Below are 82,087 nucleotides of genomic sequence, written 5' to 3'. Positions count from 1 at the left end.
ATCGCATAGCCGAAGATCATCAGCTGCATCAGCGGCATGACCAGCATCATGCCCACCGTGCCCCGGTCGCGCAGCATCTGCCGCACTTCCTTGAACACCATCGCACCGATGCGCTGCAGCGGTGTCGCGCTCACCAGAGTGTCCTCATGCCTGCACCACCACCGAATTGTCCTCGGCCCCGCGCATCAGATGGATGAACACGTCCTCAAGGCTGGGCACCGCCTCGCGGAAGCTGATCGTGTCCGCCCACGGCGCCACCGCTGCATGCAGCGCCGCCATGTCCGGCCCGCACACGTGCAGCGCCGTGCCGAAGGGAGCCGCCATCGCTACACCGGGCCGCGCCTCAATGGCCGCAGCCAGCCTGTCCGCACCCGTTCCATCGGGTAATTCGCCTTCGCCCTGCAGCGCCTTGAGGCCGGAGCCCTCGACCACCTCGGCAATGCTCCCGCGCGCCAGCATCCGGCCATAGGCGATATAGGCGATCTCGTGGCACCGCTCGGCCTCGTCCATGTAGTGCGTGGAGACGAGCACGGTCATCCCGCCCGCCGCCAGCCCGTGAATCTGGTCCCAGAACTCGCGCCGCGCCTGCGGATCGACGCCTGCGGTCGGCTCGTCCAGCAGCAGGATTTCGGGATCGTGGAGCACGCAGGCCGCCAGCGCGAGCCGCTGCTTCCACCCGCCCGAAAGCTTGCCCGCCAGCTGGTCACCGCGCGTCGTCAGCCCCAGTTGCCCAAGCGCCTCGGCCACCCGATCCTTGCGGTGCGGCAGGCCATGCACCCGCGCAAAGAACTCCAGATTCTCCGCAATCGTCAGGTCGGAAAACAGCCCGAACTTCTGCGTCATATAGCCCACGCGTGCCTTGATTGCGCTGCGCCGGGTCTTGAGGTCCTGCCCCAGAACAGTCCCCTCGCCCGCATCGGGGATCAACAGACCGCAGATCATCCGCAAGGTCGTGGTCTTGCCCGAACCGTTCGGCCCCAGAAACCCGCAGATCCGCCCCCGCGCCACCGAAAGGTCTACGGCGTCGACCACCGTGCGCCCGCCAAACCGCTTGGTCAGCCCCCGCACGTCAATCACAAGATCCTCCCCGGCAAGGGGAGGGGGACCGCCCGAAGGGTGGTGAAGGGGTGTACTCAAGGCACGCTCACCGCCACCGGCAACCCCAGCGGCAAGGGCTTGTCCGCCGGCAGCGCCGCTTCCACCATGAACACCAGCTTCGCGCGGGCATGTTCGCTGTAGATCACCGGCGGCGTGTATTCCGCGCGCGGCGCGATGAACCGCACCGTTGCCGTCCGCGCCTCACCGCAGCCATCGCAGGTAAAGCGCACTGCCGTACCGGGGTGCATCCCTGCCACCTTGTCCTGCGGCACAAAGAAGCGGATCTTGCGCTTGTCGTCGGGAATGATCGAAACGACCGGCTGGTTCGCCGGCACCCATTCGCCGGGGTTGAAATAGGTCTGCTCGATCTGCCCTGCTGCGGGCGAAACCGGCGCAATTTCCTGCCGCCGCCGCGCTTCTGCCGCCAACGCTGCCTGCGCGCCCACGACTTGCGCGGCCGCCGCTGCCTGCTGGCTCGAACGCCCGACCGTCAGCGCCCCGCTGCGTTGCTGCGCCTGCGCCTGCGCCACTTGCGCCGCCGCGCTATCTCTTGCCGCGCGCGCCGCATCCAGCTGCGTGCGGCTGGCAAAGCCCTTGGCCGCCAGATCGGCAAAGCGCCGGAAGTCCGCTTCCGCGCGCACCAATTGCGCCCGCGCAGATGCTTCCGCCGCGCGCGCCACATCGATTTCCGGCGTGCGCTCGCGCGCTGCGCCGAGATCGCTTAGCGAAGCCTGCGCGGACTGCACTTGCGCCGCCGCCTGCGCCGCGCTTGCGTCCGCCGTTCTCGGATCGAGCGCAAACAGTGGCGCCCCCGCGCTCACCCGCCCGCCGCGCTCCACCGGCCGGCTCGCCAGCGTGCCCGAAACCGGCGCCGCCACATAAAGCGCCTCGCCCTCCACATAGCCGAGCCACGGATCTGGGGCCGCCTGCCGCGTGAAGAACCAGATCGCCGCTCCTGCCAGCACGGCCAGCAGCAGCAGGATCGGCAGGCGCTTGCGCAGGCTCATGCCAGCTCTCCCCGGGCGGTCAGCCCCTGCAGCAGCACCTCGGCATGGCTCACCGCCATCGCCTCGATGTAAAGTGGCTCCGCGCCCACCGGTTCGAACACGATGCGCCACAGCGCGGAAAAGATCATGCCGCCCGCCACGCTGCGCGCCGCCAGTGCCGGATTGGCGCAAGTGAACTCGCCGCGCGCCACGCCGTGACGAATGATCGCTTCGATGGCCCCGAGGACGCGAGTGATCGCATGATCGTGGTAGAACTTCACCAGATCGGGAAAGGCCTGCCCCTCTCCGATGATCAGGCGCGGCAGGAAGGCGATGTTGCCGCTCCCCAGCCGCACCATCACCACGTGGATGAACCGTCGCAAAGCATCGGGGGCGCTGGTGCCCGCAAGGTCCGGCATCGCCTCAGGCAGGACGTGCCCGATCAGCCCTTCAACCAGCGCGCGAAACAGAGCCTCCTTGGTCTCGAACCGGCTGTAGATCGCGCTGCGGCTGATCCCCACCCGCTGCGCGATGTCGTCCATCGTCGTCGCGGCAAATCCGCGCGTGGCAAAGGCTTCGCGCGCCGCATCGAGAATGCGGCCATCGCGATCGGGAGGGGTGACTCGGGCCATGACGGAATAAATAACAGACGCGTCTGTTATTTAAAAGCAGCGGATGGCTCCGGCCGCGCGGATTTTCCTACATCGCGTCCTTCTGCTATAAGGGTGGCATGGCCAGCATTTCCGCCATTTTTCCCGATCTTGCGAGGCTTCCGGCAGCCATCCGGCGGACGCAGATGGAACCGCTTCGGGTTTTCCCTCTGGACTGTGTCAACCGTGTCAACTTCCGCCGCCTTGCGCTTCGGTCCGCACCGGAGCATAGGCGCTCGCGAGTCTCCCCCCAGCCGTCCGGAAAGGCCGTTCGCCCATGAAGATCCGCGTCCACGTCAGCCTCAAGAACGGCGTGCTCGATCCGCAGGGCCGCGCCATTCACCACGCGCTCGAAGGCCTCGGCTTCGAAGGCGTCAATGATGTGCGCGCTGGCCGCCTGATCGAGATGGACGTGGCCGACAGCACCACCGACGTCGCGCTCGAAGACATGTGCCGCAAGCTCCTCGCCAATCAGGTGATCGAGAACTTCCGCATCGAGAAAGTGGCCTGACCATGGGTTTTACCGCCGCCGTCATCACCTTCCCCGGCTCCAACTGCGACCGTGACATGGCGGTGGCGATCGAGAAGATCACCGGCGGCACCGTCCACCGCGTGTGGCACGGCGATGCCGATCTGCCCGCCGGCCTTGATTTCATCGCGCTGCCCGGCGGCTTTTCCTATGGCGATTATCTGCGCTCGGGCGCGATGGCCGCGCGCTCGCCGGTCATGCAGGCGGTGGTGGCTGCCGCCAACCGCGGCGTCACCGTGCTCGGCGTGTGCAACGGCTTCCAGGTCCTCACCGAAGCGGGGCTGCTCCCCGGCGCGCTGATGCGCAACGCGGGTATCCGCTTCGTCTGCCGCGATGTGCCGCTGGTGGTGGAAAACAATCAGTCGCTGTTCACCGCGCGCTACAGCGCCGGCCAGCACATCACGATCCCCGTCGCGCACCACGATGGCAACTACTTTGCCGACGCCGCAACGCTGGACCGCCTCGAAGGCGAAGGCCGCGTTGCCTTCCGCTACGGCGAACCGGTCAATGGTTCGCAGCGCAATATCGCGGGCGTGCTCAATGCGGCGGGCAACGTGCTCGGCATGATGCCGCACCCCGAACGCATGATCGAACCCGCCCATGGCGGCAGCGATGGCCGCGCCCTGTTTGAAAGTGTGCTGACCGGGCTGGGCGTCGCGGCCTGATCCTCAGGCCAGCTTCTTTGGCCGGTCCAGCGTGATCCGGTCGAACAGGCCGGACGCATCGCGCGCGGTCATCGGACGGCCGAAGTAATAGCCCTGGATCTTCTTGCAGCCGAGACGGCGGATAACGGCCAGTTCTTCCTCTGTTTCAACGCCCTCGGCCGTGGTCGACATCTCGAGCGCGTCGGCCATCGCCACCACGGCGCGCACGATGGCAAGGCTCTCCGGATTGTCCTTCGCCGCGCCCTGCACGAAGCTCCTGTCCACCTTGATCGTCGAGAAACGCAGCTTCCGGAGATAGCCGAGCGAAGAATACCCGGTGCCGAAGTCGTCGAGCGCCACGCCGCAGCCGAGCGACATGATCCGCTCCAGCGTCTGCTGCGCCGCGGTGCCGTCACGCACGAAGATGCTTTCGGTCACCTCGATCTCGAGCCGGTGCGGCGGCAGGCCGCTTGCGGCAAGCGCGCTGACCACAACTTCGGCAAAGCTGGGATCAAGCAGCTGCTCGCCCGAAACGTTGACCGCCACCTTGATCGGGTCGGGCCAGTTCATCGCCTCGAAGCATGCCGTGCGCAGCACCCATTCGCCGATCGGCACGATGAGGCGGGTGTCCTCGGCAAGCGGGATGAACTTGGCCGGGCTGATCGGGCCGTGTTCCGCCGAATGCCAGCGCAGCAGCGCCTCGAAACTCACCGGTTCTTCGGTGATCGCGTCGACGACCGGCTGGTAAGCCAGCGCAAACTCGCCGCGCTCCAGCGCGTGGCGCAGCGCGAACTCGAGCTTGCGGCGCTCTTCGGCATGAGCATGCAATGCCGGCTCGTAATCGAAGTGCAGGCCGCCGCCCTCATCCTTGGCGCGGTAGAGCGCAAGGTCGGCGTTGCGCATCAGCGTCTCGACCGTTGCGCCATCGCGCGGCCCGATGGCCGAGCCGACGCTCGCGCCGACATAGAGCGTGTGGTGGTCGATCTCGTAAGGCTGCGAAAGCGCGGTGATCACGGCGTGCGCCACTTCGCGGATCCGCGTGCCATCGCCCGCATCGCGGACCACGATCGCGAACTCGTCGCCACCAAGCCGCCCGCACAGCTCGTTCTCGCTCATCAGCGACTTGAGCCGATCCGAAACCTTGGCCAGCAACTGATCACCGACAAGGTGCCCAAGCGTATCGTTGACCGCCTTGAAGCGGTCGAGGTCGATCATCATGAAGCCGCAGCGCATCCGCCAGCGGTCCGCCTCGCGCATCGAATCGCCCAGCGTTTCGGTCAGCATAAGACGGTTGGGCAGCCCCGTCAGAGTGTCATAGCGCGCAAGGTAGGCAATCTTGTCTGCGCTCTCACGCTGCTCGGTGACATCCGAACCCACACCGCGGAAACCGATGAAGTTGCCGTTGTCGTCAAACCGAGGCGAGGCGGAAAGTTCCCACCACCGGTTGTTGCCGTGCAGCGTCACGTGCACCAGCAGGTTGGAGAAACTTTCGCGCCGCTTGAGCCGTTCGGCGAGATCATGCAGCGAGGAATGGAAGTGCCCGCTCTCCCAAGCTGAGCCTGCGATCAGCTGGATCAGCGGCTTGCCGTCGATGTCCTCCGGGTCCTCGCCCAGGGCGAAGGCAAAGCGCGGGCTCGCCGCGCGCACGCGCCGGGTGGCATCGGTTTGCCACAGCCAGTCCGCCTCGCCTTCCTCGAACTCGCGCAGCAACAGCGACACGACTTCGCTCTTCTCGGCAATACCGGCCTCGGCCACCTTGCCAGCCAGGAACATGCGCGCTGCCTCGAGGCTGCCAACCCACAGGAAGATCACGAAAGTGACCGCAGCCGCGGCCGCCGTCACCTTGCCGAACCAGAGGAAGACCGCGATGCTGGCCGCGCCGAGGATCGCATTGAACAACACCGCGCCCAGCGGCACGGCGGCAAACGCCAGCGCAGTGCCCGCCATCAGCATGGCCATGATCGTCCAGACCAGCAGCCGCTGCTCGGGCGAGGCGAAGGGCGACATGACGAGGATTGGGACAACCCAGACCAGCGCGGCAGCGACGGTACAGATGGTATGCCTGTGAATTTCGTGCCGGGTCATCCGGCGGCGGTCGGCATCCTCCAGCGTGCGATCGAAGTTGGAACCCCAGATCAGCACGGCCGCAAGCAGGCCCGTCCAGCCGACCAGCAAGGCGAGATGGATCGCGCCCCACAGCGCCTGAACGACAAGTGTCGCGGCCAGCCCGTGGGCAACAAGTCGCGGCCCAGTGAGCCGTGCGAGGCCCGAATACTGCAGACCGCGCAGCCGTCCCCAATCGCCTTCGGCCGAATCGCTGAGGCCCAGCACCGCCAAGGCCGGCAATTCCCGCGGCAGAGCGGGCAAGCTTTGATCGGTCGTACGCGTCACCCCTGCGGACTTAGTGGGGAAACCTTGCGCAATAGTAAGCGCTTGGAAATTTCCACGCCCTCTCGAACCGTTACGGATGCTTCACAAGCGTATGATTAGAAATGTAAAAACAGGGTCCTAAGGATTTTTTGCGTACGGTTTCCCGCACCCTTTGGTATGGGCCTGGCGCCTCGCCCCTGCCACTCCGGTTGAGGGCGTGCTAGCGCTTTTCCCACGACCATAAAGAGAGCGCATTACCGGCCATGACGACCCCCCTCCTGATCCTCGACGGCGGCACCGGCCGCGAACTTGCCCGCAGCGGCGCGCCGTTTCGCCAGCCCGAATGGTCGGCGCTCGCCTTGATCGAAGGCCCGCAATTCGTGAGCGCTGTTCATCGCGCCTATGTCGAAGCCGGTGCGGACGTGATCACCACCAATTCTTATGCCGTGGTCCCCTTTCATATCGGCGAAGAGCGCTTTGCCGACCAGGGCGCGGCGCTGGCCGCGCTTGCCGGACGGTTGGCGCGCGAGGTTGCCGATGCCGCCGCGCGCAAGGTGCACGTCGCAGGCTCGCTACCGCCGGTCTGCGGCTCCTACCGCCCGGACCTCGTCGATCTCGATCGCGCCCGCCCGGTGCTTGAGGTCCTCGTCACCGCACTGGCCCCCAGCATCGATCACTGGCTCGCGGAAACGCTCTCGTCGCTGGTCGAAGCGCGCCTCGCCGCCACTCTGACCGCGCCGACCGGAAAGCCGCTGTGGCTTTCCTTCACGCTCGAAGACGAGAAGCCGACCGCCGAGCCCACGCTGCGCTCAGGCGAAAGCGTCGTCGAAGCGGCCCGCCTCGCGCAGGACGTTGGCGCGGCGGCACTCCTGTTCAATTGCAGCCAGCCCGAAGTGATGGAAGCCGCCGTGCGTGCCGCACATGCTGCGCTTGGGCCGGACAACCCCATCCGCATCGGCGTCTACGCCAACGCCTTCCCGCCGATGGCCGCCGATGCCGAGGCCAATAGCGCGCTCTGCCCGATCCGCGAGGATTTGACGCCGGCAGGCTATGGCCGGTTTGCTGCCGCCTGGCATGCTGCTGGTGCTTCGATCCTCGGCGGCTGCTGCGGGATCGGCCCTGAGCATATCGCGGCGCTACGCCGCGAAGCCGTCCATGCCTGACACAGCGGCGCGCGCCCAGCCTGCCACCAAGAAGCCGCCGGGCTGGCCCGACGAGGTGGCTCTGGGCGCGCTCCCGCCGGGCGAGGAGCTGATTGTTCACGCCCGCTATCTCGGCACCCGGATCGACACGCGCGCGCTCGCCGCCGATATCGTGTTGCGCGAACTCGCCTCCGCTGCCGGGCTGACTTTCGCTTTCCGCTATGGCGTTGCCGTGACCTTCTGCACGGCGGCGGACCGCATCTCCGCGCTGGACATGGCGCTCCTCGCCCACGTGCAGGAACCCGCCGATCAGCAGGAGATCGAGACGGCCAGCGTGCTGATCACCGATGGCGGCAAGGACCGTGTCGATGACGACGGGGTGATCCAGCTCGCCGACGACGAAGAGCCGCGCCTTCTCCTCGTCGCGACGGTGCTGGCGCATAGCGTGATGCTCTCGCGCGACGAAATGCTCGTCTCGGAAGTGTTCGATTCAAGCGTACCGCTCGTCGCCGACCTGCAGATCAACGGCAAGGCCCGTCTTTCGATCCCGGCGGTGATGCGCATGGTCGGCCGCGTGCTGGCGGCGCGGCACCGCGTGATGGGCACCGCGCAGGCCGGTGAGCGGCCGGATCTTCTCTGGGACCACCCCGATCTCGACAGGCTCTATACCCGGCTCGAGGCCGAGTACGAGCTGGGCGAACGCGCCGAAGTGCTCGAACGCAAGTTCGGCGCGCTGGGCGACTTTACCGAAGTGCTGCTCGATATCGCGCAGGACAAGCGCGCGGTGCGCCTCGAAGTCGCGATCATAGCGCTGATTGCGGTCGAGCTGCTGCTTTCGATCAGCAAGGCAATCGGCGGCTAGCCCTAGATACCATCCGGCACCCGCTGATAGAGGACCAGCCCGTCGCCGAGGATGAGGTATTCACCGACCGGGACATAGTGCCGGGCGAGCTCCTCCAGCACCATCGGCGCGGTGAACGAGGTGGCGTAGATGCTGCGATCCGACCGGGCGAGGATGAACATCGGGCGCTTCGCGAGGAACTCGGCCACAATCTGTTCCTGCGGCCGTCCCACCGCGCCGTGCTCCATGTATTCGGCGCTGTGGAAGGGGAACGGATACTTGGCCCTTGGGCGCGTACCGGTTGCTGCATAGGTCGCGGTGGGCCCCGAAAAGACATAGAGGCTGCGCCCGGCACCGCCCGCGTTGATCTGCTGCGTCAGCGCCCGGAACTGAACGACATCGGCGCGGCCCGCTGCAATGTTCGCCGGAAAGTTGCCGATGACGACGAGCGCAGCGACCAGCACCGCAGCGCCGAACCAGCCCGCGCGCTGGCGCAGATCGTAGAACGGCACCGCCAGCAGCACGGCGAACGGGGCGAGGAACGCGTAGTAGTAGGCCAGCACATTGCTCGGGAAGTAGATCGAGGCGAGCGCTCCGCCGGTCATGACCACCACCAAGGCGCTGGCCCTGCGCGGATAGGTCTGGCCGAGGCGGAACCAGGCCCAGATGCCGGCCGCGATCATCAGCAGGAACGGCGCGATGACGCTGAGGGTCTTGGGATGAAAGCGCCCGATGCTTGTCTTGCGCTCGAAGATCGAGACGAAGTTCGCATACCAGAAATCGCCGAAATGGCCGATGGCCGCATACCACACGGCAAACGCCAGCGTGGGCGCCAGGCCCGCCAGCGCATAGAGAGCGGCCCGCCCCAGCACAGGCAGCAACGTACGCGCGCGGCGATAGTCCTCGACCAGTACGAAGGCGGCAAACACCGCGCAGAAGGGCGCCGCCGTATATTTGATCTGGAGCGCGAGGCCGCCCAGCAGCATCGCTGCCAGCGTGGCACGCAGCGATCCGGGATAGACCAGGGCGAGATAGATCATGCCCAGGCACAGCGGCGCAAACAGCAACTCGCTCTGCGCGCCGCGGCAGCCGAACACGGTCATCGCGATCAGGTAGAGCAGCGCCGCAACCCAGCCGGTGCGCTGGTCGGCCAGCAGCGCAGCGATGCGATAGGCCAGCCACGCGCCGATGCAGGCAAACAGGTTCGCCATGACGAGATAGGCAAAGGCGCCGCGCCCGAGCAGCGCATGCGCGCCTTCGTAGAGCAGGAACAGCCCGAGCGGCTTGCGATCCCACACATCGACGTAGGGCACCTGCCCTTCGAACATCGCAGTGGCGACGTAGGAGTAGAACTGCTCGTCGTGGTCGACGACAGGATTGTCCATCCACCAGATGCGGAGGAGCAGCGAGGACGCGGCGATGAACAGCAGGACCGGCAGTTCGCGAACGAAAGGGCCGGCCCTCGTGGTCATTCGACGGTGACCGATTTCGCCAGATTGCGCGGCTGATCGACGTCGGTCCCCTTGGCCACGGCCACGTGATAAGCGAGGAGCTGCACCGGCACGGCATAGACCAACGGCGCGATCAGCGGGTGCACCTTGGGCATCTCGATCGTGGCAAGGCAGCCCTCGCCCGCTTCCTCGATCCCCGCCGCATCCGAAATCAGCACGACCTTGCCGCCGCGCGCGCGCACTTCCTGCATGTTGCTCACGGTCTTTTCAAACAGCGGCCCCGAGGGCGCGAGCACGATCACCGGCACGGCCTCGTCGATCAGCGCGATGGGCCCGTGTTTCATCTCGCCCGAGGCATAGCCTTCGGCGTGGATGTAGCTGATTTCCTTCAATTTGAGCGCACCTTCGAGCGCCAGCGGATAGTCCGGACCACGCCCCAGATAGAGCACGTCGCGCGCCGGCGCGATGAGGTGGGCCATCGCCGCGATCTCGTCGTCATGGCTGAGCGCCGCGTTCAGGGCGGCAGGCGTTTCGGCCAGCTGGTTGACGATATCGGCCTCTTCCTCGCGGCTCAGCCGCCCGCGCTTGACCGCAAGGTGCGCGGCAAGCGCGGCCAGCACGGCCAGCTGGCAGGTAAACGCCTTGGTCGAGGCGACGCCGATTTCCGGCCCGGCGTGGGTCGGCAGCAGCAGGTCCGCCTCGCGCGCCATCGAACTGGTCGGCACGTTGACCACGACCGCGATGGTCTGCCCCGCCGCCTTGCAGTGGCGCAATGCGGCGAGGGTATCCGCTGTCTCCCCGCTCTGCGAGATGAACAGCGCCAGCCCGCCCGGCTCCAGCACCGGATCGCGGTAGCGGAACTCGCTTGCAACATCGATATCGACGGGCAGGCGCGCGAACTGCTCGAACCAGTACTTTGCCACCATGCCGGCATAGAAGCTCGTCCCGCAGGCAACGATGGTCACGCGGCTGATGGAGGAAAGGTCGAAATCGATCTGCGGCAGCGCCACCGTCTGGTCGATCCGGCGCAGGTAGCTTCTCAGCGTCTGCGCCACCACGGTCGGCTGCTCGAAGATTTCCTTCTGCATGAAGTGGCGGAATTCGCCCTTCTCGATCGCCGCCGCCGTCGCGCCCGAGGCCACGATGGGCCGCGTGACGGGCTGGTTGTTCACATCATAGATCGTCGCGCCTTCGCGCGTGATGACGACCCAGTCGCCTTCCTCAAGATAGGTGATCCGCTGCGTCAGCGGCGCCAGCGCAAGCGCATCGGAACCCAGATAGGTCTCGCCATCGCCATAGCCCACCACCAGCGGCGAGCCGAGCCGCGCGCCGATCAACATGTCCTCGTGCTGGCGGAAGGCGATGGCGAGCGCAAAGGCGCCGCGCAGCACGGGAAGTACGGCCTTGACCGCATCCTGCGGGCTGAGCCCGGCTTCGACCTGTTCGGACACGAGATGCGCGACAACTTCGGTATCGGTCTCGCTCTCGAACGTGCGCCCGCGCGCCATCAGCGCATCGCGCAGCGGTTTGAAGTTCTCGATGATGCCGTTGTGAACGAGCGCCACTTCCTCCGTGGCGTGCGGGTGGGCATTGCTGGTGGTCGGCGCGCCGTGCGTGGCCCAGCGGGTGTGGGCGATGCCGATCAATCCTTGCGCGGGATGGCGCACCAGCTCGAGCACGAGGTTGTTGAGCTTGCCTTCAGCGCGGCGGCGCACCAGCTGGCCATCGGCCACAAGGCAGATGCCCGCGCTGTCATAGCCGCGGTATTCCATGCGCCTGAGGCCATCGACCAGCCGGTCCGCCACCTGTTCCTTGCCGACAATTCCGATAATTCCGCACATGGGAGGCTGGGCTTTCGCTTAGAGAGTATAGGGGACGCGGATGCCCGGCATTTCAGCCGGGAAATCGCGGGTGTTGCGGGTGACAAGGATCGCCCCGTTGATCTGCGCGGTCGCGAGGATCAGCGCGTCGAGCAGCTTCATGCGGGTGCGGTGCCGGATATCCGCCGCGGCCTGCGCAATACGACCGTCCACCTCAACGATTTCGAACGGCGCGATTAATTCGCGGACATGATCGCGCGTCTCGAGTGGTTCGCCGGCCAGCACTTCGGTCCAGGCGATCCTGCTGATGCGATGGCGGTTGTAGCGCGAAAGCTCGGCGCGCGCGGGCGCCTTCCGGTTCAGCCAGTCGATGACGATATTGGTATCGAAAAAGGGGTCTGACATCGCGCTGGGCTTCGAGCCGGATCAGATGTCGTCGTAGGAGCGGCGATCCTCGCGGATGGCCTGCTGGTATTCGACCCCGTCGCCGATATCGGTGCGATCCTTCCAATAGCCGAAACCGCGTTCGATCCAGTCCTTGTTCCCGCCGCCGGGGCTCTGCGCCTTGTAGGTCGCCACTGCATCGCGCAGCACCGCCGCGCGCGATTTGCCTTGCTCGGCCGCGCGGGCATCGAGCCAACGGATGTCTTCATCTGGCAGATCGGCGAGGATGCGGGTCATGATGATATCGCGATATCATATCATGATATCATGTCAAGCAAATTCGCGGGGACTTGGCACCGCTCCGACCCACGATAGTCTCAACACGTAAACAAGTCGGTACAGTCGATGCGGGAAAGGGGATCCCAGATGGCCGGTGCGTCCACGCTCAAAGTCTATCACCTGCCCGGCGCCTGGGGCCTTCCCACGGTCAGCCCGTTCTGCCTCAAGCTCGACGCCTGGCTGCGCATGACCGGGATCGAACACGAAAGCATCACCGCCGCCACACCTTTCGCCGGCCCCAAGGGCAAGGCGCCGTGGATTGAGGAAGACGGGCAGGAAATCGGCGATTCCACCTTCATCATCGCGCACCTCATGCAGCGCCGCGGCGTCGATCCCGATGCCCACCTCACCCCTGCACAGCGCGGCATGGCGGTGGCGATCCAGCGGCTGATCGACGAAAACCTCTACTGGACGATGGTCCATGATCGCTGGATGAACGATGCCAACTGGAAGCAGTTCCGCGATGTCGTGCTCGGCGGGCTTGCCGTGCCGGTGCGCCGCGTGCTCGGCCCCATCGCCCGGCGCGGGGTGAAGAAGCAGCTCGAAGGCCACGGCATCGGCATCCACAGCGCGGCGGAAATCGCCGCCATCGGCCGCCGCGACGTGAACGCGCTTTCCGATATCCTCGGCGATCAGGAGTGGTTCTTTGGCGATACGCCCAGCACCATCGACGCGGTGGCCTATGCCCAGCTCGTCAACATCTGGCGCGCACCCTTCGAAAGCGAAGTGCGCCGCGCCATCGGCCAGACCCCCAACCTTGTCGGCTTCATCGACCGGTTTGCGGCGCGGTACTACTAGACCGCTTGGACAGGTTCAGTAGTGAGCGGAGCGACCGAGTGTGGGTGGAAAGCGGACGTTCGCATGAAGGAGTAAAGTGGACAGGCTCGGCGGGCCATACCAGCTTAAAGGCTGAGGGAGGAAATCAGGCTTGTCGTTTTTCTTCTCACTACTTCTGGCACAAGCCACCCCTTATCCGGGTGGCGACTATCTGTATGTGGCGGGCAAGTGCCTTGAGATGGGACCCCAAACCGGAAATGTACACTGGGGCCTAGAAAGATCGGAATGTCGGCGCCTATCTGAACTAGATGCGCTTCTGAACCGCACTTACCAAAGCAAGATGAGGTCGCTATCGCCAAAAGACCGTTTATCACTTCGCGATTCTCAGAGGGCTTGGCTTGCAGGCCTGAATGAGAGTTGCGGGCTCGGAAATGACGCCAAGATCCTCGACGAAGCAACTTCCGATTGCTTCGCGGACGAAGTCCGAAAACGCATCGCTCAGCTTCAGCAGTATTAGAAGCAAATGTCCGCAAATGGGCGCAATCGGTCATTCTAAAGGCCCACGCAGCCTAACGGTTCTCGCGCCACCATTTGAACGTAAAAACCGCCGCGCTCGGTCCATCCCGGCCCAGCTGCGCCAGCTTGTCCAGCGCCTCGGCCACGCTCGGGATATGGCCCTCCGGCACTTCCCAGAGCGCCAGCGAAGGCTCCATCGGCTCAAACCACTCGCCCCGCCGCGCCAGCACGGCGCGGTGATCGGCCTGGCGATAGGCGAAGGCCTCCAGCGAGGGCACATCGCGCCAGACGGACAGGTTCACGATGAAATCAGCGTCGCCCGCCACCGCCTCGATCGCGGTCGCGTCATTGGCATCGCCCCCAGTTTCATCGGCGCCCACCAGCCGCCAGATGAATCCGTCCGCCGCATCGGCCTGCGCGTTCACGTGATCGAGCGCGTCCATGAACGGCTGGTTGGCGGGGTCCGCCTTCGGGCGGCGGAAGCGGGCGACATTGAGCTGGGCGATCGGCATGGTCAGATCTCGCGCCGGAAATAGACAACCCGCTCGGTCTCGGCAAACCCGGCGGCACGGTGGAAGGCGTGCGAATCCACGTCCTCTTCCAACGCATCGGAGGCAAATTCGCTGCACCCCTGCGCCCTGCCCCACTCGGCCACCGCATCACACAGCCGCAGCGCAAGGCCGCTCCCGCGCGCCGCCTCGCTCACGTAAATACCTTCGAGAAACACAACCGGCGACGTCTCGCAGCCGTTGACATAGTCGTGCCGCAAGGCCGCCTCGGCAAAGCCGACGACCGCGTCCCCATCCAGCGCCACCAGGTTATACAGCCGCTCCGTCTCCGCCAGCTGCTCCTCGGCTTCGGCCCGGTGCTCGTCCGCAGAGACCTCATCCCACAAGGCATGCCGCAGCGCCGCCCAGCCATCTAGGTGCTCGGCACGCGCGGCGACAATCTCGATCATTTGCGCTCCGCCTTCTTGCGCTTCATCGCATCGTGGAAGCGGTCCGCCCAGCCGGGCTTGACCAGTTGCTCGGCTCGCACGAGGCGCAGTTCGCCATCGGCCACATCGCGGCTCACCGCGCTGCCCGCCGCGACGATGGCGTCTGCGCCGATCTTCACCGGCGCGATGAGCGCGGAGTTGGAGCCGATGAAGGCCCGTTCGCCGATGACGGTGCGATACTTGAAGTAGCCATCGTAGTTGCACGTGATCGTGCCCGCGCCAATGTTTGCGCCCGCGCCCACGTCGGCATCGCCGAGGTAGGTCAGGTGGTTGGCCTTGGCGCCGGCATGGAGCACCGCGTTCTTCACCTCGACGAAGTTGCCGACACGCGCCTTCGCTTCCAGCACCGCACCCGGCCGCAGCCGCGCGAAGGGGCCGACCGAAACGCCCGGCTCCAGCCGCGCGCCCTCAATGTGGCAGAAAGCGTGGATCACCACGTTGTCCGCCACCGTCACGCCGGGGCCGAACACCACGTTCTGCTCCACCGTCACATCGCGGCCGAGCACCGTGTCCCAGGCAAACCACACCGTCTCGGGCGCGACGAGGCTGGCGCCATCGGCCATCGCCTGCATACGGCGCTTCTGCTGCCAGCGCGCTTCGGCTTCGGCGAGCTCGGCGCGGCTGTTGATGCCCGCCACTTCATCAGCATCGTCCGTCACCACCACCGCGCAGACGCGGCCGTCGCTGTTCGCCACGTTGACGATATCGGTGAGGTAGTATTCGCCCTGCGCGTTGTCGTTGCCCACCCGCGCCAGCAGCGCGAACAGCTCGTCGCCGCGCACCGCCATCAGGCCCGAATTGCACAGGCGGCAGGCGCGCTCGGCCTCGCTCGCGTCCTTGTGCTCGACCATCTTCCGCACGACGCCATTCTCGGCAATGACGCGGCCATATTGCAGCGCGTCCTCAGGCTCGAAGCCCAGTACGACCACCGCCGGATTGTCGCCGGCATGGAGCCGCTCCAGCATGGCGCGCATCGTCTCCGTGCGCACGAACGGCACATCGCCGTAAAGAATCAGCACATCGCCCGCGAACCCCGCCAGTGCGCCTTGCGCCTGCTGCACCGCATGCCCGGTGCCGAGCTGCGGATCCTGCACCACCAGTTCCGCAGATGCGCCCAGCGCCGCCGCCAACTGCTCGCGCCCCGCGCCGACCACAACGACCTTGCGCTGCGGCGCCAGCGCGTCGGCGCTGGCCATCAGATGCATCAGCATCGGCCGCCCGGCGATCGGGTGCAGTACCTTGTGCAGGTCGCTTTTCATGCGGGTGCCCTTGCCGGCAGCAAGGACAACGAGAGCGAGGGGAGTGGCTGTTTCAGTCATGGTGCGCGTTCCTTGCCAGCATTTGCTTGCAGTTTCCAGAACGCGCCGCCACGGAGCGCGGCATGACCGAATTTCCCTTCCAGATCGTCGGCTTCGACCTCGATGGCACGCTGCTCGATACCGCCTACGATATCGGCCATGCGCTCAACCACGCGCTCGCTCATGTCGGCCGGCCGCTGGTCCCGCTCGATCAGGCGCGGCGCTATATCGGCGGCGGCAGCGCGCAGCTTCTGCACAATGCCCTCATGGCGAGCGGCGGAATGGACGGCATCGATTTCCCCGCGCTGCAGGAACGCCTGCTCGCCTTCTACGCCCAGAATATCGCCCGCCACACCGCGCTGTTCCCCGGCGGCGAGGCCATGCTGGAGGCGCTGGCATCACGCGGCGTCCACCTCGCCATCGCCACCAACAAGCGCGAGGACCTCGCGCGCCGCCTGTTCGACGAGCTTGGCCTCACGTCCCGCTTCGCCACGATCATCGGCGGCGACACACTGGGGCCGGGCCGCACCAAGCCTGCGCCCGAAATGCTGCATGAAATGGTCGCGCGGCTCGGCGGCGGACGGGCGGCCTTCGTCGGCGATACCACCTTCGATGTCGGCGCAGCGCGCGCAGCAGGCCTGCCGGTCGTAGCGGTGGGCTTCGGCTTCAACGATCTGCCGCCGCATGAACTCGGCGCGGATGCCGTGATCGACCATTTCGACGAGCTTGTCCCGACATTGGAAGCGCTGGCGCGATAGAAAAAAGTGGGGGCGCAGCAGAATATCTGCGCGAGCGCTCCGCCTTGCCATCGGCGCAGGGCAACGCCACTCTTGGGGCAAGCAGCAAATCCCCAAGGAGAACCACATGTCCGAAGAATACGTGCCGCCCAAGGTCTGGACCTGGAACAAGGAAAACGGCGGCGCCTTTGCCGGTGTGAACCGCCCCACCGCCGGCGCGCAGAAGGAAGTGGAGCTGCCGGTCGGCGAGCATCCTTTCCAGCTCTATTCGCTCGGCACGCCGAATGGCCAGAAGGTCACGATCCTGCTCGAGGAGCTGCTCGAGCTCGGCATCAAGGAAGCCGAGTATGATGCCTGGCTGATCAAGATCTTCGAAGGCGACCAGTTCGGCAGCGGCTTCGTCGATCTCAATCCCAACTCCAAGATCCCCGCGATGCTCGACAAGAGCGGCCCTGAGCCCTTCCGCCTGTTCGAATCGGGCGCGATGCTGGTGCACCTTGCCGAGAAGTTCGGCCACTTCCTGCCCAAGGAAGGCCCGGCGCGCGCCGAAGTGCTCTCGTGGCTGTTCTGGCAGGTCGGCTCGGCCCCGTTCATGGGCGGCGGCTTCGGGCACTTCTATGCCTATGCGCCGTTCAAGATCGAATACGCGATCGATCGCTATGCGATGGAAACCAAGCGCCTGTTCGATGTCGCCAACAACCAGCTGAAGAAGACGCGCTTCCTCGCTGGAGATGACTATACCATCGCCGACATGGCCGCCTATCCGTGGCTCGGCAACATCTACCGCGGCGAAGCCTATGGCGATGCGGCGACATTCCTTTCGATGCACGAGTATGAAGCGGTCGGCCGCTGGGTTGCAGAGATCGATGCGCGGCCGGGTGCAAAGCGCGGCCGCCTCGTCAACACCAACAAGGGCATCCTCGAGCGCCATAGCGCGGCAGACTTTGCCGCGCTGCCCGAAGGCACGCTTTGAAGACACGGCGGATGGGGCAATATCCTGCCTCATCCGCCCCTTTTCATTCATGAACCCAGCGCTATAAGCGCGCCTTCCCGTTGGGGCGTCGCCAAGTGGTAAGGCAGCGGTTTTTGGTACCGCCATCCGCAGGTTCGAATCCTGCCGCCCCAGCCAGTTTCCCTTCACGATGGAGGGAAAAACCTTTGACCATCAATTATCTGCCGGGTTAGCCTCGCACTGCTACCGAAGCAGACTGCCCGCGCGCGCAGCGCCTTTGCATGCTGTTTCCACCAAAGGAAGAAGCAGCAATGAGCGGTCCGATCACCGGTACAGACGGCAACGACAATCTCATCGGGACGACAGCCGATGACATAATTGACGCCCTTGGCGGCGACGACCGGATCGACGGCGGCCGCGGTGCCGATACGATGACCGGCGGGACGGGCGATGACACCTTCCTCGTCGACACGCAGAAGGACATCGTGATCGAAGGGCTGGGCGGAGGGATCGACACGGTCCTGCTCACCCTGCGCAGCAATGCGCCATCGACCAAGTACACGCTGGCCGACAACGTCGAGAATCTGGTCGCCACGTCCGAATCGAACGCGCGACTGCTGCTCTACGGCAATGCGCTCGACAACCGGATCACCGCGGGCGACGGCAACGACTATCTGAGCGGTCTCGGCGGCACCGATACGATGCTCGGCGGGCTCGGCGATGACAACTACGTGGTCGACCGTTCGGACGACAAGATCATCGAGAAAGCGGGCGCCGGGAACGACAACGTCATCGCCTATGCCGATTACGTGCTGCCCGGCAATGTCGAGATCCTCTCGCTTATCGGCGGGGTGAAGTTCGGCACGGGCAACGCGCTCGACAACCAGATCTATGGCAGCAATGGCGACAACGTCATCGACGGCGGCCGCGGCGCGGACCGGATGTATGGCTACGCGGGCAATGACATCTATTTCGTCGACAATGTTGGCGACGTGATCGATGAAACGGGCACTTATGGCGGAGCCGGCAAGGACACCGTCAACAGCTCGATCAGCTACACGCTGACCGAGGCGGTCGAGAACCTCGTGCTCACCGGCATCGCCTCTCTTTCCGGCACCGGCAACACGCTGATCAACCGGATCTCGGGCAATATCGGCAACAACACGCTCGACGGCGTGGGGGGTGGTGACACGCTGCTCGGTGGCCTCGGCAACGATACCTACATCGTGCATGCCGGCGACAAGCTGATCGAACTCGCTGGCGAAGGCATCGACACGGTGCGGGCCGAAGGGAGCTACACGCTTGCGACCAATTTCGAGCGGCTGTTCCTGACCGGCACTGCGGGTGCCACGTTGACGGGCAATGCAGCCGACAACGTGATCGTGGGCAATGCCGGGGCCGACATCATCGATGGCGGCGAAGGCGCCGACGTGATGATGGGCGGCGGCGGCATGGACACCTATGTCGTCGATAATGTGGGCGACAAGGTGATCGAGACCGCCGACGGCGACAAGGACACAGTGCTCTCCAGCATCAGCTATATTCTCAGCGGCAACCTTGAGAATCTGACGCTCACCGGAACCGGCGCGATCAATGCCACGGGCAACGGCCAGTACAACACCCTCACCGGCAACGATGCCGCGAACGTGATCGATGGCGGCCGCGGCCGCGACGTGATGATCGGCAAGGGCGGCGACGACATCTATATCGTCGACGATGGGAACGACACGGTGCAGGAAGACCCCGGCGGCGGCACCGACACCGTTCGTTCGAGCCTGTACGCGACCTATCTGTCCTCCTCGGTCGAGCGGCTCGAACTCACCGGCGCGGCCAAGTTTGCCAATGGCAACGAGCTCGACAACGTGATCACCGGCACCGATCGCGACAATGTGATCGCTGGCGGCGCGGGCGCCGACCGCATGATCGGCGCGGGCGGCAACGACAGCTACACCGTCGACAACACTGGCGACCGCGTAGTCGAACTGGCGGATGGCGGCACCGACAAGGTGATCGCCGTGGCAACCTGGACGATGTCGGCAAACGTCGAAAATCTCGACATGCTGGGCAGCGACAACATCAATGCCACCGGCAACGATCTGGCCAACCTGATCAACGGCAACGAGGGCAACAATGTCCTTTCGGGGCGCGGCGGCAACGATGTGCTCAATGGCGGCGGCGGCGTCGATACGTTGATCGGCGGGACGGGCGATGATACCTTCATCGTCAACTTCATCGGCGATACCGTCGTCGAACGCGCGGGTGAAGGCACGGACACCGTCATCGCCGGTGCGAGTTACGCGCTCAGCGCCAATGTCGAGAACCTCGTGCTCAAGCCCTTCCTGGCCTTCAACGGCACCGGTAACGCGCTCGACAACACGATCACCGGCAATGATTCGAGCAATACGCTCGACGGCGGCCTTGGTGCCGACCGCCTGATTGGCGGCGCCGGGAGCGACCGCTATTTCATCGACAACGCGGGCGACACGATCGTCGACAGCGCCGGTGCCGGGGACACCGCGATCACCAGCATCAGCTACGTGGCCGCGCGAGGGATCGAGATCATCGCGACCTTTGCCTCGCGCGATCCGGCCACCGGCGCGTTCCAGCCTTCCACGGCCGACCTCAATCTGACGGGCAACAGCGCCGACAACTTCATTGACGGCACCACCGGGGCGAATGTGCTCGTGGGCGGTGCGGGCTACGACATCATCGTTTCCAACGGCGGCGCCGACACGATCAACGGCGGGCTCGGCAACGATACGCTGGTGGGCCTCGACAGTTCGGGGCGCATCAAGGGTGGTGACGGCGCGGATACCTTCGTGTTCGGCCTGCTCTCGGCCGGTGCCACCGGAGGCGCGGCGATCAGCGATTTTGCCACCGGGACCGACAAGCTCGAGATCATCACCGATGGCCTTGCCCCGGCGCTGGCCGACGGGCCGCTCGATGCGGCGAATTTCGTATTCGGCACCAGTGCGGCTGATACAGACGATGTGATCATCTACGATGAGGCCTCAGGCAAACTGTGGCTCGATGCAGACGGATCAGGCAGCGGCGAGCAGCAACTGATCGCACTGCTCGGTGCGGGCACCGAGCTGGCCCTGGCTGACATCACTCTGATCAGCCGTAGCGAGCTCGATCTACAGTTCTCCTCCTACTACGGGCAGATCATGGGCTAGAGCACTTTCCGACCAATCTGGTTCACCGTGATAGGTCGGAAAGTGCTTGGGCGCGCGCCGGGACGGTCGCCGTCAGGCAGTTGCGCGCCAGCCTTGCCTTGAGGAGGCTGATGTTGGCCTTCACATCGAACGTGGTGAGCAGACTGCGCCGGGCAAGGTCATCATACCGCCGCATGGTCTCGCGGTCCGCCACGCAGGCCTCGGCCTTGCGGCCTGCCGCGTCCAGCGTCTCGCCCACCAGCGTATGGTCAAAGACCACATCGCGTGAATGGAGCGGACTCGGTTCAGACCTGAGCAGCGCTTCGTCCTCGGCGCGCACTTCGGCCAGCAGGGCCAGGGCGGCCGCGGTCTCGCCCGCAAGCCCCATGGCCTGCGCGCGGGCATTGCGCACCACCCGCAGCCGCCGTCTGGCCTCGCGGTCGGCCGGATCGAGCCGTAACCCTTCGCGCGCGGCGGCCTCCGCCACGGCAAGCACCGCGAGCGCCTCGCGCGGCTGCTTGAGATCAGTGAGGGTCGTGCCAAGGTTCCATGCCGCGACGGACTTCGCGCCGGGCAGGAATGGATGCCCGGGATGGGCGCGCTGTAGCGCGTCCACTTCGGCCAGTGCGGCACGATAGACCGGCAGCGCCGCATCGGCGCGATCCTGATAATAGAGCGCCTCGGCCTTGCTGCTCAGCAGGCGGACCCGGTCGAGGCTGTCCTCCCAGCGCACCCCCGGCGGGATTAGCGCGAGCGCCACATCGGCAAGCCGCGCTTCTTCGGCAAAGTGGCCTTCCCAGCCCGCCAGATCGGCCATGACTGCCGCGCGCGAACGGGCCAGTGCCCGGTCTGCCGGGAACGCGGCGGCAAGGCGCGTCGCCTCACCCGCCAGCGCCACCGCCGCCTTGAGATCGCCCTGCATGAACACCGCGAGCCGCACACGTTCGAGCAGGACCCGCGCGCGCAGCGCCTGCGCCGCTGGCCGCGCCATCAGCGCCAGCAGCCGGTCGGCGCGCCGAAGGTTGGCGTCGGCGCGGTCCGGCTGGCCCAGATTGGGCCGTCCCGCGCCTGCCTGGTGCCGCGCGAGGAGCAGAAGACCCTCCGCTGCCTCGACCCGGATCACATCCGATCCCTCCGCGCTGCCGGCCAGCCGATCGAGATAGCGCTGCGCTGCCGCAGCGGTCTCCGCGCGCAAGGGCAGCGTGCCGGGTACGCTTTCGAGCCGGGGAAGCAGTGCCGTGATCATGTAGCGCGCCGCCCCGCGCGCATCGGCAAAGCGCGCCTCGGCCTCGACCCGCGCCGCTTCTGCCCGCCAGTACGAGAGCGTCGCGACCATGCTCGTCCCCGCCAGCACGACGAAGGCCGCCCCGGCGAGTGCCAGCCCCCGGCGGTGCCGCCAGCCAAATCGCCCCGCGACATAGCCCCAGGGCGCCGGCACCCGTGCCCGCACCGGCAGAAACGCCCGGTGGCGCCGCACATCCGAAAGCAGCGCCGCGACATCGGGGTAGCGGTCAGCCGGATCGACCGCGAGCGCCTTGGCCGCAATTGCGGCGAGATCGCCCTTAAGCAAGCCAGTGGGCAGCATCGAGCCCGGCACTGCCGCACCAGCGCCGTCCGGCAGCTGCCCGGTCAGCATCTGCACGAAGAGCATGCCGAGCGAGAACACATCGCTCGCCACCGTCGGTGCTGCGCCGCCGGTGCGCTCGGGCGCGGCATAGCCCCGCGTCAATGGCGAGGGCGCGGCCCCTTCCATGGCAAGATCGCCGACCAGCCGCGCGATCCCGAAATCGAGCAGGTGCACCGCACGATCAGGGCCCATCAGGATATTGCTGGGCTTGAGATCGGCGTGGATGACAAGATTGCGGTGCGCATGGACCACCGCTTCGCAGATCTGCTCGAAGGCATCGAGCCGCGCCGTCCGGTCAGCCCCCGCCCGTTCCAGCGCCTCGGTCACCGGCAGCCCGTCGATGAGGTCCATCGCCAGCCACGGCCGGCCCTCGTGCTCCCCGCCATCAAGAATGCGCACGATCCCCGGGTGCCGCAGCCGCGCAAGGATGCGGCGCTCCTCGGCAAAGCGGGCAAGGCCCGCAGCGCTCGCCAGATCGGCACGGATCAGCTTGATCGCCACGACCTGCTGGAATCGCCCGTCGTCGCGCTCCGCGCTCAGCACCTGGCCCATACCGCCACGCGCGATTTCTCCCGTCACGCGGTAGGGCCCGATCCGCTCGGCAATCACGTCGGTGAGGCCGAAGGCGCGGACGAAGCTGGTAGTCTGGAGGAACGGCGCGTCGCCGCCCTCCAGTGCCAGCAGCTGTTCCACCCGCGCGCGCAGCGCCGCATCCGCGCCGCACTCCTCATCCAGAAAACGCGCGCGCGCCGCCGGATCGTCGATCCCCAGCGCCTCTTCGACCAGAGCCAGCGCGCGGGCATCCTGCGCGCTCATCGCATCAATCCCCGAGCTCGGCGGCCAGCCACAGCCGCGCCGCTTTCCAGCGCCGCTTCACCGTGCTTTCGGATTCCTCCCACAGCGCGGCGATCTCTGGGACGGAAAGGCCGGCGAAGAAGCGCAGCTCCACCAGCCGCGCCAGTTCGGGCGAAGCCGCTTCGAGCCGCACCAGCGCCGCATCGAGCGCTTCGACATCGATCGCTGCCTCGCCCTCGGCCGTGACCGCAACCTCGGGCCGCTGGCGCTTGCGCGCCCGCCGCGTGCGGATCGCATCGATCATCGCCTGGCGCAGCACGCGCGCGCCGGTCGCGAAGAAATGCTGCCGATCGGCAAAGCTCATCCGCTCCAGCTTCATGAGCCGCAGCGCTGCCTCGTTGACGAGCTCGGTCGGCTGCAAGGTCAGGTAAGGCGCATCGCGGCGCAGCAGCCGCGCCGCCGCCAGCCGCAGTTCGTCGTAGACCGAGGCCAGCAGAGCATCGCGCGCTACCGAGCCGGTCGGCGCTGCGCCGCCCGGTTCGCCCAGCCCGTGATCCGCGCTCTCGCTCACCCCTTGCCGCTCCTTCCGCAGCCGAGAGGTTACGCGCGAGGGCCATGATGGCAACCATGTTAACCCCCGCTCCGGAGTGCGGCCGCGTCAGATCAGCACGATATCGCTGGCATCGAGCACCGGATTGCCCTGCAGATAGGCGATCACGACCTTTGCGCCCGCGCCGCTCCCGTCGGCATCATAGAACAGGGTGCCGGTCGTCTGATTGTAGATCAGGTGATGATCCGTCGTCGTCGCCGCATTGCCGAGGGTGAATTCGCTTGCCGCCAACTGGCCGGACTGCGTCTGGATTGCACCGAAGTAGTAGCGCTGGATCTCGATCCGATCGGTGCCGTGGACGAAGTCGACGAGCGTGTCGCGCCCGCCATCCACCGGCGAATTGTCGGCGAAGCGGAAGGCATCCGCGCCTGCGCCGCCGATCAGCATGTCGCTGTCCTTGCCGCCCGAAAGCACATCGTTGCCGCCCCCGCCGCGCAGCGTATCGCGCCCCTGCCGGCCTTCGAGCACATTGTTGCCGCTGTTGCCGGTCAGCGTATTGGCAAGCTCGTTGCCCTTGCCGTCGATCGCGGCCGATCCTGCGAGGTTGAGACGCTCGACCTTGTACGAAAGCTCGTACGACACGGTGGAATTGACGAGGTCGTTCCCTTCGCCGGCATATTCGACCGCCTGATCACTCGCGTTGTTGATGTAGTAGACGTCGTTGCCGGTGCCGCCATAGAGGTTGTCATTGCCGCTGCCGCTATAGAGCTGGTCATTTCCGCCCATGCCGCGCAGATCGTGATAGCCCGAACCCAGCGCGCGCATCACGTTGTTGCCGTCGTTGCCGACCGCGTAATAGGCGTCGCCAGTCAGCACCAGCCGCTCGAGGCCTGCGTCCATCACGTAGCTGTTGACCGAGACATAAGCGATGTCGTTGCCCGCACCGGCGGACTCGATGATCTTGTCGCCGGTATTGTCGACCGAATAGATATCGGAGCCGGTCCCGCCGGTCATGGTGTCTGCGCCGCCGCGCCCATCGATACGGTCGTTGCCTGCCCCGCCCGTCAGCACGTTCGCCCCGGCATCACCGATCAGGATGTCGTTGTAGGCCGTGCCATTGAGGTTCTCGATTTCGGCGTACTTGTCGCCAAGCGCCTCGCCGCCCTTGCCGCTGCGCACCGCAAGGCTCACCACGACCCGTGTGCCTGCGCCTTCGTAGCTTGCCGTATCGCTGCCATTGCCGCCGATCAGCGTGTCTGCGCCCGCCCCGCCGATCAGCGTATCGGCGCCCTCTCCGCCGGCAAGGAGATCGGCGCCGGCGCCGCCGCCCAGCGTATCATCGCCGCGCCCGCCTTCGATCCGGTCGTTGCCGTTCGCGCCGTTCAGGGTATCGTCGCCATCCCAGCCGGTGATGAGGTCGTTGCCCGCTCCGCCAGTGTGATTGTCGGCGCTGGCCGAGCCGCCAAAGGTCTCGCCACTCACCCCCGTGCCCAGCGAGAAGCGCTCGATCACGGTGTGGTTGAGGTTGAAATTGGGATAAGCGGGATTGGTCCGTGCATCATTGTAAGCAACATCAAACGTGCCGTCGCTGCGCACGGCAAGGTCATAAATGGAATAATTGTGTCCCGCCGTCGCCGCATCGGGATTGATCCGCTGCTGCTCGACAAAAGTCGCCCCGCCCGCGCTCAGCACGCCGGCATAGGCATTGATCGCGGCCGTGCCGTTCACACCGTCCGCGCCGTCCTGCCACGCGACCACGACGCGCCCATCAGGCAGCGCCTCAGCCCAGATATACTTGGTCACGTTGCCGATATCGGTGCCGCGCACGAGGAACGTCAGCGCATCGGTGGTCGGGTTCCCCGCCGCATCGAAGTAGCGGATCTTGGCATCGTAGCCGTCGAAGCCCCCACCTGGCTTGCCGAAGCTGTTCTCCGTCCAGACCACCGCAAATCCGCCCCCGGGGAGCGCGACAACGTTCGCCCCGGTGCCGTTGAGCGTGTTGACCCCGGGGTCGCCGCCGCCATTGCCCGTGTAATAGGGAATCTGGTCGACCCGGACCGGCGTACCCGGCGCGCCGCTCCCGCCGGAGACCTGCACGGTGAGCGTATCCTGCGCGTGGAAACCGCCGCCCACCGCCCCATCCTGCCCGACTTGCACGCGATCAAGATAGACATAGGCCACCTGCCCACCCGCCAACGTCCCGCTATCGTGGATATACTGGTTGTCGGCCTGCCGGTTGGTCGAGGCGCCATTGATCGTGATGCTGTCAGTCGAGGCGATGTTGGACGCTGCAAGCGGATTGCCGCTCGCGTCATAGTAGCGGATGCGCACGTCGCTCGCCTGATAGATGTTGTAGGTCTGCGCCGCACCGCCCTGCGTGTAGTTGACCGCAATCTGCGTCGCCGAGGAAGCGTCAGACGTGTAGGTCACCGCAAACCCGCCATTGGCTGTCGCTGTCAGCGTATAGCCGGTGCCCGAAAGCTCATTGCCGCCCTGCTCGGTCATTGGCTTGATATCGGTGCCGATCGGCTTGCCGGATGCATTGTACATGCGGATCATCATCCCGCGTCCGCCGCCGCTGTAGATCGTGCCATAGACCACCCAGCCGCCTCCGGTCAGCTGCTCGATCCCGCCGTAGCTGTAGTTGCCGACGGTATAGGTCGGAGCCAGCGTGGCCCGCACGCCTTCATCCGAAAGGCGCGAAAGGAAATTGCCGCCCTGCGCCGCCCGCACGAGGAGATCGGCATTCACCCCGGCATCGAACTGCACGTCATACCCGGCGCCCAGATCCAGGGCATTCATCCGCACCATCGTCATCGCAACAGGCTCCTTCACTCCCGCAGGCCCATTCGGCCCGTTCAGAAGACAAAGGCGCAGGCCGCGCGCAAAACGGTTCAGGTGCGCGCGAAAAAAGTTCGTGCCGTGCGCGCGGCGCGCTAGCGTGGGCCTCGATGACCCACCTCGCGCTCAATCCCATCTACGCCGCAATGCCCGTCACCGTGTTCGAGCACATGTCGGGCCTCGCCCGCAGTCTCGGCGCGATAAACCTCGGTCAGGGCTTTCCGGATACGCCGCCGCCCGCCGCGCTGACCGCCGCCGCGATGCGCGCGATGGAGACGCGCTCGCAGCAGTATCCGCCGAGCATGGGCGTGCCCGAACTGCGTGATGCGGTCGCCGCGTTCTATGGCCGCACGCAGGGGCTGGCCCTCACGCGCGAGCAGGTCGTGGTGACCTCGGGCGCGACCGAGGCGATTGCAGCCGCGATCCTCGCCGTGGTGGGACAAGGCGATGAAGTGCTGCTCTTCTCGCCCGCGTACGATGCCTATGCCCCGCTGGTACGCCGCGCCGGCGGTGTGCCGGTGTTCGTACCGTTGAGCCCGCCCGATTGGCACTACAGCGAAGCCGGAATCCGCGCTGCGATCACCCCGCGCACCCGCGCGCTGATCCTCAACGATCCGCTCAATCCCACCGGTTCGGTCGCGAGCGCGGATGAGCTCGCCCTCCTCGCAGAGATTGCCTGCGAGCACGATCTTGTCGCGATCTGCGACGAAGTCTGGGAAGCCGTACGCTTCGATGGCCGCGCGCACCAGTCGCTGCTCGGCCAGGCGGGCATGGCGCAGCGCACGATCAAGATCGGTTCGGCAGGCAAGATCTTCGGTGCGACGGGATGGAAAGTGGGCTGGCTTGTCGGCGATGCAGCGCTCGCCACTGTGCTCGCCAAGGCGCACCAGTTCCTCACCTTCACCACACCGCCGATGCTGCAATGGGCCGCCGCCGAGGGCCTCGCCGATCCGGGCATCACCGACGCGCTCCACGCCGAATGGTCTGCTTCGCGCGCCGTTCTGATCGACGGCCTGACCGCCGACGGCTTCACCGTGCTCGAAAACAAGGCCACGTGGTTCGCCTGCATCGATCTGCCAGCCAGTGGCATCGCGCTCGATGACCGCACCTTCAGCGAGCGCGCGGTGCGCGAGGCGGGGGTCGCCTCGATCCCGCTGTCAGCGCTTTGGGAAGGGCCAGAAGATTCCGGGGCGGGCCCGACCACCATCCTGCGCCTGTGCCACTGCAAGCCGCCCGCGATGCTGGAAGAAGCCGTCGCGCGGCTCAGCCGCTGGCGCGAAAGCCTCTAGACCGCGAGGCCTTCCAGCCACTCCGCAATCATCGCCCTGCCCGCTGCGACTGCGCGCCGCCCATTCGCAGCATGGGCGGCGCGCAGCTGATCGGGGCACTGGCCGGCGGCGGTGAGGTAATCGAAGTCCTGCGCGATCCAGTCCTCGAAGCGCTCGTCCTCGCCCATCTCGGCATGGAACTGCAGCGCCAGCACGTTGCGCCCGCGCCGGAAGGCCTGGTGGGCATAGAGCGGGCTCGAAGCCAGCAGTTCCGCTCCCTCCGGCAGCGTGAACGTATCGCCGTGCCAGTGCAGCACCGGCACCTCGGCCAGATGGCGGAGCGGCCCCTCGCGGTCGTGGATAGCCACCGGCGCGAAGCCGATCTCCTTGGCCGGCCCGGCATAGACGTCCGCCCCGAGCGCTGTTGCAATCATCTGCGCACCGAAGCACACGCCCAGCGTCGGCCGGTCTGCCGCAAGTCGGCGCGCGAGCAGCTTCAGCTGGCACGAGATCCACGGATGCGCCGCGCGCTCGTAGACGCCCATCGGCCCGCCCATCATCACCACCAGATCGGGCGCCACGAGATCTAGCGCATGGAAATCGTGATCGATCACGTCCACCCGGTCGATCGCATAGCCAGCCGCCTCGATCGGCGCGCGGAAGCCCGCAACACCTTCGCGGGGAACGTGGCGGATGATCAGCGCGGTCTTCATTCCCGGTGCGGTCAGATCAGCTCGAGATTGTCTTCGGCGGCAAGACGTGCCTCGAGTGCGCGGTCCTCAGCCAGATCCTCGTCCGCGAAAGGATCGAGCGCGGCGGCATCGAGCAGCACGAGATCGGGCTCGATCCAGCTATGGTGGGCAGATCGGTGGGCAGCGCCCGTCTCCACCGGGTGCGCGCCTGCCTGCGCAAGGGGCTCCTGCGCGTGAGCACCGAGCGGAACCGCGGCGGTGATGACGGCTACGGCCACTGCGGCGGGAACACTGAGAAGGCCGGAATATCGGGTCAGCGAGTTGTTCAACATCATGCGTCTCCTGCTCGGGACACGAACTGGCGCTGACGCCTCATTCGCGCGCTTTAGCCGTTGGTGACGCGGAGCAAGCTGCAACCCTTCAAAAGCCGCGACCGGACGGCAATCGGCAAGGCGATTCCCGTCCAGCCCCTATTGTCTACTATTTTAGTTGATTAATGGGAAGCGCAGTTTTCCTGTGCGGCGGCAAAGCGCCGCTTTGGTGAGATGAGCGCCATCAATGCTGCGCCAGAGGTTCGGCATCAGCCTCACAATACCAGCGCAAACCGCGTCTTGGCCGTCATCGCCGCGCCGATCCTGCAATAGAATGCTGTAGCCCGCTCGTTCCATTCCGGGGTTTGCCATTCCATCCGGTCCGCGCCCTCTGCCTTTGCCGCCGCGCAGGCCGCATGCAGCAGCCGTTGCCCGATGGCCTGCCCGCGGTGCGTAGCGCGCACATAGAGGCAATCGAGATGTGCCCACCGGCTGCCGCGCCACAGTGCATAATCAAACGTCAGCGCTGCATAGCCCAGCAGCACTTCGCCGCGCTCTGCGATAAGGACCTGGCACGGCGGCACGGGATCGGCGAGTAGCGCAGCAAGCGCCGCGACATCGAGCGTCGCCTCGGCCCGCTCGAAAGCAGTATGCGCATGGATCATGGGAAGTAAGGCGTCAGCATCTTCTGGCCTCGCGCGGCGGACGCAGGGTTCCATTCGGGCTCAGCCCTTGCTGGTGAGGGCAAAGCCTTCATCGATCCAGCCGGTGACCCCGCCCGCCATCAGCTTCACCGGCCGCCCCAGATCAGCCAAGCGCAGCGCCGCCCGCGCAGCGCCGTTGCAATGCGGCCCGGCGCAATAGACCACGAAGACCGTCTCGGCGCTCCACGCCGCCATCTTTGAGGCGATGATCTTGCCATGCGGAAGGCTGATTGCTCCCGGCACATGCCCCTTGGCGAAGAGCGCAGGGCTGCGCACGTCGAGCAGGACGAAGTCCGCACCCTCCGCAAGGGAGGCATGCACATCCCAGCAATCGGTCTCGAACGTGAACGAAGCGGCAAAGTACGCGCGCGCGGCGGCGCTCTCGGCAGGGGCAATGGCAGTCACGGCAGTCGGCATGGCGAGGTGCTCCTTTCACCGCCGGACATGCCGGAAGGCGCGCCTTGCTTGCAATTGGCACGGATGACAATATGCGTAAGGATCATGCCAAACACTTCTGAGACCCTGCCCGGCCCGCTCGTCGTCGCCCTGCTATACGATGGCCTGTGCACGTTCGAGTTCGGCATCGTTGCAGAAGTCTTCGGCCTTGCCCGGCCCGAGATGGGGCCCGGTTGGTACCGCTTCCGCAGCGCTGCGATCGAGCCTGGCACTCTTGCCGCACATGGTGGCTTCCGCATCCTGCCGGACGGCGGGGCAGACCTGCTGGAGGAAGCCGATCTCATCGTCATACCCGGCTGGAAAGGTGCCGAGGTCCCAGTCCCGGACACACTGATTGAAGCGCTGCGCGGGGCTCACCGTCGCGGTGCGCGGCTTGCCTCGATCTGCTCGGGCGCCTTCGTGCTCGCCGCCACCGGTCTGCTTGATGGCAAGCGGGCCACCACGCACTGGCGCTATGCCGATGTGCTGCGCCGCGCCCGTCCCGCACTCATGGTAGACGAAGCCTCGCTCTATCACGCCGAAGACCGGATCTTCACCTCCGCCGGCAGCGCCGCCGGCATTGATCTGATGGTCGAGATCGTGCGACGCGATTTCGGTCCCGACGCGGCCAATTCGGTCGCCCGCCGTCTCGTCATGCCCGCGCACCGCACCGGCAGCCAGGCCCAGTTCCTCGAGCGTCCCGTCCTCCCGCGCGGCGATGGTGCGATTCCGGCGCTGCTCGACCGCATCCGCGGCGATCTCGCCACCGACTGGACCATCGCGCGCATGGCCGCCGCCGCCGGCATGAGCCGCCGCACTTTCGAGCGCCGCTTTGGCGAAGCCACTGGCCAGGGCCCGGGCGAATGGCTGGTGAGCGAACGTGTCGAGGCTGCAAAGGATCTCCTCGTGCGCAGTGCAGGCTCGATGGAGATAATCGCACAGACAGTCGGCTTCGGAAGCGCACACGCGCTGCGCCACCATTTCCGCAGCCTCGTCAGCCTGACTCCGACAGCTTACCGCCGTGAACACGCGCTCGCGGCCTGAAACGCCGTGTTAGAGGCCAAGCTTCCGCCAGAAATCGTCAGCCGTCAGGCACCGGTCCTGCGGCGGCGCTTCGCCTGACAGCCGCCACGATGGATGGGGCAGACGCGCGTTCGCAATAACCGAGGTCGCGGCGGCCTTGCGGGGACGACGGGATAGGCTCGAAAGTCTCGACATCATCGTTTCTCCTGATCGGGAACACGAATCTGGCGAGGTCGCCTCAGTCCGTGCGCTTTAGCCGTTGGTGACGCGGAGCAAGCTGACATCCATCAAAAGCCGCGGTGGCGCCGGAGACTTGGGAGAGGAGGCTCTCCGGCGCACGTCATTTCTCTACAGATGAAGTTGAGTTTTGTCCTGCCAGGATTTCTGAAGCACGCACAAGTTTTGCTTGAGCCAAAGACGGATCAGGATGCGCCGCAAGGACGAACCCGGGTGGTTTCCTTGACGGCACCCGCCGCTCCGATACGTTGATCCCCAGAAGCGCTGGGCGAATCAGCGCCGGTCGGGGGAGAGACCGATGAACAAGGAAACCGCCTCACTCATCGATGAGGCCGCACAATCTACCACAGCTCTTGGGCCGCTCGTAGGCCTCGCGCGCGAGGATTTTGTCGGCGCGGTCGCGCTGCTGCTGCGCGAAACGGCGGGGAATCCTGTCCGTACATTGCGCCACAGTCAGGCGCTCGGGAAGGACATGGTCCAGATCCTGACCGGCAAGAGCGGGCTGGCACCCGATCCCAAGGACAAGCGCTTCAAGGACCCGGCCTGGCAGTACAACCCGTTCCTCCGCGCGGGCGCACAGTATTATCTCGCCGTAGAGAAGGGCATGAAGAATTGGCTCGAGGAGCTCGAACTCGATGCGATCGAGCGCGACCGTGCCAACTTCATAACCCAGATCATCATCGATAGTCTTGCGCCGACCAACTCGCTGATCGGCAATCCCACCGCACAGAAGCGACTGATCGACAGCGGCGGCCTCAGCCTCATCAAGGGCTTGAAGAACGCCTACAACGATCTCGTGCACAACAAGGGTCAGGTGAGCCAGGTCGACAAGCGGCCGTTCAAGCTGGGCGAAAACGTCGCGACTTCGAAGGGAAGCGTCGTCCACCGCACGCCGATCATGGAGCTGATCCAGTACGCGCCGACGACCGACGAGGTCCATGCCATTCCGCAGCTGACGATCCCGCCGCAGATCAACAAGATGTACATCAACGATCTCAGCCCTGAAAAATCGATCGTGAAGTGGCAGGTCGACAACGGCATCCAGACCTTCGTCATCAGCTGGAAGAACCCCATGAAGAACGAAGGCCACTGGAACATGGCCGACTACGTGGGCGCCTGCCGCGAGGCCATCGATGTGATCTGCAAGATCACCGGCGCGAAGAAGGTGAACGTTTCGGGCGGTTGTTCGGGCGGGCAGACCACCGCGATGCTGGCAAGCAAGATGGCCGCGGACGGCGATGACCGGCTCGGCACCGTCACGCTGATGGTCTGTGTCCTCCACCCGCAGCAAAACGATATTGAGGCCGGCGCGCTGATGACCGAGAACGGCCTCAAGCTCGCCAAGCGCCGCGCCGCGAAGAAGGGCATCATCAAGGGCAGCGATCTTTCGCGCGGGTTTGCCTGGCTGAGGCCCAACGACCTGATCTGGAACTATGTCATCAACAACTACCTGATGGGTGAGGACCCGCCCGCGTTCGACGTACTGTTCTGGAATGCCGATGCGACCAATCTCTCCGCCGCGCTGATGGGCGATTTCCTCACGATCTTCGAAACGCTGGCCTTTACCAAGCAGGGCGAGGTCGAGATGGTCGATCACAAGATCGATCTCTCGAAGGTCATCAGCGACGTGTTCCTGCTTGGCGGGGTGACCGATCACATCACCCCGTGGCGCGCCTGCTACCGCTCGACGCAGTTGTTCGGGTCGAAGGACGTGACCTTCGTGCTCAGCCAATCGGGACACATGCAGGCGATCCTCAATCCGCCGGGCAATCCAAAGGCGAAGTACTATGTCTCCAGGGCGGAAGGCCATCCCCCGGCCGATGTTGACACCTGGCTTGGCGGGGCCGAGGAAGTGGCGGGCAGCTGGTGGCCCTTCTGGATGGAATGGATCCAGCAGCGGTCTGGCCAGAAAGTGCCTGCACCGAAGAAGCTGGGCAACAAGGCCTATCCGCCGATGGAAGGCGCGCCGGGCCTCTACGTGCTCGAACCCGCCTGAGAGGAGTATGCGTGGTCAGCGCCAAACACCCGGAATTCACGGTCGAGACGGTCGGCGGGCGCGAGCTGCGTGTGGCCCGCTGGCGCTGGGACCAGCCCGGCGATCACCCGCCGCTGCTGTTCTTCAATGGCATCGGCGCCAATATCGAGGCGGTCGCCCCGCTGGCTGACGCCCTGCCGGACCGGGCGTTCATTACCTTCGACATGCCGGGCGTGGGCGGCAGCCCAGATCCGGTGGTGCCCTACAATCCGTTCCTGATGAGCTGGCACGCCAGCGATCTGCTCGAACGCTTCGGCGCGCCGCTGGTAGATGTCATGGGCGTTTCTTGGGGCGGTGCGATGGCGCAGCACTTCGCGCTCCAGCATGCAGGACAAGTGCGCAAGCTGGTGCTTGCGGCGACCACGGCCGGCATGCTCATGGTGCCGGGCAAGCTCGGCGCGCTCAGCAAGATGGCCGATCCGCGCCGCTACGTCGATCCGGCGTTCATGGAGCAGCACTTCCGGACGCTCTACGGCGGTCTCACCGGCGGCAAGGACGAGCATATTGCCCGGCTCAAGCCGCCCAGCCCGCGCGGCTATCTCTACCAGCTGCTGTGCATGATCGGCTGGACTAGCGTGCCGGTTCTGCCCTTTCTGAAGGCCGAAACGCTCATCATGATGGGCGAGGAGGATGCCATCGTCCCGCTCATCAACGGCAAGATCCTCAATACGCTGATTCCGGGCAGCCGGCTCGAAACCTTCCCCGACGGCGGGCACCTGTTCATGCTGACTCACAAGGACCGCACAGTATCGCTACTGCGCGAGTTCCTCACCGAAACACGGGCTGCCGCCTGACAACAAAAAGGCCCGCCGCGCGATTGGTCGCACGGCGGGCCAGCTTTCCTCCCCAGGAAAGTATCGTGTGGGGCGCAGGTCCGATCAGCGGCCCATGGCGCTCCCGAGCCGGTGATAAAGGTGCGAGAACTTCACCGATTCCGGCTGGTCCTCGATCACCTTGAGGTAGTGCAGCACTGCCTCGCGGATGAGCTTGAAGTCTTCGGTGGAAAGGACCGCACGGGCCCGGGTCGGTTCAGCCATTGTACTGCTCCTTCAATTTCCCCTCCCGCGTGCGGGAGGGGTCGGGGGTGGGTCTGCTCTCAGGCAGCGAACTGGTTCATGGTGTTGTGCGCGCCGCCCGCCTTCAGGGCCGCTTCGCCAGCAAAGTATTCCTTATGATCATCGCCAAGGTCGGACCCGGCCATGTTCTGGTGCTTCACGCAGGCGATGCCCTGGCGGATTTCCGCGCGCTGGACGTTCTTGACGTAGCCGAGCATCCCGGCGTCGCCGAAGTATTCCTTCGCGAGGTTGTCGGTGCTGAGCGCCGCGGTGTGATACGTTGGCAGCGTGATCAGGTGGTGGAAGATGCCTGCGTCACGTGCCGCATCGCGCTGGAAGGTGCGGATGCGCTCGTCAGCTTCGTCGGCCAGCGGCGTGCCATCATAATCCACGCTCATCAGGCGGGCGCGGTCATAGGCGCTCATGTCCTTGCCTTCCGCAGCCCAGGCATCGAACACCTGCTGGCGGAAGTTCAGCGTCCAGTTGAAGCTGGGGCTGTTGTTGTAGACGAGCTTGGCGGTGGGGATCACCTCGCGGATGCGGCGCACCATGCCGCCGATCTGGCCGATGTGGGGCTTCTCGGTCTCGATCCACAGCAGGTCCGCACCGTTCTCGAGGCTGGTGATGCAATCGAGCACGCAGCGGTCCTCACCCGTGCCGGGACGGAACTGGTAGAGGTTTGAAGGCAGGCGCTTCGGGCGCAGCAGCTTGCCGTCGCGGCTGATCAGCACGTCGCCGTGGCCGAGCGTCGTGGCATCGACTTCCTCGCAATCGAGGAACGCGTTGTACTGGTCGCCGAGGTCGCCCGGCTCCTTCACGAACGCGATCTGCTTGGTGAGGCCAGCGCCGAGGCTGTCGGTACGCGCGACGATCACGCCGTCGTCAACGCCGAGCTCCATGAATGCGTAGCGGACCGCGCGGATTTTCGCGAGGAAGTCCTCGTGCGGCACGGTCACCTTGCCGTCCTGGTGGCCGCACTGCTTTTCGTCGGAGACCTGGTTCTCGATCTGGATGCAGCAAGCGCCCGCTTCGATGAACTTCTTGGCGAGGAGGTAGGTCGCCTCAGCATTGCCGAAGCCGGCGTCGATGTCTGCGATGATCGGCACGATGTGCGTTTCATACTCGTCGATCTTGTGCAGGATGCGGTGGATGCCGACCGCATCGCCCGCGGCCTTCGCGGCATCAAGCTCGCGGAACAGCATGCCGAGCTCGCGCGCATCGGCCTGGCGCAGGAACGTGTAGAGCTCTTCGATCAGCGCCGGAACGCTGGTCTTTTCATGCATCGACTGGTCGGGCAGCGGGCCGAACTCGCTGCGCAGCGCGGCGACCATCCAGCCCGAAAGGTAGAGGTAGCGGCCCTTGGTCGTGCCGAAATGCTTCTTGATGGAGATCATCTTCTGCTGGCCGATGAAGCCGTGCCAGCAGCCGAGCGACTGCGTGTACTTAGCCGGATCGGCATCATAGGCAGCCATGTCGGCGCGCATGATCTTGGCGGTGTACTTGGCGATGTCGAGCCCGGTCTGGAAGCGGTTCTGCAGACGCATGCGCGCCACCGAGGCCGCGTCGATCCCATCCCAGGGCTTGCCATAGGGCGCGATCGCCTTGGCGGCTTCGTTGATGGTCTGGGAATAGGTCATGAGTCTCGCTTCCTGCTCTGGGGTAGGCTTGATGCACCCCGGCTAGACCCGCCACGCACCCCGCGAAACCCGCTGTGCAGTCATGTTGTCAAACTTTACAGATTATGTTTGTAAAGTTGTACAGCCTTTACTCCAGCCGCACTGGACACCCCGCTTCATGGAATCGCGTCCGCTCTATCTCGGCCCCCGGCTCAAGCGCCTGCGCCGCGAGCTTGGCCTCACGCAGGCGGTCATGGCCGATGATCTCGCCATTTCGCCCAGCTACATCGCGCTCCTCGAACGCAACCAGCGCCCGCTCACCGCCGATCTCCTGCTGCGGCTTGCCAAGTCCTACAAGCTCGATGTCAGCGAACTCGCAGCGGACGAGCGCGATGACTATGCCCGCCGCCTCGCCGATGTGCTGAAGGACCCGATCTTCGCCGAGATCGATCTTCCCGCACTGGAAGTGGCCGACGTCGCCACCAGTTATCCCGGGATCACCGAGGCCATGCTGCGCCTCCACACCGCCTACATGCGCGAACAGCAGGCGCTCGCCTCCTATCGCGGCGGCGCAGGCGGGGATGCAGCCGATCCGCTTGCCGAGGCGCGCCGCTTCGTCGCCCAGCGCCGCAACTATTTCCCCGCGCTCGACAGCAAGGCCGAGGCGCTGGCCGAGGAGATCGAGAAGCTCGGCGGCCTGCAGGAAGGGGGCCTTGCCGAATATCTGCGCGGACAAGGCCTGCGTGTCCGCCTCATGCCAGCCGACATCATGATGGACGCGCTCAGGCGCTACGACCGCCACGCCGAACAGCTGCTGATCGACGAGACATTGGGCCCGCAGGCGCGCCGCTGGCAGATGGCGCTGCACATTGCCTACACCGCCTTGCGCAGCGAGATTGCCGCCATTGTGCGCGGCGCCAGCTTCTCGAGCGAGACCGCCGCGCAGCTCGTCCGCCGCGCGCTTGCCGCCTATGGCGCTGCCGCCCTCATCATGCCCTACGATCGCTTCGCCCGCGCAGTGGATGCCCGCGCCTACGATATCGAGGCGCTCTCAGGCCAGTTCGGCGCGAGCTTCGAGCAAGTCGCGCACCGCCTCACCACCTTGAACCGCCCGGGGCAGGAGCGCGTGCCGTTCTTCTTCATCCGCGTCGATGCCGCCGGCAATGTCTCGAAGCGGCTTGACGGCGCAGGCTTCCCCTTCGCGGCGCACGGTGGCGGCTGCCCGCTGTGGAGCCTGCACGATTGCTTCCGCCGCCCCGGCGAAGTCCTCACCCAGTGGCTCGAACTCCCCGGAGGCGAGCGGTTCTTCAGCGTCGCGCGCAGCGTCACCTCGGGCGGCGGCGGCCACGGCAAGCCCGCCGTGCTGCGCGCCATTGCGCTGGGCTGTACTGCGGAGCACGCCCCAAAACTGGTCTACGCGCGCGGCGAACAGCCGGCTGCCACGCCCATCGGCGTCACCTGCCGCCTCTGCAACCGAGCCACCTGCACCGCCCGCGCCGAACCACCGCTCGGCCGCGAGATCCTCCCCGACGACTACAGGAAGACGCCTGAGCCCTTCACCTTTGCGGAGAGCTGAGCGCATTTCCAGCACACCCGATTGCACAAAACCCGATTGACCCCGGCCATCTGCATCTCGAATGTGCCCGACAAAGGGACAATACGGGGCCATGTCTATGATCAAGCGTCGCACAGTTCTTGCCGGCCTCGCCGCCGCCGCCGCCATGCCCCGCTGGGTCCACGCCGCCGCCCCGGCCGACGGCGTCGATCCCGCCCTGGTGAAGTTCATCGAAGGCCTGCCCAAGACCGAATACCACGTGCACCTCGAAGGCACGCTCGAAGCCGAGATGAAGTTCGCCCTCGCCAAACGCAACGGGCTGAACCTCCCCTTCGCCGATGTTGCCGCGATGAAGGCCAGCTACCAGTACCACGACCTCCCGAGCTTCCTCGCGATCTACTACGACGGCATGAAGGTGCTGCTGAAGGAGCAGGATTTCTACGACCTCGCCTATGCCTACCTCGGCAAGGCTGCCTCGCAGAACGTGATCTACACAGAGATGTTCTTCGATCCGCAGGAACACCTCAAGCGCGGCGTAGCGATGGAGGCAGTGATCATGGGCATCACCCGCGCCCGGCGCGATGCAGAGGCCAAGCTCGGCATCCGCTCGCAGCTCATCCTCTGCTTCGTGCGCGATCTCCCCGCCGATACCGCGATGGCCGCGCTCGATGCCGCGCTGCCGTTCAAGCAGCACCTTGTCGGCGTCGGCCTCGATTCCGATGAAGCCGGGCACCCGCCGGAAAAGTTCGCCGCCCACTTCGCGAAGGCGCGCGCCAACGGCCTCCACGTCACCGCGCACTGCGATGTCGATCAGGTCGATACGCTGAAGAACATCCGCACCGCCCTCGTCGATCTTGAGGTCGACCGCATCGACCACGGTGGGAACATCGTCCAATCGCCCGAACTGGTGCAGATTGCGAAGCAGCAGGGCATGTATTTTACCGTGTGCCCGACCTTCTCCGGCACCCTGCGCCGCGGCCTAACCCAGCCGGTCGATGTGGTGCGCTCGATGCTCGATGCGGGCCTCAAGGTCACGATCTCGTCGGACGATCCCGCCTACATGGCGAGCGAGTACATCAACGAAGTGCTCCTGCGCGCTGTCACCCGCAGCAACCTCACCCGCGCCGATCTTGCCGGGATCGCCCGCAATGGCTTTGAGGCGGCCTGGCTGCCCGCAGCAGACAAGGCTGCGCTGATCGCGAAGCTCGATGCCTATCTGGCGAGCGCCGTCTAGCACTCACCAACCCGACTCGTCACCCGCGAGCGCAGCAGGACGTCAGCCGCCCCCCTCGCGGTCCAGCCGCCGCGCCACCGGCATCGCAGCGACAATCGCCAGCGCGCAGATCACCCCGCCTGCCGGGCCGATCAGCGTGTAGGCGCCAAAGCCCTGTGCCATCGCCCCCGCCGCCAGCGACCCAAGGCTTTGTGCAAGCAGCCAGGTGCCAGAGGTCATCACCGCCAGCCGCTCGCCGCCCGGCTGCGCATAGGCGAGGCGGATCAGCAGTGGATAGGTCAGGAACCAGCTCACCATGAAGGCAATGAAGGCCGCACCGAAGGCCGGCGCGCTCCCCACCGTCGTCAGCAGCGCGCACATCAGGCTGCACACGCCCAACGCCGCTGCCAGCGGCCACGCGCGCGGCAGGCGGCCGATCACCACGGCAAGGCCCGCATTGCCCACCGCGCTCGCGAGCACGGCCGCGCTCTGGTAAAGCCCGAACTGCGTCGCCGGAATGCCGATGGCGTGCGCGGTGCGCTCGATGAACGGCCAGATCGCCAGCGATCCGAACGCGAACAGCGCCATCGCCGCCAGCACGCGCCAGCCCTCCGCGCCGATTGGCGTCGCTGCCTGCGCCTGCTCTGCAGCGGCCGCCTTGCCACCCGGAAGCAGCAGCGCGCAGAGGCCGAACAGCACCGAAATACCCGCCAGGCCGAAGAACATGCCGCCCGCGCCATAGTCGCGCCCGATCATCGGCAGCACCACGGCGATCCCGCTGTAGAGCAAGGTCTGCACGGCAATGCCGAGCGAGATCCACCGCGCCGGATTGCCCGTGCGCCCAGCCGCCAGGTTGAGCGCGCTGTTCATCAGGCCGAAGCCCAGCCCGGTGCCGATCCGTCCGGCCAGCAGCAGCGGATAGGCGCCCGTCAACGCCGATCCGGCCTGCGCCGCGATCACCACGGCGCTCGCGATGATCGCCAGCACCCGCGCATCGATGCCTCTCGCGCGCGGCGCAACGAGGAACATCGCGGCAGCATAGCTCAGCGTCTCGGCCATGTTCCACGCGCCCATGGCAAAGGGTGTGAAGCCGAAGCGGTCCATCAGTCCGCCGACCAGATAGGTCGTGAAATTGTTGCCAATATGCGCCGCTGCTGTCGCAGCGCCGATGCCGATCAGGGTGGGTGCAAATGGGGCGGTGTCCCGTCCCGAATTGACAGTGCTGCCATGCGAATGATCCATCGTGCTCAGGCGTGGCATGGTGCGCGGTGCGTGGCAATGTATTGCCTAGCTTTTTTGCGCTTGTTGCAGCCGCCTTCCCGCCATAGGCTCCAGCGTCATGACATTCTCCTGCTCAGACCTTGCCCACGGCCGGCGCCCCGCGTCGATCCGCTATGGCAAGGTGCAGGACTGGCGCCCGCCGCCGCGCAAGGATTGATCCGCCCTCGGCGATCACCTTTGCAACATGACGGGACTTTTCGATGGAACTTGCGAACCTTGAGGCGCGCACTGATGCCCTCCATGCGACCTGGGCGGATGGCGCCCCGGCGACCTACCCTACGCTCTGGCTGCGCGACAATTGCCCCAGCGCCTTCCACCCGCAAACCGACGAACGCGTGCTGGATCTGCTCGCGCTCGATGCCGAGCCGGTGCTGCTGAACGCCGAAGCCGGCGGCGAGACCGTGATCCTCCACTATGCCGATGGCCATGTCAGCCACATGCCCCTCGCCCTGCTCGCCGCGCACCGCCCGGGCCGCCCCGCGTCCGATCCCGCCGCGATCCCGCCCCGTCTCTGGCGCGCCAATCTCACGCCAGCGGGCGTTCCGCGCTTTGCGGCACCGCACATCATGGCGGATGACGCCGTGCTGCGGGAATGGCTGCAGCACACCGCCGCCACGGGCCTCTCGCTTGTCAACCGCCTTGAGAACCGCATCGATGCAGGGGTCGATGTCGCCTGCAAGATCGGCTTTCTGCGCGAAACCAACTTCGGCATGACGTTCGAGGTCGTCAGCAAGCCCGATCCCAACAACCTTGCCTACACCGCCGTCACGCTGCCATTGCATACCGATCTTCCCAATCAGGAAGTGCCGCCTGGCTTCCAGTTCCTCCATTGCCTCGCCAACGAAGCCGAAGGCGGCGGCTCCCTCTTCGCTGATGGTTTTGCCCTTGCCGAGGATTTGCGTGCAGAGGACCCGGAAGCATTCCGCCTGCTCAGCGAAGTCGCCATCCCGTTCCGCTTCCACGATCGGGACGCCGATATCCGCACCCATGCCCCGGTGATCACGGTGGACCGCACCGGCGCCGTCAGCGAGATCCGCTGGAACGCGCATATCGCCGCCACGTTCGATATGCCGGCGGAGATTCTGCCCGCCTATTACCGCGCCTATCGCAAGTTCATGGCGATGACGCGCGATCCGGCCTACCAGCTCACCTTCAAGCTCGAGGCGGGCGAGATGATCGTTTTCGACAACCGCCGCGTGCTCCATGGACGCGAGTCCTTCGATCCTTCGACCGGCTTCCGCCATCTCCACGGCTGCTACGTCGATCGCGGCGAGTTCAACTCGCGGCTGCGGTTGCTGGCCAGCAGCTGACGCGTTCCTCATGTACAGCGCTTGGCGAAGTGCTGTACATGATGGGCGCAAGACTGCCGGCAAAGCCTGAGACGGTCACGGCAAGAGGAGAACCCCCGCATGTCCGCCAACCTTCCCGTCGCGCTGATCATCGGGATGGGCCCCGGCCTTTCCGCCGCGTTGGCGCAGCGCTTTGCTGAAGGCGGCCATGCCATCGCAGGGTTTGCCCGCAGCCCTGAAAAGTCTGCCGCACTCGCCGCAGAGATGGCGGAGAAGGGCCAGAAGCTCGATATGCGGGCCGTCGATGCCGGCGATTTCACCATGCTCGGCACAGCGGTCCGTGCGGTCGAGGATCAGCTCGGCCCCATCGAGGTGCTGATCTACAACGCCTACAGCGCCACTCCTGCGCCGCCCTCGCAGATCCCGCTCGATGCGCTCGTCTCCGATTTCCGCGTCAACGTCGGCGGCGCTCTAGCCGCAGTGCAGGCGGTGCTCCCCGGCATGCAGGCGCGAGGGCGCGGCACAGTCTTGCTCACCGGCGGCGGCCTTGCGCTCGATCCCACCGGCTGGCTGCCCGCTTCCTCGCTCGCGGTGGGCAAGGCGGGGATCCGCAATCTGGCGCAGAGCCTGCACAAGGAGATGGAGGGCACCCTCATCCGCGTCGGCACGGTCACCGTCACCGGCCAGATCCTCCCCGGCACTTCGCTTGCGCCAGAGACCATCGCGCAGCGCTTCTGGGATCTCTACGCGATGCCCGCCCCAGCGCCCGTTGAGGTCATCCTCTGAACGCACAGCTTGTACCGCAGTCCCTTGCCCGCTATCGGCGCGCTTCCGTAGCTTACCTGAAAGCCACTCAAGCCTTGGCCACGCTGATCCCGCTTGCCGATATCGATTCCGCGCTGATTGAGGACGTGCTCGATGCCGCCTTCGGACCGGACCGCTTTGCGCGCACGGCCTACAAGGTTCGTGAGGGGACCGAGTGGCTTCCCGGCCTCTCGTTCGCCGCGCTCGATGAAGGTGAGCATATTGCCGGCACGATCCAGTGCTGGCCAGTCGCGCTGAATGACGCCGATGGCCGCCCGCATCCGATGATCATGGTTGGCCCCGTCGCGGTCCTGCCGGGCCTGCAGGGCAAGGGCTATGGCAAGGCGCTCGTCACCGCCAGCCTCACCGCAATCGATCCGCGCGCGCCGCTGCCGCAGGTGATGATCGGCGATGCGGACTACTACGGCCGCTTCTTCGGCTTCTCTGCCGCGCACACTGGCGGGTGGAAGCTGCCCGGGCCGTGGGACCCGGCTCGTTTGCTCTGCCGCACTGCCAATCCCGCTGTCCTCCCGGGCGAAGGCATGCTCGGCCCTTGGCGCGGCTGATCTGATCTGGCATCGCGCTTGCGTGCCATATGAACCACCTGCCGAACTCGCTGCCCTGTCCCTCGCCGAACTGGCCGAGGCTGTCGCCGCGCGCCGGCTCCCGGCGCTCGATACCTGGTCCCCTGCCCGTATCGGGACAAGCCACATGCGCATCGCGGCAGACGGCACGTGGTTCCACGAAGGCGGACGCATCACCCGCCCGGCCATGGTCCGCGCTTTCTCCTCGCTCCTGACGCGCGACGCCGCAGGGAAGCACTGGCTGGTCACCCCGGTCGAGAAGCTCGCGATCGATGTTGACGACGCCGCCTTCATTGCGACCGACATGGACGTGCGGACGGACGACGAAGGCCGCCCGGTTATCGCCTTTCGCCTCAATACCGACGACGTTGTGCTCGCCGGCCCCGATCACCCGCTGCGCGCCGCCGGCACGCCCGATGTCCCCGCTTTCTACCTTGCCGTGCGCCACGGCGCCGAAGCGCGGCTTAACCGCAGCACCTATGGCCAGTTGATCGATCACGCGCTCACCCTCTCCGAACCCGATACCCTCGCGGTCGAAAGCATGGGCGCGCACTTCAGCCTGCTCCCCGCATGAGCCTGCGCGATCACCTCGCCAGCCTGTTCGATATCGGCCATGCGCAGCCCGTCCCGCCCGCCTACGAGGACTGGCGCCCGATGCCCGATACCCCCCTGCGCCCCGCCGCCGTGCTGATCGCCGTGACAGACCGTCCGGACCATCCCGAAGGCCCCGGCGTGCTCCTCATCCACCGCCCCTCGCACATGCGGGCACACCCTGGGCAAGCCGCGTTCCCCGGCGGCAAGATCGATGCGGGCGAGACGCCGATCGAGGCCGCATTGCGTGAGGCGAACGAGGAACTCGGCATCGATCCCGCGCTCGTCGACGTGATCGGCGCGACCGACCAGTACCGCACCGGAACCGGCTATGACATCACACCGGTGCTTGCGATGGTCCCGCCGGACCTCCCGATCCAGCCAAACCCTGCCGAAGTCGCAAGCTGGTTCGAGCCGCCGCTGGGCTTCGTGCTCGATCCCGCCAACCATGTCCGGCGGGAGAGCGAATGGGCAGGCCGGCGCGGCAGCTACGTCGATATCCAGTGGAACGAGCACCGCATCTGGGGCGTTACCGCCGGGATCATTGCCAATCTCGCGCAGCGGATCCGCTGGCATGGCTGAAACGCGCCTCCCTCCCGCCGACTGGACAAGCCGCGAAGACCTCGCCGCGCTTGTTGCTGCGCTCGATCCGGCTGGCGCCAAAGAAACGGGTTCGGGCCTCGTCCGTTACGTCGGCGGAGCGGTGCGCGATACGCTGCTGGGCATCGCGGTGAAAGACATCGACATGGCGACCCCGCTCGAGCCCGCAACGGTTATCGAGCGGCTCAAGGCAGCCGGCATCCGCAGCGTGCCCACCGGACTTGCCCATGGTACCGTTACTGCCGTGCTGGCAGGCGGCCCGGTCGAGATCACCACCTTGCGCCGCGACGTTTCCACTGACGGCCGCCACGCGACCGTCGCCTTCTCGCAGAGCTGGCAGGAAGACGCCGCCCGCCGCGATTTCACGATCAACGCGCTCTACGCCGACCCGCGTGACCTCATGGTCCACGATTACTTCGGCGGTCTTGCCGATCTCGCGGCCCGGCGTCTGCGCTTCATCGGCGATGCCGAGGCGCGCATCCGCGAGGATTACCTGCGTATTCTCAGATACTTCCGCTTCCAGGCCCGCTTCGGCTCGCTCCCCGCCGATGCGGAAGCCGAAGCTGCCTGCAGCGCACTTGCCCCCGGCCTCAAGGGTCTGTCGCGCGAGCGCATTGCCAGCGAGCTCCTCGGCCTGCTCGCCCTCCCCGATCCCGCGCCGACCGTGGACCGCATGGCCGAACTCGGCGTGCTCGCGGTGATCCTGCCCGAAGCCGATCCCGGCGCGCTCGCTCCCCTGATCGCTGCCGAGACCGCGCATGGGATCGCGCCCGAACCCCTTCGCCGCCTTGCTGCGCTGCTCCCCGCCGATCCGCCGCTCGCCGAACAGATCGCAGCGCGCCTCAGGCTCTCGATTGCGCAGCGCAAGCACCTCGCGCTGGTCGCCGCGCGCCCGGCTGCGGACAATGGGCCAGAGGAAGCTGCCCGCCCGCTCGCCTACAAGGTGGGCCGCGAAGCCGCGTTAGACCGCCTGCTGATCACAGGCAGTGACACCGCTCCGCTGGATGGCTGGAATATCCCGCAGTTTCCGCTGAAAGGCGGCATGATCGTCGCCCGCGGCGTCAGCGCCGGGCCAGAGGTCGCCCGCATCCTTCGCGCGGTCGAGGCTCGTTGGGTGAGCGAGGGTTTCCCTGGCACATCGCGCATCGAGGAACTTCTGAGCGAAGAACTGGACTAGGCCGCAAAATCAGCCCGCGTCAGGCCCCTTCCACTCGCGCCGTTCTTCTGCCGCGCGCAACACTTCGTAGGCGGTCTGCAGCTTCAGGAACTCCGCGGCCGCCTCGGCATCACCGGGGCGCACATCAGGATGGACTTCCTTGGCACGGCTGCGCCAGGCTTTGCGGATCGCTTCGAAATCGGCGTCCACGTCCAGTCCCAGCGCTTCCAGGGCGCGCATTTCATCGCGGCTGCGGCTGCCGTCGCCGGGTCCGGCCCAGCTCTGGTAGGCAGACTGCGCATAGCCCGAAGCCTCGCCGCGCTCCGCCTTCTCGCGCAGCTCGGCCTCTTCCTTGTCGAGCCCTTCGAAGTAGTTCCACCCGGCGTTGTATTCCGCGGCATGGCGCTCGCAGAAATACCACCGGTCGGGGTTGTTGGGCGATTTGGGCGCGGGCCGGTCGCCTTTTTCCTCGCAGCCGGCGCGGTCGCACAGGCGCACCGGGGCCGCCTCGCGCGCGCCTTCATAGCCGCGCCAGCGAGGGAAGCCCCAGTCAACCGATCTGCCGTACCGTGCCATCGAAGTGGCCCTGATCCTCTCTTACTGGAACGTGCCAGTTATTGTGCCATGGCGATTATTATAGCGTGCCAACTATTGTAGCGTGCCAATCATTGTAGCGTGATCGTCACGGCCCGGCGGTTCTTGGCCCAGCTCGCCTCGTCGGAACCGAGCGCGATCGGACGCTCCTTGCCATAGCTCACCGTGGTGATGCGCGAGGCATCGATGCCGAGGCTGACCAGATAGTTCTTCGCCGCATTGGCCCGGCGTTCACCCAGCGCGAGGTTGTAGTCGCGCGTGCCGCGCTCGTCGCAGTGCCCTTCGATCGTGATGCGCGCGGCCGGATAGCGCGCCAGCCACTGCGCCTGGCTCTGCAGAATGCCCTGATCCTCGCTGTCGATGTTGTAGCGGTCCGTGTCGAACAGGATCGTATCGCCCAGCACCGAGGCCATGAAGTCGGCCCGGCTGCCGGGGACCGGCCCCATCGGCTGGCTCACCGGCGGCGGATTGGTCGTGGTCGTGCCGGTCGCGCCGGTCGGCTGCGGCGGCAGCTCCTTGGGCTTGGTGGCGCAACCCGCAAGCGCGAGGCCGGAGGTGAGCAGCAGGCCAGTCAAGACTTTCGATGTGATGATCTTGCGGGTCACGGACGGGTCTCCTTGGTCATTTGGTTCCAGAGTGCATTGCACACGGCGAATCGGCAATCAGTTTCGATAGACGGATCAGGGCAGGACGGGACCCCACGCGGGGTCCGAAGCGTCCACCGGCGTATTGAGCTTGCGCTCGTTCCGCCCGGTCAGGTCCACCTGCCAGATCGAGGTCTTCCCGCTCGTCTTCGCGGTGCGGAAGAACTGCACGATGCGGCCGTTGGGCGACCAGGTTGGCGCTTCGTCCTGCCAGCTGTCGGTGAGGTAACGCATCTCGCCGCCCGATGGGTTCATCACCGCGATGCGCAAGTTGCCCGCGATGTGGGTAAAGGCGATCTGGTCGCCGCGCGGGCTCCACTCGGGCGTCGCCGAACGGCCACCGAAGAAGGTGATGCGTTTCTGGTTCGTGCCATCGGCGTTCATCACATAGACCTGCTGGCTGCCCGAACGGTCGCTCTCGAACACGATCTTGCTGCCATCGGGCGAATAGCTGCCACCCACGTCGATCCCCGGCGAATCCGTCAGCTTCACCGAAGCACCCCCGGTCGCCGGCACGCGGTAGATGTCGGTGTTGCCGGCGATCGCCATCGAATAAAGGATGAACTTGCCATCAGGCGACCAGCGCGGGGCGAAAGTCGGACCCTTGCCCTCGGTCACCAGCGTCTGCCGCCCGGTGCCGATATCGTAGACATAGATGCGCGGCGTGCCGTTGAGGAAGCTGAGGTAGGCGATCTTCGCATAATCCGGCGAATAGCGCGGGGTCAGCGCTGTCGCCTGACCATTGGTGATGAAGCGGTGGTTGGCCCCGTCCGAATCCATGATTGCCAGCTGCTTGCGGCGGTTCCCCTTGGGCCCCGTCTCGGCGATATAGGCGATCTTGCTGTCGAAGAACGGGCTTTCACCCGAGAGCCGCGCATAGACCATGTCCGCGCACTTGTGCGCCGCACGGCGCCATTCCTCGGGCTTCACGACATAGCCCTGCCGCGCCAGCTCGGTCCCAAGCGCCACGTCATAGAGATAGCAGCCCACCGTCAGCCGGCCATCGGCCCCGCCCTTGACGAAACCCTGTACCAGCATCTCCGCCGACCGCGCGCGCCAGTTCGGAAACGCCGGCGCGGTGACCTCGCCATAGCCGATCGCCGGCAGCGCATCGGGACCGACCGGCTTGAACAGCCCGTTGTTCTTGAGATCGCCATAGATCACCCGCGCAAGGTTGCGGCCCAGCGCCTCTGTGTTGCCGCCATCGGCCGCCGTGGGCAGCATCTCGTTCGTCGGGAACGTCGGGATCGCGATGCCAAGGTCCTGCCAGTCGCTGTCGTCGGTGACCGAGCCCGTCAGGCCCTCGTCGGCCGGCGCGGCGGCGGCGGATGCGGGCACCGCGGCCGAGGCAGCGGCAGCCGGCGCAGGCTTGCTCGCCTGCTGGGCCGCCAGCGGAGCGGCAAGCGCCACCAGCGCTAGCGTAGTCAGATAGGCGGCAAAGGCAGGCTTCATTGCGACAACTTCCTGTCAAACCGGAAACTCGCGATGCGTTTCCACTTGGCATAATAAGGCGCGGGCAGATTGAACGGCGCCGCAAGCTGCACCGCGCGGACCGCCTGTTCGGCATGTCGCTGCGCCTGTGCACGATTGGAATCCGTGATCCCGGTCTGCGACACTACCACAGGCCGCCCGGCAAGGCTTCCATCAGGATTGAGGTTCCATGAAAGCACCGTCACCAGCTTGTCGGCATCCACGCCCTGCGGCGCGGTCCAGTGCGGCTTGATCTGGCGCGAGATACCGCTGACCAGTGAGGCGGCGACTTCGGGGCCAAACGCCGCGGCAGGCGGATTGGTCGCTGCACCCGGCTTCGCAGATCCCGGAATACCGCTCAGGAAATCGTTGCCGATCCGGCTCGCCCCCGTAGGTGCATCGGGACGTCGCCGCAGACGCTGGTCGGCCGGAGCCGCCGCTGCAGCGGCCGGCTTCTGCAGAGCGGGCTTGGCAGCGGGCTTAGGCGGCGGCGCGGGAACCGTGCGCGGCTGCGGGGCGGGTACCGGCTTCGGCTGGGGCGCAGGTTTCGCTTGCGGCGGCGGTGGCGGCGGTGCGGGCCTTGGCTGCGGCTGTGCGATCTGCGGCGCAGGCTGCACCGGTACCGGCTCGGGCGCCGGCTCGCCCAGGACCGGCGCGACATCGGGCGCCGCCTCCGCATCGGGCTGCGGCGAGGTCGATTGGTCCGCAATCTCGTCGGCAAACGTCACCGTCAGCCGCTCAGGCGGCGACATGATCGACTTGCCCGGCGGCGATAGCGTCAGCGCCGCGATCAACCCCGCATGCGCTGCGAGCGCGATGACAAGCGCCAGCGCTTCCTCGCGTGACAGGCCGGATCCGGAAGAGGCGCTCATTGCCGCCACGCTATGGCGCCGTGACTGAACCGTTGGTGACCAGCGAGATCGACTTGAACCCCGCTGCATTCAAGGCGCCCATCACCGCGACCACGCGCCCATAATCGAGGCTGCGATCGGCACGCAGCGTCACAACCGGCAGCTTGCCGCCCGGTCCCGCCACCGCCAGCCCCGCGAGCCGGTCAGACAGTTCGCCCGGCGCCAGTTCCTGATCGTCGAGGAAAATGCGACCCTCGCCGTCCATGCTCACGGTGATCGCCTTCTGCTCGGTCTTGAGCGCCTCGGCACGGCTGTCCGGCAAGTCGATCGGCACGCCTGCGGTCAGCATCGGCGCGGTCACCATGAAGATGATCAGCAGCACCAGCATCACGTCGACCAGCGGCGTCACGTTGATCTCGCTCATCGCCGCGCCGCGCCCGCGGCCACGCCGCCCGCGCCGTCCGCCAGTGCCGGAGCCCATGCTCATCGCCACGGCCTACTGCTCCAGCTCGCGGCTCAAGGTCGCGTGGAAGCGGTCGGCAAAGCGGAACAGCCGCGTCTCGAAGTGGTTCACCCGGTGCGAAAAGCGGTTGTAGGCAATCACCGCCGGGATCGCCGCGAAGAGGCCGATAGCGGTGGCAAACAGCGCTTCCGAAATGCCCGGCGCCACCACGGCGAGCGAAGAATTCTGCTGCGCGCCGATGTTGAAGAAGCTGTCCATGATGCCCCACACCGTGCCGAACAGCCCGACGAACGGGGCCACAGAACCCACCGTGGCGAGGAAATTGAGCCTTCCCGCCAGCCGGTCGGTCTCCGCCGTCACCACGCTTTCCATCGCCGAATTGAGCCGCTGGCGCGTGCCCTCACGGTCGATCGACTTGCCCGAAGTCGAGCGCCGCCATTCGGCCAGCGCTGCGGTGACGATCCGTGCGCTCGGCACGTCCTTGTCACCATTCTCCTTGTGGAAAGCATCGACATCGCGCGCCTCCCAGAACGCGGTTTCATAGCGCCTGCACTTGCGTTGCACGCTGCCCATGCGCAGCGAAAAAGCGACGATGATCGTCCAGACCCAGACCGAGGCGAGCACCAGCGCGCCCATCACCACCTGCACCACGATATCGGCATGGAGGAACAGCGCGACCGGATTGAGCCGGGTCGGCATGCCCGCTGTCACCCCGGCGGCGACGGGCACGGCGGCAGCGGCAAGAACGGAAAGCATCATGGACGGACAGACCCTTCAGGGGGAGGCGCGAGCAGCGCCGTGAAAGCGGAATGAAAATGCGCGGGCAGGCGCCGCGCGCGGCCAAGCGGAGAGACGAACGCCACGCGGACCTGACCCTCGGCCAGCAGTTCGTCGCCGCGCCAGGCCTGCTGCACGAGAGTGCAGGTGACGCGGGTCACCTCGGCGACGGTGCTGGCGATCACCACGTCATCATCGAGCCGCGCCGGCCTCAGATACTTGAGCGCAAGGTCGGTCACCGCAAAGGCGCCCTCGCCCGCCTCGTGCGCGCCGCGCTGGTCTATGCCAAGCAGCCGCAACATGTCGGACCGCGCCCGCTCGAACCAGCGCAAGTAATTGGCGTGATAGACAACGGCCGAAAGATCGGTGTCCTCAAAGTAAACGCGTACCGCATAAAGGTGGCGCGCGCCGTCAAAACAGCCGGAAGGAGGAAGCGGTGCAGGCATGGGCGGCCTGTCCTAGCCTTGCCGCGACTCGCGAGGCAAGATCAAACGCGGCATTTTGTTAACCGCTTCAGGAAGGTTTCAGTCCACCCGCGCCAGCAGCGGGCCAAGCTGACGCCCGGCAAACACATGCACATGCAGATGCGGCACTTCCTGATGGGCATTTGTGCCCGTGTTCGCCAGCAGCCGATAACCCGGCGCGACCAGTCCCGCCTCGCGCGCGACATGGCCGACCGCGCGCACGAACCCGGTGATCTCGACGTCCGAAGCCTTCGCGGAAAAGTCGTCCCAGCTCACGTAGGCGCCCTTGGGGATCACCAGCACATGGGTCGGCGATTGCGGGTTGATGTCATGGAAAGCGAGGCTCCACTCGTCCTCGTAGACGCGCCGGCAGGGGATTTCCCCGCGCAGGATCTTCGCGAAGACGTTCTGGTCATCGTAGGGCTGGGTGGCATCGACCGCCATATCAAGAGCTCCTGCTGGCTTTCTCGGCAATCCCGGACGTGCCCTCGCGCCGCTCCAGCTCCGCGGTCACCTCGGACAGCGAAACCCCGCAATCGCCCATGAGCACCAGGAGATGGAACAGGAGGTCCGCGGCTTCGCCCACCAGCGCCTCCGGGCTGCCGGTCAGCGCGGCGATGACGACTTCGGTGGCTTCTTCGCCCACTTTCTGCGCCATCTTGCCGCGCCCCTTGGCGTGGAGCCGGGCGACGTAACTCGCATCAGGATCACCGGCGCGGCGCGCGGCGATCGTGGCTTCAAGCCGGGACAGGAGCGTGGTCGGATCGGTGGTAGAAGGCATCGCAGCGGGCATGGCGCGCTGCCCGGGGAAGGTCAAGCGGGGAGGATCAGTCCTCTTTGCGCCGTGCGACGTGACGACCGATGATGAGGCCGGCAAGACCGATGGCGAACAGGGCGCCGTCGGTGGGCTCGGGAATGGCGGTGCCACCGTTCGCCTGCGCAAACGCAGTTCCGGCGGTGGTGACAATCGCGACAAGGGCAATGGGAAGATAGCGGAGCACGCGGGGAATTTCCAAAAAGAGACCTTGCAAAAAAGTTAATGCAACGCCTGTGCCAACACCCGGAAAATCAAGGAAATAAGCGCACTTCGCTAGTTAACGTCCGCAGCACTCAGGCGGCGTTTGTCAAGAATTCCGACAGTCGCGCCTGCCCCTAGCCCCGCGCCGGAATCCCCGCCGCACGCAAGGCAGCATGTGCCTCGGCAATCGCATGCGTGCCGAAGTGGAAGATCGACGCTGCGAGCACCGCGCTGGCATGGCCTTCGCGCACACCGGCCACGAGGTGATCAAGATTGCCGACACCCCCGCTGGCGATCACCGGCACCGGCACCGCGTCCGCTATCCGCCGCGTGAGTTCCAGATCATAGCCGGCCTGCGTGCCGTCCCCGTCCATCGACGTGACGAGCAGCTCGCCCGCGCCCAGCTTCGCGAGGTTCTCGGCATGGGCCAGCGCGTCGATCCCCGTCGGTCGCCGCCCGCCGTGGGTGAAGATCTCCCACCTGCCGGGGCCCGTACGCCGCGCATCGACCGAGCCGACCACGCACTGCGCGCCGAACCGCTCGGCAATATCGCGCACCAGTTCGGGCCGCGCGACGGCTGCGGAATTGACCGCGACCTTGTCTGCCCCGGCCAGCAGCAGCGCGCGCGCGTCCTCAGGCGTCCGAACCCCGCCGCCCACGGTCAGCGGCATGAAGCAAACCTCGGCCGTGCGCGCGACGACATCGAGCAGCGTCCCGCGCCCCTCATGCGTCGCTGAGATATCGAGGAAGCACAGCTCATCCGCGCCCGCCTTGTCATAGGCCCGCGCCTGCTCGACCGGATCACCCGCATCCCGCAGATCGACGAAGTTCACGCCCTTCACCACACGCCCATCGCGCACATCAAGGCAGGGAATGACGCGAACGCGGACGGTCAAAATGCGCTCCTGCAGTTACCGCTAGAATCGCAGATTTCCGCTGACCACGAGGCGATCAAAAGCATAAGTCCAATGTACAGCGCCAGCCTGAGATAGGTTCCAAGTCGGAGACTTTTGGAGCCCGCCAACGCGAGCATATTTAGTACCGGGACACCGACATAAAAAATCGCCGCAAAGAGCAGTCCCACTCCCAAACCGCGTGTTTGCCAAGCATAGGCAAAGATCGATAGCCCCATCAAATGCAATGCCGTTGGACTGCTCAGGAACGATGGCTTCGGGATGTCAGGCTGCACTTACGCCTCCGCCATCGCAATCGCAGCCGCCAGATCAAGCCGACCCTCGAACAGCGCCCGGCCGGTAATCACGCCCTCGATCCCGTCAGCCTCGTGGATCTTGAGCAGCCGGATATCGTCGATACCCTTCACCCCGCCGCTGGCGATCACCGGCAGCCGCGTCGCGCGCGCCAGATCAAGCGTCGCATCGATGTTGCAGCCCTTCAGCAGCCCATCGCGGCCCACATCGGTAAACAGGATCGAGGCCACCCCCGCATCCTCGAACCGCCGCGCCATGTCGGTGATCGAAACGTCGGAGACCTCGGCCCAGCCCTCGGTCGCAACCATCCCGTCGCGCGCATCGACCGCCACCACGATGCCGCCCGGATAGGCCTTGGCCATGTCCTTCACGAACTGCGGGTCTTTCAAGGCCGCCGTGCCGATCACCACCCGGCTCACGCCCAGATCGAACCAGCCATCGACGGCAATCGGATTGCGAATGCCCCCGCCCAATTGCACGTGGCCCGGAAACACCTTGAGGATGCCCTCGACCGCCTCGCGGTTCACCGCCTCACCCGCGAAAGCCCCGTCGAGATCGACGACATGCAAGTACTGCGAGCCGGCCTCGGCAAAGAGCATCGCCTGCGCCGCCGGATCATCGCCATAGACGGTTGCGCGCGCCATATCACCCTCGGCCAGCCGCACGACCTGCCCGCCCTTGAGGTCAATTGCCGGAAAAACGATCATGCCGAATGCTCCATCAAGGGCGCCACTCCAGAAAACGCCCCAGCAGCGCAAGCCCGTAGTCCTGGCTTTTTTCCGGGTGAAACTGCACGCCCAGCACATTGTCCCGCGCCACCGCCGCGACCAGTCCGCCGCCATGGTCGGTCATCGCCGCCACGCTCGCGCCCTCTTCGGGCACGAAGTGGTAGGAATGCAGAAAATAGGCCTCGCCCGGCACGATCAGCGGGGTGTGGTGCATGGGGGCGACATCGTTCCAGCCCATGTGCGGCACCTTGATGCTGGGATCGCTCGGTTCGATCGCGCGCACTTCGCCGCCGATCCAGCCCAGCCCCTCGGTCACGCCGAACTCGATGCCGCGGTCCGCCAGCAATTGCATGCCCACGCAAATGCCGAGGAACGGCGCGCCGCCCACCAGCACGCGCTCCGCCATCGCCTCGACCAGCCCGGGCACCCCGCGCAGCGCCTCGATGCAGGCCTTGAACGCGCCGACGCCTGGCAGCACGATCCGGTCCGCCGCGCGAACCACATTGGGGTCCGCCGTCACCGCGACGCCCTCCGCCCCGGCCGCCTTCAGCGCATTGGCGACCGAGCGCAGATTCCCCGCGCCATAGTCGACCAAGGCAATCACTTCAGCCACCGAGGATGCCCTTGGTGCTCGGCACCGCATCGCCCTTGCGCGGGTCGATCTCCACCGCGCTACGCATCGCGCGAGCAAAGCCCTTGTAGATGCCCTCGATGATGTGATGATTGTTTTGGCCGTAGAGGCATTCGATGTGCAGAGTGATCCCTGCCGCCTGCGAAATCGACTGGAACCAGTGCTCGAACAGTTCGGTATCCATCTCGCCAAGGCGCGGCTGGGTAAAGCTTGCCTTCCACACCAGCACCGGTCGCCCAGAAATGTCGAGCGCAACGCGGGCCAGCGCCTCGTCCATCGGCGAATAGGCAGTGCCGTAGCGGGTGATACCCTTCTTGTCGCCAAGCGCCTGCGCAATCGCCTGCCCCAGCGCGATCGCGCTGTCCTCGGTCGTGTGGTGCTGGTCGACGTGGAGGTCGCCCTTCACATGGCACTTCACGTCGATCAGCGAGTGGCGGCTGAACTGCTCGATCATGTGATCGAGAAAGCCGATCCCGGTGCTGACGTCGAAAGTGCCGGTGCCGTCGAGATTCACCGAAACCTGGATGTCGGTTTCGTGCGTGGTGCGGGCGATCGATCCGGTGCGCATGGGCCCCGCCTATAGGCCACTTCCGGGCAGAATCAATTGCCTGCACCTCGCACCCCCTTGACCCGCGCGGCGCTCCAAGCCACCCTAGGGACGATGAGCGATGCACCCGACAGCCTGATCCCCTACGACGAGATCGTGCAGGAAGCCCTGCGCGCGGTGGTCGGCCGCGTTCTCGGCCAGGTCGAAAGCGCGGGCGGCACGCTTCCCGGCGCGCACCATTTCTACATTACCTTCAAGACCGGTGCGCCCGGCGTTTCGATCCCGCCGCGTCTCAAGGAACGTTTTCCGGACGAAATGACCATCGTGCTCCAGAACAAGTTCTGGGATCTCAAGGTCACGCCCGAAGGCTTCAGCGTCGGCCTCTCGTTCAACCAGATCCCCTCCACGCTGGTGATTCCATTCAGCGCGATCACCGCCTTTGTCGATCCGGCGGTCGATTTCGGCCTGCAGTTCCAGACGGCGGGCGAGAACGAGGACGAGGACGAGCCACCGCACGATGCCGAAAACGATTCGCCTGAAGGCAGCGGGCCCGCTGGCCCGGACGACGGTTCGAACGTCGTCACCGTGGATTTCGGCCGCAAGAAATGACCGGCCCTGCCAGGAAGGCGCCGGAAACCCCCGCAAGCGAACCCGCTGCTGATTCGGCGCCCGATCCGGTCGGCCCCGTCACGCGCGCGATCCTTGCCGGCGTCGCCATGCGGACCGGCTCCACCCTGCTGAAACGCAGCGTCGATCGCGGCATTCTCGGCGCCGCCCCGGAAGCGCTCAAGGCAGCCGCGAGAGCCGCCGGTGCAAAAGCCGCAAAGGCCGCCAAACCGAAGAAAAGCAGCCTCGGCGCCCGCTTGCTCACTGCCGCCGCCACCCGCATCGCCACGCGGTCGGTCCCCGGCGCCATCATCGTTGGCGGTGCCATGCTGGCGAAAACCCTCCACGAGCGCCGCAAGAACCGCCCGAAGACCTAGCACCCTTGACCACAGCGGCTCCCATGCGCCAACAGCGCGCATGGCCCAGCCGACTCCCCCATCCTCCGACGCGCTCCATCGCCGCGGCCTCATGTTCATCATGTCCTCGCCCTCGGGCGCGGGAAAAACCACGATCTCGCGCATGCTGCTTGAGGCCGATCCCGCGATCTGCCTCTCTGTCTCGGCCACCACGCGCCCGATGCGCCCGGGCGAGGTCGACGGGAAGGACTACCACTTCGTCACCCAGGCCCGCTTCGACGAGATGGTCGAGAATGAGGAATTCCTCGAATGGGCGCACGTCTTCGGCAACAGCTACGGCACGCCCAAGGCGCAAGTGAAGGCGGGCCTGCGCGAAGGGCGCGACTTCCTGTTCGATATCGATTGGCAGGGCACACAGCAACTCTATCAGAAGATGGAAACCGATGTCGTGCGGGTGTTTCTGCTGCCCCCCAGCATCGATGAACTGCGCCGCCGCCTCACCGGACGCGGCACCGATAGCGCCGAGGTCATCGCCGCCCGCATGGAACGCGCCCGTGCCGAGATCAGCCACTGGGACGGCTACGACTACGTGGTGGTCAACGACGATATCGACCAGTGCTTCGACAAGGTCAGCGAGATCCTCCACGCCGAACGCATGAAGCGCGCCCGCCAGACCGGCCTGATCGGCTTCGTGCGCGAACTGATGCGGCCTTAAGGCGCCCCCAGCCCCCGTCATTGCGAACGCAGCGAAGCAATGACGAAGAAGAGAGGTTCAGCCCGCCAGCAACGCCGCCAACTGGTCCAGTTGCAGCGGCAAGGCCGCAGCCGAACCCGCCAGCGCCTCATCCCGCGCCGCGCCCGAGGGATAGCGGTCGTGGAACGTCAGCAGGGTGCCACCATCGTCATCGGCGAAAGTTACCGTCGTCAGCGCCCCATCAGGATCTTCGGCATTGGTCCAGACGATCCGCGCATCGGGCACCACTTCGGTATAAGCGCCGTGAAACGCCATCGTGCCTTCCTCGCCAAAGGCATAGACCAGCCGGTATGAGCCCCCGGTGCGCAGATCGAGATCGCATTCCACCATGGTCGCGCCCAACCCTTCCGGCATCCACCACTGGCGGAACAGCGCCGGCTCGGCCCATGCCCTGAACACCTGCCACCGCGGTGCCGCGAAGTGCCGCGTGATCGCAAGCTCGCAGTCGCCGATGCCTTGCACCGTGCCTGCGTCCGGCGCGTTCACGGACGCCCGGCTCGCGCCGCATCCACCTCGGCCACCAGCACGACACCCTTCGCCGCGCTCCGGGCAATCTCGGCATCGCTGCTCGGCGCGCAGAGCATGAACAGGTGCCGGCCCTCGGGTCCGCCGAGCATGCAGGCATAGCACGGCATCTCGCCGGTCGAGACGACCTCCAGCATCGCACCGCCCTCGCCGATCCGCGCGCATTCGGGCGCGATCGGGTTGGCGATCCACACCGCGCCCTCGGCATCGAGCGCAATCCCGTCGGGCACGCGCGGGTTTGTATTGGCCCACAGCCGCCGCCCCGAAAGCGCCCCACCTTCACCAATATCGAACGCCGTCAGCCGCGCGCCCAGCGTCTCTCCAATGATCAGCGTCTTGCCGTCTGGCGTGATCACCGTGCCGTTGGGAAAGCTCATGTCAGGCGCGCCGACAGAGGCGCTGCCGTCCGGCTGCACCAGCACCAGATTGGCCTTGGGATGATCCGCCAGCACGGAAGGCACACCCCGCGCGCGCAGTTCATGGTCGAGATCGAAGCCGAAGTTGCCAACGTAGGCCCGCCCTTCGGCATCCACGACCATGTCGTTGCACAGATGCGCCGTCAGGTCCGTCAGGTCGGCATGCATTGCCAGCCGCCCGTCTGGCCAGCGCCGCCACACCTGCCGCTTGCGCATCGAAACGAACAGCAGCGACCCATCGGGCATCCACCCCAGCCCGGAAGGCTGGTCATCGAGTTCCAATTCGATGCGGTGATCGCCCGCCAGATCCACCGAACGGATGGTGTGGCTGTAGAAATCGCTGAACCACAACCGATCCTGATGCCAGCGCGGCCCCTCGCCGAAGTGGAACCCATCAGCAAGCTGGCGGACCGCGCGGCTCATGGCTTTACTCCCCCAACGGATTGATATGGTTCTCGGGGATATAGGCGTTCACGATGCCACCATCGATCGGGAGCGGTGTGCCGATCACATAGTCGCCCGCGCGGCTCGCGAGGAAGATCGCGCCGCCTGCCATGTCTTCCAGATTGCCGATACGCTTCAAGGGAATGCCGCGCGCCGAAGCTTCGGGATTGTTCGCGGCCGCCTTGTTCATCTCCGAAGCGAACGCGCCCGGGCAGATCGCGTTGACGATGATGTTGTCCTTGACGAGCCGCGCCGCCATGCGCCGCGTGAGGTGCACCAGCGCCGATTTGGAAGCCTGATAGCTATAGGTCTCCCACGGGTTCACGCGCAGCCCGTCGACCGAGGCAATGTTGATCACCTTGGCCGGATGCTCACCGGCAGCGGCCTTGAGCAGCCCATGCAGCTTCTGCGTCAGGAAGAACGGCGTCTTGACGTTGAGGTTCATCACCTTGTCCCAGCCGATCTCCGGAAAATCCTCGAAGTCCGCACCCCACGCCACGCCCGCGTTGTTGACGAGGATGTCGATGTGGCTCTCACGCTGCGCGAGGTCCTCGGCCAGCGCTTCGATCCCCGCGAGGCTCGAAATGTCGCCAGGCAGTGCAATGCACTTCGGCCCGAGCTCGGCGGCCGTCTCCTCGACCACCGCCGCCTTGCGCGCCGTGATGTAGACGCGCTCGCAGCCCGCTGCGATGAAGCCTTCGGCAATCATCCGCCCGATCCCGCGCGAACCGCCCGTCACCACCGCAACGCGGCCTTCAAGGCTGAAAAGCTTGGCAAAATCCATATCAGGTATCCTTAGTAGCCGCTGAGCTGCGCGACGCGCTCGGCATGGTAATTGGCATCGCCCATGAACTCGGTCAGCGCGCGCTCGCGCTTCATGTAGAGCCCGATGTCGTATTCGTCGGTCATGCCTACGCCGCCGTGCATCTGCACGCCTTCGCGCACCGCCAGATTGCACGCGCGCGCCGCCTTGGCCTTGGCGACCGAGACCATGAGCTCCGCCCGCTCAGAGCCGCCATCGAGCAGCTGCTGCGCCTTGATCACCACCGCCTCGGCGATCTCCAGTTCCGAATAGAGGTGCGCTGCGCGGTGCTGCAGCGCCTGGAATTCGCCGATCAGCTTGCCGAACTGCTTGCGCGTCTTGAGATAACCGGTCGTCATCGCAAAGGCCCCGCCGCCAACACCGGTCTGCTCCGCCGCCGCGCCGATGCGGCCCGCGCTCAGCACCTTGTTCAGCACCGCGCGACCGCCATCGACTTCGCCGATCACGGCCGAACCATCAAGCTCCACACCGTCAAAGCGCACGTGGCTGGCGATGGAGCTGTCGACCAGCCGCACCGCATTGTGCCCGATTCCCGCCGCATCCTTGGGCACGGCAAACAAGGTCACGCCATCATGATCGCTATCGCTGCCCGACGTGCGCGCCGCGACGATGATCGCATCCGCAGACGTGCCGTGGATCACGAAGTCCTTGGCGCCCGTCAGGCGAAAGCCATTGCCGGCACGCTCGGCGCGGCAGGCGATCTTTTCCGGCTTGTGCTTCGCGCCCTCGTCGATCGCGACGGCCAGCACCGTCTCGCCCGCGATGATCCCCGGCAGCCAGCGCCCGCGCAGTTCGTCAGAGGCATCCTTCAGCGCGGTCACGCCCATTACCGAGGTCGTCAGGAACGGCGAAGGCGTCAGGTTCCGCCCGATCTCCGCAAGCACGATGCCTGCCTCGACATGCCCCATGGCCAGCCCGCCGTCAGCCTCGGCCGCCAGCATGCCGGTGAGGCCCATTTCGGCGAACTGCTTCCACAGGCCGTGGCCAAAGCCATCCTTGCAATTGATATCGCGCCAGTGCCGCAGCTGCTTCTTGATCCCGCCCTCGTCGGCCATGAAGCCGGTGACGCTCTCGGCCAGCATGGCCTGATCTTCGGTGTAGTACAGCGGCATGGGATCAGGCCCCCGGCAGTTCGAGAATGCGCTTGGCAACGACGTTGAGCATGACTTCGCTCGTCCCGCCCTCGATCGAATTGGCCTTAGTGCGCAGCCACGAGCGCGCCGGCGCACCGCCGCGCGTCTCTTCGCTCTCCCACTCCAGTGCCGTGCTCCCGCCCGCCGCCATCAGTAGCTCGTGCCGCCGCTTGTTGAGCTCGGTCCCGGCGTATTTCATCATGTTGGGCTGCGCGGGATGCGCCTTGCCCACCTTGATCTCGTCGAGGAACTTCTCGCCCATCGCCGCGAACGCCAGTGCGTCGATATCGAATGCCGCAAGCTCCGCACGCAGCATCGGATCATCGAGGCCACCCCGCGTCAGCACCTTGCCGATCGTGCTCGTCTGCGCGCCATCGCCCGCGCCCGAGATCATCTCGCGCTCATGGCCCAGCAGGTATTTTGCCACGTCCCAGCCCCGGTTGAGCTGGCCGACGATCTGGCTCTTGGGCACCTTCACATTGTCGAAGAACGTCTCGCAAAAAGGCGAGCTGCCGCTGATCAGCTTGATCGGCTTGGTCGTCACCCCCGGCGTCGTCATGTCGAACAGCAGGAAGCTGATCCCCTGATAGACGTTGGTCTTGTCGGTGCGGACGAGGCAGAAGATCCAGTCAGCCTTGTCGGCGTAACTTGTCCAGATCTTCTGGCCATTGACCACCCAGTGGTCGCCCTTGTCCTCGCCATAAGTCTGCAGCGAAACGAGGTCAGACCCCGAACCCGGCTCCGAATAGCCCTGGCACCAGCGGATTTCGCCGCGCGCCACCTGCCCCAGATAATGGACCTTCTGTTCCTCGGTGCCGAACTTCAGCAGCGCGGGCCCCAGCATCCAGATGCCGAAGCTCGAAAGCGGCGGCCGCGCCCCGGCGCGCGCCATTTCCTCGCGCCACACCTTGGCTTCGGCCGGGCTCATCCCCGCGCCACCATAGGCCTTGGGCCAGTCGGGCACAGTATAACCCTTGGCCGCGCAGACCTCCATCCAGGCTTTCTGCGCCGCGTTCTTGAACACGAAATTGCGCCCGCCCCAGCAGATGTCGTCCTCGCCTTGCACGGGGCGGCGCATCTCTTCGGGGCAGTTCGCCTCGATCCACGCGCGGATTTCCGCGCGGAAGGCTTCCAGCTCTGACATGGCTTATGCTCCTCTCTTAATCGAGAGGTTAAGGCGACTCGCAGCACGCTGGCAAGCGCCGATTTCAGCACGGTTTTCCGCGAATCCCGCTCACCCATGCATGCCGTAACGTAAACCCGATCGGCATTGACGAGGAGCCGCTTGGGCCTAAGCTCGCGCCAAAATCATAAGCAGCTGGAGAGGTTCCCATGCGATTCCACAACAAGACCGTCGTCGTCACCGGAGCCGCCTCCGGCATCGGCCGCGCCACTGCACTGCTCTTCGCCGCCGAAGGCGCCAAGGTCTACGCCGCCGATATCGACGAAGCGGGCCTTGCCGCCACCGCCGCCGAATCGAACGGCGAAGTCCACACCGTGCGCTGCGACGTCTGCAACTGCGAGGACATCAAGGCTCTGATGGACCGCGCCGCCGCCGAGACCGGCGGGATCGACGCCGTGTTCAACAATGCCGGCGCGGGCGGTGATATGGCCAAGATCGACGAGATCGAGCCCGAGGGCTGGGACCGCACGATGCACCTGCTGCTGCGCTCGGTCGCTTTCGGCATCCGCTATGCCGTGCCGCACATGATCGGCCGCAAGGGCGCGGCCATCGTCAACACCTCGTCCGTCGCCGCGGTCGGCCCCGGATACTCGCCCAACGCCTATGCCGTGGCCAAGGCGGGTGTGCTCCACCTTACCAAGACCAGCGCCGCCGATCTCGCCCGCCATCAGATCCGCGTGAACGCCGTGCAGCCCGGCTTCATCAACACCAACATCTTCACGACCTCGCTGGAGGTCCCTGCCGAACTCGAAGCGCAGGCCAAGGGCGCCATCGCGATGATGAGCCAGGCTGCCCAGCCCGTCGCGCGCGGTGGCCAGCCGAACGATATCGGCGAAGCGGTGCTCTACCTCTGCAGCGAAGCAGCCAGCTTCGTGAACGGCACCTCGATCATCGTCGATGGCGGCCTCACCATCGGTCCGCGCCATTCTTGGGATCCGGAAGTGCCCGATCTGTTCGAGGCGCTGCGCCAGATGAAGGCGGCAGCAGAGGCCGCCGGCTGACAAAACGCAGCGCGATCAATCTCGACGCTTGATCTGGCGCAAGGTTTAACCGAGAGATTAAATCAACAAACACAAGCGGTGCCACATGCCCGCACCGCAGGAGAGCAGACATGGATTTCGAACCCACCGAACGGCAGGTCTACTGGCGCGATCGCGTCCGCGATTTCATCGAGACCAACATCCGTCCGCGCCACAAGGACTACAAGGCCGAGCAGGCCAGCGGCGGCCGCTGGAAGGTGCTGCAGGTGGTCGAGGAAGAGAAGGCCAAGGCCAAGGCTGCCGGCATCTGGAACCTGTTCATGCCTCCGCGCAACGGCGGCCATCACCACGTCGATGATACCTTCGAGTTCGAAGGTCCCGGCCTCACCAACCTCGAATACGCGCTCTGCGCCGAGGAAATGGGCCGCATCTCGTGGGCCAGCGAAGTGTTCAACTGCTCCGCCCCCGATACCGGCAACATGGAAGTGTTCCACCGCTACGGCACGCGCGAGCAGAAGGAGCAATGGCTGCGCCCGCTGATGAATGGCGAGATCCGCTCCGCCTTCCTGATGACCGAGCCGCTCGTCGCTTCGTCGGACGCAACCAACATCGAAACCCGCATGGTGCGCGAAGGCGACGAATACGTCATCAACGGCCGCAAGTGGTGGTCCTCAGGACTCGGCGATCCGCGCTGCAAGATCGCCATCGTCATGGGCAAGACCGACACCAGCGCCAAGCGCCACGCGCAGCAGAGCCAAGTCCTCGTCCCCATGGACGCGCCGGGCGTCAACATCCTGCGCCACCTCCCCGTCTTCGGCTATGACGATGCGCCGCACGGCCACATGGAAGTGCTGCTCGAAAACGTCCGCGTCCCCGTCTCCAATGTCGTGCTCGGCGAAGGCCGCGGGTTCGAGATCGCACAGGGCCGCCTCGGGCCGGGCCGTATCCATCACTGCATGCGCACCATCGGCGTCGCCGAAGAAGCGCTCGCCAAGATGGCCCGCCGCCTCCAGTCGCGCGTCGCCTTCGGCAAGCGGATTTCGGAGCAGTCGGTGTGGGAAGAACGCATCGCCCGCGCCCGCATCGATATCGAGATGACCCGCCTGCTCTGCCTCAAGGCGGCGGACATGATGGACAAGGTCGGCAACAAGGCCGCCGCGCTCGAAATCGCGATGATCAAGGTGCAGGCGCCCAACATGGCGCTGCGCATCATCGATGATGCGATTCAGGCCCACGGCGGCGGCGGTGTCTCGGAAGACTTCGGCCTTGCCGAAGCCTACGCGCACCAGCGCACGCTGCGCCTCGCGGATGGTCCGGACGAAGTCCACGCCCGCGCTGTCGCCCGCATCGAATATGCGCGCCACACCGATCTGCCGAGCGACCCGGGCTTCACCTCGGGCGACATGGCGATCTCGCGCTGACCTATCTCCCCTCCCGCTCGCGGGAGGGGCCGGGGGAGGGTATGTTGCCCAGACACCCTCCCCGACACGCCCTCCCCTAACCCCTCCCGCCCGCGGGAGGGGGACTGTGCAAGGTAGATCCCCATGAAAGCCGCCATCCTCGAAGCCGCCGGCCAGCCGCTCGTCATCGACCAGCTCACCGTCTCGAAGCCCGGCCCGCACGAAGTCCTGATCCGCACCGCCGCCTGCGGCCTGTGCCATTCGGACCTGCACTTCATCGATGGCGCCTATCCCCACCCGATGCCCTGCGTTGCGGGTCACGAAGCCGCCGGCATCGTCGAGGAAGTCGGCAGTGAAGTGCGCACGGTCAAGAAGGGCGATGCGGTCGTCACCTGCCTCTCGGCCTTCTGCGGCCACTGCGAATTCTGCGTGACGGGCCGGATGTCGCTCTGCCTCGGCGGCGATACCCGCCGCCGCCCCGGCGAGGCACCGCGCCTTACCCGCTCCAGCGACGGCAGCTTGGTCAACCAGATGCTCAATCTCTCGGCCTTCGCCGAAATGATGCTGATCCACGAACACGCCTGCGTCGCGATCAACCCCGAGATGCCGCTCGACCGCGCCGCCGTCATCGGCTGCGCCGTCACCACCGGCGCGGGCACGATCTTCAACGCCTGCAAGGTGACGCCGGGTGAAACCGTCGCGGTGATCGGCTGCGGCGGTGTCGGCCTTGCCACGATCAACGCCGCCAAGATCGCCGGCGCAGGCCGCATCATCGCCGCCGATCCGATGCCGGAGAAGCGCGAACTGGCGATCAAGCTCGGCGCTACCGATGTCGTCGATGCGCTCGATCCCGATGCCGCGAAGCAGATCCAGGAAATGACCAAGGGCGGCGTCCACCACGCCATCGAGGCCGTCGGCCGCCCCGCCTCGGGCGATCTCGCCGTTGCCTCGCTGCGCCGCGGCGGCACCGCCACGATCCTCGGCATGATGCCGCTGAACCACAAGGTCGGCCTTTCCGCGATCGACTTGCTCTCTGGCAAGAAGCTGCAGGGCGCAATCATGGGTGGCAACCACTTCCCGGTCGATCTCCCGCGCCTCGTCGATTTCTACATGCGCGGCCTTTTGGACCTCGACAGCATCATCGCCGAGCGCATCCCCTTGGAAGGCATCAACGAAGGCTTCGAGAAGATGAAGGCCGGCCATTCCGCCCGCTCGGTCATCGTCTTCGATTCGTGAGGCCCCAATGACCGACGCCCCCATCGACGCACAGGCCGCCTTCACTGGCACCGTCGCCCCCGAAGGCGCGGACAAGCTGGACGAAGCCAAGCTCACCGCATGGTTCGAGGCCAACGTGGCGGGCTTTCAGGGCCCGCTCACCGTCTCGAAGTTCAAGGGCGGCCAGTCGAACCCCACCTACCGGATCGATGCGCCCTCCGGCCCCTACGTCCTCAGGCGCAAGCCCTTCGGCAAGCTGCTTCCGAGCGCCCATGCCGTCGACCGTGAATACAAGGTGCAGGCCGCGCTTGCCGGCACCAGTTTCCCGGTCGCCCCGCAGTATGGCCTCTGCACCGATGACGAGGTCGTCGGCTCGTGGTTCTACGTCATGGGCTGCGTCGATGGCCGCACGATCTGGGACGGCGCCATGCCCGGTGCGACGCCGGAGGACCGCCGCGCCACCTATCTCGCGATGGTCGATACCCTCGCCGCGCTCCATAGTGTCGATGTGGACGCCGTCGGCCTCTCCGATTTCGGCAAGCCCGGGAACTACTTCGGCCGCCAGGTCGATCGCTGGACCAAGCAGTACCGCCTCTCCGAAACCGAGCACATGGAGACGATGGAGCGCCTCATCGAGTGGCTCCCGCGCACCTTGCCCGAACAGACACGCGTCAGCGTTGTCCACGGCGACTACCGCATCGACAACATGATTTTCGCGCACGGCGAGCCAAAGCCGCTCGCGGTGCTCGACTGGGAGCTATCGACGCTGGGCGATCCGCTGGCCGATTTCACCTACTTCGCGATGGCGTGGTCCACCGAAAACGGCGGCCGCTCGGGCGTCATGGACCTTGACCGCAAGGCACTCGGCATTCCCGAACTCGATGAGGTCATCGCCCGCTACTGCGAGAAGACCCAGCGCGACGGCATCGCCGGCATGGACTGGTACCTCGCCTACAACTACTTCCGCCTCGCCGGCATCATCCAGGGCATCAAGAAACGCTACCTCGATGGCACCGCCAGCAGCGCCCATGCTGCTGCGATGTCCGACCGGGTCGGCCCGTTGGCGGATATGGCCTGGAACTACGCCGTGAAGGCTGGCGCCTGAACCCATCCCTCCCCGAGCTCGTCTCGGGAAGGTAGCGGCCCGCAAAGCTGACGGAGGGGCAATAACGGGCACCAGCCCCATGAAAGGACGAGGATGAACGAAACGGCCGCGCAAACACCCATACCCCAGTCCCTGCGCCTAGTGCTCGCCGTCCTCCTCGTCGTCTACATCTTCAATTTCCTCGATCGCCAGATCGTCAACATCCTTGCCGAGCCGATCCGCCGCGATCTTGGCCTCAGCGATACGCAGATCGGCCTCATGACCGGCATCGCGTTCGCCGCTTTCTACACCTTCCTCGGCATTCCCATCGCGCGCTTTGCTGACAAGCCCTCGACCAACCGCGTCGGCCTGATCGCCGGCGCGCTCGTCATTTGGTCTGGGATGACGGCGCTGTGCGGTCAGGCGCAGAATTTGGTGCAATTGCTGCTCGCCCGCATCGGGGTCGGCGTCGGCGAGGCGGGCTGTTCGCCCGCCGCCCATTCGCTGATTGCCGATCTGGCGCCGCCGGACAAGCGCGCCTCGGCCATGTCAATCTATGCCCTCGGCATTCCCATCGGCACCTTGCTCGGCATGCTGATCGGCGGTCTGCTCGCCGATGCCTATGGGTGGCGGGCTGCCTTTGTCGTGGTGGGCCTGCCAGGCGTGCTGCTGGCAGGCGCGGTCATGCTGCTGCTTCGCGATCCGCGCCGCGCGGGGGAAGCGCTGCGCGCGGCCAATGCCGCACCGCCGCCCAAGGCCTTGTCCAACCGCGAGGCGCTTGCGGAAATCCTCGGCTCGCGCGCGTTCGTGCTGCTGCTGGCGGCCGGCTCGGGCGCCGCTTTCCTGAGCTATGGCAAAGCGACCTGGACGACGATCTTCTTCCAGCGGACACACGGTCTCAGCGCGGGCGAAACCGGGTTCTGGTTCGGGCTTTGGGGCGGGCTCGCCGCGATTGCCGGAACGCTGGCCGGGGGCTGGCTGGCGGACCGCTTCGGCAAGACCAACCGCCAGCATGTGATGACCGCGCCCGCGATCGGCTTTGCCCTCGCCGCGCCGCTTTCCATCGCGGCTTACTTCATGACCGACTGGCGCTGGGCGCTCGCGCTGCTGATGATCCCCACCGCGCTCAATTCGCTTTACTACGGCCCCTGCTTTTCCAGCGCACAAGGACTGGTCAAGCCCGAAGCCCGCGCGATGGCGAGCGCGATCCTCCTGTTCAGCCAGAACCTGATCGGGCTGGGCCTCGGCCCGCTCTTCTTCGGGATGCTGTCCGACGGGATCAAGCCCATGGCCGGCACGGAAAGCGTACGCTGGGTGCTCTATGGCGCCGCCGTGATCGGGTTCGTACCCGCCTTCTTCTTCTGGCGCACCTCGCTGCGGCTCAACGAGGAACTCGACCGCAAGGGGCCGTGAGGATCAGCGCCCTCACAGCCCCTCCGTCACGCCATCACTTGCCCAGCGGGATACGGAAGCCCACCGAGACCAGCGACTGCCGGCTCTTGGCCTGCAGATCCGCCGGCACCAGATCGAGGTCCATCCGGGTCTTGCCGCCATCGCGGTAGTTGTACTGCCCGAACAGCTCGAACTTCGGCCCCAGCTTGTAGGTCGCGCCCGCCATCAGCTGCCAAGCGAAGTTGGTCTCCTTGCCCTGCCCGACGTCGATGTTCGAGGGGCGGTAGTCGAACTTCGTTTCCTGCACGCCGATGCCGCCACCGACATAGGGCTGGAACGCGCTGCCAGTGTTGATGTCATAGTAGGCGTTCACGAAACCGGCGATGCCGCGCTGGCTGCCGATCCCGCTGTCGACCACCTGGCCCACGGTCTTGCCCACCGTCGGCCCGCGCGTCAGCACCGAGGCGTCAAGGCCATCGATGTTGGTGCCGCCGACGGTCACGCCGCTGTGGCGCCGCACATCGGCGCGCGTGAAGGCGAACTCGCCCTCGATGCGGAAGCCGTTGTCGAAGCGATGACCGATCTGCGCCGCGAAGTTGTAGCCCACGTCGAAGCTGGTCTTCCAGCCGAGCGGCGTCCCCGAGGCAATGGCCGGATAGGCCGGGTTGGTCGTTGCGGGCACACCGGAAGTGAATGTACCTTCGTTATTAGAATTATGTGGTGCAACAATACCAGCAGACACACCGACATAAGTCTGTGCATTTGCATTGTTAGAAATCATTGTTGCAAAGCATGCCGAAGCAATCAGCAAATATGCTTTCCTCATTACGCAACCCTTTCTTTTGTACACACGCTCACACTCCCGAAACAATTCGAAATTGTTTCAGGTCATAACTGTTTGTGTTCGCGATGATTCGTCGATAATCTCGGCGCCTGTACTGAAAATGAACAGCGCGACGAGCTGTGTGGAGCGTGCCCGCGCAGGCAGGCCCCCCTGCTTTTCTTCTGCCAAGGTGTGGCGAAAATGCCCCAGCGCCACCGCCTACGCCCCTGCCCCCACCTCCGCCCCCGGCCTTGCCCCTGCGGCGCATTCCGCTCTAGGAGCGCGTCCATGGCCGCCTCCCTCACCGTCGCCGCGCTCTATCGCTTTGCCCGGTTCGAGGACCCTGCGGCCCTGCGTGCGCCACTGCTGGAGGCCAGTACCGCCGCCGGCATCAAGGGCACCCTCCTGCTCGCTCGCGAAGGCATCAACGGCACGATCGCCGGCAGCGCCGAAGGCATCGCCCGCGTGCTCGATCATATCCGCCAGCTCCCGGGCTGTGACGACCTCGATGTGAAGTATTCCAGCGCCGAGACGATGCCCTTCGGCCGACTCAAGGTCCGCCTCAAGCGCGAGATCGTGACGATGGGATTGGGCCAGAGGGGCGAGCCCGATATCGACCCCCTCGCCGCCGTCGGCACCTACGTGGCCCCGCACGACTGGAACGCCCTCATCAGCGATCCCGAGGTCATCGTGATTGACACGCGCAATGATTACGAAGTTGCCGTCGGCACCTTCGCGGGCGCCATCAATCCCGAAACCCGCTCCTTCCGCGAATTCCCCGCCTGGTTCCGCCGCGAACGGACGCGCCTCCTCGGCACCGGCAAAGCGCCCAAAGTCGCCATGTTCTGCACCGGCGGCATCCGCTGCGAGAAATCCACCGCCTTCCTCAAGGCCGAAGGCGTCGAAGATGTCTATCACCTGCGGGGCGGCATCCTGCGCTATCTCGAAGAGGTGCCTGCCGAACAGAGCCTGTGGCAGGGCGAATGCTTCGTGTTCGACGAGCGTGTCGCGCTCGGCCACGGCCTGACCGAGGGCGAACATACGCTCTGCAAGAGCTGCGGCCGCGCCGTCTCTGCCGGTAAAAGCTGCCCCTGCATCAATGCATAACCTGCCCCTCCCCCGCTCGGGGGAGGCTGGGTGGGGGTGAGCTGCGCCAGCAGGAAAGGGCTGAACCCCCTCCCCAACCCCTCCCCGCCGGGGAGGGGCCTGCTCTATCACCCCACCACAAACGTCAGCGCGCCGTCGCCCTCGTCGATCTTCACCGTGCTGCCATCGGGGATCTCGCCCCCCAGCAGCCGCTCGGCCAGCGGATCCTGCACATAGCGCTGCACCGCGCGCTTCAGCGGCCTTGCGCCATAGACCGGATCGTAGCCCACCCGGCCCAGCCAGCGCTTCGCCGCGTCGGTCAGGTCGATCACGATCTTGCGGTCCTTCAGCAGCGCTTGCACCCGCGCCACCTGCAGATCGACGATCGGCGCCATGTGCTCGTGGCCCAGCCGGTGAAACAGGATGATCTCGTCCAGCCGGTTCAGAAACTCCGGCCGGAAGTGCCCGCGCACCACGTCCATCACCTGCGGCTCGACGCTGCTCACGTCCTGTCCTTCCTCAAGGTTCGCGAGATACTGGCTGCCCAGATTCGAAGTCAGCACGATCAGCGTGTTGGTGAAGTCCACCACGCGGCCCTGTCCGTCTGTCAGGCGGCCATCGTCCAGCACTTGCAGCAGCACGTTGAACACGTCCTGATGCGCCTTCTCCACCTCGTCGAACAGCACGACCTGATAGGGCCGCCGCCGCACCGCCTCGGTCAGCACGCCGCCTTCATCATAGCCGACATAGCCCGGAGGCGCGCCGATCAGCCGGCTCACGGAATGCTTCTCCATGAACTCAGACATGTCGATGCGCACCATCGCGTTGTCGTCGTCGAACAGGAAGCCCGCGAGCGCCTTGGTCAGCTCGGTCTTGCCCACGCCCGTGGGGCCGAGGAAGAGGAACGAGCCCAAGGGCCGGTTCGGGTCCTGCAAACCAGCCCGCGCGCGGCGCACCGCTTTTGAAACGGCAACCACCGCATCGCGCTGCCCGATCACCCGCTTGCCGATGGTCTCTTCCATCTTGAGCAGCTTCTCGCGCTCGCCCTGCAGCATCCGCTCCACCGGCACGCCGGTCCAGCGGCTGACCACACCGGCGATGTCATCCGCGGTCACTTCCTCGCGCAGCAGCGCGTTCTCGGCCATGCCCTGCGCTTCGGCGAGCTGCTTCTCGAGCTCGGGAATCCGGCCATAGGCGAGCTCGCCCGCCTTGCCGAGATCACCCTGCCGCTGCGCCTGATCGAGCTCGATTCGCGCCGCATCCAGCGCTTCCTTTATCTTGCCCTCGGCGGCGATCTTGTCGCGCTCGTTCTGCCAGCGCGTCGTCAACTCGCCCGACTGCTGCTCGAGGTTCGCCAGCTCCTCGCGCAGCGCTGCCAGCCGGTCCTTCGAGGCACTGTCGCTCTCCTTGGCGAGCGCCATTTCCTCGATCTTGAGCTGGATGATTCGCCGGTCGAGGTTCTCGATCTCCTCGGGCTTGCTCTCCACTTCCATGCGCAGCCGGCTCGCCGCCTCGTCCATCAGGTCGATCGCCTTGTCCGGCAGGAAGCGGTCCGCGATGTAGCGGTTGGAAAGCGTTGCCGCGGCAACAATCGCGCCGTCGGTGATCCGCACGCCGTGGTGCAGCTCGTACTTCTCCTTGAGCCCGCGCAGGATCGAGATGGTGTCCTCCACGGTCGGCTCACCCACGAACACCGGCTGGAACCGCCGCTGCAGCGCGGGGTCCTTCTCGACATATTTCTGGTATTCATCGAGCGTCGTCGCGCCGATGCAGTGCAGTTCCCCGCGCGCCAGCGCCGGCTTCAGCAGGTTGCCCGCATCCATTGCGCCTTCCGATTTGCCCGCGCCGATCAGCGTGTGCATCTCGTCGATGAACAGGATGATCTCGCCCTCGGCGCCCTTCACCTCGTCGAGCACGGCCTTCAGCCGCTCCTCGAACTCGCCGCGATACTTCGCGCCCGCGATCAGGCTGCCCATGTCGAGCGCCATCAGGCGGCGGTGTTTCAGGCTGTCGGGCACGTCGCCATTGGCGATGCGCAGCGCAAGGCCTTCCGCAATCGCGGTCTTGCCCACACCGGGTTCGCCGATCAGCGCCGGGTTGTTCTTGGTGCGCCGCGCCAGGATCTGGATCGTGCGGCGAATTTCCTCGTCGCGCCCGATCACGGGATCAAGCTTGCCCTCGCGCGCCGCTTCGGTCAGGTCGCGGGCATACTTCTTCATCGCCTCATAGGCGTTCTCCGCCCCGGCGCTGTCCGCCGTGCGACCGCCTCGCAGCGCGGTGATCGCCGCCTCCAGCGCCTGCGCCGTCACGTTCGCGGTCTTGAGCGCCTGCCCTGCCGCGGTGGTGGTCGCCAGCGTCAGCGCGACAAGCATCCGTTCGACGGTCACATAGGCATCGCCAGACTTCGCCGCGATCTGCTCAGCGGCATCGAGCACACGCACGGCATCGTTGTCGAGGCCAGGGGTCTGCTGCGCCCCCCCGCCGGACACCGCAGGGATCTTGGCAAGCGCCTTGTCCACTTCGGCCAGCGCGACAGAAGCCGTGCCGCCAGCGCGCTGGATCAGCCCCGATGCCATGCCCTCGCTGTCCTCCAGCAAGGCCTTCAGCACGTGTTCGGGGCCAATCCGCTGGTGGCTATTGCGGATGGCAACGGTTTGCGCCGCCTGCAGAAAGCCTTTGGCGCGGTCGGTGAATTTCTCGAGGTTCATGGGTCAGATTTCCTCCTGATGCCCCGAAGGTAGTGTGTCATTTCGGCCACACAAGGATCTGGATCAAAAATCCGCACGTCGCTGGTCGAAGGTTTAATGCAATCATCTTGCACTTGTCTGGTCGGACAAAGGCGGGCATCACCGTCGCGGAGAGGAAAACCAGGATGGGCCAGACCGACGAAACCAGCCGCCAAGCCAGCGGCTCCCGCATCGCCCTGTGGTCCGCCACAGCCGCGTTGGCAGGGCTGCTGTTCGGCTTCGATGTCGCCGTCATTTCCGGCGCCGAAAAGGCAATACAGGCGCACTGGTCACTCTCACCCTTTGCGCACGGCCTTGTCCTTTCCGCCGCGCTCTGGGGCACGGTCATCGGCGCGCTCGGCGGGTCCTGGCCGACCGACCGGTTCGGCCGCCGCCCCACGCTGGTCGGGCTCGGTCTCGCCTATGTCGCCGCCTCGCTCGGCTCCGCGCTCGCCGTGGGCCCCGTCGATTTCGCTGCGTTCCGTTTGCTCGGAGGGCTTGCGATCGGCGTCTCATCCATCGCAGTCCCGGCCTATATCAGCGAGATCGCCCCGCCCGCCCGGCGCGGACAGCTCGGCGCGCTCTACCAGTTCAACATCGTGCTTGGCATTCTCGTCGCCTATTTCTCCAATTGGCTGATCGGCGCGAGCACAACGGGCACGGCTGCAGACGCTGCATGGCGCTGGATGCTCGGCATTCAGGCGCTTCCGTCCGCGATCTACCTCCTCGCCAGCCTCGGGCTCCCCGAAAGCCCCGTCTGGCTCGCCGGGCGCGGCATCATTGGCAAAGGCGCCACCGTGCCCTGGAGCGCGTTTTTGCGGCCACCGCTGCAGCGTCCCGCCGCCCTCGCCTTCACCATCGCCCTGTTCAACCAGCTTTCCGGCATCAACGCGGTCGTCTATTTCGCCCCGCGCCTGTTCGAGGAAGCCGGGCTCGGCACCGCAGCCGCACTCCTCGCCTCGCTCGGCATCGGTGTCGTCAATCTCGTCGCGACCGGCCTGGCCGTGCTCCTGATCGACAAGCTGGGGCGCCGCACGCTGATGCTGATCGGCTCGGTAGGCTACTGCGTCTCGCTTGCCGCCATCGCCGCCGCCTTTGCTGCCGATGCCGGCGCACTCGTCGCCCCGCTCGTCTTCCTGTTCATTGCCGCCCATGCAGTAGGACAGGGCGCGGTGATCTGGGTGTTCATCGCCGAAGTCTTCCCGGCCAATGCCCGCGCCCGCGGCCAGACCATCGGCTGCGGCACGCACTGGCTCCTCGCTGCGCTCGTTTCACTGCTCATGCCGCCGGCCCTTGCCACGTTCCCGCCTGAGGCGATCTTCGACTTCTTCTTCCTGATGATGCTGTTGCAGCTCTTCTGGGTTGCCCGAACGATGCCCGAAACGCGCGGGGTCCCGGTCGATGGCGCTATGCCGCTCGTCGGACACTGACTGTCCTACACGCGCACTTGCCGCTATGCTTTGCCGCATGACGTCAGTCTGCCCAGCCTCCTGCCAGACCCTGATCGATGCAGCCGATCAAAAATCCACCAGTGATCGATTCCAGTTGATCTCCAGGACAGTGTCAACTGTGTCAACTTGCCGCCGCGAGGCACGCCCATCGGGGCAAGCGAGCATCCGAATCGATTTTGCTTCTGTTCAGCCAAGCCATGCTCTGAAACAGAGCGACCTCCTCCTTCAGTGCGGCCGCCGTCCGGCCCGCCGCCCCAGCCGCAGGATCACCATGCCCCGTTCGCTACCCCGTTCGATGATGGCCACGCTTCTGGCGCTTCCCGTCCTCCTTGCTGCCGTCCCCGCACTGGCCGCCGATCCGGCTGCGCCCCAGATCTCTTCTGCTGCGCTCAAGGCTGCGCCAGTCGCCGATCTCGTCAAGGCAGTGGACATTCCCTACGAGCGCTTCACGCTCCCCAACGGCCTTACCGTTCTCGTCCACACCGATCGCAAGGCGCCCGTCGTCGCGGTCTCCGTATGGTACAAGGTCGGCTCCAAGAACGAGCCGCGCGGCAAGACCGGCTTTGCCCACCTTTTCGAGCACCTCATGTTCAACGGCTCGGAGAACGCGCCGGACGACTATTTCGGCCCGATGAAGCAAGTCGGCGCGACCGACATGAACGGCACGACCTGGTTCGACCGTACCAACTACTATGAGACCGTGCCCAAGGCCGCACTCGACCGCGCGCTGATGCTCGAGAGCGACCGCATGGGACACCTGCTCGGCGCGGTCACGCAGGAGAAACTCGATAACCAGCGCGGCGTCGTCCAGAACGAGAAGCGCCAGGGTGACAACGCGCCGTTCGGCCTGATCGAATACGAGGAGTTCGAGACGCTCTACCCCGCGGGGAACCCTTATCACCACACGACCATCGGCTCGATGGCCGATCTTGACAGCGCCAGCCTTGCCGATGTGAAGGCATGGTTCCGAGATCACTACGGCCCCAACAACGCCGTGCTGGTGCTGGCAGGCGATATCGATCTCGCCGCCGCCAAGGCCAAGGTGGAAAAGTGGTTCGGGGCGATCCCTGCCGGCCCCGCAGTCCAGCCCGTCAGCGTGCCGGTGCCGACTTTGCCCGCGCCGATCACCCGCACCGTGCAGGACCGCGTCGCCACGACCCGGGTCTACCGCATGTGGGCAATCCCCGGGCTCGACAATCCGGATTACCTGCCCCTCCAGGTCGGCGGCCTGATCCTCGGCGGCCTCGCCAGTTCGCGGCTCGACGATGCGCTGGTGCGCGGTGCGCAGACCGCTGTCTCGGCCTCTGCCCATGCCGATGTCTTCGCGCAGGGTGGCCAGTTCGTGATGGAAGCCGATGTGAAGCCCGGCGCCGATCCGGCCAAGGTCGGCGCGGCGCTCGATGCGCAGCTCACGCGCCTGATAACCGAAGGCCCCACGCAGGACGAACTCGCCCGCGCCGCCACCACCTTCGCCGCCAGCCAGATCCGCTCGCTCGAATCTGTCGGCGGCAACGGCAAGGCCGCAACGCTGGCGGAAGGCCTGCTCTATTCGGGCGATCCGGCCTATTACCGCACTGAGCTGGAGGCGACTGCAAAGCTTACGCCGGCAGCAGTGCGTGATGCGCTGGCCAAGTGGCTGAAGCGCCCGGTCTTCGCGCTCACCGTCGTTCCTGGTGAGCGGACCAGCGGCGGCGAAGCCCGCGGCGGCGATCCTGCGCTGCCGCCCGCTGTCGCAGCACCCGCTGTTCCCGCCACTCCTGCAGCAACTGTGGCCGATGCCGATCGCAGCAATATCCCACCCGCCGGTGATGTCCCCACGCTCGAATTCCCGGCCATTGAGCGGACCAGCCTCAAGAACGGCATCAAAGTCGTCTTCGCCCGCCGCAGCGCGGTGCCGATCGTCTCGGTGCGCGTTTCCTTCGATGCGGGCTATGCCGCCGATCCCAAGGACGCGCGCGGCACCACCGCCCTTTTGCTGCGCCTGATGAACGAAGGCACCACCAGCCTCGATTCTTCCGCACTCGCCCGCGCCAAGGAGACGCTGGGTGCTTCGATCAACGGAATGGGCATGCCGGACTCGACCGCGTTCGAACTCAATGCGCTGGTGCCCAACCTCTCGGCCTCGCTAGAGCTCCTTGCGGACTACGTGCGCCACCCCGCGCTCGATTCGGCGGAACTCGAGCGCGTGCGCAACCAGCAGCTGAGCACGATCCAGTCCGAGCGTACCGATCCCTATTCGCTCGCCAGCCGCGTACTCTACCCCACGATCTACGGCCCCGCGCACCCCTATGGCTATGCCCCCAGCGGCACGGGCGAGGCGGACGTGGTGAAGAAGCTGACCCGCGCTGATCTCGCTGCCTTCCATGCCCGCTGGCTGCGGCCGGACCGCGCGACGATCTATGTCGTGGGCGACACCACGCTCGGCGATGTCGTCCCGCTGCTCGAGAAGAGCTTCGGCAACTGGCCCTCGAACCGCATGGCCCCGCCGGTCAAGGATTTCTCGGCCCCCATCCCCGCGCCCACGCCCCGCATCGTGCTGATCGACCGCCCCGGCTCGCCGCAGTCGATGATCCTCGGCGGTGAGGTCATCGCGGCCAAGGGCACCGACGATACCGTGACGCTGCGCACCGCGAACGACGTGCTCGGGGGCGATTTCCTCAGCCGCATGAACACCAATCTGCGCGAGACCAAGGGCTGGTCCTACGGTGTCTCAAGCCTGGTGAACGACCGCGCAGACCGCCTGCTGTTCATGATCTACGCGCCCGTCCAGACCGACCAGACCGGCCCCTCGATCACCGAACTGCGCGGCGAGATGACGCGCTACCTCGGCGCGAAGGGCACAACGCCGGAGGAAGCCGCGCTCGCCACGCAGGGCAGCGCGCGCGAACTCCCCGGCGCTTTCGAGACTTCGGGTGCGGTGCTGGATGGTGTCGCCAAGATCGAGACATACAAGCGGCCCGACACCTACTTTGCGGCGCTGCCGGCGCGCTACCGCGCCATGACCCCAGCGGACCTCGACGCCGCCGCGCGGCAGACGATCGATCCGGCCAAGCTCGTCTGGGTCGTCGTCGGCGATGCTGCCAAGGTCAAGCAGCAGCTCGAAGGCCTCGGCTTGCCGGTGGAGGTGCAGAAGGGGGAGTGAGGGGCTTACCCCCTCACACCTCACTTCTTGATTTTGGCCCGGCTCACCAGCGTCGGGCTCTCGATCTCCTGCCCGGTACGCAGATCCACCGGGATGTCGCGGTGGTAGCCCAGAATATCCGGCACCGGCGGCAGCCGCGAAATGAAGATGCCGAAGAAATTGTTCAGCTTCCCGCTGGCATGGAATTCCGGCTGGGCCGAGGGCCAAGCCTTCAGGCTGGCGGGAAGGCCGAACCGGATTGCATCGACAACGAATGTCTTGCGCGGCTCCTTGCCCTCAGCTGCGCGCTTTGCGGCGGCTTCCGTGGCCGTCATGCGCGCGACGTCCATGTCCTCGGCCCACTTCGGCGCGGCGATGAACCAGTTGCCGGTGTCCGTCACCACGCCCGGCTTCACCTCGAACCGAACGGTTCCCATGCACATGCATGTGCCGCCGGCGGGCAAGCCATTGCCGCCCATCACGGAACCATACCAGACATAAGTACCGGGCTTGACCGCCTGCAGGTAATAGACCGTCTCACCCTTGGCGTAGACGAATTGCGGCCCGAAAGCTGCCATATCGCGCAGTTCCGGCGGATCGACCTTCACCGTCTGCAGGGTCGGCATCGGCGGCTCGGGCGGCGGCGCAGTGTGATTGGCCTTCGCATTGTCTGCGAGAATCTGCCAGTTCGCGTGATCCTGCTTGTAGGCGCGCAGCGCCTTGTCGAGCGCCTTCTGGCGGTCTTTCTCCCATGCCGCGATGGTTGTCTCGTCCGGCACCCTAAGGAACATGCCGATCTGACGGACCGGACCGCTGACGAGGATGTAACCCTTGGCCGGATCAAGCTTGGCCTTGCCCGAGATGACGTCCTTTTCCTCGACCGGATCGGCGCGGACAGCGGTGCTGGCAAGCAAGATAGCGGCAAGAACCACAGCGATCAGGGTGCGCACGATCCTCACAGCCCGAGCTCCTTGGTCGTTGGCGCAGTGCCGGATGCGACAAGCGCCTGCAGCGCCAGCGCTTCATTGCGCCGGTCTTCCTTCTTGCGGCCCATGCCTTCCTCGAAGTTGAACTCGGCCCACAAGTCGCGGCTGAGGCCGTAGCGCTTGTAGTCCTTGAAATGCATGCAGTTGCGCAAATTGATGCGCCGCTGCTCACGCCGGGCAGACGATCCGAAGATCGCATCCATCATCGCCCCGGCAATAGCCCCGCCGACGCCCGCCGCCAGCACGCTGCTGTTGGCCAAGGCCGCCGCGGTCGCAGTGGAGGAATCGTAATAGATGCTGCTGCCGCTGGCGAGCGCATCACACTCGTGAATATCGATATACGCCTCGGTAAAGGTCGTGTTCGCCCGGTGGAAATAGAAGTACTTGTCGAAGTCCTTCTCGGTCTCAGGCGTGGAGACGAATTCCAGCTTCGGCATTGCCAGACCATCCGGCGAAGGGATCGCGAAGGGGCTTTCCGGAACCGGTGCAGCAGTCTGCGACGGTGCGGTTGCTGCGGGCGTTGCCGAGGCTGCGGGCGCCGCCGGTTCAGGCGCGACCGTGGCTGTAGGGGCTGGCGGCGAGCCGGTGGCGTCCTGTGCGGCGCAAGGCGCAGCCGCCATGCCGACGGCCAACGCGGCCGCCAATGCGTGATATCGAAGCACAAATCCCCCCCAGCGGTAATCGCATGGGGATAGCAGCACACAACATCCGGTGTTGGAAGGCAAATTGCAGCCATCCCGGACAGGATCGCCCGGTCTGGCCGCGACTGGCCCTCAGCCCAGCTTCGCCTTGAGCACTTCGTTGACCAGCTGCGGATTGCCCTTGCCCTGCATCGCCTTCATCGTCTGACCGACGAAGAAGCCGAACAGCGCTTCCTTGCCGCCCTTGTATTGGGCGACCTTGTCCGCATTCGCAGCCAGAACGGCATCGACAGCCGCCTCGATCGCGCCGGTGTCGGAGGTCTGGGTCAGGCCCTCGCGCTCGACGATCACGCTTGGCGCATCACCCGTTTCGAGCATCTTTTCGAGCACCTGCTTCGCTGCGCTGCCCGAGATCGTGCCCTTGCCGACGAGCGCGAGCAGCTCGCCTCCCGCATCGGGGCTGACGGGGCTTTCGAGGAGGCCCTTGCCGAGCTTGTTGAGCGCGCCGAAGAGTTCCGACGTCAGCCAGTTGGCCGCCTGCTTGGCAACTTCGCTCTCGGGCTTGCCCTGCTGCGTGGCGCTCGCGGCCAGCAGCGCTTCGAACCAGCGCGAGGTTTCGACCTCGGCGGTCAGCACGCCAGCGTTGTAGGCGGAGAGCCCCAGCACGGTTTCGTAGCGGTGACGCTTGGCATCGGGCAGTTCGGGCAGGCTCGCGCGGCATTCCTCGAGGAACGCGTCGTCGAGCTCGACCGGGAGCAGATCGGGATCGGGGAAGTAGCGATAATCGTGCGCATCTTCCTTGCTGCGCATCGAGCGGGTCTCGTTGCGGTCCGGATCGTAGAGCCGGGTTTCCTGCACGACCTTGCCGCCGTCTTCGATCAGCGCAACCTGGCGCTTGGCTTCCTGCTCGACCACGGCCATCACGAAGCGCACGGAGTTGACGTTCTTCGTCTCGGTCCGCGTGCCGAAAGGCTCACCCGGGCGGCGCACCGAGACGTTTACGTCCGCGCGCATCGAGCCCTGGTCCATGTTGCCATCGCACGAGCCGACATAGCGCAGGATCGTGCGCAGCTTGGCGAGATAGGCCCCGGCCTCGGCGGGCGAGCGCATGTCCGGACGGCTCACGATTTCCATCAGCGCCACGCCCGACCGGTTGAGATCGACGTAGGACATCGTCGGGTGCTGATCGTGCATCAGCTTGCCCGCATCCTGCTCGATGTGAATGCGCTCGATCCCGATCGTCTTGGTACTCTCGGGGTTCTTATCGTCGAGCTGCACCTCGATCGCGCCCTCGCCCACGATGGGGTGGTAAAGCTGGCTGATCTGGTAGCCCTGCGGCAAGTCCGCGTAGAAGTAGTTCTTGCGGTCAAACCGCGACCACTTGTTGATCTGCGCATTGATGGCAAGGCCGGTGCGCACAGCCTGGCGGATGCACTCGCGGTTGGGCACCGGCAGCATACCGGGCATCGCCGCATCGACGAGGCTGACCTGCGTGTTGGGCTCCGCGCCGAACGCGGTTGCCGCGCCCGAGAACAGCTTGGCCTGCGTGCTGATCTGCGCATGGACTTCGAGGCCGATCACGACCTCCCATTCGCCGGTTGCGCCCTGGATACGATAGTCGCTCATCTTACCACCACTTCGCCGGACGCGCGGTGAACCCCGCGCGGGCTTCGATTGCCAGACCCGCATCGAGCACGCCCTGTTCGTCGAACGGGCGGCCGATCAGCTGGAGCCCCAGCGGCAGACCCTGCCGGTCGAGGCCCGCAGGCACCGACATGGCAGGCAGGCCTGCCAGCGAGGCGGGCACGGCGAACACGTCGTTGAGATACATCGCCAGCGGGTCGCTCACCATCTCGCCAAGACCAAACGCGGCGGTCGGCGCGGTGGGGGCAAGGATCACGTCGACGGTCTGGAACGCGTCCATGAAGTCGCGGCTGATCAAGGTGCGGACCTTCTGCGCCTGCGTGTAGTAGGCATCGTAGAATCCCGCCGAAAGCACGTAGGTGCCGATCATGATGCGGCGCTTCACTTCCGGGCCGAACCCGGCTGCGCGCGTCGCGGCATACATGTCCTGCAGCCCGGCGCCCTGCGGCAGATCGCGCAAGCCGTAGCGCACACCATCATAGCGCGCGAGGTTCGACGAGGCTTCGGCGGGGGCGATGATGTAGTAGGCGGGCAGCGCGTACTTGGTGTGCGCGAGGTTGATGTCGACGATCTCCGCGCCCGCGTCCTTGAGCCAGGCGATGCCTTCGTCCCACACGCGTGCGACGTCGGCGTCCATCCCGTCCATGCGGTATTCGCGCGGGATGCCGACCTTCTTGCCGCGCAGGTCGGCGTTCAGATTGGCTTCCCAGTCCGGCACCGGCTTGTCGAGGCTGGTCGAATCCTTGGGATCGAACCCGGCCATCGCTTCCAGCATGATGGCGCAATCACGCACATCGCGCGCCATTGGGCCTGCCTGATCGAGGCTGGAGGCAAAGGCGACAATGCCCCAGCGCGAGCAGCGGCCATAGGTCGGCTTGATGCCCGAAATGCCGGTGAAGGCGGCGGGCTGGCGGATCGAACCGCCGGTGTCAGTGCCGGTCGCGGCTGGCGCGATGCGTGCCGAAACCGCCGCCGAGGAACCGCCCGACGAGCCGCCCGGAGCCAGCTGCGCCTCACTGCCTTCGCGGCGCCACGGCGAGATCACGTTCCCGAACGCGCTCGTCTCGTTCGAGGAGCCCATCGCGAACTGGTCGAGGTTGAGCTTGCCGAGCATGCCCGCGCCCGCATCCCACAGCTTCTGGCTGACGGTGGATTCGTAAGGTGGCACAAAGTTGCCGAGGATGTTCGAGGCAGCAGTGGTCTTGGTGCCGGTCGTCGCGAACAAGTCCTTCATGCCGATCGGCACGCCGGCCATCTTGCCGAGCGGCTTGCCTGCCGCGCGGTCCGCATCGACGGCGGCGGCAGCTTCGAGCGCCTTTTCGGGCGTCAGCGTGATGAAGGCGTTGAGCGCAGGCTGCGCAGCGGCGACGGCGGCGTTGAACGCGCCGGCCACTTCGACAGCGGTGAATTCGCCCTTCGCAACACCCTCGCGGATCGCGGCTACGCCGAGGTCAGTCAGTTCGCTGGCGGTCTTTGGCATTATTCGATCACCTTGGGCACGCCGAAGAAGCCGTGTTCACCGGCGGGCGCGTTGGAGAGCACCTTTTCGCGCACGTCACCGCCGGTGAGCGGATCGGCACCGATCACATCGTCGCGCAGGCGCTGCTGGTTTGGGATCACCGCCGTCATCGGCGCGATCCCTTCCACGTTCACTTCGCCGAGCTGTTCGACCCAGGCAAGGATGCCGTTAAGCTCGGGCACCATCGCCGCGATCTCTTCGTCGGTCACCTTGATGCGGGCCAGCGCGGCAATTCTGGCCACCGTGGCGGTGTCTACGGACATGGCTGTCTCTCGAAAGTCTGTGGCCAGCAGGCGCGCCGCTGGCCGGGAACCGGAAAATCAGGGCTGCGGCATGCTTTCAGGCGCGGCGCCAGGACCAGAGCCGCCCTTCGGCGCGCTGCCCATCTGCTGTTGCAGTTGCTGGAGCATCTGGCGGCGCTGCTCGATCTCAGCCGCGCTCTTGAAATCGAGCAGTTCGACGTCGAAGGTCAGATCGCTATTCGCGGGGATCACCACTTCGCCAGTCGACGGGTTCTTCTGGTCCTGCGCGCCATAGGCCATCGCGGCGGGAATGATCAGCTTGTACTTGCCGCCGCGCTGCATCTTCTGCAGCCCCTTGCTGAAGCCGGGGATCACGCCCTCGACCGGCATGGCGACCTTCTCGCCCTTGTCGAACTCCTTGCCGCTGGCGAGGTGGCCGGCATAGTTGACGAGCACGACATCGCCCAGCGTCGGCGACGGGCCAGAGCCAACCTTGAGGGTTTCAACCACGAGACCCTGATAGCGCGTCGACCAGGCAGCAGTCGCGCCGATCAGCAGCGCGAGGATCACGCCGATCCAGATGCGGGTGAGCGATCCCTTGCCAACCGGCTGGAGCGGAACGCGGGTGATTTCCGACATGTCTTCCCCTTATGCGGAGCTTGCGGGACGGCTCCGATTCCATGCCCTGATGCCGCACCGACCGGCGTCGGACAAGCGAAAGGGCGCCGCGAATACGGCGCCCTCTTGGCCCAGCCGGACCCTTATCGCAAGAGGCTAAGGGGCAGAACGCGCTGCCCCCGCAGCAGCTTACTTGCCGCCGTCGCGCTCAAGCCGCTTGCGCTCCATCTTGCGGGCGCGGCGGACAGCAGCAGCCTTTTCACGGGCGCGCTTTTCCGAGGGCTTTTCAAAGTGACGGCGCAGCTTCATCTCGCGGTACACGCCCTCACGCTGCAGCTTCTTCTTGAGCGCGCGAAGGGCCTGATCGACATTGTTGTCGCGAACGAGAATCTGCATAAACCGCTACACCTCAATGCTGATGGCGAGAGCCCGCCCACGCGGGAGTCACCTAGAATCACAGAAATAGAAAACGCGCCGAATCCGAACGGATCGGCTCTCACGCGGCGCCCGCTACCAAAAGAGCCCCCGCAAGGCAAGCAATCTCGTGCAATTGGCGCCCGCCTGCGTTAGGGGCTT

Annotated in this window: 82 protein-coding genes and 1 tRNA gene; 34 read left to right on the top strand and 49 right to left on the bottom strand. The window is 65.9% G+C overall.

Annotation, left to right across the window (positions count from 1 at the left end; translation table 11 throughout):
• Positions 1 to 144: 144 nt before the first annotated feature.
• From Q0082_RS11090 to Q0082_RS11080, 3 genes are read right to left on the bottom strand one after another with little or no spacing between them, the layout of a single operon-like run.
• Positions 145 to 1,137 (bottom strand): ABC transporter ATP-binding protein, encoded by a 993-nt coding sequence (locus Q0082_RS11090; protein WP_298192474.1) that lies wholly within the window; start codon positions 1,135 to 1,137, stop codon positions 145 to 147.
• The gene (locus Q0082_RS11085) at positions 1,134 to 2,105 is read right to left on the bottom strand and encodes an HlyD family secretion protein (RefSeq protein ID WP_298192473.1); all 972 of its coding nucleotides are present in this window, start codon (positions 2,103 to 2,105) and stop codon (positions 1,134 to 1,136) included. The genes Q0082_RS11090 and Q0082_RS11085 overlap by 4 nt, the downstream gene beginning before the upstream one ends.
• Positions 2,102 to 2,716 (bottom strand): TetR/AcrR family transcriptional regulator, encoded by a 615-nt coding sequence (locus tag Q0082_RS11080; RefSeq protein WP_298192470.1) that lies wholly within the window; start codon positions 2,714 to 2,716, stop codon positions 2,102 to 2,104. Before Q0082_RS11080 ends, Q0082_RS11085 begins: the two co-directional genes overlap by 4 nt.
• A 295-nt stretch (positions 2,717 to 3,011) precedes the next feature.
• Here Q0082_RS11080 and purS point away from each other — a divergent pair, with 295 nt between their 5' ends.
• Together purS and purQ are read left to right on the top strand one after the other, a co-directional pair.
• On the top strand, positions 3,012 to 3,245 hold the full coding sequence (purS, locus tag Q0082_RS11075) for a phosphoribosylformylglycinamidine synthase subunit PurS (protein ID WP_298192467.1): 234 nt from the start codon (positions 3,012 to 3,014) through the stop codon (positions 3,243 to 3,245).
• A 2-nt stretch (positions 3,246 to 3,247) separates the two neighbouring features.
• Positions 3,248 to 3,928 (top strand): phosphoribosylformylglycinamidine synthase subunit PurQ, encoded by a 681-nt coding sequence (gene purQ / locus Q0082_RS11070; protein WP_298192465.1) that lies wholly within the window; start codon positions 3,248 to 3,250, stop codon positions 3,926 to 3,928.
• 3 nt (positions 3,929 to 3,931) lie between these two features.
• On the opposite strand, the gene Q0082_RS11065 is transcribed toward purQ, so the two are convergent.
• Complete coding sequence (locus tag Q0082_RS11065; protein ID WP_298192463.1) at positions 3,932 to 6,244, bottom strand: GGDEF and EAL domain-containing protein; 2,313 nt, start codon at positions 6,242 to 6,244, stop codon at positions 3,932 to 3,934.
• A gap of 296 nt (positions 6,245 to 6,540) precedes the next feature.
• On the opposite strand from Q0082_RS11065, the gene Q0082_RS11060 reads away from it, so the two are divergent.
• Positions 6,541 to 7,440 (top strand): homocysteine S-methyltransferase family protein, encoded by a 900-nt coding sequence (locus tag Q0082_RS11060; RefSeq protein ID WP_298192462.1) that lies wholly within the window; start codon positions 6,541 to 6,543, stop codon positions 7,438 to 7,440.
• Positions 7,433 to 8,281 carry an RMD1 family protein gene (locus tag Q0082_RS11055; RefSeq protein ID WP_298192460.1) on the top strand — a complete coding sequence of 283 codons (849 nt, stop codon included), beginning with the start codon at positions 7,433 to 7,435 and terminating at the stop codon, positions 8,279 to 8,281. Before Q0082_RS11060 ends, Q0082_RS11055 begins: the two co-directional genes overlap by 8 nt.
• A 2-nt stretch (positions 8,282 to 8,283) precedes the next feature.
• Here Q0082_RS11055 and Q0082_RS11050 read toward each other — a convergent pair whose 3' ends face one another.
• From Q0082_RS11050 to Q0082_RS11035, 4 genes are read right to left on the bottom strand one after another with little or no spacing between them, the layout of a single operon-like run.
• Positions 8,284 to 9,732, bottom strand: coding sequence for a glycosyltransferase family 39 protein (locus tag Q0082_RS11050; protein ID WP_298192458.1), 1,449 nt, complete (start codon positions 9,730 to 9,732; stop codon positions 8,284 to 8,286).
• Positions 9,729 to 11,552 (bottom strand): glutamine--fructose-6-phosphate transaminase (isomerizing), encoded by a 1,824-nt coding sequence (gene glmS / locus Q0082_RS11045; RefSeq protein WP_298192456.1) that lies wholly within the window; start codon positions 11,550 to 11,552, stop codon positions 9,729 to 9,731. Before glmS ends, Q0082_RS11050 begins: the two co-directional genes overlap by 4 nt.
• An 18-nt stretch (positions 11,553 to 11,570) precedes the next feature.
• On the bottom strand, positions 11,571 to 11,936 hold the full coding sequence (locus Q0082_RS11040) for a type II toxin-antitoxin system VapC family toxin (protein WP_298192453.1): 366 nt from the start codon (positions 11,934 to 11,936) through the stop codon (positions 11,571 to 11,573).
• A 21-nt stretch (positions 11,937 to 11,957) separates the two neighbouring features.
• Positions 11,958 to 12,212, bottom strand: a complete 255-nt coding sequence (locus Q0082_RS11035) for a ribbon-helix-helix domain-containing protein (RefSeq protein ID WP_298192451.1) — start codon at positions 12,210 to 12,212, stop codon at positions 11,958 to 11,960.
• 129 nt (positions 12,213 to 12,341) lie between these two features.
• On the opposite strand from Q0082_RS11035, the gene Q0082_RS11030 reads away from it, so the two are divergent.
• Positions 12,342 to 13,052 (top strand): glutathione S-transferase family protein, encoded by a 711-nt coding sequence (locus tag Q0082_RS11030; protein WP_298192450.1) that lies wholly within the window; start codon positions 12,342 to 12,344, stop codon positions 13,050 to 13,052.
• A gap of 217 nt (positions 13,053 to 13,269) precedes the next feature.
• The gene (locus Q0082_RS20110) at positions 13,270 to 13,548 is read left to right on the top strand and encodes a lysozyme inhibitor LprI family protein (RefSeq protein WP_366522550.1); all 279 of its coding nucleotides are present in this window, start codon (positions 13,270 to 13,272) and stop codon (positions 13,546 to 13,548) included.
• 52 nt (positions 13,549 to 13,600) lie between these two features.
• Here Q0082_RS20110 and Q0082_RS11025 read toward each other — a convergent pair whose 3' ends face one another.
• The 3 genes from Q0082_RS11025 to glmU are packed head-to-tail and all read right to left on the bottom strand — an operon-like array spanning position 13,601 to position 15,863.
• On the bottom strand, positions 13,601 to 14,059 hold the full coding sequence (locus tag Q0082_RS11025; RefSeq protein WP_298192449.1) for a DUF3291 domain-containing protein: 459 nt from the start codon (positions 14,057 to 14,059) through the stop codon (positions 13,601 to 13,603).
• A gap of 2 nt (positions 14,060 to 14,061) precedes the next feature.
• Positions 14,062 to 14,505 carry an aminoglycoside 6'-N-acetyltransferase gene (gene aac(6') / locus Q0082_RS11020; protein ID WP_298192447.1) on the bottom strand — a complete coding sequence of 148 codons (444 nt, stop codon included), beginning with the start codon at positions 14,503 to 14,505 and terminating at the stop codon, positions 14,062 to 14,064.
• Positions 14,502 to 15,863, bottom strand: coding sequence for a bifunctional UDP-N-acetylglucosamine diphosphorylase/glucosamine-1-phosphate N-acetyltransferase GlmU (gene glmU / locus Q0082_RS11015; protein ID WP_298192445.1), 1,362 nt, complete (start codon positions 15,861 to 15,863; stop codon positions 14,502 to 14,504). Before glmU ends, aac(6') begins: the two co-directional genes overlap by 4 nt.
• Before the next feature lie 62 nt (positions 15,864 to 15,925).
• On the opposite strand from glmU, the gene Q0082_RS11010 reads away from it, so the two are divergent.
• The 4 genes from Q0082_RS11010 (at position 15,926) to Q0082_RS10995 (ending at position 20,707) form a co-directional block, all read left to right on the top strand.
• Positions 15,926 to 16,600, top strand: a complete 675-nt coding sequence (locus tag Q0082_RS11010) for an HAD-IA family hydrolase (protein WP_298192443.1) — start codon at positions 15,926 to 15,928, stop codon at positions 16,598 to 16,600.
• A gap of 106 nt (positions 16,601 to 16,706) precedes the next feature.
• Positions 16,707 to 17,552: a glutathione-dependent disulfide-bond oxidoreductase gene (yghU, locus tag Q0082_RS11005; RefSeq protein ID WP_298192441.1), complete on the top strand. Its 846-nt coding sequence runs from the start codon at positions 16,707 to 16,709 to the stop codon at positions 17,550 to 17,552.
• 81 nt (positions 17,553 to 17,633) lie between these two features.
• Positions 17,634 to 17,708: transfer RNA gene (locus Q0082_RS11000), tRNA-Gln, on the top strand.
• A gap of 134 nt (positions 17,709 to 17,842) precedes the next feature.
• Positions 17,843 to 20,707, top strand: coding sequence for a calcium-binding protein (locus Q0082_RS10995; protein WP_298192439.1), 2,865 nt, complete (start codon positions 17,843 to 17,845; stop codon positions 20,705 to 20,707).
• Between the two features lie 22 nt (positions 20,708 to 20,729).
• Here the strand turns inward: Q0082_RS10995 and Q0082_RS10990 are convergent, their stop codons facing one another.
• From Q0082_RS10990 to Q0082_RS10980, 3 genes are all read right to left on the bottom strand, one after another.
• On the bottom strand, positions 20,730 to 23,129 hold the full coding sequence (locus Q0082_RS10990; protein WP_298192437.1) for a serine/threonine-protein kinase: 2,400 nt from the start codon (positions 23,127 to 23,129) through the stop codon (positions 20,730 to 20,732).
• Positions 23,130 to 23,133: 4 nt separating this feature from the next.
• Complete coding sequence (locus Q0082_RS10985; RefSeq protein WP_298192434.1) at positions 23,134 to 23,679, bottom strand: ECF-type sigma factor; 546 nt, start codon at positions 23,677 to 23,679, stop codon at positions 23,134 to 23,136.
• Positions 23,680 to 23,766: 87 nt separating this feature from the next.
• Entirely contained in the window at positions 23,767 to 26,475 is a 2,709-nt protein-coding gene (locus Q0082_RS10980) for a calcium-binding protein (protein ID WP_298192432.1), read from the bottom strand.
• A gap of 134 nt (positions 26,476 to 26,609) precedes the next feature.
• Between Q0082_RS10980 and Q0082_RS10975 the strand changes: the two genes are divergently transcribed.
• Positions 26,610 to 27,788 carry an aminotransferase gene (locus Q0082_RS10975; protein WP_298192430.1) on the top strand — a complete coding sequence of 393 codons (1,179 nt, stop codon included), beginning with the start codon at positions 26,610 to 26,612 and terminating at the stop codon, positions 27,786 to 27,788.
• On the opposite strand, the gene Q0082_RS10970 is transcribed toward Q0082_RS10975, so the two are convergent.
• The 4 genes from Q0082_RS10970 to Q0082_RS10955 all read right to left on the bottom strand — a co-directional run bounded on the left by Q0082_RS10970 (position 27,785) and on the right by Q0082_RS10955 (position 29,891).
• A complete protein-coding gene (locus Q0082_RS10970; RefSeq protein ID WP_298192429.1) occupies positions 27,785 to 28,480 on the bottom strand; it encodes a glutamine amidotransferase in 696 nt (231 codons plus the stop codon). The two genes, Q0082_RS10975 and Q0082_RS10970, sit on opposite strands and share 4 nt — an antisense overlap.
• Positions 28,481 to 28,491: 11 nt before the next feature.
• Positions 28,492 to 28,794 (bottom strand): hypothetical protein, encoded by a 303-nt coding sequence (locus Q0082_RS10965; RefSeq protein ID WP_298192427.1) that lies wholly within the window; start codon positions 28,792 to 28,794, stop codon positions 28,492 to 28,494.
• Between the two features lie 251 nt (positions 28,795 to 29,045).
• Complete coding sequence (locus Q0082_RS10960; protein WP_298192426.1) at positions 29,046 to 29,435, bottom strand: GNAT family N-acetyltransferase; 390 nt, start codon at positions 29,433 to 29,435, stop codon at positions 29,046 to 29,048.
• Positions 29,436 to 29,495: 60 nt separating this feature from the next.
• Positions 29,496 to 29,891 (bottom strand): rhodanese-like domain-containing protein, encoded by a 396-nt coding sequence (locus Q0082_RS10955; RefSeq protein WP_298192424.1) that lies wholly within the window; start codon positions 29,889 to 29,891, stop codon positions 29,496 to 29,498.
• 84 nt (positions 29,892 to 29,975) lie between these two features.
• On the opposite strand from Q0082_RS10955, the gene ftrA reads away from it, so the two are divergent.
• The 3 genes from ftrA to Q0082_RS10940 all read left to right on the top strand — a co-directional run bounded on the left by ftrA (position 29,976) and on the right by Q0082_RS10940 (position 33,998).
• Entirely contained in the window at positions 29,976 to 30,953 is a 978-nt protein-coding gene (gene ftrA, locus Q0082_RS10950) for a transcriptional regulator FtrA (protein ID WP_298192422.1), read from the top strand.
• A 514-nt stretch (positions 30,954 to 31,467) separates the two neighbouring features.
• Positions 31,468 to 33,165 carry an alpha/beta fold hydrolase gene (locus Q0082_RS10945; RefSeq protein WP_298192420.1) on the top strand — a complete coding sequence of 566 codons (1,698 nt, stop codon included), beginning with the start codon at positions 31,468 to 31,470 and terminating at the stop codon, positions 33,163 to 33,165.
• Positions 33,166 to 33,176: 11 nt separating this feature from the next.
• Complete coding sequence (locus tag Q0082_RS10940) at positions 33,177 to 33,998, top strand: alpha/beta fold hydrolase (RefSeq protein ID WP_298192418.1); 822 nt, start codon at positions 33,177 to 33,179, stop codon at positions 33,996 to 33,998.
• An 84-nt stretch (positions 33,999 to 34,082) separates the two neighbouring features.
• Here Q0082_RS10940 and Q0082_RS10935 read toward each other — a convergent pair whose 3' ends face one another.
• A complete protein-coding gene (locus Q0082_RS10935) occupies positions 34,083 to 34,241 on the bottom strand; it encodes a hypothetical protein (RefSeq protein ID WP_169793754.1) in 159 nt (52 codons plus the stop codon).
• Between the two features lie 59 nt (positions 34,242 to 34,300).
• Entirely contained in the window at positions 34,301 to 35,896 is a 1,596-nt protein-coding gene (locus Q0082_RS10930; protein ID WP_298192416.1) for an isocitrate lyase, read from the bottom strand.
• 157 nt (positions 35,897 to 36,053) lie between these two features.
• Between Q0082_RS10930 and Q0082_RS10925 the strand changes: the two genes are divergently transcribed.
• Positions 36,054 to 37,451, top strand: coding sequence for a short-chain fatty acyl-CoA regulator family protein (locus Q0082_RS10925; RefSeq protein WP_298192414.1), 1,398 nt, complete (start codon positions 36,054 to 36,056; stop codon positions 37,449 to 37,451).
• Between the two features lie 97 nt (positions 37,452 to 37,548).
• Positions 37,549 to 38,664 carry an adenosine deaminase gene (add, locus tag Q0082_RS10920; RefSeq protein ID WP_298192413.1) on the top strand — a complete coding sequence of 372 codons (1,116 nt, stop codon included), beginning with the start codon at positions 37,549 to 37,551 and terminating at the stop codon, positions 38,662 to 38,664.
• 42 nt (positions 38,665 to 38,706) lie between these two features.
• On the opposite strand, the gene Q0082_RS10915 is transcribed toward add, so the two are convergent.
• Complete coding sequence (locus tag Q0082_RS10915; protein WP_298192411.1) at positions 38,707 to 39,903, bottom strand: MFS transporter; 1,197 nt, start codon at positions 39,901 to 39,903, stop codon at positions 38,707 to 38,709.
• A 221-nt stretch (positions 39,904 to 40,124) separates the two neighbouring features.
• Between Q0082_RS10915 and Q0082_RS10910 the strand changes: the two genes are divergently transcribed.
• The 6 genes from Q0082_RS10910 to Q0082_RS10885 all read left to right on the top strand — a co-directional run bounded on the left by Q0082_RS10910 (position 40,125) and on the right by Q0082_RS10885 (position 44,969).
• Complete coding sequence (locus Q0082_RS10910) at positions 40,125 to 41,234, top strand: TauD/TfdA family dioxygenase (protein ID WP_298192409.1); 1,110 nt, start codon at positions 40,125 to 40,127, stop codon at positions 41,232 to 41,234.
• A 99-nt stretch (positions 41,235 to 41,333) separates the two neighbouring features.
• Complete coding sequence (locus Q0082_RS10905; protein WP_298192407.1) at positions 41,334 to 41,999, top strand: SDR family NAD(P)-dependent oxidoreductase; 666 nt, start codon at positions 41,334 to 41,336, stop codon at positions 41,997 to 41,999.
• 74 nt (positions 42,000 to 42,073) lie between these two features.
• Positions 42,074 to 42,583 (top strand): N-acetyltransferase, encoded by a 510-nt coding sequence (locus Q0082_RS10900; protein WP_298192406.1) that lies wholly within the window; start codon positions 42,074 to 42,076, stop codon positions 42,581 to 42,583.
• Between the two features lie 22 nt (positions 42,584 to 42,605).
• Positions 42,606 to 43,175 (top strand): DUF1285 domain-containing protein, encoded by a 570-nt coding sequence (locus Q0082_RS10895; RefSeq protein WP_298192404.1) that lies wholly within the window; start codon positions 42,606 to 42,608, stop codon positions 43,173 to 43,175.
• Positions 43,172 to 43,774 carry a CoA pyrophosphatase gene (locus Q0082_RS10890; protein ID WP_298192401.1) on the top strand — a complete coding sequence of 201 codons (603 nt, stop codon included), beginning with the start codon at positions 43,172 to 43,174 and terminating at the stop codon, positions 43,772 to 43,774. Before Q0082_RS10895 ends, Q0082_RS10890 begins: the two co-directional genes overlap by 4 nt.
• On the top strand, positions 43,767 to 44,969 hold the full coding sequence (locus Q0082_RS10885; RefSeq protein WP_298192399.1) for a CCA tRNA nucleotidyltransferase: 1,203 nt from the start codon (positions 43,767 to 43,769) through the stop codon (positions 44,967 to 44,969). Before Q0082_RS10890 ends, Q0082_RS10885 begins: the two co-directional genes overlap by 8 nt.
• 9 nt (positions 44,970 to 44,978) lie before the next feature.
• On the opposite strand, the gene Q0082_RS10880 is transcribed toward Q0082_RS10885, so the two are convergent.
• From Q0082_RS10880 to hisB, 14 genes are all read right to left on the bottom strand, one after another.
• Positions 44,979 to 45,524 (bottom strand): J domain-containing protein, encoded by a 546-nt coding sequence (locus Q0082_RS10880; protein WP_298192398.1) that lies wholly within the window; start codon positions 45,522 to 45,524, stop codon positions 44,979 to 44,981.
• A gap of 89 nt (positions 45,525 to 45,613) precedes the next feature.
• Complete coding sequence (gene pal / locus Q0082_RS10875; RefSeq protein WP_298192396.1) at positions 45,614 to 46,147, bottom strand: peptidoglycan-associated lipoprotein Pal; 534 nt, start codon at positions 46,145 to 46,147, stop codon at positions 45,614 to 45,616.
• A 75-nt stretch (positions 46,148 to 46,222) separates the two neighbouring features.
• Complete coding sequence (tolB, locus tag Q0082_RS10870; protein ID WP_298192395.1) at positions 46,223 to 47,638, bottom strand: Tol-Pal system beta propeller repeat protein TolB; 1,416 nt, start codon at positions 47,636 to 47,638, stop codon at positions 46,223 to 46,225.
• Entirely contained in the window at positions 47,635 to 48,528 is an 894-nt protein-coding gene (locus tag Q0082_RS10865) for a hypothetical protein (RefSeq protein WP_298192393.1), read from the bottom strand. The genes tolB and Q0082_RS10865 overlap by 4 nt, the downstream gene beginning before the upstream one ends.
• Before the next feature lie 10 nt (positions 48,529 to 48,538).
• Positions 48,539 to 48,994: an ExbD/TolR family protein gene (locus Q0082_RS10860; RefSeq protein ID WP_298192476.1), complete on the bottom strand. Its 456-nt coding sequence runs from the start codon at positions 48,992 to 48,994 to the stop codon at positions 48,539 to 48,541.
• 9 nt (positions 48,995 to 49,003) lie between these two features.
• Positions 49,004 to 49,729 (bottom strand): protein TolQ, encoded by a 726-nt coding sequence (gene tolQ / locus Q0082_RS10855; protein ID WP_298192392.1) that lies wholly within the window; start codon positions 49,727 to 49,729, stop codon positions 49,004 to 49,006.
• The gene (locus Q0082_RS10850; protein WP_298192389.1) at positions 49,726 to 50,193 is read right to left on the bottom strand and encodes a YbgC/FadM family acyl-CoA thioesterase; all 468 of its coding nucleotides are present in this window, start codon (positions 50,191 to 50,193) and stop codon (positions 49,726 to 49,728) included. Before Q0082_RS10850 ends, tolQ begins: the two co-directional genes overlap by 4 nt.
• Before the next feature lie 78 nt (positions 50,194 to 50,271).
• The gene (locus Q0082_RS10845) at positions 50,272 to 50,655 is read right to left on the bottom strand and encodes a histidine triad nucleotide-binding protein (RefSeq protein WP_298192387.1); all 384 of its coding nucleotides are present in this window, start codon (positions 50,653 to 50,655) and stop codon (positions 50,272 to 50,274) included.
• 1 nt (position 50,656) lies between these two features.
• Complete coding sequence (locus Q0082_RS10840) at positions 50,657 to 50,992, bottom strand: phosphoribosyl-ATP diphosphatase (RefSeq protein ID WP_298192385.1); 336 nt, start codon at positions 50,990 to 50,992, stop codon at positions 50,657 to 50,659.
• A gap of 46 nt (positions 50,993 to 51,038) precedes the next feature.
• On the bottom strand, positions 51,039 to 51,212 hold the full coding sequence (locus Q0082_RS10835; RefSeq protein ID WP_298192384.1) for a hypothetical protein: 174 nt from the start codon (positions 51,210 to 51,212) through the stop codon (positions 51,039 to 51,041).
• A gap of 151 nt (positions 51,213 to 51,363) precedes the next feature.
• Positions 51,364 to 52,125, bottom strand: a complete 762-nt coding sequence (gene hisF / locus Q0082_RS10830; protein ID WP_298192382.1) for an imidazole glycerol phosphate synthase subunit HisF — start codon at positions 52,123 to 52,125, stop codon at positions 51,364 to 51,366.
• Between the two features lie 293 nt (positions 52,126 to 52,418).
• The gene (gene hisA / locus Q0082_RS10825; RefSeq protein ID WP_298192379.1) at positions 52,419 to 53,144 is read right to left on the bottom strand and encodes a 1-(5-phosphoribosyl)-5-[(5-phosphoribosylamino)methylideneamino]imidazole-4-carboxamide isomerase; all 726 of its coding nucleotides are present in this window, start codon (positions 53,142 to 53,144) and stop codon (positions 52,419 to 52,421) included.
• Positions 53,145 to 53,157: 13 nt separating this feature from the next.
• The gene (gene hisH, locus Q0082_RS10820) at positions 53,158 to 53,778 is read right to left on the bottom strand and encodes an imidazole glycerol phosphate synthase subunit HisH (protein ID WP_298192377.1); all 621 of its coding nucleotides are present in this window, start codon (positions 53,776 to 53,778) and stop codon (positions 53,158 to 53,160) included.
• Positions 53,771 to 54,364: an imidazoleglycerol-phosphate dehydratase HisB gene (gene hisB / locus Q0082_RS10815; protein ID WP_298192375.1), complete on the bottom strand. Its 594-nt coding sequence runs from the start codon at positions 54,362 to 54,364 to the stop codon at positions 53,771 to 53,773. Before hisB ends, hisH begins: the two co-directional genes overlap by 8 nt.
• A gap of 93 nt (positions 54,365 to 54,457) precedes the next feature.
• On the opposite strand from hisB, the gene Q0082_RS10810 reads away from it, so the two are divergent.
• From Q0082_RS10810 to gmk, 3 genes are read left to right on the top strand one after another with little or no spacing between them, the layout of a single operon-like run.
• Positions 54,458 to 54,952, top strand: coding sequence for a ClpXP protease specificity-enhancing factor SspB (locus Q0082_RS10810; protein ID WP_298192373.1), 495 nt, complete (start codon positions 54,458 to 54,460; stop codon positions 54,950 to 54,952).
• Entirely contained in the window at positions 54,949 to 55,326 is a 378-nt protein-coding gene (locus Q0082_RS10805) for a hypothetical protein (RefSeq protein ID WP_298192371.1), read from the top strand. Before Q0082_RS10810 ends, Q0082_RS10805 begins: the two co-directional genes overlap by 4 nt.
• A gap of 40 nt (positions 55,327 to 55,366) precedes the next feature.
• Positions 55,367 to 56,020, top strand: coding sequence for a guanylate kinase (gmk, locus tag Q0082_RS10800; protein WP_298192370.1), 654 nt, complete (start codon positions 55,367 to 55,369; stop codon positions 56,018 to 56,020).
• Between the two features lie 57 nt (positions 56,021 to 56,077).
• Here gmk and Q0082_RS10795 read toward each other — a convergent pair whose 3' ends face one another.
• The 5 genes from Q0082_RS10795 to Q0082_RS10775 are packed head-to-tail and all read right to left on the bottom strand — an operon-like array spanning position 56,078 to position 60,544.
• On the bottom strand, positions 56,078 to 56,545 hold the full coding sequence (locus Q0082_RS10795) for an SRPBCC domain-containing protein (protein WP_298192368.1): 468 nt from the start codon (positions 56,543 to 56,545) through the stop codon (positions 56,078 to 56,080).
• Positions 56,542 to 57,423: an SMP-30/gluconolactonase/LRE family protein gene (locus tag Q0082_RS10790; protein ID WP_298192366.1), complete on the bottom strand. Its 882-nt coding sequence runs from the start codon at positions 57,421 to 57,423 to the stop codon at positions 56,542 to 56,544. Before Q0082_RS10790 ends, Q0082_RS10795 begins: the two co-directional genes overlap by 4 nt.
• Positions 57,424 to 57,427: 4 nt before the next feature.
• A complete protein-coding gene (locus Q0082_RS10785; RefSeq protein WP_298192364.1) occupies positions 57,428 to 58,228 on the bottom strand; it encodes an SDR family oxidoreductase in 801 nt (266 codons plus the stop codon).
• 11 nt (positions 58,229 to 58,239) lie between these two features.
• Positions 58,240 to 59,379 carry an acyl-CoA dehydrogenase family protein gene (locus tag Q0082_RS10780; protein WP_298192362.1) on the bottom strand — a complete coding sequence of 380 codons (1,140 nt, stop codon included), beginning with the start codon at positions 59,377 to 59,379 and terminating at the stop codon, positions 58,240 to 58,242.
• Between the two features lie 4 nt (positions 59,380 to 59,383).
• Entirely contained in the window at positions 59,384 to 60,544 is a 1,161-nt protein-coding gene (locus tag Q0082_RS10775) for an acyl-CoA dehydrogenase family protein (RefSeq protein WP_298192360.1), read from the bottom strand.
• A gap of 188 nt (positions 60,545 to 60,732) precedes the next feature.
• Here Q0082_RS10775 and Q0082_RS10770 point away from each other — a divergent pair, with 188 nt between their 5' ends.
• The 5 genes from Q0082_RS10770 to Q0082_RS10750 all read left to right on the top strand — a co-directional run bounded on the left by Q0082_RS10770 (position 60,733) and on the right by Q0082_RS10750 (position 66,675).
• A complete protein-coding gene (locus Q0082_RS10770; protein ID WP_298192358.1) occupies positions 60,733 to 61,584 on the top strand; it encodes an SDR family oxidoreductase in 852 nt (283 codons plus the stop codon).
• Between the two features lie 110 nt (positions 61,585 to 61,694).
• A complete protein-coding gene (locus Q0082_RS10765; protein WP_298192356.1) occupies positions 61,695 to 62,984 on the top strand; it encodes an acyl-CoA dehydrogenase family protein in 1,290 nt (429 codons plus the stop codon).
• Positions 62,985 to 63,107: 123 nt separating this feature from the next.
• Positions 63,108 to 64,199 (top strand): Zn-dependent alcohol dehydrogenase, encoded by a 1,092-nt coding sequence (locus Q0082_RS10760; RefSeq protein ID WP_298192354.1) that lies wholly within the window; start codon positions 63,108 to 63,110, stop codon positions 64,197 to 64,199.
• A gap of 7 nt (positions 64,200 to 64,206) precedes the next feature.
• Positions 64,207 to 65,283, top strand: a complete 1,077-nt coding sequence (locus Q0082_RS10755) for a phosphotransferase family protein (protein ID WP_298192352.1) — start codon at positions 64,207 to 64,209, stop codon at positions 65,281 to 65,283.
• A gap of 93 nt (positions 65,284 to 65,376) precedes the next feature.
• Positions 65,377 to 66,675: an MFS transporter gene (locus Q0082_RS10750; protein ID WP_298192350.1), complete on the top strand. Its 1,299-nt coding sequence runs from the start codon at positions 65,377 to 65,379 to the stop codon at positions 66,673 to 66,675.
• A 34-nt stretch (positions 66,676 to 66,709) separates the two neighbouring features.
• On the opposite strand, the gene Q0082_RS10745 is transcribed toward Q0082_RS10750, so the two are convergent.
• Complete coding sequence (locus tag Q0082_RS10745) at positions 66,710 to 67,480, bottom strand: outer membrane beta-barrel protein (RefSeq protein WP_298192349.1); 771 nt, start codon at positions 67,478 to 67,480, stop codon at positions 66,710 to 66,712.
• Positions 67,481 to 67,765: 285 nt separating this feature from the next.
• Between Q0082_RS10745 and Q0082_RS10740 the strand changes: the two genes are divergently transcribed.
• Positions 67,766 to 68,584, top strand: coding sequence for a rhodanese-related sulfurtransferase (locus Q0082_RS10740; protein WP_298192347.1), 819 nt, complete (start codon positions 67,766 to 67,768; stop codon positions 68,582 to 68,584).
• A 107-nt stretch (positions 68,585 to 68,691) separates the two neighbouring features.
• Here the strand turns inward: Q0082_RS10740 and clpB are convergent, their stop codons facing one another.
• Entirely contained in the window at positions 68,692 to 71,271 is a 2,580-nt protein-coding gene (gene clpB, locus Q0082_RS10735) for an ATP-dependent chaperone ClpB (RefSeq protein WP_298192345.1), read from the bottom strand.
• A 164-nt stretch (positions 71,272 to 71,435) separates the two neighbouring features.
• Between clpB and Q0082_RS10730 the strand changes: the two genes are divergently transcribed.
• Positions 71,436 to 72,719 (top strand): MFS transporter, encoded by a 1,284-nt coding sequence (locus Q0082_RS10730; RefSeq protein ID WP_298192342.1) that lies wholly within the window; start codon positions 71,436 to 71,438, stop codon positions 72,717 to 72,719.
• A 316-nt stretch (positions 72,720 to 73,035) separates the two neighbouring features.
• Positions 73,036 to 75,882 (top strand): pitrilysin family protein, encoded by a 2,847-nt coding sequence (locus Q0082_RS10725; RefSeq protein ID WP_298192340.1) that lies wholly within the window; start codon positions 73,036 to 73,038, stop codon positions 75,880 to 75,882.
• Positions 75,883 to 75,902: 20 nt separating this feature from the next.
• Here Q0082_RS10725 and Q0082_RS10720 read toward each other — a convergent pair whose 3' ends face one another.
• Together Q0082_RS10720 and Q0082_RS10715 are read right to left on the bottom strand one after the other, a co-directional pair.
• On the bottom strand, positions 75,903 to 76,820 hold the full coding sequence (locus tag Q0082_RS10720; RefSeq protein WP_298192338.1) for a hypothetical protein: 918 nt from the start codon (positions 76,818 to 76,820) through the stop codon (positions 75,903 to 75,905).
• Positions 76,817 to 77,284: a hypothetical protein gene (locus Q0082_RS10715; RefSeq protein ID WP_298192337.1), complete on the bottom strand. Its 468-nt coding sequence runs from the start codon at positions 77,282 to 77,284 to the stop codon at positions 76,817 to 76,819. Before Q0082_RS10715 ends, Q0082_RS10720 begins: the two co-directional genes overlap by 4 nt.
• Here Q0082_RS10715 and Q0082_RS10710 point away from each other — a divergent pair.
• Positions 77,259 to 77,498: a hypothetical protein gene (locus Q0082_RS10710; protein ID WP_298192335.1), complete on the top strand. Its 240-nt coding sequence runs from the start codon at positions 77,259 to 77,261 to the stop codon at positions 77,496 to 77,498. The two genes, Q0082_RS10715 and Q0082_RS10710, sit on opposite strands and share 26 nt — an antisense overlap.
• A 122-nt stretch (positions 77,499 to 77,620) precedes the next feature.
• Here Q0082_RS10710 and gatB read toward each other — a convergent pair whose 3' ends face one another.
• The 5 genes from gatB to rpsU all read right to left on the bottom strand — a co-directional run bounded on the left by gatB (position 77,621) and on the right by rpsU (position 81,907).
• Complete coding sequence (gene gatB, locus Q0082_RS10705; RefSeq protein ID WP_298192333.1) at positions 77,621 to 79,114, bottom strand: Asp-tRNA(Asn)/Glu-tRNA(Gln) amidotransferase subunit GatB; 1,494 nt, start codon at positions 79,112 to 79,114, stop codon at positions 77,621 to 77,623.
• 1 nt (position 79,115) lies between these two features.
• Positions 79,116 to 80,612 (bottom strand): Asp-tRNA(Asn)/Glu-tRNA(Gln) amidotransferase subunit GatA, encoded by a 1,497-nt coding sequence (gatA, locus tag Q0082_RS10700; protein WP_298192331.1) that lies wholly within the window; start codon positions 80,610 to 80,612, stop codon positions 79,116 to 79,118.
• Positions 80,612 to 80,914 carry an Asp-tRNA(Asn)/Glu-tRNA(Gln) amidotransferase subunit GatC gene (gene gatC / locus Q0082_RS10695; protein ID WP_298192330.1) on the bottom strand — a complete coding sequence of 101 codons (303 nt, stop codon included), beginning with the start codon at positions 80,912 to 80,914 and terminating at the stop codon, positions 80,612 to 80,614. Before gatC ends, gatA begins: the two co-directional genes overlap by 1 nt.
• A gap of 57 nt (positions 80,915 to 80,971) precedes the next feature.
• A complete protein-coding gene (locus Q0082_RS10690; RefSeq protein ID WP_298192328.1) occupies positions 80,972 to 81,532 on the bottom strand; it encodes an FKBP-type peptidyl-prolyl cis-trans isomerase in 561 nt (186 codons plus the stop codon).
• A 168-nt stretch (positions 81,533 to 81,700) separates the two neighbouring features.
• Complete coding sequence (rpsU, locus tag Q0082_RS10685) at positions 81,701 to 81,907, bottom strand: 30S ribosomal protein S21 (protein ID WP_054121618.1); 207 nt, start codon at positions 81,905 to 81,907, stop codon at positions 81,701 to 81,703.
• Positions 81,908 to 82,087 lie beyond the last annotated feature (180 nt).

The sequence above is a fragment of the Novosphingobium sp. genome (assembly GCF_027489515.1).
Classification (GTDB): Bacteria; Pseudomonadota; Alphaproteobacteria; order Sphingomonadales; family Sphingomonadaceae; genus Novosphingobium.
Note: the sequence above shows the minus strand (reverse complement) of the source record. Positions and strands in the feature narration are given on the sequence as shown.

What these genes read in the sequence shown, in the direction of transcription:
- gatB (WP_298192333.1), bottom strand. Translation starts at nt 79,114, where the DNA reads ATGAGCGACTATCGTATCCAGGGCGCAACCGGCGAATGGGAGGTCGTG.
- Q0082_RS10770 (WP_298192358.1), top strand. Translation starts at nt 60,733, where the DNA reads ATGCGATTCCACAACAAGACCGTCGTCGTCACCGGAGCCGCCTCCGGC.
- Q0082_RS11030 (WP_298192450.1), top strand. Translation starts at nt 12,342, where the DNA reads ATGGCCGGTGCGTCCACGCTCAAAGTCTATCACCTGCCCGGCGCCTGG.
- Q0082_RS10810 (WP_298192373.1), top strand. Translation starts at nt 54,458, where the DNA reads ATGAGCGATGCACCCGACAGCCTGATCCCCTACGACGAGATCGTGCAG.
- Q0082_RS10785 (WP_298192364.1), bottom strand. Translation starts at nt 58,228, where the DNA reads ATGGATTTTGCCAAGCTTTTCAGCCTTGAAGGCCGCGTTGCGGTGGTG.
- Q0082_RS10995 (WP_298192439.1), top strand. Translation starts at nt 17,843, where the DNA reads ATGAGCGGTCCGATCACCGGTACAGACGGCAACGACAATCTCATCGGG.
- hisB (WP_298192375.1), bottom strand. Translation starts at nt 54,364, where the DNA reads ATGCGCACCGGATCGATCGCCCGCACCACGCACGAAACCGACATCCAG.
- Q0082_RS10850 (WP_298192389.1), bottom strand. Translation starts at nt 50,193, where the DNA reads ATGCCTGCACCGCTTCCTCCTTCCGGCTGTTTTGACGGCGCGCGCCAC.
- gmk (WP_298192370.1), top strand. Translation starts at nt 55,367, where the DNA reads ATGGCCCAGCCGACTCCCCCATCCTCCGACGCGCTCCATCGCCGCGGC.
- Q0082_RS10765 (WP_298192356.1), top strand. Translation starts at nt 61,695, where the DNA reads ATGGATTTCGAACCCACCGAACGGCAGGTCTACTGGCGCGATCGCGTC.
- Q0082_RS10690 (WP_298192328.1), bottom strand. Translation starts at nt 81,532, where the DNA reads ATGTCGGAAATCACCCGCGTTCCGCTCCAGCCGGTTGGCAAGGGATCG.
- Q0082_RS10930 (WP_298192416.1), bottom strand. Translation starts at nt 35,896, where the DNA reads ATGACCTATTCCCAGACCATCAACGAAGCCGCCAAGGCGATCGCGCCC.
- Q0082_RS10750 (WP_298192350.1), top strand. Translation starts at nt 65,377, where the DNA reads ATGAACGAAACGGCCGCGCAAACACCCATACCCCAGTCCCTGCGCCTA.
- gatC (WP_298192330.1), bottom strand. Translation starts at nt 80,914, where the DNA reads ATGTCCGTAGACACCGCCACGGTGGCCAGAATTGCCGCGCTGGCCCGC.
- glmS (WP_298192456.1), bottom strand. Translation starts at nt 11,552, where the DNA reads ATGTGCGGAATTATCGGAATTGTCGGCAAGGAACAGGTGGCGGACCGG.
- Q0082_RS11025 (WP_298192449.1), bottom strand. Translation starts at nt 14,059, where the DNA reads ATGCCGATCGCCCAGCTCAATGTCGCCCGCTTCCGCCGCCCGAAGGCG.
- Q0082_RS10725 (WP_298192340.1), top strand. Translation starts at nt 73,036, where the DNA reads ATGATGGCCACGCTTCTGGCGCTTCCCGTCCTCCTTGCTGCCGTCCCC.
- Q0082_RS11055 (WP_298192460.1), top strand. Translation starts at nt 7,433, where the DNA reads ATGCCTGACACAGCGGCGCGCGCCCAGCCTGCCACCAAGAAGCCGCCG.
- Q0082_RS10970 (WP_298192429.1), bottom strand. Translation starts at nt 28,480, where the DNA reads ATGAAGACCGCGCTGATCATCCGCCACGTTCCCCGCGAAGGTGTTGCG.
- Q0082_RS10890 (WP_298192401.1), top strand. Translation starts at nt 43,172, where the DNA reads ATGAGCCTGCGCGATCACCTCGCCAGCCTGTTCGATATCGGCCATGCG.
- Q0082_RS10990 (WP_298192437.1), bottom strand. Translation starts at nt 23,129, where the DNA reads ATGAGCGCGCAGGATGCCCGCGCGCTGGCTCTGGTCGAAGAGGCGCTG.
- tolQ (WP_298192392.1), bottom strand. Translation starts at nt 49,729, where the DNA reads ATGATGCTTTCCGTTCTTGCCGCTGCCGCCGTGCCCGTCGCCGCCGGG.
- yghU (WP_298192441.1), top strand. Translation starts at nt 16,707, where the DNA reads ATGTCCGAAGAATACGTGCCGCCCAAGGTCTGGACCTGGAACAAGGAA.
- Q0082_RS10955 (WP_298192424.1), bottom strand. Translation starts at nt 29,891, where the DNA reads ATGCCGACTGCCGTGACTGCCATTGCCCCTGCCGAGAGCGCCGCCGCG.
- Q0082_RS10865 (WP_298192393.1), bottom strand. Translation starts at nt 48,528, where the DNA reads ATGAGCGCCTCTTCCGGATCCGGCCTGTCACGCGAGGAAGCGCTGGCG.
- Q0082_RS10980 (WP_298192432.1), bottom strand. Translation starts at nt 26,475, where the DNA reads ATGACGATGGTGCGGATGAATGCCCTGGATCTGGGCGCCGGGTATGAC.
- Q0082_RS10805 (WP_298192371.1), top strand. Translation starts at nt 54,949, where the DNA reads ATGACCGGCCCTGCCAGGAAGGCGCCGGAAACCCCCGCAAGCGAACCC.
- Q0082_RS10840 (WP_298192385.1), bottom strand. Translation starts at nt 50,992, where the DNA reads ATGCCTTCTACCACCGATCCGACCACGCTCCTGTCCCGGCTTGAAGCC.
- Q0082_RS10945 (WP_298192420.1), top strand. Translation starts at nt 31,468, where the DNA reads ATGAACAAGGAAACCGCCTCACTCATCGATGAGGCCGCACAATCTACC.
- Q0082_RS10745 (WP_298192349.1), bottom strand. Translation starts at nt 67,480, where the DNA reads ATGAGGAAAGCATATTTGCTGATTGCTTCGGCATGCTTTGCAACAATG.
- Q0082_RS10935 (WP_169793754.1), bottom strand. Translation starts at nt 34,241, where the DNA reads ATGGCTGAACCGACCCGGGCCCGTGCGGTCCTTTCCACCGAAGACTTC.
- Q0082_RS11060 (WP_298192462.1), top strand. Translation starts at nt 6,541, where the DNA reads ATGACGACCCCCCTCCTGATCCTCGACGGCGGCACCGGCCGCGAACTT.
- Q0082_RS10965 (WP_298192427.1), bottom strand. Translation starts at nt 28,794, where the DNA reads ATGATGTTGAACAACTCGCTGACCCGATATTCCGGCCTTCTCAGTGTT.
- add (WP_298192413.1), top strand. Translation starts at nt 37,549, where the DNA reads ATGATCAAGCGTCGCACAGTTCTTGCCGGCCTCGCCGCCGCCGCCGCC.
- Q0082_RS10880 (WP_298192398.1), bottom strand. Translation starts at nt 45,524, where the DNA reads ATGGCACGGTACGGCAGATCGGTTGACTGGGGCTTCCCTCGCTGGCGC.
- hisA (WP_298192379.1), bottom strand. Translation starts at nt 53,144, where the DNA reads ATGATCGTTTTTCCGGCAATTGACCTCAAGGGCGGGCAGGTCGTGCGG.
- purS (WP_298192467.1), top strand. Translation starts at nt 3,012, where the DNA reads ATGAAGATCCGCGTCCACGTCAGCCTCAAGAACGGCGTGCTCGATCCG.
- Q0082_RS11085 (WP_298192473.1), bottom strand. Translation starts at nt 2,105, where the DNA reads ATGAGCCTGCGCAAGCGCCTGCCGATCCTGCTGCTGCTGGCCGTGCTG.
- Q0082_RS11010 (WP_298192443.1), top strand. Translation starts at nt 15,926, where the DNA reads ATGACCGAATTTCCCTTCCAGATCGTCGGCTTCGACCTCGATGGCACG.
- Q0082_RS10915 (WP_298192411.1), bottom strand. Translation starts at nt 39,903, where the DNA reads ATGCCACGCCTGAGCACGATGGATCATTCGCATGGCAGCACTGTCAAT.
- Q0082_RS11050 (WP_298192458.1), bottom strand. Translation starts at nt 9,732, where the DNA reads ATGACCACGAGGGCCGGCCCTTTCGTTCGCGAACTGCCGGTCCTGCTG.
- Q0082_RS20110 (WP_366522550.1), top strand. Translation starts at nt 13,270, where the DNA reads ATGGGACCCCAAACCGGAAATGTACACTGGGGCCTAGAAAGATCGGAA.
- Q0082_RS10960 (WP_298192426.1), bottom strand. Translation starts at nt 29,435, where the DNA reads ATGATCCATGCGCATACTGCTTTCGAGCGGGCCGAGGCGACGCTCGAT.
- Q0082_RS10790 (WP_298192366.1), bottom strand. Translation starts at nt 57,423, where the DNA reads ATGAGCCGCGCGGTCCGCCAGCTTGCTGATGGGTTCCACTTCGGCGAG.
- Q0082_RS10775 (WP_298192360.1), bottom strand. Translation starts at nt 60,544, where the DNA reads ATGTCAGAGCTGGAAGCCTTCCGCGCGGAAATCCGCGCGTGGATCGAG.
- Q0082_RS10760 (WP_298192354.1), top strand. Translation starts at nt 63,108, where the DNA reads ATGAAAGCCGCCATCCTCGAAGCCGCCGGCCAGCCGCTCGTCATCGAC.
- Q0082_RS10975 (WP_298192430.1), top strand. Translation starts at nt 26,610, where the DNA reads ATGACCCACCTCGCGCTCAATCCCATCTACGCCGCAATGCCCGTCACC.
- rpsU (WP_054121618.1), bottom strand. Translation starts at nt 81,907, where the DNA reads ATGCAGATTCTCGTTCGCGACAACAATGTCGATCAGGCCCTTCGCGCG.
- Q0082_RS10885 (WP_298192399.1), top strand. Translation starts at nt 43,767, where the DNA reads ATGGCTGAAACGCGCCTCCCTCCCGCCGACTGGACAAGCCGCGAAGAC.
- Q0082_RS10730 (WP_298192342.1), top strand. Translation starts at nt 71,436, where the DNA reads ATGGGCCAGACCGACGAAACCAGCCGCCAAGCCAGCGGCTCCCGCATC.
- Q0082_RS11035 (WP_298192451.1), bottom strand. Translation starts at nt 12,212, where the DNA reads ATGACCCGCATCCTCGCCGATCTGCCAGATGAAGACATCCGTTGGCTC.
- Q0082_RS10860 (WP_298192476.1), bottom strand. Translation starts at nt 48,994, where the DNA reads ATGAGCATGGGCTCCGGCACTGGCGGACGGCGCGGGCGGCGTGGCCGC.
- ftrA (WP_298192422.1), top strand. Translation starts at nt 29,976, where the DNA reads ATGCCAAACACTTCTGAGACCCTGCCCGGCCCGCTCGTCGTCGCCCTG.
- Q0082_RS10910 (WP_298192409.1), top strand. Translation starts at nt 40,125, where the DNA reads ATGGAACTTGCGAACCTTGAGGCGCGCACTGATGCCCTCCATGCGACC.
- Q0082_RS10925 (WP_298192414.1), top strand. Translation starts at nt 36,054, where the DNA reads ATGGAATCGCGTCCGCTCTATCTCGGCCCCCGGCTCAAGCGCCTGCGC.
- Q0082_RS10845 (WP_298192387.1), bottom strand. Translation starts at nt 50,655, where the DNA reads ATGGCGGTCGATGCCACCCAGCCCTACGATGACCAGAACGTCTTCGCG.
- Q0082_RS10905 (WP_298192407.1), top strand. Translation starts at nt 41,334, where the DNA reads ATGTCCGCCAACCTTCCCGTCGCGCTGATCATCGGGATGGGCCCCGGC.
- Q0082_RS10740 (WP_298192347.1), top strand. Translation starts at nt 67,766, where the DNA reads ATGGCCGCCTCCCTCACCGTCGCCGCGCTCTATCGCTTTGCCCGGTTC.
- Q0082_RS11080 (WP_298192470.1), bottom strand. Translation starts at nt 2,716, where the DNA reads ATGGCCCGAGTCACCCCTCCCGATCGCGATGGCCGCATTCTCGATGCG.
- clpB (WP_298192345.1), bottom strand. Translation starts at nt 71,271, where the DNA reads ATGAACCTCGAGAAATTCACCGACCGCGCCAAAGGCTTTCTGCAGGCG.
- glmU (WP_298192445.1), bottom strand. Translation starts at nt 15,863, where the DNA reads ATGACTGAAACAGCCACTCCCCTCGCTCTCGTTGTCCTTGCTGCCGGC.
- gatA (WP_298192331.1), bottom strand. Translation starts at nt 80,612, where the DNA reads ATGCCAAAGACCGCCAGCGAACTGACTGACCTCGGCGTAGCCGCGATC.
- Q0082_RS10715 (WP_298192337.1), bottom strand. Translation starts at nt 77,284, where the DNA reads ATGCCGAAGCTGGAATTCGTCTCCACGCCTGAGACCGAGAAGGACTTC.
- Q0082_RS10780 (WP_298192362.1), bottom strand. Translation starts at nt 59,379, where the DNA reads ATGCCGCTGTACTACACCGAAGATCAGGCCATGCTGGCCGAGAGCGTC.
- tolB (WP_298192395.1), bottom strand. Translation starts at nt 47,638, where the DNA reads ATGAAGCCTGCCTTTGCCGCCTATCTGACTACGCTAGCGCTGGTGGCG.
- Q0082_RS11040 (WP_298192453.1), bottom strand. Translation starts at nt 11,936, where the DNA reads ATGTCAGACCCCTTTTTCGATACCAATATCGTCATCGACTGGCTGAAC.
- Q0082_RS10755 (WP_298192352.1), top strand. Translation starts at nt 64,207, where the DNA reads ATGACCGACGCCCCCATCGACGCACAGGCCGCCTTCACTGGCACCGTC.
- purQ (WP_298192465.1), top strand. Translation starts at nt 3,248, where the DNA reads ATGGGTTTTACCGCCGCCGTCATCACCTTCCCCGGCTCCAACTGCGAC.